The 115,343-nt window shown below is 42.4% G+C and carries 100 protein-coding genes, 5 tRNA genes and 1 pseudogene (2 of these 106 only partly in view); 31 read left to right on the top strand and 75 right to left on the bottom strand.

The features are described from left to right. On the bottom strand, positions 1–997 hold the 5' portion of the coding sequence (locus tag H6849_04475) for a branched-chain amino acid transport system II carrier protein (GenBank protein ID USO01317.1). 161 nt of this gene lie to the left of the window's left edge; only the first 997 of its 1,158 coding nucleotides appear in the window; the start codon lies at positions 995–997; the stop codon falls past the left edge of the window. A 234-nt stretch (positions 998–1,231) separates the two neighbouring features. On the opposite strand from H6849_04475, the gene lysS reads away from it, so the two are divergent. The 8 genes from lysS (at position 1,232) to H6849_04435 (ending at position 9,083) form a co-directional block, all read left to right on the top strand. Continuing rightward, positions 1,232–2,764 (top strand): lysine--tRNA ligase, encoded by a 1,533-nt coding sequence (lysS, locus tag H6849_04470; GenBank protein USO01316.1) that lies wholly within the window; start codon positions 1,232–1,234, stop codon positions 2,762–2,764. A 167-nt stretch (positions 2,765–2,931) separates the two neighbouring features. Beyond that, the gene (locus H6849_04465) at positions 2,932–4,491 is read left to right on the top strand and encodes a 2,3-bisphosphoglycerate-independent phosphoglycerate mutase (protein ID USO01315.1); all 1,560 of its coding nucleotides are present in this window, start codon (positions 2,932–2,934) and stop codon (positions 4,489–4,491) included. A gap of 82 nt (positions 4,492–4,573) precedes the next feature. Next, positions 4,574–5,797, top strand: a complete 1,224-nt coding sequence (locus H6849_04460; protein ID USO01314.1) for a S41 family peptidase — start codon at positions 4,574–4,576, stop codon at positions 5,795–5,797. Positions 5,798–5,803: 6 nt separating this feature from the next. Then, a complete protein-coding gene (locus H6849_04455; protein USO01313.1) occupies positions 5,804–6,316 on the top strand; it encodes an RNA pyrophosphohydrolase in 513 nt (170 codons plus the stop codon). 59 nt (positions 6,317–6,375) lie between these two features. Continuing rightward, positions 6,376–6,783 (top strand): preprotein translocase subunit SecG, encoded by a 408-nt coding sequence (secG, locus tag H6849_04450; protein USO01312.1) that lies wholly within the window; start codon positions 6,376–6,378, stop codon positions 6,781–6,783. Continuing rightward, positions 6,783–7,622: a 3-deoxy-8-phosphooctulonate synthase gene (gene kdsA / locus H6849_04445; GenBank protein USO01311.1), complete on the top strand. Its 840-nt coding sequence runs from the start codon at positions 6,783–6,785 to the stop codon at positions 7,620–7,622. The genes secG and kdsA overlap by 1 nt, the downstream gene beginning before the upstream one ends. A 23-nt stretch (positions 7,623–7,645) precedes the next feature. Continuing rightward, positions 7,646–8,911, top strand: coding sequence for a phosphopyruvate hydratase (gene eno / locus H6849_04440; protein ID USO01310.1), 1,266 nt, complete (start codon positions 7,646–7,648; stop codon positions 8,909–8,911). A gap of 87 nt (positions 8,912–8,998) precedes the next feature. Beyond that, positions 8,999–9,083, top strand: a tRNA-Leu gene (locus tag H6849_04435). A gap of 78 nt (positions 9,084–9,161) precedes the next feature. Here H6849_04435 and H6849_04430 read toward each other — a convergent pair. After that, complete coding sequence (locus H6849_04430) at positions 9,162–9,743, bottom strand: biotin transporter BioY (protein USO01309.1); 582 nt, start codon at positions 9,741–9,743, stop codon at positions 9,162–9,164. A 108-nt stretch (positions 9,744–9,851) separates the two neighbouring features. Between H6849_04430 and H6849_04425 the strand changes: the two genes are divergently transcribed. The 3 genes from H6849_04425 to H6849_04415 all read left to right on the top strand — a co-directional run bounded on the left by H6849_04425 (position 9,852) and on the right by H6849_04415 (position 13,855). Further along, positions 9,852–10,550 (top strand): outer membrane beta-barrel protein, encoded by a 699-nt coding sequence (locus tag H6849_04425; GenBank protein ID USO01308.1) that lies wholly within the window; start codon positions 9,852–9,854, stop codon positions 10,548–10,550. Between the two features lie 255 nt (positions 10,551–10,805). Further along, the gene (locus tag H6849_04420; protein USO01307.1) at positions 10,806–12,890 is read left to right on the top strand and encodes a sodium-translocating pyrophosphatase; all 2,085 of its coding nucleotides are present in this window, start codon (positions 10,806–10,808) and stop codon (positions 12,888–12,890) included. Positions 12,891–13,198: 308 nt separating this feature from the next. Continuing rightward, a complete protein-coding gene (locus tag H6849_04415; GenBank protein USO01306.1) occupies positions 13,199–13,855 on the top strand; it encodes a hypothetical protein in 657 nt (218 codons plus the stop codon). Between the two features lie 331 nt (positions 13,856–14,186). On the opposite strand, the gene rpiB is transcribed toward H6849_04415, so the two are convergent. Both rpiB and clpB read right to left on the bottom strand, forming a co-directional pair. Beyond that, entirely contained in the window at positions 14,187–14,750 is a 564-nt protein-coding gene (rpiB, locus tag H6849_04410) for a ribose 5-phosphate isomerase B (GenBank protein ID USO01305.1), read from the bottom strand. A 71-nt stretch (positions 14,751–14,821) separates the two neighbouring features. After that, complete coding sequence (clpB, locus tag H6849_04405; protein ID USO01304.1) at positions 14,822–17,383, bottom strand: ATP-dependent chaperone ClpB; 2,562 nt, start codon at positions 17,381–17,383, stop codon at positions 14,822–14,824. A gap of 294 nt (positions 17,384–17,677) precedes the next feature. Between clpB and H6849_04400 the strand changes: the two genes are divergently transcribed. Then, complete coding sequence (locus H6849_04400; protein USO01303.1) at positions 17,678–18,229, top strand: hypothetical protein; 552 nt, start codon at positions 17,678–17,680, stop codon at positions 18,227–18,229. Here the strand turns inward: H6849_04400 and H6849_04395 are convergent. Both H6849_04395 and H6849_04390 read right to left on the bottom strand, forming a co-directional pair. Further along, on the bottom strand, positions 18,226–18,861 hold the full coding sequence (locus H6849_04395; GenBank protein ID USO01302.1) for a hypothetical protein: 636 nt from the start codon (positions 18,859–18,861) through the stop codon (positions 18,226–18,228). The two genes, H6849_04400 and H6849_04395, sit on opposite strands and share 4 nt — an antisense overlap. A 27-nt stretch (positions 18,862–18,888) precedes the next feature. Next, the gene (locus H6849_04390; GenBank protein USO01301.1) at positions 18,889–19,455 is read right to left on the bottom strand and encodes a NifU family protein; all 567 of its coding nucleotides are present in this window, start codon (positions 19,453–19,455) and stop codon (positions 18,889–18,891) included. 182 nt (positions 19,456–19,637) lie between these two features. On the opposite strand from H6849_04390, the gene H6849_04385 reads away from it, so the two are divergent. The 4 genes from H6849_04385 (at position 19,638) to H6849_04370 (ending at position 24,690) form a co-directional block, all read left to right on the top strand. After that, entirely contained in the window at positions 19,638–21,521 is a 1,884-nt protein-coding gene (locus tag H6849_04385) for a cyclic nucleotide-binding domain-containing protein (protein ID USO01300.1), read from the top strand. Then, positions 21,521–22,567, top strand: a complete 1,047-nt coding sequence (locus H6849_04380) for a hypothetical protein (GenBank protein USO01299.1) — start codon at positions 21,521–21,523, stop codon at positions 22,565–22,567. Before H6849_04385 ends, H6849_04380 begins: the two co-directional genes overlap by 1 nt. After that, the gene (locus tag H6849_04375; protein ID USO01298.1) at positions 22,564–23,592 is read left to right on the top strand and encodes a substrate-binding domain-containing protein; all 1,029 of its coding nucleotides are present in this window, start codon (positions 22,564–22,566) and stop codon (positions 23,590–23,592) included. The genes H6849_04380 and H6849_04375 overlap by 4 nt, the downstream gene beginning before the upstream one ends. Before the next feature lie 180 nt (positions 23,593–23,772). Further along, a complete protein-coding gene (locus H6849_04370; protein USO01297.1) occupies positions 23,773–24,690 on the top strand; it encodes a LysR family transcriptional regulator in 918 nt (305 codons plus the stop codon). 266 nt (positions 24,691–24,956) lie between these two features. Here the strand turns inward: H6849_04370 and uvrB are convergent, their stop codons facing one another. The 4 genes from uvrB to H6849_04350 all read right to left on the bottom strand — a co-directional run bounded on the left by uvrB (position 24,957) and on the right by H6849_04350 (position 29,416). Continuing rightward, positions 24,957–26,933 carry an excinuclease ABC subunit UvrB gene (gene uvrB / locus H6849_04365; protein USO01296.1) on the bottom strand — a complete coding sequence of 659 codons (1,977 nt, stop codon included), beginning with the start codon at positions 26,931–26,933 and terminating at the stop codon, positions 24,957–24,959. A gap of 107 nt (positions 26,934–27,040) precedes the next feature. Then, complete coding sequence (locus H6849_04360; GenBank protein USO01295.1) at positions 27,041–28,198, bottom strand: glycosyltransferase family 4 protein; 1,158 nt, start codon at positions 28,196–28,198, stop codon at positions 27,041–27,043. Beyond that, entirely contained in the window at positions 28,191–29,174 is a 984-nt protein-coding gene (gene galE / locus H6849_04355) for a UDP-glucose 4-epimerase GalE (protein ID USO01294.1), read from the bottom strand. The genes H6849_04360 and galE overlap by 8 nt, the downstream gene beginning before the upstream one ends. 165 nt (positions 29,175–29,339) lie before the next feature. Continuing rightward, positions 29,340–29,416: transfer RNA gene (locus H6849_04350), tRNA-Arg, on the bottom strand. 173 nt (positions 29,417–29,589) lie between these two features. Between H6849_04350 and H6849_04345 the strand changes: the two genes are divergently transcribed. Then, positions 29,590–30,090 (top strand): CDP-alcohol phosphatidyltransferase family protein, encoded by a 501-nt coding sequence (locus tag H6849_04345; protein ID USO01293.1) that lies wholly within the window; start codon positions 29,590–29,592, stop codon positions 30,088–30,090. Further along, positions 30,087–30,755, top strand: a complete 669-nt coding sequence (locus H6849_04340) for a hypothetical protein (protein ID USO01292.1) — start codon at positions 30,087–30,089, stop codon at positions 30,753–30,755. Before H6849_04345 ends, H6849_04340 begins: the two co-directional genes overlap by 4 nt. A 55-nt stretch (positions 30,756–30,810) precedes the next feature. Here the strand turns inward: H6849_04340 and H6849_04335 are convergent, their stop codons facing one another. Continuing rightward, positions 30,811–31,770, bottom strand: a complete 960-nt coding sequence (locus H6849_04335; GenBank protein USO01291.1) for an RluA family pseudouridine synthase — start codon at positions 31,768–31,770, stop codon at positions 30,811–30,813. Between the two features lie 71 nt (positions 31,771–31,841). Between H6849_04335 and H6849_04330 the strand changes: the two genes are divergently transcribed. Further along, positions 31,842–31,917 (top strand) — tRNA-Lys (locus H6849_04330). Between the two features lie 188 nt (positions 31,918–32,105). Here H6849_04330 and H6849_04325 read toward each other — a convergent pair. The 25 genes from H6849_04325 to H6849_04205 form a co-directional block, all read right to left on the bottom strand. Further along, the gene (locus H6849_04325; protein ID USO01290.1) at positions 32,106–32,255 is read right to left on the bottom strand and encodes a hypothetical protein; all 150 of its coding nucleotides are present in this window, start codon (positions 32,253–32,255) and stop codon (positions 32,106–32,108) included. 357 nt (positions 32,256–32,612) lie between these two features. Next, positions 32,613–33,404, bottom strand: coding sequence for a methyltransferase domain-containing protein (locus H6849_04320; GenBank protein USO01289.1), 792 nt, complete (start codon positions 33,402–33,404; stop codon positions 32,613–32,615). Then, complete coding sequence (locus tag H6849_04315; protein ID USO01288.1) at positions 33,401–34,564, bottom strand: glycosyltransferase; 1,164 nt, start codon at positions 34,562–34,564, stop codon at positions 33,401–33,403. The genes H6849_04320 and H6849_04315 overlap by 4 nt, the downstream gene beginning before the upstream one ends. Positions 34,565–34,615: 51 nt before the next feature. Beyond that, on the bottom strand, positions 34,616–35,737 hold the full coding sequence (locus H6849_04310; GenBank protein USO01287.1) for a DegT/DnrJ/EryC1/StrS family aminotransferase: 1,122 nt from the start codon (positions 35,735–35,737) through the stop codon (positions 34,616–34,618). Positions 35,738–35,741: 4 nt separating this feature from the next. Beyond that, positions 35,742–37,334 carry a Gfo/Idh/MocA family oxidoreductase gene (locus H6849_04305; protein USO01286.1) on the bottom strand — a complete coding sequence of 531 codons (1,593 nt, stop codon included), beginning with the start codon at positions 37,332–37,334 and terminating at the stop codon, positions 35,742–35,744. Continuing rightward, positions 37,321–38,460, bottom strand: a complete 1,140-nt coding sequence (locus H6849_04300; GenBank protein ID USO01285.1) for an N-acetyl sugar amidotransferase — start codon at positions 38,458–38,460, stop codon at positions 37,321–37,323. Before H6849_04300 ends, H6849_04305 begins: the two co-directional genes overlap by 14 nt. Before the next feature lies 1 nt (position 38,461). Beyond that, positions 38,462–39,169, bottom strand: a complete 708-nt coding sequence (gene hisF / locus H6849_04295) for an imidazole glycerol phosphate synthase subunit HisF (protein ID USO01284.1) — start codon at positions 39,167–39,169, stop codon at positions 38,462–38,464. Beyond that, positions 39,156–39,809 carry an imidazole glycerol phosphate synthase subunit HisH gene (gene hisH / locus H6849_04290; protein USO01283.1) on the bottom strand — a complete coding sequence of 218 codons (654 nt, stop codon included), beginning with the start codon at positions 39,807–39,809 and terminating at the stop codon, positions 39,156–39,158. Before hisH ends, hisF begins: the two co-directional genes overlap by 14 nt. Before the next feature lie 6 nt (positions 39,810–39,815). Then, a complete protein-coding gene (locus H6849_04285; GenBank protein USO01282.1) occupies positions 39,816–41,216 on the bottom strand; it encodes a hypothetical protein in 1,401 nt (466 codons plus the stop codon). Continuing rightward, on the bottom strand, positions 41,216–42,157 hold the full coding sequence (locus H6849_04280) for a Gfo/Idh/MocA family oxidoreductase (protein ID USO01281.1): 942 nt from the start codon (positions 42,155–42,157) through the stop codon (positions 41,216–41,218). Before H6849_04280 ends, H6849_04285 begins: the two co-directional genes overlap by 1 nt. Positions 42,158–42,162: 5 nt before the next feature. Further along, positions 42,163–43,167 (bottom strand): Gfo/Idh/MocA family oxidoreductase, encoded by a 1,005-nt coding sequence (locus H6849_04275; protein USO01280.1) that lies wholly within the window; start codon positions 43,165–43,167, stop codon positions 42,163–42,165. Beyond that, positions 43,164–43,919, bottom strand: coding sequence for a hypothetical protein (locus H6849_04270; protein ID USO01279.1), 756 nt, complete (start codon positions 43,917–43,919; stop codon positions 43,164–43,166). Before H6849_04270 ends, H6849_04275 begins: the two co-directional genes overlap by 4 nt. Position 43,920: 1 nt before the next feature. After that, positions 43,921–44,793 carry a hypothetical protein gene (locus H6849_04265; protein ID USO01278.1) on the bottom strand — a complete coding sequence of 291 codons (873 nt, stop codon included), beginning with the start codon at positions 44,791–44,793 and terminating at the stop codon, positions 43,921–43,923. Continuing rightward, complete coding sequence (locus H6849_04260) at positions 44,793–45,692, bottom strand: polysaccharide deacetylase family protein (GenBank protein USO01277.1); 900 nt, start codon at positions 45,690–45,692, stop codon at positions 44,793–44,795. The genes H6849_04265 and H6849_04260 overlap by 1 nt, the downstream gene beginning before the upstream one ends. 15 nt (positions 45,693–45,707) lie before the next feature. Beyond that, positions 45,708–46,391 (bottom strand): acylneuraminate cytidylyltransferase family protein, encoded by a 684-nt coding sequence (locus H6849_04255; protein USO01276.1) that lies wholly within the window; start codon positions 46,389–46,391, stop codon positions 45,708–45,710. Continuing rightward, positions 46,391–47,425, bottom strand: coding sequence for a nucleotidyltransferase family protein (locus H6849_04250; GenBank protein ID USO01275.1), 1,035 nt, complete (start codon positions 47,423–47,425; stop codon positions 46,391–46,393). Before H6849_04250 ends, H6849_04255 begins: the two co-directional genes overlap by 1 nt. Position 47,426: 1 nt before the next feature. Then, positions 47,427–47,972, bottom strand: a complete 546-nt coding sequence (locus tag H6849_04245; protein USO01274.1) for a hypothetical protein — start codon at positions 47,970–47,972, stop codon at positions 47,427–47,429. Further along, positions 47,965–49,050 carry an N-acetylneuraminate synthase family protein gene (locus tag H6849_04240; protein ID USO01273.1) on the bottom strand — a complete coding sequence of 362 codons (1,086 nt, stop codon included), beginning with the start codon at positions 49,048–49,050 and terminating at the stop codon, positions 47,965–47,967. Before H6849_04240 ends, H6849_04245 begins: the two co-directional genes overlap by 8 nt. Further along, positions 49,037–50,158 (bottom strand): UDP-N-acetylglucosamine 2-epimerase (hydrolyzing), encoded by a 1,122-nt coding sequence (gene neuC, locus H6849_04235; protein ID USO01272.1) that lies wholly within the window; start codon positions 50,156–50,158, stop codon positions 49,037–49,039. The genes H6849_04240 and neuC overlap by 14 nt, the downstream gene beginning before the upstream one ends. Beyond that, a complete protein-coding gene (locus H6849_04230; protein ID USO01271.1) occupies positions 50,151–51,320 on the bottom strand; it encodes a LegC family aminotransferase in 1,170 nt (389 codons plus the stop codon). Before H6849_04230 ends, neuC begins: the two co-directional genes overlap by 8 nt. Next, positions 51,321–52,310, bottom strand: a complete 990-nt coding sequence (locus tag H6849_04225) for an SDR family NAD(P)-dependent oxidoreductase (GenBank protein USO01270.1) — start codon at positions 52,308–52,310, stop codon at positions 51,321–51,323. It abuts the gene before it with no gap. 6 nt (positions 52,311–52,316) lie between these two features. Then, complete coding sequence (locus H6849_04220) at positions 52,317–54,095, bottom strand: ABC transporter ATP-binding protein (GenBank protein USO01927.1); 1,779 nt, start codon at positions 54,093–54,095, stop codon at positions 52,317–52,319. A gap of 128 nt (positions 54,096–54,223) precedes the next feature. Further along, complete coding sequence (locus H6849_04215) at positions 54,224–54,856, bottom strand: winged helix-turn-helix transcriptional regulator (GenBank protein USO01269.1); 633 nt, start codon at positions 54,854–54,856, stop codon at positions 54,224–54,226. A gap of 379 nt (positions 54,857–55,235) precedes the next feature. Further along, a tRNA-Ser gene (locus tag H6849_04210) sits at positions 55,236–55,325 on the bottom strand. An 85-nt stretch (positions 55,326–55,410) separates the two neighbouring features. Then, positions 55,411–55,998 (bottom strand): TIGR00730 family Rossman fold protein, encoded by a 588-nt coding sequence (locus H6849_04205; protein USO01268.1) that lies wholly within the window; start codon positions 55,996–55,998, stop codon positions 55,411–55,413. Positions 55,999–56,111: 113 nt separating this feature from the next. On the opposite strand from H6849_04205, the gene H6849_04200 reads away from it, so the two are divergent. Then, positions 56,112–57,899 carry an ABC transporter ATP-binding protein/permease gene (locus H6849_04200; protein ID USO01267.1) on the top strand — a complete coding sequence of 596 codons (1,788 nt, stop codon included), beginning with the start codon at positions 56,112–56,114 and terminating at the stop codon, positions 57,897–57,899. A gap of 16 nt (positions 57,900–57,915) precedes the next feature. Here the strand turns inward: H6849_04200 and H6849_04195 are convergent, their stop codons facing one another. The 8 genes from H6849_04195 to H6849_04160 all read right to left on the bottom strand — a co-directional run bounded on the left by H6849_04195 (position 57,916) and on the right by H6849_04160 (position 68,833). Next, positions 57,916–61,566, bottom strand: a complete 3,651-nt coding sequence (locus H6849_04195) for a filamentous hemagglutinin N-terminal domain-containing protein (GenBank protein USO01266.1) — start codon at positions 61,564–61,566, stop codon at positions 57,916–57,918. A gap of 11 nt (positions 61,567–61,577) precedes the next feature. After that, a complete protein-coding gene (locus tag H6849_04190) occupies positions 61,578–63,299 on the bottom strand; it encodes a ShlB/FhaC/HecB family hemolysin secretion/activation protein (GenBank protein USO01265.1) in 1,722 nt (573 codons plus the stop codon). Positions 63,300–63,420: 121 nt separating this feature from the next. Next, the gene (locus H6849_04185) at positions 63,421–64,248 is read right to left on the bottom strand and encodes an amino acid ABC transporter substrate-binding protein (GenBank protein USO01264.1); all 828 of its coding nucleotides are present in this window, start codon (positions 64,246–64,248) and stop codon (positions 63,421–63,423) included. Positions 64,249–64,315: 67 nt separating this feature from the next. Continuing rightward, positions 64,316–65,125, bottom strand: coding sequence for a succinate dehydrogenase iron-sulfur subunit (locus tag H6849_04180; protein USO01263.1), 810 nt, complete (start codon positions 65,123–65,125; stop codon positions 64,316–64,318). A gap of 9 nt (positions 65,126–65,134) precedes the next feature. Beyond that, complete coding sequence (gene sdhA / locus H6849_04175; protein ID USO01926.1) at positions 65,135–66,940, bottom strand: succinate dehydrogenase flavoprotein subunit; 1,806 nt, start codon at positions 66,938–66,940, stop codon at positions 65,135–65,137. A gap of 2 nt (positions 66,941–66,942) precedes the next feature. Next, entirely contained in the window at positions 66,943–67,296 is a 354-nt protein-coding gene (locus tag H6849_04170; GenBank protein ID USO01262.1) for a hypothetical protein, read from the bottom strand. Beyond that, complete coding sequence (gene sdhC / locus H6849_04165) at positions 67,293–67,676, bottom strand: succinate dehydrogenase, cytochrome b556 subunit (protein ID USO01261.1); 384 nt, start codon at positions 67,674–67,676, stop codon at positions 67,293–67,295. The genes H6849_04170 and sdhC overlap by 4 nt, the downstream gene beginning before the upstream one ends. Before the next feature lie 239 nt (positions 67,677–67,915). Then, positions 67,916–68,833, bottom strand: a complete 918-nt coding sequence (locus tag H6849_04160; protein USO01260.1) for a LysR family transcriptional regulator — start codon at positions 68,831–68,833, stop codon at positions 67,916–67,918. A 427-nt stretch (positions 68,834–69,260) separates the two neighbouring features. On the opposite strand from H6849_04160, the pseudogene H6849_04155 reads away from it, so the two are divergent. After that, positions 69,261–69,889: pseudogene (locus tag H6849_04155) on the top strand (IS1595 family transposase). Between the two features lie 371 nt (positions 69,890–70,260). Here the strand turns inward: H6849_04155 and H6849_04150 are convergent. From H6849_04150 to H6849_04090, 13 genes are all read right to left on the bottom strand, one after another. Further along, positions 70,261–71,970, bottom strand: a complete 1,710-nt coding sequence (locus H6849_04150) for a 30S ribosomal protein S1 (GenBank protein ID USO01925.1) — start codon at positions 71,968–71,970, stop codon at positions 70,261–70,263. A gap of 185 nt (positions 71,971–72,155) precedes the next feature. After that, positions 72,156–72,845, bottom strand: coding sequence for a (d)CMP kinase (locus tag H6849_04145; protein ID USO01259.1), 690 nt, complete (start codon positions 72,843–72,845; stop codon positions 72,156–72,158). Between the two features lie 69 nt (positions 72,846–72,914). Further along, a complete protein-coding gene (locus tag H6849_04140) occupies positions 72,915–73,298 on the bottom strand; it encodes a hypothetical protein (protein USO01258.1) in 384 nt (127 codons plus the stop codon). A 79-nt stretch (positions 73,299–73,377) separates the two neighbouring features. After that, positions 73,378–73,860 (bottom strand): NADH-quinone oxidoreductase subunit NuoI, encoded by a 483-nt coding sequence (nuoI, locus tag H6849_04135; GenBank protein USO01924.1) that lies wholly within the window; start codon positions 73,858–73,860, stop codon positions 73,378–73,380. A gap of 14 nt (positions 73,861–73,874) precedes the next feature. Next, a complete protein-coding gene (gene nuoH, locus H6849_04130; protein USO01923.1) occupies positions 73,875–74,873 on the bottom strand; it encodes an NADH-quinone oxidoreductase subunit NuoH in 999 nt (332 codons plus the stop codon). 16 nt (positions 74,874–74,889) lie between these two features. After that, positions 74,890–77,025, bottom strand: coding sequence for an NADH-quinone oxidoreductase subunit G (locus H6849_04125; protein USO01257.1), 2,136 nt, complete (start codon positions 77,023–77,025; stop codon positions 74,890–74,892). Beyond that, on the bottom strand, positions 77,022–78,299 hold the full coding sequence (gene nuoF, locus H6849_04120; GenBank protein USO01256.1) for an NADH-quinone oxidoreductase subunit NuoF: 1,278 nt from the start codon (positions 78,297–78,299) through the stop codon (positions 77,022–77,024). Before nuoF ends, H6849_04125 begins: the two co-directional genes overlap by 4 nt. Beyond that, complete coding sequence (locus H6849_04115) at positions 78,289–78,888, bottom strand: NAD(P)H-dependent oxidoreductase subunit E (GenBank protein ID USO01255.1); 600 nt, start codon at positions 78,886–78,888, stop codon at positions 78,289–78,291. Before H6849_04115 ends, nuoF begins: the two co-directional genes overlap by 11 nt. Further along, on the bottom strand, positions 78,885–80,066 hold the full coding sequence (locus H6849_04110; protein ID USO01254.1) for an NADH-quinone oxidoreductase subunit D: 1,182 nt from the start codon (positions 80,064–80,066) through the stop codon (positions 78,885–78,887). The genes H6849_04115 and H6849_04110 overlap by 4 nt, the downstream gene beginning before the upstream one ends. Further along, a complete protein-coding gene (locus H6849_04105; protein ID USO01253.1) occupies positions 80,063–80,734 on the bottom strand; it encodes an NADH-quinone oxidoreductase subunit C in 672 nt (223 codons plus the stop codon). The genes H6849_04110 and H6849_04105 overlap by 4 nt, the downstream gene beginning before the upstream one ends. Beyond that, positions 80,721–81,278, bottom strand: a complete 558-nt coding sequence (locus H6849_04100) for an NADH-quinone oxidoreductase subunit B (protein ID USO01252.1) — start codon at positions 81,276–81,278, stop codon at positions 80,721–80,723. The genes H6849_04105 and H6849_04100 overlap by 14 nt, the downstream gene beginning before the upstream one ends. After that, on the bottom strand, positions 81,269–81,625 hold the full coding sequence (locus H6849_04095) for an NADH-quinone oxidoreductase subunit A (GenBank protein ID USO01251.1): 357 nt from the start codon (positions 81,623–81,625) through the stop codon (positions 81,269–81,271). Before H6849_04095 ends, H6849_04100 begins: the two co-directional genes overlap by 10 nt. A gap of 77 nt (positions 81,626–81,702) precedes the next feature. Continuing rightward, a complete protein-coding gene (locus H6849_04090) occupies positions 81,703–82,917 on the bottom strand; it encodes a cation:dicarboxylase symporter family transporter (GenBank protein USO01250.1) in 1,215 nt (404 codons plus the stop codon). A gap of 156 nt (positions 82,918–83,073) precedes the next feature. Between H6849_04090 and H6849_04085 the strand changes: the two genes are divergently transcribed. Beyond that, a complete protein-coding gene (locus H6849_04085; protein USO01249.1) occupies positions 83,074–83,604 on the top strand; it encodes a hypothetical protein in 531 nt (176 codons plus the stop codon). A gap of 135 nt (positions 83,605–83,739) precedes the next feature. Here H6849_04085 and H6849_04080 read toward each other — a convergent pair whose 3' ends face one another. Then, positions 83,740–86,130 (bottom strand): hypothetical protein, encoded by a 2,391-nt coding sequence (locus H6849_04080; GenBank protein USO01248.1) that lies wholly within the window; start codon positions 86,128–86,130, stop codon positions 83,740–83,742. 395 nt (positions 86,131–86,525) lie between these two features. Here H6849_04080 and H6849_04075 point away from each other — a divergent pair, with 395 nt between their 5' ends. Beyond that, positions 86,526–87,821, top strand: coding sequence for a hypothetical protein (locus tag H6849_04075; protein USO01247.1), 1,296 nt, complete (start codon positions 86,526–86,528; stop codon positions 87,819–87,821). A 192-nt stretch (positions 87,822–88,013) separates the two neighbouring features. Here the strand turns inward: H6849_04075 and infB are convergent, their stop codons facing one another. The 3 genes from infB to H6849_04060 all read right to left on the bottom strand — a co-directional run bounded on the left by infB (position 88,014) and on the right by H6849_04060 (position 92,677). Then, a complete protein-coding gene (gene infB, locus H6849_04070) occupies positions 88,014–90,578 on the bottom strand; it encodes a translation initiation factor IF-2 (protein ID USO01246.1) in 2,565 nt (854 codons plus the stop codon). A 37-nt stretch (positions 90,579–90,615) separates the two neighbouring features. After that, positions 90,616–92,124, bottom strand: a complete 1,509-nt coding sequence (gene nusA, locus H6849_04065; GenBank protein ID USO01245.1) for a transcription termination/antitermination protein NusA — start codon at positions 92,122–92,124, stop codon at positions 90,616–90,618. Between the two features lie 76 nt (positions 92,125–92,200). After that, positions 92,201–92,677, bottom strand: a complete 477-nt coding sequence (locus H6849_04060) for a ribosome maturation factor RimP (protein USO01244.1) — start codon at positions 92,675–92,677, stop codon at positions 92,201–92,203. Between the two features lie 183 nt (positions 92,678–92,860). On the opposite strand from H6849_04060, the gene H6849_04055 reads away from it, so the two are divergent. The 3 genes from H6849_04055 (at position 92,861) to H6849_04045 (ending at position 95,020) form a co-directional block, all read left to right on the top strand. Further along, the gene (locus H6849_04055) at positions 92,861–93,238 is read left to right on the top strand and encodes a hypothetical protein (protein ID USO01243.1); all 378 of its coding nucleotides are present in this window, start codon (positions 92,861–92,863) and stop codon (positions 93,236–93,238) included. Then, positions 93,228–93,677, top strand: a complete 450-nt coding sequence (gene mlaD, locus H6849_04050) for an outer membrane lipid asymmetry maintenance protein MlaD (protein USO01242.1) — start codon at positions 93,228–93,230, stop codon at positions 93,675–93,677. Before H6849_04055 ends, mlaD begins: the two co-directional genes overlap by 11 nt. Before the next feature lie 173 nt (positions 93,678–93,850). Continuing rightward, positions 93,851–95,020, top strand: a complete 1,170-nt coding sequence (locus H6849_04045; GenBank protein USO01241.1) for a DUF819 family protein — start codon at positions 93,851–93,853, stop codon at positions 95,018–95,020. Between the two features lie 100 nt (positions 95,021–95,120). On the opposite strand, the gene H6849_04040 is transcribed toward H6849_04045, so the two are convergent. The 6 genes from H6849_04040 to H6849_04015 form a co-directional block, all read right to left on the bottom strand. Further along, entirely contained in the window at positions 95,121–95,324 is a 204-nt protein-coding gene (locus H6849_04040; GenBank protein USO01240.1) for a 30S ribosomal protein S21, read from the bottom strand. A gap of 115 nt (positions 95,325–95,439) precedes the next feature. After that, complete coding sequence (locus H6849_04035) at positions 95,440–98,595, bottom strand: hypothetical protein (protein ID USO01239.1); 3,156 nt, start codon at positions 98,593–98,595, stop codon at positions 95,440–95,442. 347 nt (positions 98,596–98,942) lie between these two features. After that, positions 98,943–99,122: a DNA gyrase inhibitor YacG gene (gene yacG, locus H6849_04030; GenBank protein ID USO01238.1), complete on the bottom strand. Its 180-nt coding sequence runs from the start codon at positions 99,120–99,122 to the stop codon at positions 98,943–98,945. A 17-nt stretch (positions 99,123–99,139) separates the two neighbouring features. Further along, on the bottom strand, positions 99,140–99,358 hold the full coding sequence (gene infA / locus H6849_04025) for a translation initiation factor IF-1 (GenBank protein ID USO01237.1): 219 nt from the start codon (positions 99,356–99,358) through the stop codon (positions 99,140–99,142). Between the two features lie 41 nt (positions 99,359–99,399). Continuing rightward, positions 99,400–99,489: transfer RNA gene (locus tag H6849_04020), tRNA-Ser, on the bottom strand. Positions 99,490–99,571: 82 nt separating this feature from the next. Further along, positions 99,572–100,549, bottom strand: coding sequence for a rhodanese-related sulfurtransferase (locus H6849_04015; GenBank protein USO01236.1), 978 nt, complete (start codon positions 100,547–100,549; stop codon positions 99,572–99,574). Between the two features lie 85 nt (positions 100,550–100,634). Here H6849_04015 and H6849_04010 point away from each other — a divergent pair, with 85 nt between their 5' ends. Then, positions 100,635–100,958 carry a septum formation initiator family protein gene (locus H6849_04010; GenBank protein USO01235.1) on the top strand — a complete coding sequence of 108 codons (324 nt, stop codon included), beginning with the start codon at positions 100,635–100,637 and terminating at the stop codon, positions 100,956–100,958. 208 nt (positions 100,959–101,166) lie between these two features. On the opposite strand, the gene H6849_04005 is transcribed toward H6849_04010, so the two are convergent. The 7 genes from H6849_04005 to H6849_03975 form a co-directional block, all read right to left on the bottom strand. Next, positions 101,167–101,865, bottom strand: a complete 699-nt coding sequence (locus H6849_04005) for an outer membrane beta-barrel protein (GenBank protein ID USO01234.1) — start codon at positions 101,863–101,865, stop codon at positions 101,167–101,169. A gap of 95 nt (positions 101,866–101,960) precedes the next feature. Further along, a complete protein-coding gene (locus H6849_04000) occupies positions 101,961–103,574 on the bottom strand; it encodes a hypothetical protein (protein ID USO01233.1) in 1,614 nt (537 codons plus the stop codon). Between the two features lie 425 nt (positions 103,575–103,999). Further along, a complete protein-coding gene (locus H6849_03995; protein USO01232.1) occupies positions 104,000–104,581 on the bottom strand; it encodes a hypothetical protein in 582 nt (193 codons plus the stop codon). Between the two features lie 425 nt (positions 104,582–105,006). Continuing rightward, positions 105,007–105,588: a hypothetical protein gene (locus H6849_03990; GenBank protein USO01231.1), complete on the bottom strand. Its 582-nt coding sequence runs from the start codon at positions 105,586–105,588 to the stop codon at positions 105,007–105,009. A gap of 199 nt (positions 105,589–105,787) precedes the next feature. Next, positions 105,788–106,663, bottom strand: coding sequence for a hypothetical protein (locus H6849_03985; protein USO01230.1), 876 nt, complete (start codon positions 106,661–106,663; stop codon positions 105,788–105,790). Positions 106,664–106,912: 249 nt separating this feature from the next. Continuing rightward, positions 106,913–107,809 (bottom strand): hypothetical protein, encoded by an 897-nt coding sequence (locus H6849_03980; protein ID USO01229.1) that lies wholly within the window; start codon positions 107,807–107,809, stop codon positions 106,913–106,915. Positions 107,810–107,980: 171 nt separating this feature from the next. Continuing rightward, positions 107,981–109,264: a hypothetical protein gene (locus tag H6849_03975; GenBank protein USO01228.1), complete on the bottom strand. Its 1,284-nt coding sequence runs from the start codon at positions 109,262–109,264 to the stop codon at positions 107,981–107,983. A 550-nt stretch (positions 109,265–109,814) separates the two neighbouring features. Here H6849_03975 and H6849_03970 point away from each other — a divergent pair. The 4 genes from H6849_03970 to H6849_03955 all read left to right on the top strand — a co-directional run bounded on the left by H6849_03970 (position 109,815) and on the right by H6849_03955 (position 114,715). After that, positions 109,815–110,222: an outer membrane protein assembly factor BamE gene (locus H6849_03970; GenBank protein ID USO01227.1), complete on the top strand. Its 408-nt coding sequence runs from the start codon at positions 109,815–109,817 to the stop codon at positions 110,220–110,222. Positions 110,223–110,374: 152 nt separating this feature from the next. Next, positions 110,375–111,634, top strand: coding sequence for an MFS transporter (locus H6849_03965; GenBank protein USO01226.1), 1,260 nt, complete (start codon positions 110,375–110,377; stop codon positions 111,632–111,634). A 171-nt stretch (positions 111,635–111,805) separates the two neighbouring features. Next, positions 111,806–112,834 carry a hypothetical protein gene (locus tag H6849_03960; protein USO01225.1) on the top strand — a complete coding sequence of 343 codons (1,029 nt, stop codon included), beginning with the start codon at positions 111,806–111,808 and terminating at the stop codon, positions 112,832–112,834. Between the two features lie 618 nt (positions 112,835–113,452). Beyond that, positions 113,453–114,715 (top strand): hypothetical protein, encoded by a 1,263-nt coding sequence (locus H6849_03955; GenBank protein USO01224.1) that lies wholly within the window; start codon positions 113,453–113,455, stop codon positions 114,713–114,715. Between the two features lie 81 nt (positions 114,716–114,796). Here H6849_03955 and hflX read toward each other — a convergent pair whose 3' ends face one another. Next, a protein-coding gene (gene hflX / locus H6849_03950) for a GTPase HflX (protein ID USO01223.1) crosses the window boundary here: on the bottom strand, positions 114,797–115,343 show its 3' end. Its footprint extends 788 nt past the window's final position; only the last 547 of its 1,335 coding nucleotides appear in the window; the start codon falls outside the window, past its right edge — the gene reads right to left on this strand; the stop codon is at positions 114,797–114,799.

The raw sequence follows: 115,343 nt of genomic DNA, 5'->3' as shown, positions 1-115,343 counted from the left end.
GGCTTGTAAATCCTGTGAGTGATATAATAAAAGTGATTAAGGCGGTAAGAGTGACACTCTGCTGAAAATTTATTCTATTTTTAAGTAATTCCTTTTGTAAAAATTCCCCAAATAATTTCATCAAAACAACAATTGTTGTCAAGCACGCTAAAAAACTTATCATTGCAGCAATATAACGAGATTTTTCTCCTAGAACGGCATCAGATAAAGAAACAATGTAGTTTTCAGGTGGTGCGTGAATGAGATGAGCATTATACTTGCCTCCTAAATACACCAAACCGGAATAAACCATCGCCAGCAGAAGCATGCCCCCTGTTGAAGAAATAATATTTTTCTGCTTATCTAATCGAGTCATTTTACCTGATTCTGACAAAAAGAAACTGCGGGTAGTAAAACCAAAAAAAAGCGCCCCCATCAAATCCATCGTGTGATAGCCATAACTTGCCCCGATCAGCAAGGATTGATGGGGACTTTCCCCCACCTGCACAACAGCAGAAGACGTGAAAAAATTGGCAAAAATAATAATAAAGATACCCACTAACAAAAGGGGGGTGAGGTATTTGCCGATGATCATGATAAGTTTGCGATCAAAAATAACAATAAAGACAGAAAGAGCGCAAAAAATAAGGCTAAAAGACCAAAGGCTCAGCGTGGGATAAATCACCTTAAGACCACCAAACGCGACCAATGTGCATCGGGGGCAAACGCCTAATGGACCAATAAGACACAGCATTAAAAAGCAGATAACCCATCCCACTTTAGGTCCAAGTAAAGCAAAATAATCACGCTGGTTGAAGCCAGAACAAACGGCACTCATTAAACCAATCCACGGAACAATAATGCCCGTAACAAATAATCCTAGATTAGCGTAGAGTGCGTATCCATAGGTCTCAACCCCAATGGCTATAGGAAAAACAAGGTTTCCAGAACCAAAAAACATAGAAAAAACAGCAAAAGAAACAATGGTTATTTTTATTAATGTCAATGGATCTGCCAAAAAATCTATTTAATTTCCAACATATAGAATCAATAAAGAATAATCTAGCAAAAACTATTTTTATATAAAAAGTGTAGAAAACATAACGGAGAATGGTTGTGTATTGATCAATATCTATAGATTGCCACAAAAATTCTTCCTATCATTTTTAAGCATAAAGATGGCCTTACATATTGATCTCTTGTCAAGAGATCTGAAATTACGTAGGTTAAGGATAAAGAAACATATACGTACATGTCTAAAAATCCTGATGAGCACGCCTCCCCTACTTCTTCTTCTGGGGTAATACAAAAACACACCGGCCAGGCCGAGTACCGTGATATTCGTATTCAGAAACTTAACAAACTGGCGGAACTTGGCGTTCCTCTTTACCCTGCAGATTTCCACAAAACGCACCTTGCTCAAGCAATTCACAAAAGCTATGGTCATCTTGAAAAGGGTCAAACGACCGAAGATCATGTTATTGTTGCCGGGCGCGTGCACTCCATTCGCAACAGCGGTATGTTTATTGATTTACGTGATGCCTCAGGGAATATCCAAATTTTTTCCCATGATAACAACCTATCCGGACCTCAACGTGAATTGCTCACGCTTATTGATCTTGGGGATATCATTGGTGTGAATGGTGTCATTCGCCGCACACCACGGGGTGAAATCACCGTGGATGCACGCACGATTACATTTTTGACCAAAGCTCTGTTGCCTCCTCCTGAAAAATTTCATGGACTGGCTGATATTGAAACCCGCTATAGGCAACGATACCTCGATCTCATCAGCAATGCTGAGTCCCGAGATCGCTTACAAAAGCGCTGTACAATTATTCGAAATATTCGCACGTTTCTTCAAAATAGAGACTTTCTCGAGGTTGAAACACCCATGTTACACTCTATTCCGGGGGGGGCTGCTGCAAAACCTTTCACGACACATCATAATGCTCTTGATATGGAGCTTTTTTTGCGTATTGCACCCGAGCTATATCTGAAGCGTCTTCTGGTGGGTGGTTTATCTGAGCGTGTTTTTGAGATTAATCGGTCATTTCGCAATGAAGGTATTTCAACCCGCCACAATCCTGAGTTTACAATGCTTGAGGCCTATCAGGCTTATGCAAACTATCATGATATGATGGACCTGACAGAGGATTTAATAATCGCCCTTGTTCAGGACCTGCATCAAACGACAACAATCGTTTACGGGAATCACACGATTGATTTTTCCAAAGGCTGGCAGCGTCGGTCTATGCTTGATCTTGTAAATGAACATACCGGGATCGACTTTTCCGCGCTCAGTTTTGTCGATGCCTGCGCAAACGCTCATACATTAGGCATAAACACTAAAGGCATACACAATTGGGGAGAGGTTGTAGAATCAGTGTTTTCTGAGCATGTGGAGGAAAAACTTATTCAACCAACGCATGTGACGGAACTCCCCACAGACATCTCACCTCTTGCCAAGGTATCGCCCCACAATCCCCGGGTAACAGAGCGTTTTGAGACGTACTGCAACACCTGGGAGATTGCTAATGCTTTTTCTGAACTAAATAACCCGCTGGATCAGCGCAAACGCTTCCAAGAGCAAGTCGCCGCTGGAAAGGCAGGCAATGACGAGGCTCACAAAATGGATCATGACTTTGTAACAGCTCTTGAGCACGGCATGCCCCCTGCCGGTGGTTTGGGGATCGGCATTGACCGCCTCGTGATGCTGTTAACCAATGCGCCAAGCATTCGTGATGTTATTGCTTTTCCTACCATGCGTCCTCTTCCTTCATAGCTTAAGTTTAGTGACCAGAATGTTAACGAACTATGTGGATGAAAAAACAACTGATTGTGTGCGACTGGTACTAAAGCTTCTATTCACCCACCTCCATTCACAGAAGACCGCCGGCATTAAAAGTTTATGATAAAGTATCACCACTCGCAATCATTAGGAATCGCACCGTGAGTCACACCACTACCGTTTTATGTATTCTTGATGGTTGGGGCATATCCCCTGAAACGGAGCATAATCCTATCAGGACGACATCAACTCCTACCTGGGATATGCTATGCACTACAGGACAATACACTGAACTAAATGCATCAGGAGAAGCGGTAGGTCTTCCTGAGGGGCAAATGGGTAACTCTGAAGTGGGTCACCTGACGATAGGTTCAGGCAGAGTGATTGACCACGATTTAGTGCGCATCAACAAAGCAGTTTCAGCAAACACCCTGAAGGACCAAATAGGCTTCCAAGAATTTGCTACTACTATGGAAAAGCACGGTGGTTCTGTTCATATTATGGGGCTTTTTTCGCCCGGTGGTGTTCACTGTCATACCGACCATATCATACATTCGATTCGCTGCTTCCAAGAGAAAGGGATTCCTGTTCATCTTCATCTATTTTGTGATGGACGGGACACGCCTCCATCAAGCGCATATAACTATCTCAATCAAGCGCTCGTCACACACGGGGAGCTCTTGAAAAATGTTTCTATATCAAGTATTTCAGGGCGTTTTTATGCCATGGATCGTGACAATCGCTGGGATCGCACCGAAGCAGCCTATAATGCAATCGTGCGTGCTAAAGCACAACATCAATATACCGATCCATGCGACTACATTTACCACAGCTATAAGTACCATAACACAACCGATGAATTTATTATACCGGCCGTATCAGACACTTATCAGGGAATAATGCCCCATGATGGTGTGTTTATGGTAAACTTCCGGGCCGATCGCATGCGACAGCTTGTCTCAGCAATTGCAGACCCTGATTTCAATCTATTTCCCCGCCAGAGTCATCCGATTACCACTGTCGCAGGAATGACCTCCTATTCTGAGAAAATCACAACGTACATGGCCCCTATTTTTCCACCCCTTGTAATCACAAACTCTCTTGGAGAAGTATGTGCTAATGCACACATGTCACAACTTCGTTTGGCAGAGACAGAAAAATACGCTCATGTTACTTATTTTTTCAATGGCGGCAATGAGATTCCTTTTGTGGGTGAAGTTCGTACATTAATACCTTCTCCTAACGTACGAACATATGATATGAAACCCGAAATGTCAGCATTTGAAATAACCACAGAACTTACCAAGGCAATCACATCACATGCCTATGATCTTATCGTCGTTAATTATGCGAATCCTGATATGGTGGGACACACTGGTAACGAAGCAGCAACACGTGAGGCTATTGCTTGCGTTGATAAATGCCTTAATCAGATTCACAACGCTTTTCACACGGCACAACGTCACAATCTACGAGGAAACTTTTTTATCACAGCTGATCATGGCAATGCAGAAAAAATGGTTGATGCGACGACACACCAAGCACACACAGCACATACGCTATCTCCTGTCCCTTTTGTATATATGGCTTATGGAAAAAAAACACCAGTGGCTTCTCTTACCTCGGGGTGCCTTGCCGATATTGCACCAACACTGTTAGAGGCTATGGCGATAGAAAAACCGCATGAAATGACGGGAAAGTCCTTGTTTATTCATGGGTAATATCATGATAAGATGGCAACCTTATGATTAGCTGTTCCGATATTTTCACATGCCCTTGATTCTTTATATCTTTTTCTGTGCTATGATCAGTATATTACCTGCTAGAGAAGTATCAGAAGCCGAAGCAACTGAAAAATTTCTGCGGATGGCGCGACGCATTCAAAAAGATTACGTTCATACGACCTCCCTTGATAAACTGCTTCACGGAGCGCTGCGGGGAATGGTTGAATCACTTGATATTAACTCAACCTATATGTCCGCTGAGGAATTCCAACAAATTAAAACCCAAGTCGATGGTCACTATGGGGGACTTGGTATTGATGTAATTCTGCGACGTGGACGCCTTATTATTATTTCAGTAGCTGATGCATCACCTGCTTATGTTGAGGGACTCGAGGTTGGCGATATCATTCTCAAAATTAATGATAAAAACCTGACAAATAGTACTATGACAGAAGCGGTGAATATGCTCCGTGGACGCAAGGGAACAAAGGTGACACTAACAATCAGACGGGGAAGCTCTGACGTTTTTTCTGTTGACCTTGAGCGCGATAGCATTAAAAGCTTACCCGTAAAATGGGAGGTTCAGCATGATGTAGGTATTATTACTATTCCAGGCTTTATATCCCAAACAACAGCCGGAGATATTCGAAGCGCTGTCCTCGCAGCACAAAAAGATAACCCCAACCTGAATGCTCTTGTTTTGGATCTTCGTGATAATGATGGTGGTCTTTTGGATCAAGGCATAGATGCCGTTTCACTTTTTCTATCAAGCGGACGTGTGGTCTATACAAAAGGTCGGGGCGATAAACCCAAAGACGTCTATAAGGTAAAGTTACGCAAAGAGATTGCGCGCGGGATTCCAATAGTTATTCTTGTAAACCGAGAAACGGCTTCCACCGCTGAAATTTTTGCCGGAGCTCTCAGAGATCATAAACGCGCCCTGATTGTGGGGGAGCGCACCTTTGGAAAGGGATCAATTCAGGACTTGATTGCTCTCAAAGACAACGATGCGATGAAACTTACAACAGAGTATTTTTATACACCGTCTGATCAGAAAATAGATAACGTCGGTATAAAGCCTGATATTATTATTACGCAACCCAAAGTAACCTTCACAGGTGTCGAAGAAGATACAACATCTTCGATGAAAAAACTCAAACTTGAAAATGACCCCAAAATAACAGATACAGATACGGTTGAACCTGGCCAACGCCTTGCCCAAGATCCGCAGCTATATCAAGCAATTTTTATTGCCCAGGGATTGCGCTTTGGTTCCTTCATCAAACCAGATAAAAATACATGATATCCCATGAAAAATATCAACGAGTTTGGCCTGCATAGTCCGAACTACAGGTCGAATGTAGGAATTATTGTACGCCATAGAAATAAAGATGTCTTTGTTGCAAAGCGTTTGTGGGAACGTCACGATTATTGGCAAATGCCCCAAGGAGGGATTGAAGCGGATGAGAGTATTATCAGCGCCGCTAAACGGGAACTAAAGGAAGAAACGGGCATACAATCCATTATTATCCGAGGCATAACCCCCACATGGTATCGTTACAACTTTCCACAGCCTATTATCGATTCTTCTAAGGAAGGAGGTATCGTTCTTGGACAAATACAAAAATGGGTGCTCGTGGATTTTCAAGGAGATGAATCAGAAATTAACGTGAATACAAGCAACCCTGAATTCTGTGCATATAAATGGATGCCATACTCCTGGGTAATTGAGCACGTAATTCCCTTTAAAAAGTCCGTGTACAAAAATGCTTTTTCCTATTTTTCTGAATATTTTCCTTGCGGCATCAATGAGCGTGATTGAATTCCTGGCTAAGTTCTGCTATCAATGGAAAAATTTTTAACCTGACCCAAGGCGGCTCTATGTACAATTTTCTCTTAACAGTTCACATACTCTCAATCTTACTCATGATCGGGATGATTCTTCTACAGAAAAGTGAAAGCGGAGGCCTTGTTTCATCATCAGGAATGGGTGGGTTGATGTCGGCCCGAGGAAGTGCAAACTTTTTTACCCGGACAACAGCAACACTTGCGGTTATCTTTTTTACAACAGCATTGATACTTGCCATGATTTCGGGGCGCGGAGGCAGCAAAGTATCATCACTGCTTGACAGTGATCCATTAGCTCTTAAAAACATTGATGTTCCTGTAAATCATGCGGATAACGTCCAAGCACCCCCCGCCCCTGCGCCAGCAGAGTCTCTCCCTAAGACCCCCAAGAAAAAAGTCCACCCAAAAAAGGTGACGGCTGCTCCAACTGAGAAAAAATAATGATTCGTGTAACCGTTGGTTCTGGACCTCGCGCTGTTACTTTTTCCAACAGCAGCCCCCTTGTTGTTATTGCTGGTCCTTGCCAGATTGAAAGTCGAAGTCATGCGCGTGAAATGGCTGAGGCAATTTTCACAATCACAGAAAAACTTGGCATACCTTTTATTTTTAAATCTTCCTATGATAAGGCAAACCGTACCAGCATTCATGCCCAACGGGGTGTTGGTATGATTCAAGGCTTAGATATTCTTGCCGAGATTCGTGCGGACTTTGGCTTTCCTGTAGTCACAGATGTTCATGCGCCCGAGCAATGCAAACCTGTTTCTGAAGCTGTTGATCTTCTTCAAATTCCAGCATTTTTATGTCGCCAGACAGACCTGCTTGTGGCTGCTGCACAGACAGGGAAGCCTATCCATGTAAAGAAAGGACAATTTCTTGCCCCCTGGGACATGAAAAATGTTGCAAAAAAAATAGCTGACTCAGGAAATAACAATATTATTTTGTGTGAGCGCGGTATAACGTTTGGCTACAACCAGCTTGTTGTTGATATGCGGGCCCTTCCTATCATGGCACAAACAGGATACCCTGTGGTGATGGACGCTACCCATGCTGTCATGGAACCGGGTGGACAAGGTGAATCTTCTGGTGGGAATCGTTCTTTTGTCCCAACAATTGCCAGGGCCGCGGTTGCTGTTGGTGTTGCTGGCGTTTTTCTTGAAACGCACAATGATCCTGACAGTGCTCCTTCTGATGGTGCGAATATGGTACGCTTGGATGGATTGGAGGAGCTACTTTCATCACTGAAGGCCATTGATGCCCTAACAAAAAGGATATCCGCCTAACATTTATTTTTAAAGGCACACACATGAGCATAATTACGAAAATATACGCCCGCCAAATTCTAGACTCTCGAGGAAATCCAACCGTTGAAGCCGAAGTAGTTCTTGATTCGGGGCACATGGGCCGTGCGAGCGCTCCTTCAGGGGCATCCACTGGACGCTACGAAGCTGTAGAAAAGCGTGATAGGGATGCTGCAGTATATGCTGGGAAATCTGTTTTTGAAGCGGTTGACGCTATTAATGTGACGCTTAGCGATGCTCTTGTCGGACGAAATGCCCTCAATCAACATGACATTGATCGTATGATTATTGAGGCTGATGGAACCGAAAACAAAGCCAATCTAGGGGCAAATGCAACATTAGCTGTCAGTCTTGCCCTTGCAAAAGCAGCCGCAAATTATACTGACCAACCTCTTTTTCGTTATATAGGAGGGGCAGCAGCAACCACGCTACCCATTCCTATGATGAATCTTTTGAATGGGGGTGCCCACGCAAACAATAGTATTGATATTCAAGAGTTCATGATTGTACCACACAAAGCCGATTCATTCTCACAGTCACTCGAAATGGGTGCACGCATTTTTTATGCGTTGAAGAGCAGACTCAATAAAGAAGGGTTACCAACATCTGTGGGAGATGAAGGTGGATTTGCCCCTAATCTAACCAACAACACTCATGCTCTTGATTTTCTTATGCGCGCCATTACTGAGGCTGGGTTTACCCCTGGTATAGACGTTAGTCTCGCACTGGACGTGGCAGCCAATGAGCTTTATCAGGATGGGCAATATCATTTTTATGGTGAAGAAAAATCTTTTACTGCAGAAAAACTAGTTTACTACTATGAAAATCTTGTGAAAAACTACCCTATTGTGTCGCTGGAGGATCCCTTTGCCGAAGATGATTGGGAAGGCTGGGCACACCTAACCAGTACCCTCGGTGAGAAGATCCAAATTGTTGGAGATGATCTTTATGTAACAAATACGACACGCTTACAAGAAGGAATCCAACGAGCAGCCTCTAATGCAATTTTAATTAAACCCAATCAAATTGGGACACTGTCAGAAACTCTTGCAGCTGTTCAATTAGCACATAAAAATGCTTTTGAAACGATTATTTCCCATCGTTCTGGTGAAACCGAAGATACAATCATTGCTGACCTTGCTGTGGCTACAAATGCGGGTCAAATAAAAGCAGGTTCGCTCTCACGCTCAGATCGCATTTCAAAGTACAACCAACTTCTACGTATTGAAGAAGAACTGGGTGTGGGAGCACAGTTTCCTTCTGTATTTTAACACTTGATTTTCTCATGAAAAATCCATTCTACGGGTCTCATTTTTCTTGATTCTGAAAAACAAAAACGCTAATGTCAGCCGTGGTTCGCCCGCATGGTGGAATCGGTAGACACAACAGACTTAAAATCTGTCGGCTTCGGTCGTGCCAGTTCGAGTCTGGCTGCGGGCACCACGTTTCAGTATTTTTATAAGAAAGATTTAAGGCCAGATTCCATACACTTGAACGCTTGAAGAACGGAAATTTTCTTTCTTAGCAGTCCTGTGGTGACGAAAAAAACTTCAGAATGCTTCCGCCAAGGATAATCTTCGTCAACATTCCTAGCCAAAATTGGCCGTCAATAGCCAGTGCTCTCTCAAAACCAAAAAGAACACTTAACCAAAAAATACCAAGCCCATGAATAACAAGATGGCCTAGTCCCAACCGAAAGTACACGGAACCATTGTTAGAAGGTGATTTCAGCGTAGGAATGAGCTGGGCTATGAAAAATCCAAAAAGGTATCCCGCAGTTGGTCCTGCCATATACATGATACCAATTCCTCGCTCGGGTGTTCCCTGAAAAACCGAAAAACCAAGAGCTCCTTCCAGTAAGTAACTACCGACTGTGATAAGAGCCAGTTTTCTGCCCATAACACAAACAAGCATGGGAACAAGAAATGACTGGAGCGTAAAATCCACAACGCCCAGGGGAACACGTATTTTTGCCGATGCAACCAGAAGAAGGTTTGCACTCAATACAGCAAGGGCATTTCTGAAATGTAGTGACTGACGAAAGTGAGTGTGCGTATGTGTGTGCATTATTCCTGATAAGCTTTCATGCTTTTTCTTCTTCACTCATACCAAACATTAGAGAAGGCTTCTATCAGAAAATTTGTTGGTAAGAAGAATTGACCGAAAGCAAATACCACACTATCATATCCGTCATAGTTATTATGAAAAAAAATGCCTTTCTTTGTCATTCCCCTCCTCTCCATAAACTCCAAGAAGCTTCGGATTTTTGCCTTGACCCTCTGTGCGCTATCGCTGAGCACTGTATCAGCGCAGGCTTTTCATGGACCTTTCGCCGGTGTTCAAGTTGGTTACTCACAGAGCAAGCCAACGCTGAGTCATACGCTTGGAAAACTTTCTGGAACCACTAAGCCGACCTTAACGAACTGGTTACTCGGTGGTCATGGTGGGTATGGTCGCACATTTGACAACAAATTTTATTTGGGAACCGAACTCTTTGTGACATACGACGGTTTAGGGGATGTGACAAAAGATTACGTCCTAACCCAGGGCACGTCTCGTACAGCAACTGTAGCCAAAATCGGGCGCTCCTATTCTTTTGGTGCTGACCTGCGTTTGGGATTCCAATTTGAGGCTGGCGGCAGTGAAATGCTTATCTATACAGGCCCAACATTCCAATTTTCACAATGGACAGCTCGCGGAACAACAATTACCGAAGGTTCTCAAATCAATGCAAAAGAGTCTTTGCTTATGGGCTTTGGTGGTAATCTTGGCTATGAGATTCGCCTTAAGCGAGAAGTAAGCGTTGGGTTTGTTGGGAAATATATTCGCTTTAAAGATGCAAAGTTCCTGCACTTAAAAGTGGCCTCGTCTGCATTTTCCGGCAGTGTCTATTTTAACATACATATGTAAGTTTATACGAGCCAAAGAACAATTTTTTATTATTCAATAATCATACTTATCAAAACCATTGCTTCATTTGCAGTGTTTTACCTTTCGTAAGCACTACAAGGTGTTTGATTCCGAATGTACTTAAATGCAAACAGGTTCTAACATGCTATAGTCTATTTTTGAAAATAGAGAGAAAATCCAAGGGCTTTTACTCGACAAGACTGAAATTATTCGCTAAAACTTGAGCACATAAACTTTCAGGAGTTAACACCAACGATGAATATCTATCTTCAACTGGCCCTTGCTGCAAGCGGCTTGGCACTTATCTACGGCATGATCACAACGCGTAAGGTTCTTCGGGCGCCTGCAGGCAATCAATCCATGAAAGAAGTAGCCCAGGCTATTCAGGATGGGGCTCAAGCTTTTCTCAACCGCCAATACAAAAGTATTGCACTTGTGGGAGTGCCTCTAACAATTGGCCTCTTTTTTATTCTTGGTCACTATGCGGCTATTGGTTTTATGGTAGGCGCGGTGCTGTCAGGTGCAGCTGGTTATGCTGGCATGAATGTATCCGTACGGGGCAATGTTCGTACCGCAGAAGCCGCACGCAAGGGCCTGCAGCCAGCACTTGATATTGCCTTTCAAAGTGGCGCTATTACAGGATTTCTTGTTGTTGGGCTTGGGTTGGCTGGTGTTGTGGGATATTATGCCTACCTCAAAGAAACAGGAGTTCCCCAGCGGCAACTCCTTGAGGCGCTTATTTCACTCAGTTTTGGGGCCTCTTTGATTTCAATTTTTGCACGCTTAGGTGGCGGTATTTTTACTAAAGGGGCTGATGTAGGGGCTGATCTTGTAGGGAAAATCGAAGCCGGTATTCCTGAGGATGACCCCAGAAACCCTGCTGTAATTGCCGATAACGTGGGTGACAATGTGGGTGACTGTGCTGGCATGGCTGCTGATTTGTTCGAAACATACGCCGTCACAATGGTTGCAACTATGGTCCTGGCGGGTATTTTTGCCTCGCCAGCTGATGTTGAGTTGTTGATGGAGTACCCACTAATGATTGGCGCTGTGTGTATTGTCGGATCACTTTTTGGTCCCCTTGCTGTTGTTTTAGGTAAAAGCAAGGATATCATGGCCGCTCTTTATAAAGGCTTTGGTGTTAGTGCTCTTGTTTCAGCAACGCTCGTAGCAGGAATCACATACTATATGTTTCCTGATCAACTTATTATTGGTAAGCTTTCCGTTACCCCCTTAGATTTGCTTACATGTGCCTTAACAGGCCTTCTGGTAACTGCCGCACTTATTTGGATTACCGAATACTATACCGCTACACGTTATCGCCCCGTGCGATCTGTTGCAAAATCTTCTGAAACTGGTCACGCGACAAATGTTATTCAAGGACTTGCTATATCGATGGAGGCATGTGCCTTACCCGTGCTTGTTATTTCTGCAGGAATTATTGTTGCTTATAGTCAAGCGGGTCTCTACGGTATTGCCATTGCGGCAACGACTATGCTTGCGCTTGCGGGTATGGTCGTAGCACTTGATGCCTATGGGCCTGTTACAGACAATGCTGGTGGTATTGCGGAAATGGCTGAAATGCCTGCTGCCGTACGTGAAGTCACCGATGCTCTTGATGCTGTTGGAAATACAACCAAGGCTGTCACAAAGGGGTATGCCATTGGTTCTGCTGCCTTAGCAGCGCTTGTCTTGTTTGCAGCCTATACTGAGGACTTACAACACTACTTTCCGCAAACATCCTGCACTTTTATGTTGCAAGACCCGTATGTGGTTGTTGGTCTTTTCGTGGGTGGGCTTCTTCCCTACTTATTTGGCGCAATGGGTATGATGGCTGTAGGCAGAGCCGGTGGACAAGTTGTTATCGAGGTACGTCGCCAGTTTTCTGAAATCAAAGGAATTATGACGGGTAAGGCAAAGCCAGACTATAGCCGTGCCGTGGATCTCCTTACCAAGGCTGCGATTTCAGAGATGATTCTTCCGTCACTTCTTCCTGTTCTTGCGCCTATTGCTTTATGGTCTGTTGTGTATGCGTGTGCCGGAATATCTGCTGCGTTTACAGCGCTGGGTGCCATGCTTCTTGGAACAATCGTAACAGGAATTTTTGTTGCTATTTCCATGACCTCTGGTGGAGGCGCCTGGGACAATGCGAAAAAATACATTGAAGATGGTAACCATGGCGGCAAAGGCTCTGACGCTCATAAAGCAGCAATCACCGGAGATACTGTCGGTGACCCCTATAAAGACACAGCTGGCCCTGCTATTAATCCTATGATTAAAATTGCGAACATTGTAGCTCTTCTTATGCTTGCTGTACTGAGTCGTGTTTTGGAACAGTAAGGAATTCCTTGACCGTTATTAACTGGGGCCCTCAAGAGATATAATAAAAAAAACCAAGAGGGCGCAGCAATAGTCAAACCTTCAACAAACAAGAAAGTCTCTTTCTTGAATCTAAACCACCTCTATTAACTGACTGAATGCCTAGGTTTTGAACTTAGGCATTTTTTTATTACCTTGAGCAGCAACCCTCTAATATATGTATGTTCTTAATAAGTGAAAATCTGTATATATATTTTTTTTAAATTTAATGAAATTTTTACAGTTCTGAGTAAGAGTATACTTATGTGATTTTATTCCAGAGGAGTCCCATGTTAAAGTCCAGTGAAATTCGTGGCCTTGAGAAAAAAATTGTTGCACTTGAAGAAAAAAGACAAGCACTTCTGCTTGCAAGAGCACGGGAACTTGCAAAAATTATTGATGCTTGCGAGATTGAACATATGGATTTTTCAATTTTAGCAGGATCGTTTGCTTATATTAAAAGTCTGATTCGGGTACGTGACGTAAAGGTTGCTCTTTGGCGCTCCAATGGCGAGGAACTACTCCGAGCTGTTGAAACGCCTGCGCCTATTAGAAAACTTAATGCTCTTGAGATTAGTGAACAAAAAAAACAAAAAGCCGCAAAACGCAAAGCTAGTCTTATAAAAAAAGGGGAATCAAAACCGAAGATGACTGCAAAAAAAGCGGGAAAAATGGATCCTGCTGTTCCAGCAAAAAAGAAAAAAGAATCTTCTCCCGTAATAAAAACAAGGAAAAAGACAGAGGAATCAAATGTTTTTCCTATCCAGATTTCTTCACCGGAGATCTCTGAGGAAGAAAGAGAACGTATTCCTCTTATAGACGACACCTTGACAACTCACTCCTCTCTTTCTGAGAATCCTAAAAAACCTCTTTTTAAAGGTGAAGTAAGTCGAAAGTCTGTTTTTGATGATGTAAATTTTGAAAGCATCATAAAGTACTGGTCATAATCTGACAATTTGTGCCCCATACTGGGTTTAGTTTTTTACACAGATATGCGGGATTTTTGGTTTGAATGAGTTGATTTTGCTCTTTTTTTTACGCGTTTCAGTGTGCGCATTTTTTGGTGTGACTTCTTGATAAGGCTGGAGACACCTTGGTATGGTGTTTTACCAGAAAATTCCATGCTATTAACACGCACAACAACAAATGCCATTACACCCAGACTGAGAGCACAAAGCGCCAGTAAGACATACGAAAAACCATTTGCTTTCATTACACATCACCCTATTGATAAATCAAAACCACGAAAAATGCGTGAATTCCTAACCCACTGTAAGCTTACATAAATAAGCTTTTGAAAAAAGCATACAACTTTTCTTTCAAGACAAGCTCGTATGCAAAAGCCGATAATGCAACTACACTCATAACGGTAAAAATACCAATCGGTGTACTAGTCCAAGGAACAGAACCAAGATAAGAGTCAATTTTGGCGACACGCCGTGCGTGACGGCCACCCATAAAATGCTCTGTCAAAAAAATATCTACTATTTTGATGGCCTCCTCTGAACTAGTCACACGTCCTCCCAAACAACACACATTGGCATCATTATGGCGCCGAGACATATGTGCATCATCCGGCGTGCGGCATAATACTGCACGCATCCCTTCCATACGATTAGCCATTATACACACTCCCTGCCCTGATCCACACAGAAGTATGCCTTTATAATCCGATTTTTCTGGGAATTCCTGCCCAAACTTAGTCACAATGTCAGGATAGTCACACGCATCTTTCGAAAAAGTTCCTACGTCCACAACGTCATAGGACTGATCGATAAGATGGACACGGAGGATTTCTTTGAGAGAAAATCCCCCATGATCCGAACCTATAATAACTTTCATGCGTCAACAAAAAATAAAGTACATGGACATTGTACATGATTTATGGGCATGCACCAACCCTTGTAATAGTATTAGAGGATTACAAATGTTTCTTTCTCATAATCAATGGTGATTTTCATAGGCAAATCCCCCTGAAGAATCCGCGTTGCCAAGAGATTTTGAATGTGCGTTTGAATATAACGACGCAGCGGCCGCGCCCCATATACAGAGTCATAGCCCTCCTTTGCCAAAACCTCATGTGCTTTTTCTGTAAGATTTAACTGATGTCCTTTTGCGAGCAATAATGCTTCAATTTTTTGCAGCTGAATGCGAACAATTGCTGCCATATCATCTCTACGCAAACGACGAAAAATCAAAATCTCATCTAATCTATTGATAAACTCAGGGCGAAAGCGTGTCTTTACCAAATCCATGATCGGACCTCTTGCCTCATCACTCTCGGCTGTTTCTGGCAATTGCGCTAAAATATCGCCACCAAGATTAGATGTCAAAATAATCACAGTATTGGTAAAGTCAACAACACGTCCCTGCCCGTCTGTCAAACGACCATCATCTAATACCTGCAGCAATACATTGAAGACGTCACTATGGGCTTTTTCAATTTCATCAAATAAGATTACCTGATAAGGACGACGGCGTACAGCCTCAGTAAGGGCACCTCCTTCCTCATATCCAACATAACCTGGAGGTGCTCCAATAAGACGGGCAACCGCATGTTTTTCCATATACTCAGACATATCAACACGAATCATAGCCGCAGGGTCATCAAACATAAACTCAGCCAAGGCTTTTGTGAGTTCCGTTTTTCCCACACCCGTTGGCCCCAGAAACAGAAAGGAACCTATCGGGCGGGCTTGATCCTGAAGACCTGCGCGCGCACGGCGAATAGCATGTGACAAAGCAATAATGGGAGTACGTTGACCAACAACACGTGCAGATAAAGCCTCCTCCATATTGAGAAGTTTTTCACGCTCAGTTTCAAGCATGCGCTCAACGGGAATACCCGTCCACTTGGAAACTACGGCCGCAATATCATTATCTTTCACTTCTTCGTTCAATAAGCGCTTGTGACTTTCTGCCTCAGCTGCAAGACGTTTCTTCTCAAGATCGGGAATTATTCCATACATGAGTTTACTTGCTGTGGCTAAATCACCTTCACGTTGGGCCAATTCAAGAGCAATACGGGCTCGATCCAGATCCTCTTTGAGGCGTTGCTCGGCCTGAATTTTCTCGCGCTCTCCTTGCCAGACTTTCGTAAGCTCCTCTGACTGAGCGGCAAGTGCAGCAATTTCTTCTTCAAGAGTCTGTGAGCGACTACGTGCATCTTGCGATATTTCATTTTTCAAGGATTCCAACTCAATGCGCAAGCGCACAATTTGCCTATCAAGCTCATCGATATTATCTGGCTTTGAATCCACTTGCATACGAATGTGTGAGCTGGCTTCATCCATGAGATCTATGGCTTTATCTGGCAAAAAGCGATCCGTAATATAGCGATTGGATAGCTCTGCTGCCGCTACAATCGCGCCATCAGTAATGCGAATACCATGATGTAACTCGTATTTATCCTTCAATCCCCGTAAAATAGTTATCGTTTCATGAACGGTAGGCTCTCCCACGTATACCGGTTGAAACCGCCGCGCTAGGGCAGCATCTTTTTCCACATACTTTTTATACTCATTGAGGGTAGTTGCTCCTACACAGTGTAACTCCCCACGCGCAAGGGCCGGTTTTAGCATATTCGATGCATCCATAGCACCATCAGACTTGCCTGCACCAACCAGGGTATGCATCTCATCAATGAAAAGAATAATATTAGCAGATGCTGATGTTACCTCTGCTAAAACAGCTTTGAGGCGTTCTTCAAACTCCCCACGATATTTAGCACCAGCGAGAAGGGCTCCCAAATCTAGGGCAAAAACACGTGTACTACGAAGGCTATCAGGAACATCACCGGCCACAATTCGTTGCGCAAGACCTTCAATAATTGCTGTCTTTCCCACGCCTGGTTCACCAATTAAAAGGGGGTTATTTTTTGTGCGCCGGGATAATACCTGAACCGTACGGCGAATTTCTTCAACCCGTCCAATAACAGGATCAAGCTTTCCTTCACGGGCAACCTTGGTCACATCACGGGCATATTTGTTCAATGCATCCATATTCTGGTCAGCAGTGGATGAGTCAACAGCGCGTCCCTGGCGATACTGTTGGATGAGTTGATTCAATTTCGAAACATCAAGACCATGACTTTGAAGAAGCTTGCCAGCCGCCGTGTTTCCCATTGCCATAGCCAGAAAAACATAGTCTGGGCTTAAAAAACTATCCCCCGCTTTTTGCGAAAGTGCCTCTGCGGAATCGAGCAATAGCATTGCATCACGACTGGCATAGGGTTGATCCACTGAACCCCCGGTAACCGTGGGTAATTTCTGCATAGCAAGGTCTGTTGCTTTTACAAGATCGCTCGCATCACAACCACTAGCATGAATAAATTGCGAAAGAATCGAGGATTTATCCCCAGCTCCTGCTGCTAAAATATGCAGAGGATCAACATACTGATGTGTTAATTTTTGTGCTGTTGATGATGCATCGCGGATAAGTCTTTGTGTTGACTCGGTAAAGCGGTCTGTGTGCATAATTGAATCTCCTTATGTTTAAGCATTCAACTTTGATCAGCAAGAGTTTTGAAAACACATACCCCCATACCCCCATACCCCCAAAAGCAGCATATTGGATCACTGTGCTAAACATTAAAAAACCCGAAAAACCCCTTTAAAAGCAGGTTTAAATGATTGCGATCAGAAACATTTTAACAAAAAATCTTTCGCAATGCAAAAAAATACATATGCGTTTTGACAAGGAACTATGCAAACGGACTTAACGAATGTTCTAAAATATCATATAGTAGAAAAGTATTATTTTAGAAATGTATGTTTTTTAGAGCTTTCCTACACAACGCACGCTGTTTTCTCCTGGTAAATCTCCTCATCGTTGGGGGCTGTGGGGGACTCGGACAATACGCTTCCGGAGAAAAAATTTCCCCTTACGCTCTTGTAAACACCTATGCCCAAAGCGCCCGAGATAATTGTTTTCAATACTCGCGCAAAGAAAAGGCAGTGTTTGATTTTGGGCAAGCCCTACAAGAGACCCGTTTTAGTGCGCATCGCTACGTATACTCACTAATTGATGGGCGAAAAATGTCTTGCAAGGACTGTCAGCGTTGTTTCAATACTGCCAATGGGTATGACCTTAAGGCTTTTGTGCACGATCGCAAGGAAAAGAAAGACCATCTCGCTTTTAACAAGATGGTACTGCGCCACGAACTTGTAACACCTTCTTCTGAAAACACGCCCGCTCTTCTCAAGGTATGGATACGTGGCTCACAACGAACGCACATAGATCTTATTTTTTATGCTTATGAGAATGGAACCTATATAGCAAACAGCCGCAAGGCAGATGTTTCACTTTACGCTGGGGATTAGGCACTTGCGCGGCGCAACCATCCTCGAAGAAATTTTTCTTGTGATTTATTATTAAGCGCAATTTTCAAATAATACTCCTTTGATTCTTCCCGCAAATTAGCAATCACCTTCTTTCCATCAATACTATTCAGAACAGTAATCATTTCAGCGTTAAACCCCTGTTGCTTAACACGATACCCCATACGATAGAGCACACGCTTAAGCAAGATTGCAGCACGACTCGAACCCATATTCACACTCATGTCCATAAGCTTAATGGCAAGATCGCAATCGCCTATCTGGTGCAAGTTATTTTTTATCCAAAAATCCTGATGGTAGATTTTACAGGCTTCATCCCAGGTAAGTTTAGCAATCTGAAGCTGCGGATATGAGCGCTTGCAAATACCAAACTTTGTGACCCCGCCACGATCATTGCGACAGTTATTGTAACCACCTTCAAACTGTGACACATGCTGCATTGCTTTTTGAAAGTCTGGACATGTACGATGATCAAGAACAGGCAATGTTTTTTTCACAGACTCGCCCCGTGAAACACTACTGATAAAAGGATTAACAAGTTTTATGCTTGCTAAACATAGCGTAATACTGGCAAAAATTAAGGAAATCCACCGCTGTGTTGCAAAAACTATCATTAGTCCCCTCCCCTCAAGGTTCTATTTTTATACCGACACAACCTCCGTCACTTCTGGTATATAGTGACGAAGCATATTCTCAACACCCGATTTCAGTGTTGCAGTAGCGCTTGGACATGTCGAGCACGCACCCTGTAATTTTACGTACACACACCCTGCTATGTATTTGTGAAAAACAATATCTCCACCATCTGCTGCCACCATGGGTCGAAGCTTCGTTGCAATAAGCTCCTCGATCTCGGCAATAATTTGTTTTTCTTCTTCCGTATAGCTAATATCGTTACTATATTCTTTTTTTTCAATACTAGAAACATTAATATTTTCTTTATTTGATGAAAAATAATCTATAAGAGTTGCTATTACATCTGCTTTTACAATAAACCAATCTGCTTCCGCTTTTTTTGAAACACTAACAAAGTTTTTCGCTAAAAAAACACTTTCTACCTCTGGAATCAGGAAAAGCTCATTAGCCAAAGGGATTGCGGTTGCCTCCTCACGGGAGTCAATGTGCATAGATCCATTGGCAACAACATCCCTACCAGGCAGAAACTTGAGGGTGTTAGGGTTTGGTGTTTCTTGTGTTTGAATAAACATTGTGTACTTTCATTAAGATTTTCTCCGTAAATTTAAGGGAAACAGGAGTATTCATCAAGCTTATATCACAACATTCCTCGTTTTTTGTGTAACTGGAAAAGACTTTCAACTCGGACCTCTTAGGTTGTTTATTTTTTTGGATTACTACGCCCTAAGTGTATATTCCTACGTTAGCTTCATGTATGATATTTTCACGTAGACGGGAATTTTATGTGAATCATGTTGCTGCATCAACTACGAATCTTGTCGTCGAAATCGCCAGTCGGTTAAATTTTTTTACACCGCATCAACGTGCACGGCTTGTGACAATTGGCGAGGAAGTACACTTTTCGCCGCATGAGAAAATTGTCATATCTGGAACCCCCTCTCATGCTTTTTACATTATTTTAACAGGGACTGTCTCCATCACCGCTTCTCCTGAGACTAAAGATGCGCACGCCGGGGATATTGTGGGATACGAGCCTTTGATTGATGTGGAAACCGTCATTTCAACAGTCACGGCAGAAACCCAGGTCGTTGCCCTTCGTATTGCAGGTAACGAGTATAGAAACGCTTTTGGACACAGTGAGCGAGAATATGTCAAAGTTCCTTTCCTACAAAGCTTGGTGCTAGGGAAAAAGTTTGATCCTACCCTGTTTCATGATTTATCTTCGCCAGAGACCTCCTTGCGGGACGTTCTCATGCATATTGGGGGATGGGCTTTTGCCTTGATGGCGCCTCTTTTTCTTTATTTCTCAGGAATTCTTAGTGCTTTTAGTGCCCAAGCCCAAATGTTTATGAGTGTGATGCTGATGCTAACATGCGTTACGGCTTTGCGATTACTTTCTGATTATGTGGGTGTAACCATGGCTCTGTTTATTCTCATATCAGGAGGGATTATAAATACGCGTACCCTCTTAAGTGGGTTTAACTCGCCTACATTTATTATATGTATTAGTCTTTTTGCGCTCACGCTATTTATTGCCCAATCTGGCATTATTTATCGCCTCATCGTGAAGGCATTGATGTGGGCCCCGAACAACCTTTTAAGTTACAATTTTCTGCTGGTAATTAGTGGGGGAATCCTCACCCTTGGAATCCCCAATTTGCGCATACGCACTGAGCTTGCCAAGGCAACAATTCTGGATACCCAAAACCTCTGTCGTTCAACAGACAATACATTGATTAACACCTCGTTATTGTTTAGTGGATACTTTGGCATATATGCCTTCATGAGTAGTACGTTGAGTGCTTCCTTGATTCATTTCCTCGTACTGGATCTTTTTTGGGGACAATATAATACGCAGTATGGGTGGTGGGGGTGGGCAGTTACTGCACTCCCTTCAACACTTGTTCTTTTCGTTGGTTATTTTCTCTATATGGTTTTGTTTATTTCACGAAAGCCTCATGTTGTTTTTTCGATAAAGAAAGCAAAAAATATTCAAAAAATTCTTGGAAAAACAACCTTTAGTGAACGCACTGCCATAACCTTTATGCTTTTCAGTATCATCGCCATAGCAACCTATCAAATTCACTATATTCCCCCTCTTGTTCCTGCCCTTTTGATTTTGCTTCTTCTTTTGGTATCAGGAATGATGGCAACCCGTCAGTTTCGCAAAAACATCCAGTGGGATTATATTATGTATTTAGCCGGACTCATTGGACTTTCGGCCACTACGCAAGCCTTAGAGATTGATCAATGGATTACACAAAGTGCCAAGCCAATGTTCTCTTTTGTGCAGCAGAACTTTTCGTTGTTTGCGACGTGCCTAATTGGCATTGTTGCCGTCACACGTCTGTTTATTCCGCGCGATATGACAATGTATGGATACTGCATCATTTTAATTCCTCTTTCCCAATCAATAGGTATCAACCCTTGGGTTATCACCTTTATTATTATTTCTGCGAGTCGCTTATGGTTTTTTATCTATCAAGAACCCGAAGTCGAATATCTTTACACCTCGGTGAATAGTATTATGCCGCTCAAAAGAGGATACTTTTTTATAAGTCATATGTTTTTGAACTTCTTAAATATTCTTGGAATATACGTAGGAATTTATACGTGGCAAGTAATGGGGATTTTGTAATGAACTATGGTCGTATTCTTATGAACATTCGGTTTGTGGTAATTCTAGGTATTGCTGCTATCTTTGTGATGTATAATCACGTGCGTCCGCGCATTTTGATTTTACATAGCTATGCCCCAACCAATGAAAATGTTCGCATTTTCAAAACAACCCTAAAGCACACACTGGGTACCAATACCTATCCGCGCATTAAGAATCATTACCTTGACCTAGAGGGTAATATTTCTGCTCGTACGCTCGTGAGCCGATCGCATTTTGCCAAGGAAGATATTGTGCAATTTCATCCACAAATTCTTATTACTGTGGGCAGTCAAGGGATCAAACATGTTACACATAACTTGAAGGATGCACCAATCACACATATTACTGTTTCCTCGCATCCCCTGGCCTCTCCGGGATTTATGCCCGGAACAAACACAACAGCTATTCTTAAAGAGGGTATTGCGCATCATGTGCTGGCTCTTATTATAGGCGCATATCCTCATCTGCCTTTTGTGCGTATTGCCGTATTAGGGAATCTTTCTCATCGTGGTCGCGCGTTTGAGCGTGATATTGCCAACCTTCCAACAACAAGAGGAGTACTTACAGATGCGGCTCTGGTCACAAACTTTCATGATTGGCAAAAAGTAGTTACTCACGCCAACCAACATGCTGATGTCTTAATTGTCAGTTCTTTTGATGAATTGCATGAAAGTGTAGAGTTAAAAAAGATGAGCGACGCAGAGACGATTATTCGTTGGACAGCCAAACACACCACCATCCCAATTATTACACTGCAACAAGATGGCGCACGCTATGGTGCCGATCTTTCTATGAGCCCCCTTGTAAGTGAGATTAGTCGACAGGCAATTGAAGAAGCAGCGGCATTTATCAGCGCTCCTTCTCGCAAACACCGTATAATTAAAATTTCTGATTATATGGTAGGCATTAACCACACCCGTCTCAAAAAAACGAACTTCGCTATTCCTCAAGGATTGATTTCTTTGGCAAAGTCTCATAACCGCTATTTTGATGCACAAACGGAACGACCACGGAATAACCGATGATTGCTTTTTCTCAAATTTTTCTTTGTCTGCTCGCTGTTTTTACGGCTCTGTGTGCACAGAATGGCAGCAGCCGTCACACACCAAACGTAATTACCCAATCGCACGGTAAACTTGTGCGTACCCAGGTGCGCATCACGGGATCAACAACTCTTTTTCCCCTTGTGCTGCGTGCCTCTGAAGAGTTCAGCAGCTTCTCCTCCTTTCCCATGCCTCTTATCATGAATCCAGGGACAAACCGGGGAATCAACCACTTTTGTAGCGCGCGCAAAGACATCGGTTATGATATTTTAATGGCTTCACGAGAAATGACTCCGGTTGACTTAAAAACATGCCATGCCAATGGTTTCAATCGCATTACTAAGATTTCACTCGGACGTGATGGTATTGCTTTGGTCACCCACAAAAAGAATTTAGCACTGTCAGGGCTTACACACAAAGAATTATTCCGCGCCCTGGCTTCGAAAGTCCCAGATGGTAGTGGCGCACTGATTCCAAATCCACACATGACCTGGGCGGATATTAACCCACAGTTTCCCCCACAAGCGATTCGTATTCTTGTTCCCTCAGCCAATCATGGAACACGTGATGCGCTTTTTGCCCATATCTTCGCATCCAGCAATCAGAAGAATTCTTCTTTGCGGACGGACGGTGCTATTATTGTCATTACTCCCTTACAAGCCGCCGACGAACACGATCTGTTCTTTCAAGCGTTACGTGACAATCCTGAGACTATCGGCATTGTAGGAAGCAATCTATGGGAGGCACAACGCAGCGATATACGTGCAATTCCTTTTAACGGAATTTCGCCTACAAAAAAAGCTATTCGTACCGGTACTTACCCTTTATCGCGTGGGCTTTTTCTCTATGTCCATGAGGAAAGGTCTCGTGAAGTGTTAAGCATGAAAGACTTTCTTGGTGAAATAACGAGCCGAGATGCATGCGGCACAAAAGGATATCTTACCATGCTAGGACTTATTCCTTTAGCCTCGGGTAATGGGTCCTTGCGCACACGTGTCTTGGAATAAACACTGAAAACGCCGATAAAACTCTACAAAAAATCAGTACTAAGCTTTACTATAACATTCTGTAATTATTAGAATTATTAAAATAAATCATAAAAATATGTTTTTTATTTGCATAATTGACATTTATATCATATATAAACATCATTGTTTATTTTATTGAGTTAGGTATTCTTGTAAATCATGAAAAATGTATTCGATCACGACAATGCTCTTGCCGTTTACTATGTGGCACTTTACAAAAACATTACAAAAGCTGCAGAAAAATTAAACCTTAGCCAACCTGCTGTCAGCCGCCGTATTATCTGCGCCGAAGAACGCACGGGTATTCGTATCTTTGAACGCAAATTTCATGAAATGCTCCCCACCCCAGAAGGAGAAAAATACATCAAGGTCTGCGAAGAGATTGTTCACTTAGGAGATGCCATTATTAAAGATGTGCATCAGTCTGCACGAAAAAATGAAGGTATCATTCGCATTTACTCTACACCCTCAATCGCTAACACGTGGCTTCCCAGAATACTTGAGGGATTCTGCGATTTATATCCCAATATTAGACTTAAGATTTTCTCCGAAACAAAGAACTTAAGTATTACCCAAAGTGATATACTTATTTACACTTTTATGCCAAACGCAAAAAATCTCAAGCAAATTAAAATATTTGATCAAGCACAAGGAGTTTTTGCGTCACAAGCATACCTTGAAAAATATGGAGAACCTAAAAAAATTGAAGAGCTGATAGATCATAAACTCCTCGCCCTTGACGAAGAGGTCTACGACAATCATATAAACATAAATTGGCTTTTTAAAGCAGGACTTGGGGAAAACAGTCATCGCCTTGCCCCCAGTATGACCTTTGATTCAAACGATGGCATGGTAAGTGCGATGTTATCAGGACATGGTATCGCAAGCTGTGGAATTCACCATATGAAAATGCTTAGTTGTAGGGGTATAAAACGTCTTTTTCCATATATAACTTCAGAAAAATTTGGCATATACTTTACATACAATGCAAGTGTTCAAGATACAACAAAGTATCAAACCCTCCTTCGTTTTATTCAAGATAAAATAGCGGATCAACGTTCCTTTTATGACTATTAATAACAAAGATTGACAAAAAAAAATAATTAAGTTAAATTTTCTCGATAGTCATCTGTATTAGCAAGCCATGAAACCCTTATTTTATGTATTTTTCTCTTTCCCATTTATAGATGAGCATGCCTTAAACGTTTTCGCCACCCTATCCCGTTTTTGAGCAAGGTATTTTGTCTTAATAAATAAATATCAAATCTACCCCCCTGCTTTCGGTGAATAAACCATTTGACGTATCGATGACTCGGTTTTAGTGAGAAAGCCTTAGCGAACTTTTAGCCTACGCTTAACTCGAGCGTCTCAAGTGTATGAATCTCATCGCGCAAGCGGGCGGCTTCTTCAAAATTTAATGACTCGGCCGCTGCAATCATTTCCGCCCGATATTTTTTGATGGTGGCCGTGATTTCTGTGCGTGACAAAGGGATTTTTGTTTGTTTTTCAGATTCTTTAGCAGTAAAGCCTGCTGTAAGATCCATTACTTTCTTAATGATTGTTTGCGGCGTAATGTTATGAACGGTGTTGTAAGCCATTTGTTTTTCACGGCGACGGTGCGTTTCTTCCAAGGCAGCAATCATCGAATCTGTCATCTTGTCTGCATAGAGAATAACCGTGCTTTCAGCATTGCGCGCCGCGCGACCAATCGTTTGAATTAATGAGGTACGCGAACGTAAAAATCCCTCTTTATCGGCATCCAAAATAGCCAATAGTCCGCATTCCGGAATATCAAGCCCTTCCCGTAACAGGTTAATGCCAACAAGAACGTCAAACACGCCGTTGCGCAAATCACGAATGATTTCAATGCGCTCCAGCGTATCAATATCACTGTGTAGGTAACGCACCCGAAGCCCTGCTTCATTGAGATAGTTGGTTAGTGCCTCAGCCATTTTTTTTGTCAGTGTAGTCACCAGTGCTCGAAACCCTTTTTTCCGAACAACGTGACATTCCGCAATCAAATCATCTATTTGATTCAATGTCGGACGAACATCACACACAGGATCTAACAAGCCCGTGGGACGAATGATCTGTTCCGTAAAAACACCTGATGTTTGGTGCAACTCCCAAGGGCCTGGTGTAGCGGACACGTATACTGTCTGAGGGCGCAGTGTATTCCACTCCTCAAATTTTAAGGGACGATTGTCCTTGCAAGAAGGTAGGCGAAACCCATGATCAGAAAGTGTATTTTTTCGTACTTGATCTCCCCGATACATTCCATTTAACTGGGGAATGGTAGCATGACTTTCATCCACAAAAAGGAGAGCATCTTGGGGCAAATACTCAAAAAGCGTGGGAGGCGGTTCACCAGGCTGACGTCCGGTCATATAGCGTGAATAATTCTCTATTCCTGCACACATTCCCGTAGTTTCAAGCATTTCCAGATCAAATGTTACGCGTTGCTGAATACGCTGCGCTTCAAGAAGCTTCCCCATTTGTGTGAATTCATTGACACGCAGACGCAAATCTTCCCGAATTTGCTTAATAGCTCCTTGCACCGTCGGTTGTGAAGTAACGTGATGGCTGTTGGCAAAAATCTTAATGGTCTCAAGTGGCCTCACGCGCTGTCCCGTAAGAGGGTCAATCTCATGAATGGACTCAATTTCATCACCAAAAAAAGAAAGTCTCCACGCACGATCTTCATAATGCGCAGGAAAAACTTCCATGCTGTCCCCCCGCACCCGAAAAGTTCCACGATGAAAAGACAGATCGTTGCGATCATACTGCAGTGAAACCAGTTTTTGCGTTAAGGCCCGAATTTCTATATGCTCTCCTACCGCTAACGGAACTGTCATATTTCCGTACATATCGGGTGAACCAATTCCGTAAATGCACGACACACTGCCTACAATAATGACATCCCGTCTTTCCAAAAGCGATCGTGTTGCACTGTGGCGCATGCGGTCTATTTGTTCGTTGATGGAAGATTCTTTTTCAATGAACGTATCTGTGCGTGGAACATAAGCCTCTGGTTGGTAATAGTCATAGTACGACACAAAGTATTCAACGGCGTTATGCGGGAAAAACTCTTTCATCTCACCATACAGTTGGGCAGCTAAGGTTTTGTTGTGAGCTAAAATCAGTGCTGGGCGATCATACCGTTGGATGGTATGCGCCATAGTAAACGTTTTTCCTGATCCTGTGACCCCAAGTAACACTTGATCACGCATATTTTCCTGCAGTCCCTGGACCAGAGAATCAATCGCTAACGGTTGATCTCCTGCCGGCATATAATCTGAAACAAGGGTAAACCCACTCATGGAAATTGGTTGTGTAACATATCTTCAGCACGTTAATACGACAACGATACCAGTGCAAGAGATACCTACACTGCCATGCTAAAAGGAGGGCTTATCGGTGTTTATGCCTATCCTTTCGAAGGGATAGTCTTGGCTATCAGCATGGCTGTGGTCGCCTGAATATCATAGTGTTTCTCTGCATATGTGCGTGCATTTTTCCCCTGTTCTCCCACAAACTCAGGATTTTTAACATAAGTCACTATTGCAGAAACCAAATCATCCACACTCCCTGTTCGCACCATAGAGCCTGTAAAACCCGGAAGAACTGTCCCTTTGCAACCTGGGGCATCACTTGTAATCACAAGACGACCGCTGGCCATAGCCTCCTGCACGCTTAAAGAATATCCTTCGCGGTAAGAAGGTAGTACAAGAGCACTGGCTTGCGCGTATACGGCAGGCATATCTGTCACATAACCCAAAAAAGAAATAGTTGATGATTTTCTCAATGCGACGAACGTTTCGTGCGTAAGACTCCCGGGATTAGCACTATCTGGCTCTCCTGCTATTTGGAATTGAACATGAGGGTACTGGTTTTTAACACGCGTTGCTGCGGCCACAAACTCATGGATACCTTTTTCTTTTAGGAGCCTTCCAACAAAGAGAAATGTTAGTGGCTTCGTTATGGGAGGAGAAAAGGAAAACTTTTTACAATCTACACCAATAGGGCCTAGTACATCATAAGATTTGACAGAAATCTTATAGCGAGCAAGCAGATCCTGTGGGTCGTCTTTATTTAGAAAGAAACATACGTGCGCACGTGGCAAAGAAAGACGATAGAGAGCAACTTGTATGGCTCGAATGAATCTCACTACAAATGGTTTTTTTTCATGCGGAAGATCCGTAAAGGCATATCCCAAACCCTCCAGCAATGTCGCGATTCGGGGAACTCCGGCAAAGCAAGCAGCTAATGTGCCATAAATAACAGGCTTCGTGAAAAAGCTCAAAACAACGTGGGGACGCCAACGACGCATGAATACATACAAAAACCAGAGTGTGTAACAGTCACGAAAAGGGTTCATTCCTGTACGTGCCAGTGGATAAAAAATGGGATCAGCACCTAACGCACGCACCTGGTTAGCCGTGTCTGTAGTATAATCACAGCACAATACAAGAACCCGCCATCCTTGAGCAACCAACGCTTGAATATACGCGCCCCTGAAAGTGAGCATGCTCGCTGCCGTCGTTCCTACAAGCGCAAGCGTTTTGTGTTGGGTCCCGTCAGTCAATACTGTATTCCCAGGAAAGCGTCGATTGCAAAATTTTATACAAATCATTATATTGGGGCTGCCATGCAAATTTCTGTTGGAACTTTCTCACATCGGCCACAACTGCCCCAAGATCCCCTGCTCGTCGCGGAGCTTCGCGCACGACAAGAGGCCACTCGGTAAGACTATCTAACGCTGTGATCACTTCTCGTACCGATGTACCCTTTCCATAACCACAATTATACACATCATAAGCCCCCTTCCCTTGATAAGATTCGCGGTCTTTGAGTACACACACGTGCATGTCGGCAAGATCACTGACATGGATAAAATCCCGAATCGCTGTACCATCAGGGGTATCATAGTCCACCCCAAAAATGGTCAACTCAGGGCGCTTACCGGCTGCCACCTCACACGCCACCTTGATCAAATGTGTGGCATTTATCATTAACTGCCCCGTGCGACCGTTTGGGTCAGCCCCGGCCACATTAAAATAGCGTAGTACCGTAACATTGAGTCCATGCGCCTGCGAAGCTTCACAAAGACTGGTCTCGGTTTGAAGCTTTGATTCGGCATAAGGTGTTTCTGGATGAGGATGGTGCGTTTCATCCACAGTCATCGTTGAGGCGTGACCGTATACAGCAGCAGTCGATGAAAAGATGAAATTAGGAATACGGTGATGGCGGCACGCATCAATCAAGATACGGCTCGCGTGGGTGTTATTCTGATAATATTTTTCAGGATTGTGGATGGACTCCTCAACAATTACAGATCCCGCAAAGTGCATTACCGTAGAAATAGCATGCGCTGTAAACACTTTATCCAAACAGGCAATATCTGCCACATCTCCTTGTACAAAAGTCACATCCGTCGGTAGGACTTTTTGATGCCCCGTCGAAAGGTTATCCAGAACAATGACCTCATATCCTGCATCCCTTAAAGCATAAACCGCATGAGAACCGATATAACCCGCCCCTCCCGTGACTAGAACTGCCATTTTTTTCCTTTAGAATATCTTTTTTCTACCATACGTATTTTTCACATGAAGAACAATCGTGTTGTCTAAAGAAGGAATGTTTGTGCCAAAAGGGACTAAACTCATCTTTGTGATTAGGGCTACGTTCCCACCTCCACAGGGTAACAACTTGTACCCTGACGAAAGTGGTGTGCCCGAGAGGATTCGAACCTCCGGCCTTAGGATTAGGAATCCTACGCTCTATCCTGCTGAGCTACGGGCACACATGGTATTAACCTACGGATCCTCCTCACAAAAATCAATATGTTAATTACAGCCTTCAGATTTAATGACAGAACCGTAAATTTTGCGTATAAATATTTGCATAACTTTCTTTGTACCCTTTTTCTTTGTGTTTACCATACCAAACATTCTGACGCTTCTGCGCATTTTATCTGTGCCCATAATCCTGTTGTTTATGGCCTACCAACGCTATGATTGGGCAATGGCCCTATTTATTTCTGCTTCTCTTACAGATTGGTTTGATGGCGCTATTGCCCGAACATTCAATCAGCAAACAAAACTCGGGGCATATCTTGATCCCGTTGCGGACAAAATTATGATGGTTGCGCTTTACGGTCATTTTACTTTTATGGGAATTATTCCTTGTGCACTTACCATTCTTGTCATTGGGCGTGATCTGGCCATTGTAATAACCGTATTAATGATAAAAATGCATCCGAGACTAGGAACTATAAGGATTTCTCCACACTGGGTAAGCAAAGCAAATACCGCACTGCAGCTTTTTTATCTTCTAATAGTGTTTCTCCACCTTGTGCATGAAAACAGGATACCATCCAGTACACTTCCTGCAGTAGGGACCATGGTTGCAATAACAACGGTTTTTTCCGCAGCCATATACCTTCATCAAGTGACGCGACTGCGAAAGCAATCATGATACACAAAGGCCAATACACACTCTCTTTTCGTGAGAATGATAGCTATGCCCTCAGCGATTACTGCATCACAGAGCGCAATCAATTTATATGGCATACCCTTCAAAACACTCAGGAATGGTCCAGTCACTGTGTTTATCTAAGGGCAAGCCGCGGTGGGGGAAAAACACACCTTGCGAATATATTTACTGATACACACCATGGAACCTTATATAGTGGGGCTGACCTGACTTCCTTGCCCTCTATCGACACCAGTGCCTATGTATGCATTGATAATGTTGAAAGAGTAAGAGATCCAGAGGTTCTTTTTCATATGTATAACAAAATCAAGGAAATGAATGCACGGTTGCTGGTTACATCCACTACCTCTGTTGCTGACTTTCCGCATCTATTACCGGATTTGCTATCACGACTGCGATCAAGCCACATTATTACTATGCCAGAACCCGATGAAATTCTCATGCGTGGGATCCTCCTGAAACGCTTTGCTGATATGCAATGGCACGTTAAGGCCGAGGTACTTGATTATGTAATCGTGCGTATCAACCGCACGTATGAGGCCATTGATCAGATAATCTCAGCCCTTACCTTTTGTGTAGAAGAACAGCACCGTAATATTACCTTACCTGTTATACGTAGTGTACTAGAGGACATAAAAAGAGCATGAACAATAAAAAACGACTTACACACACTCATGAGCAAGAAGGTCTATTACTGTCACACTAGTCCATAAGGGGAATAAGCCGTTGATCACATTGAATAGTATCTAGAAGCTTGGACATATGCTCAGGAAGACCTACGCGAAACTCCCTATGCGTACCATCTGGTAATTGAAACCTAAGAAACTGGGCACACAGCTGAAGATTTACGCCACGATTTAACAAACTATATGCCGGCATAATATATTTACGGTCTCCCACTAAGGGGTGCCTGAGATAAGAAAAATGTTTTCTAATCTGATGTTTACGGCCCGTTTGTGTGACAATCCGCAATACTGATACGTCATAGTTATGAAACGTTCCTGCATAAAGACGCGTGTACGCTGTGCAAGACTCACGAGACTTTCCAGATGCATCAACAAGAGGTTGGTTTATCTGTCCTCTCATAGGTGTTTTTCCCCACACCACAGCAACATAGGATTTTTGAACTTCGGAGGCACGAAATTGGTGCGCGAGAAACTCGGCAAATTTGCGATCTTTGGCCACAACTATAATCCCGGAAGTTTCTTTATCTAAACGATGAACAAGCCGACAACCCTGGGTCATAGAACGATCTATCGCAAAAAACTCATCAAGATACGCCAGTAATCTATCAAGACTTTTCCCTACAGCTGTTCCTCCCTGGGTAGACATTCCATAAGGTTTATTAAGAACCACGCACCCCGGCAAATCCGCAAGAATCATGCTTTGGATATATTTGCGGTCTTTATCACAGGAAAACGAGATTGATGGAGAATTGGAAGGAGCGACAAAAACAAGCGTAGAAAAAGAGAGGCTATCCCCAGATTGCAAACGGTAGTTCCCCTTTTTTTTGAGGCCATTCACACGGATTTTTCCCGCACGAATAAGACGGTGTAGGGCACTCAAGGGAGTGTCAGAAAGAATCAGTCGAACAAGCCTATCCAGGCGCATATCTGCTTCATTGGGGGAAATCACACGTGTTATTTCATTTTTATAGGACATTTTTTACAAATTCACACAATCCGTTGTTGACCTATACCCTACAACACCGTATTTTGAGAACGGAAATCTGAGGGCAATTAGCTCAGCTGGTAGAGCATCTGACTTTTAATCAGAGGGTCACAGGTTCGAATCCTGTATTGCCCACCACCTTATGTTTTTCAAACCCCAAAACAGTAAAGTTGCAAAAAACCAGTAAGATCAAGGGTTTTATAGATGCTTACCTTGCGCCTAGACGTTCGCATCTAACGGAAAATCGGAGCATAAAAAGAGAAAATTTGGGGGATTTTAAGTGATTGTGCGATTCTTTAGGCACGCATGTGTTATACTGTTATAACTTAGAGAAATCGCTTTAATGCCACTGCCTTTCCAGAGCCAGTTTTGAAATATTTTTCCAAAGCCATTGCTTTTTCTTTGGTTTCAACAGCAACATAACTTTTTAGATTAGCAAGCAGAAGTCCCGCCAGTTGCAGGCACTTTAGCATCATTATGGGCCTTAAAGTCGCTGTTTTCGATTACTGCTAAAGCCAACATAACTATTGTCATTTGATAATTCTAGAAAATAAATATAATACATTTTTATCATATAGCCCGTCTTCGCTTACAGCTTCGCCGGGCGGGCTTCCTCAACCTCATCATAAAATCTAAGTTAATCAATCCTATCAAACTGGTTATTCTTCGCACTACGTGCCTCGCCCCAATTTGGACTGCCGGGCGTAATTCGTAGAACGAAACCTGGCGAAGGGGATGAGTCGGCAAAATTTTCTGCCCTCCGTGGAGTTGGTAGGGATGAGATAGAATCGTCATTTTTCCCACAAACCAATACTTTTTATAAATTTAGCCCCTTAAGTTTTCTGAGCTACTGCAATTATATACGGGGAAGTGAACCTGTTTCTAGGTATTCTTATGCCATATTTCTCTAAGATCCAGCAAAACTTAGAAGGTGCAGAAAGCATATGGCGGAAATGTTTATTATATTTATTCGAAGAAAAAGAACCTGAGTTGACAACACTTAAGTTGATTGACATAAAATATTCACATTTTTGCAACATTAAGGAAGCTTTTTGGTGTGCTTTTGAAAGCTTCTTTTTTGTTAAAGGCATATGCACATCATACACTTCCCTATCAACATATTTCTGGATTAGGCCAATAATGCTTGGTATATTTGGGATTAAAGTGATAACAGTTCCTCCAGTCTTTAAAAGCTTTGCACAAGATTGTAAACAATTCGCTGTATCCTCAAAGTGCTCTACAACGCCAAAGGATACTACATAATCATATTTATTTTGAATTTCTTTTGGCGGTTCAAATAAATCTGCACAATATATATTCCCTGGGATATTATGATGTTTTAAAAGATCTCTACTTTTTTGACAACCAACCTCCGAATAATCTAAACCATCAGCTCTTGCATCAAAAAATTGATTAAAATAAATCGGCCAGATAGAGTTAGCACTTCCAATTTCAAGGATGCTAAAGTTTTTCTTCTCTCCAAATAAAGACTTAAAATATTCATGCAATTGGATATTTACATAATTGTCTAAACTTTTATTTTGTTCAGAAAATAAAATAGGTCTGTCCGCATCAGTCCAGTTATTATCCCAATATTGTGCGCCAGCTTTATCAACTTGATTCATCTAGAAATTACCTCTTGTATGATTGAATTCAATTTTTCACCTACGTACTCAGGAGAATGGAATTTTTCAATGTATTTTTTTGATTCATCTCCTATTTCTTGTCTTTTCTCTACAGATAAGGAGGTGAACTCTAAAATTTTGTCTTTTAAGTTGTCAATATTAACATTTATGATTGGGCATTGATTCCATTGAGGATAAAGTTTGATAAAATCTTCCCTTAAGTAACACATCACCGGCTTGCCTAAAGCCATTGCTTCAATAGCCAAACGTCCGTAGGCTCCCAATAAAATTTGATCAAAAACCAAATCAGCGTTTAAGATTTCTTTCAAAACCTCATCATGATTTTTATTTTTTATTATATTAAGATTAATATTTTCACCTGAGTTATTAAGAATACTAACAGCTTTTTCTAAATGCTTAGTTCCTTTAAAATGTGAATGGTTTGTTGCATGCACAATGGTTATACCTTGACTAACAATCTTACTATGACCTACCCCATTTTTTTTATAGTTCTGAAGAGGGAAGCACCTCATATGCAAGTGCTTACCTCGACCTTCTGGTAAATAATCAGGCCAATCAATAGATACAATCTCTTGATGAGAGTATTTTAAACAGTACTTTGTATTTTTAAAAATCTTATTATCTAACATTTTAGAATACAACGGATCGTTTTGTCTTGCTGAAAATAACTCTTGTGATGCTTTATCTTTTTTTAAAGACCAAACTTTTGAGTATTGTATATCACCTCCATAAGGATTTAGAATTATTTTTTTGTTCAAAATTCTTAGTAGTTGAAACTCTAACCACGACAACAAAACAGTCCTATCAAGAAGCCTATTTTGAAATGGCATAATAAAAACATCAAACTTACATGCTGCATAAAAAAAGAAGGCGTATATTAATAATATTTGCCCAAAAAAATTTTTGTATAATTTGGGGAACTGTATAGATAAGTCAAGGTCGTAATCTATGACACCTTTTTCATTAGCAGGCACAATCCATGGTATTACTTTAGCATCATATCCAAGAGCAATCATTGCATCACGGATATAAACAAGATTATTGTTGGCTATCAATCCAAAAAAAACTCTAACCTTTTCTGTTTTTTTGTGATAAAGTATTTTATGGAAACAAATAAATAAAAAAACAAATGGTAGCATAGCCAAATCAAAAACAATTTTAATAAAGAATTGGATTTTAATCTTCAGTTTTCATTCCCTTAAAGACATTTTAATTTTTTGTACAATTTGTATTTTGCAAATATTTGATATAGGTAAACTCAAAACTTTCCTTGAACACTCTTCACTAACAGTTAATTCTCCAGCCTTTGGAAATCCTTTATAAGCTTCTTGCAAATGTAAAGGTTTCTCATAATAGACCATTGTGGGAATACCTTTTTCTTTTAAATCATGCATTATCTTGGAACGGTCTATATCCTGCTTTAATTTAACTGTATACTGAGCCCAAGCTGAGGTTGCGCCCTCAATAATATGGGGAGTTTGAACAACGTCTTTTAAAGCTTCATTATAATGTTTAGCTATTTGTTGACGCTCTTTCAATTCGTCATCGAATATTTTCAGCTTTTCTAATAGAATAGCTGCTTGGATTGTATCTATGCGAGCGTTTAGACCAATACGGACATTATCGTATTTATGCTTACCTTTTCCGTGTACTCGAATGGATTTTAAAATTTCTGCAAGCTCATCGTCATCTGTAAAAACAGCCCCTCCATCGCCATAACAACCTAAAGGCTTTGCAGGGAAGAAGCTAGTCGCAGTAGCAAGAGCTAAAGTTCCCACTTTTTTACCCTGTAATGTCGCACCAAAACTTTGAGCCGCATCGGCTAAAACCCATAAATCATGCTCGTGTGCTACTTTTTCAAGTGCAGAGTAGTCTGCAGGCTGCCCAAACAAATCCACAGCAATAATTGCTTTTGGTTTTAAACCTTGTTTTTTAGCAGCCTCAACCCCTTGTTCAACACTTTTGGGATCAATATTATAGGTATTCGGTAACACATCCACAAAAATAGGGGTTGCCCCAAGTAAAGCAACGACTTCCGGTGTTGCAGTAAAAGTAAAACTTGGAATAAATACAGCATCACCTGGACCAACCCCCTTCGCCATCAACACCATAAGCAGAGCATCCGTACCGCTAGAGCAAGTAATAGCATGCCTAGCACCACAATAATGGGCAAGCTGTTCCTCTAACTCAAAAACTTCAGGACCCATAATATAGTTACCATGATCGAGAACCCGTTTAATAGCTGCATCAATCTGTGGTCGAATTCGATCTTGCTGCGCTTGTAAATCAATAAAGGGAATTTGTTTACTCATGTTTTCAGGCTATTTCTTTAATGTTGCTGTCACGCTTCATAACTTCTTTTAAATTTCCATTTTGATCGATTGCATATTGACGTCCTTCGCGAGAACACTTTAATGATTCATCCAATTTTTCACCGGCATGAGAAACCCAGCCGATTTGTTTGGCAGGGTTACCAACCATCACAGCATGAGGCTTAACATCTTTAGTTATAACGGCTCCAGCACCAATTAAGCTATAAGCACCTAGCTTATTGCCGCAAATGATAGTGGCATTAGCGCCAATCGTTACACCTTTTTCAACATGCGTCAGGCGGAATTCATCCTTACGTTCAACTTCAGCACGCGGATTGTGCACATTTGTGAAAACACAAGAGGGACCACAAAACACACCATCTTCTAACGTAACACCTTTGTACAAACTAACGTTGTTTTGAATTTTACAATTATTCCCCACAACAACATCGGGACCAAGCATTACATTCTGTCCCACAGTACAATTTGCACCAACCTTAGTCCCTTTTAAAATATGGGAATAGTGCCAAACTTTAGTTTCTTTTCCAACAGTACACCCTTCATCAACGCAAGCCGTTTCATGGACATAATATTGTTTTTTTTCAATCTTGTTATTGTTTTCTAAATGTACCGTTACGCCCTTTGTTAAAGACTGTTGGGAAGCATCTAATACTTTTAAAACATTTAAACCTTCCAGAGAATCAGTACGCGGCATAGATTTATGCTTGATACAATCTAAAAAATGCTCACATTCGGCTTTGAGAGGCTCTTGAGAATTTAATGAGATAGCCTCAAATTCTGCTTTTTGGGGTTGTGGCAGGCCATTCACCCAATTGACTTGATGGGGATAGAGTTTAAGCTTCTCAGACCAATCAAGACCATCATCAAAAACCGCCATGCCACGATCACCCACGACCACAAGTTTTTGCTCTTTAAAGGGGTGCAGCCACGACACAAAAACATGGGCTCGAATCCCATTTTTAAAAGTTAAATGAGTTGTCGTTACATCATAAATATGCGGATTTAAATGAGCGGCACCCGTTGCCAATACGCTTTGAGGAACATCGCCAGCAAGACTTAAAATCATAGAGATATCGTGAGGTGCAAAGCTCCATAAGATGTTTTCTTGCGTGCGAAACTTACCGAGATTAAGTCGATTAGAATAGATGTATTGAAGCTTTCCAAGTTTGCCTCTTTTTACAAACTCTTCAAGTTTTACAAAAGCCGGATGGTATTGCAATAAATGCCCAACCATTAAAATTTTATTTTGTGTTGCAGAAAGTTCACATAACTTTTCTGCCTCGTTTATTTTAAGAGAGAGAGGCTTTTCAACAAACACATGCTTTCCTGCTTCAAGGGAGGCCTTCGCAATATCGTAGTGCTGCTCAGCAGGAGCAGCAATGACAACACCATCAATATCTGTTTTTAAAATCTCTGCGATTGATTTCTCTTCAACACTATATTTTCTTGCAATCTCCTGGGCATGAGCCGTGTTCGCATCACATACATATTTAAGCATACCCAACTCAAAGAAGTTTCGAACAAGGTTCTTACCCCAGTGCCCACATCCTATAACTGCAATTTTAAGCTTTTGCATATTGCTCCTTTACCGGGAAAAAGTAACGATAGATTGGTTTGATATATTTTCTAGAGTAACGATACCAGAATGTATTATATGCATTTGGATAGTCTTTATAATACATTGGCTCAACATTCAATATTTTCTCTAAATCATCCGGAGAAATAGCAAGCTTTTTTGCTACATAATCCTTTAATGACTTTATTTCTTCTTCAAGAATTGCCGGCTTTTTTAATTTTTTTAGCGCCTGACTCCTTGATAAGGCATTGGCACAAATTAAGTTAGACAAATGCCCCTTACGTTTGTCATAACCAAATTTTTTAGGAAGGATATACCCCTGAAAAAACTTTGTATAAACCGATTCATAGTGTTTGCCGCCATAATCTTTCCAATCTAATTCATTCTGAATAGTCTGTTTTGCAGTATTTAGATCAAATTTAAAATAATCAAATAAATGTATAAATTGAATTCCAAAAATTTTCTTATAAAAGAAGGTTTTTAATGAGTTTATGTAGGGAAATTTTTGAAGCTTTTCCTCCGTATACTTTTTATAAATAGAGCTAATATAACGATAGTCTCCATGTCCTTGAGACCATGCATGAGGCATAATACGTTCGGTAACTTGATTCGCCCCGCTAATAATATACTTGACGTTATATTTTTTTGCTACTTGATACAGCGTCGCGCAAATAGCATGATCCGTAGGAATTTCAGAATCTGGAGTAGAAGCTTTGAGAAAAGCCAGTTGCAGCTTACTAAACTCATTCCAATCAAGAACTTTTGTATGCAGATCAATATTTAGTTTTGTAACAATATTTTCGACATTTTTCACAGATAATTCTGAGTTCCACCCATTATCCATATGAACAGCAATAGGATTCAAACCAAGTTTCTTTTTTACAATATAAGCTAAGTAAGTGCTATCAACACCTCCACTTAAACCAATAACACAATCATACTTGCCAGATTGTTTATTTTTAATTTGTGCAATTTGATCTTCAAGTATTTGTGATCCATCTGCTTGAAAAGCCGAAAGCGTCGGTACATATTCCATGTATGATTTACAGTGATGACACTGCCCATTTTCATCAAATACAATATCTGGATCTGTTTCATCCATAATGCAAAAAGTACAAGTTTTCATGTTAAAATCTCTCGTATTTAATTAAAATAGCGTTGTGTGGGCCATGATAGATAAATCGACTGCTAGCAGCAACAGAATGCGCCCCATGATCTACAGCTTCTCTTGAGGTTGAGCTTTGATTACAGCCACCCAACAAGACGATTGGGATATTGACTTCCTGCTTTATTTTTTTTAATAAACTGTAGTCATATCCTTTAAAGCTCCCATCATTATCAATGGAGTTAAGAACCAATTCTCCCGCATTTACTCTGTTAATTCTATCTATAATCTCTACCAAAGAAAGTTGAACAACCTTCTGCCCGCTGTTCTTGTAAAATTTTTCTTTACGCAAGAAAGAGTAACGATAATCCAGAGATATTGAAACAGCTTGAGAACCAAAGTTGGCAACCACTTTCTCGATGCACTCTAAATCATTATAAAAAGCCGTATTAAAAATTATTTTCTCACAGCCTAAATGAAAAATTTTTGATGCCATATCAAAGCCACAAACACCGCCTCCATAAGTCACGGGCATCTCACATTCAGAAAATATATGTCGCAACAGATTTATATTTGGTGAGCGAGAAAACCTATTTGGAGTAATATCAATAATAATAAGCTCATCGACTCGTTTTTCATTAAAAATTCTGACTGCATTAAGTGGATCCCCAACATAGCTTGGTGCCTTAAACTTTCTGGTTTTCACCAGCCTCCCATCACACAGTTGCAATACTGGTATTATTCTTGGCCTTAACATATGATCTCGATATAATTGATTTCAATAATTCTAGCCCCTGAGAATAACTTTTTTCAGGGTGAAATTGTATCGCCGTGACTTGCCCATCGGATACAATAGAGGGAAATGTTTCGCCATAATCAGTATAAGCGACTGTATTTTTGGAATCAGGAAACCTGTAAGAGTGGCAGAAATAAAAAGGCTTCTCTTGATCTATATAGATAGAAGACTCTCTCTTTTTAGAGGGCCTGATATGATTCCAGCCAATATGTGGCAATAAAATATTGTTTTTAGGAGATATCTTTCTTACTCTCCCTGGAAGAAGACCTATCCCCTCCTGACTCCCCTCTTCGCTGCTTTCAAAGAGCACTTGTGCACCCGCGCATATACCAACTACACCTTTACCAGAATTCTTTTTGAAGCTTTTGATGTATTCATAAAAACCATTGTCCCTTAAACTCCGAACCGAAGCATCAAATGAGCTTACACCAGGTAAGATTATATAATCTGTCGTTTCTAATATGGAAGCGTCAGGATGCTCAAGAACGTCAATATTTGATAATGGCATTCTTTTCAGAATTTTTAATAAAGAACCAATATTAGATGATTTAGAACTAACAATGCCTATAGTCATAGCAAACTATAAACAAGAAACAATGTAATCATTTATCCTATCCTTATTTTTTATGTACTTCGCATTACCAGAATCTATATAATTAATAAAATCCTCAAAACCTGTTTCACTTAAGAGAAGAGAGGGAATTTTATAAATACAGGATTCAATTACGGTAGCCGATGCTGTTGTAATCATCAATTTAGCATTATCTAAAATTGAATAGATTGAATAATCACCATTATCTATAAAAATATTACTACCACACAAACTTGACACCTTCTCAAGACCAAAAGAATCTTTGTAAGCCACATGCGGCCTTATCCACCACAGATAACTCTCGTTGCATTTTTTAATAAATTCAGCAAGAACATCCCAATCGTTTTGTCCATAAAATTGAGGCTGTAAGGAAACAAAAATCATAGCTTTAAAATTTTTGGCTATCTCTAGAACTTCAGCTGCTTGATTATTAATGTAAGATTTAATTTTCTTACTTTTCAAAGGAATTAAACCAAATTCTTCGGCGGTACGGATTTTAGTAAAATTATAAGAATTCTCAGTATTAAAGGTTCTCACAGAAATATCATCCCAAAGCAAAAACTTATTGGGTACAAGGGCATATCCATCATCGGGCACTTTATTCCATTTATGGTAGGCCGGACAATTTACAATGGTACCATGTTGAATCTCATATAAATCAATATCGTTTTTCCTTGAGGATAATGATAATGCATACCCCAAAATCCCATAATAGCAAACAATATAAGATTTCTTTATTTTCTTGAGCTTAATCACCAAATCAAACACAAAAGCGCATATTTTAATCATTATTGCATTTTGGACGATTATGTCCTTTCGATAGAAACTTTCAAGTTCATGTTTATCAATAAATTTTAAAAAATCCTCATACTCTGGAAGTAATGATTCTATTTTTATAATTTTGCAATAGATTCTTGCAATAAAATAAGAGATTTCATGCAATATTTCAAGCGAAGTATATTTACTTCGCAATTGAGAGTCTTTGAATGACAATTGCGAGAAATACAACCCAATAATTCCTGGCTCTTTTTCTGATAGAGTGTCATGAAGTGGATCACAAAATTTATCATATCCCTTGTCAAAAACCATTCTGGATACTCCATCACTCAAGTACATAACCTCACATTCACCCTTAAATAAAATTTTCATTAAGAGCTTTGTTATAAAAATAACTGCTACAAATGGAAGTTTAATCACATTTATATACTTATTTATTTTAGTCTGTTTTGTTAACTTAATACTTCTGTGCTTACTAAGCATTGATGAGCAGAATGAGTTTCGAATCAACGGCCAAATTTTTATCTCATTTACACTCCAAACATCAACCGGAAATTTATCTTCTATTTCATTGATCAAATTAAGTATATATAAATTTGAATATCTATTCATTATACACCGTATACTTGATATAATAAATTAACTGTCTGACAATAATCTTCAAATCTAGGTAAATTTGCTTCTTTACCCTGCAGCATTTTAAGAATTTCTTTTGCTTGCTCAAAAATTCCAGGTTTAAATATATCATTTAAACAAGAGGGTAATTTTAGATCGAGCATTTTATAACTTTCATTTATTCTATACTTTGCCTCCTCCAAAGGTGCCAACAAAAAATATTTATCAGGATGTGTAACCGATACACTCCAAGGCCCTGGTCCATGCCAAACACCTGTATACAACCCCTCATCTGCATTTTCATATTGAATATGAGCAATTACACTATTTAATTTTCTTTCATCGTACGCCTGAATAACTTCAACACTTTCTATATTAGACCTACCAAGAAATATAAAGTAATCTAGGAGGTGAATAGAGTTTTTATACATCCAATATTTATATGTTTTATTTGAAAAGTGTAAATTTTTATAAGTATTGATGTCTTGATGATCCAATATATTTATAAATCTTTTTCCAGCTAATAAATCTATTTCAGACTTAACAGCTAACGTTGATGGGTAGTTTCTTCTATTCATTGCCACGTACAAGTCTTTGTTTAATGAGCGTATTTTATCTTGAATATGTGCGAACTCATCAAAGCCCAAACCAACGGGCTTTTCAGCCAGAATCTTCCAGCTATACTCTAAAACTTCATCTATTATCTCAACGAATGATTCCTCATTTACTGCAATAATTACTAAATCCGGTTCTAATTCTAAATATAACGCACTTATACTATCGCAGACTTTGTCTATATTTAATTCATCAGAAAATCTCTGTGCTTTTTGTGATGATCTACTATACACCCCTACTAGATTCAGGCCATTTATTTCATTAATGGCCTTTGCATGCTCAAAAGCCATATTGCCTGCGCCGACGATTGCAATTTTATACATAATTTCTAAGCCCACTTATATGTATTATCTATATATTCAGGCGGTATATTTTTTACGTTTACAGAAATAGAGTGCCTATCTGCAGAACAAATTGCAGCTATAGCAACCTTAATAGTTAGTTCTGCTTCATTACAGCTTGGGTAATTATCACTATTAATCAATGATGCTATTACTTTTTTAGTAGGTTCAATCACACTCAATGGCTCAACTTTAAAAAATTCGTTTTTAGACTTCAGACCATAAAATATTGATGGCTTATAAATATCTTCTGGATGAGATCTTTTAGTCCTGTAGCAATCACCAGACAATTCATCCATAAATATTTGGCCTCGTTCAAAAGTAAATGTTGAAAATATACCGTGCCCATGGTTTTCCATAATATTTAAATTCAGTACACAGTTGTTTTCTGTCACTACTCTTATATTTCCAGAATAATCCTTATACTCAGCACCTCTTGGATTTTGTAAGTTTTGTTTTTGCAGCCAAGCATTAACAACTTTAGGAATGGATGAACTAAGGTATCTTAAAAGCTCAAAATAATGCGTACCATTCATTGCTAAACCAAAGTTGCCTGCCTGAACAGATATTGAGCTTAAACTTCCCATTTCCCCTGATAAAGATACTTTTTTTATGTAATTATAATGACTCATAAATCTCATCTGATGATTAACTGCTATTTTAGAAGGTGAGTCAATATGAATTTTTTTTATATGGGAAATTTGCTTTAGAGAAGACAAAAAAGGTTTTTCACATAGTATGTATTTTATGCCTCTATCAATAGCTTTAACCAAATAACCGTAGTGACTAGCGCACGGTGTGGATATTATTACAATATCAATAGAGTTGTTTTGAAGAAATTCATAAAACTCAGATGAAGGAAAAATATTAACATTACTATCTGTTTTCCCCCTATTCATATCAAAAATAGCCACCAGATCTAAATTCATCTCCTTACAAATCTGAACATACCTGCAACCCATTCTTCCATAACCAATTAAAACGGCCTTCATACTGGCACCACATATTCCTCATTACTTGAGGTAGAGGTCGTCACGGTACTCTTTTTAATCAATCGTGAAATTTGACTATAGATAAAACAGTGAACTTCTTTTGTGAAGTGATGACCATCTTTCAGAACATACTGTGGATTATCTTTAGTAAAACTATAAAGATCTAGAATGTGCACCTTGTTATTATTGTTAGGTAAACTACTCAAAAAAAGATTATAATCTCTAACATTGTCTAAAATCTTATAACTTTTTTTTAACATTAAAGGTCCAGGGGATAAAATATTCACAATAATAATTTTTTCTAAGTTGGGATTTTTTTTAAGAATATTATCTATGATTTTATTTATATTAATCTTATAATTCTCTAACGGAACATTTTGGATTTGTCGTAGCTTTGTAAATAGATATCTTTTTTCCCTAACATAGTTTGATATTTTCGTCGAAACTCTCCAAAGTATCGGCAAATTATTCATAAAATGCAGCAAGGCTTTCTCATACTTTTTAAAAACTCTTCGCGAACAATCACATATGCCAACTTGTAAAACAAAAAAGCTGCTGTCGTAGTCATAAAAATCTTCTTCTGTTCCCGGAACTACAAAATTTTCAGTAGTAGCCGCTCTAATACTCCTATCTATAACTATATTGTCATCTAACGATAAAAGATAATTAGAGGTATAACTATATGGAACATTCTCTGATGGACGCAACATCGAAGTACTATCCCCTAAGACCACAATTTTTTTCTTTCGCATATCAGATTTTTTCTGCTATTACCTGGATTCTTCCCATTTGAATTGAATCAATAAATGTGTCAGTTTTAAAGGTTTTGTAATAAGTTACTTTGTATCCACACCTCTCTAGCAAACCAGCGTAATTATGGTTGTAAGAAACATAGCCAATTTTCCCTGTCAACTTATCATAATAAATATGACCAACCTCTGAGGCTTCAGAGTCTAAAGCTTTAGGATTTTTGTCTTTATGTGGTTGCAACCAAAAAGGTTCATTAAATATAATATTTTTGGATACTGTAGATAGCTCTTTAATATACTCTTGAAGCTCTGCATTCCTAATATTATTTGCTGTTGATGAAAAATAAGTGAGATCAGATTGTATATTTTTATTCTTAAGAAGATTTAGTGCATAACCGCTTTTAACTTTAAAGTTGTTTCTAGTCAAGCCATGGTTTATTTGCTCTATGTTTCTTGGAAAATCAATTCCTAAAAAGTTTACTTCACCAAACTCTTCTGCTAGAACGCAGTCTGGGTAATCATAACTACATCCAATATTTAGAACTTTAGATACAGAGCCAGTTTTAATAACTTTTCTTACTAGAGGGATAATGGAGCCATAAAAAGTATTTTCTAACGTACCATCCTTATGATTAGATTCAAAAAAGCTCCTTCTTGAATCCAGTTCAATTGTATCACATTGGTAGCTCTCTAATTCATCAACTTGCGCTTGATTAAGTAGGTTACCTGGGTACCTTGAAATATACACGTTATTAATTTCAGCGTCACGCTTCATTTTTATATATGGACCATAAAAGTATTCAATTAATCTACCTACAAACATTCTAAATGTTCCAAATACTTTTCTCTTTGACAATATATCTTCTTGCACAAACATTACTTTATTCCTTTTAATACGTTAACATGATCAATTCTGGGTAATTCGAAATTGCTAAAGTCTGCTAAAGTAGCATTAGACCGAAACCCAATCTTAATATTCAAATCTTCTAAAATTGACATTGTATCATCACTATAAGAATTACAGGGATGCGCCATAGAAAGCACCTCACCATGAATAATTTTTTTAAGGTCGAGTATATTTTTTCTATATTCCTCACACTGCTCCTTCAGAGATAAGCACTTTAAATTTGTTGGATGACTATAAGAGTGCGCACCTATAATATGTCCTAGCTTGTTAATTTCTTTAATATTCTTTTTACTTAACCAAATTTTGCTAGCAATTTCAGACTTTTTAACCCCATAACAATCTAGGATAGAATCCATTATACTGAAGTATTTGTTTTTACCTAAAACAACATCCCTAAAGTATCTAAAGAGCCTATCTGATTCCGAGTAAAAACTATACTCTTTCAAATACTTGGTGTTTGTAAAATCATCTATATGCTTGAAGATATCTATACCAGTGCTTTCAATTTTAGCATTAAATGCCTCATAAAATTGATCAATAGAAATAAAATACTTTGACCTAAAATATCTGTATAGTTCAAGATTTCCCTTTTGATTTTTGACACTTTGTGAATTTATAAACCAAAAAGCTTTTAATCCCATATCCTCAAGAACAGGTAAAGCTATATCGTACTGACAAAGTAGAGCATCATCAAAAGTAAGACATACCTCATCTTTCTTTAGTTGACCTGTTAAACATTTGTCCAAAAATACGTCAGAACTAATTAGTTTGCTTTCATCCTTAACAGTCTTAATAATCGAAACTAAAGTATCTCTTGTTATCGAACCCTGGGATTGATAATGATCTTTTCCATGGAAATGGTGAAACATAACTGAGGGGTGCACCTACTTATACCCCCTGTAAATTAATTTAGCGTACTCGAAATCTAAATCATCGTCTATATCAATTGAACGGTACTTAGGCATTATATAAACTTTTGCTTTACCGCCCCATAGACCCTTAATCAATGATTGAGGCTTCCAAACATATATCGAGCCATTTATACCAAAAGCTTTAGGAGCATCTTGCCTTCTTGCTAGCAATTCATTTGGCTTTTTAGAAAGATTAGCAATGCCGTTTTTATTAACCTCTACTAGAGTAAAGTAAGGATTGTGTTTTGCTTCACTTACTGAAAAGACAACATCCACATCATCACTCATTTCTTTTATAGCATTTTTTATATCAGTAGAGCTTCTGATTGGTGATGTCGGTTGCAAATCAATCACTAAGTCTAGGCTTTCACCTCTTTTATTCAGATAATTTAGACAATGCATAATCACTGGTATTTTTCCAGCTGTATCTGTTGCTAGAGCTTTTGGCCTTAAAAACGGAACTTGAGCGCCATATTCTTTAGCAACTTCAGCAATTTTTTCTGAATCAGTTGAAACATAAACTTCATCGATCAATGAGCAAGCTTTAGCTTGTAATATTGAGTGAGCAATCAAAGGCTTTCCACAAAAATCCAGGATATTCTTATTTTTCAATCCTACGGACCCACCTCTTGCACATATAGTAGCAATTGTTTTCATTACTTCCCCATAGTTACTTTCTCATAATCCTGTATACTACCAAGGTCCGCCCAGTATTCATGTATGGGGAAAGTAGATAACTTTTTATTAGAATGAATTACTTTTTTAAGAAGCTCAGGCATATCTAGATACTTATCAAAATCAATAAAGCTAAATATATCTTTCTTAAAGCAATAAACTCCTGCACTTATAAAATGAGTATATGTTGGCTTTTCAATAATGTCCGTTGCATTTGCATCACCTATTGATACAACACCATATGGTACTTGATGACTATACTGCCTTACCCCTAGAGTTCCTATTTCTCCATGATTTTTATGATATGAAAGCAAATTTGAGAAGTTAATTTTAATTAACAAGTCACTATTTAAAACGATAAAGTCAGAATTAATCTTATCTTTTAACAAAGACAAAGAACCGGCGGTACCCAGTGGTTCATCTTCCTTAACAAACTGGATGTTAACACCTAAGTTATTATTCTGATCAAAGTAATCGATAATTATATTTGACCTATAATGAGTTGTTATGAAAAAATTCTTAAAATTACAAATTTTCAGTTGATTAATTATATGATGAATAATTGGCTTGTTATTTACTGGAAGCATAGGTTTTGGTAGAGTTTTTGTCAAAGGCATCATTCTTTTGCCAAACCCGCCTGCCATTAGTACAACCGAAACCTCTTCATGAACATCTTCAATCCTGTCGATTGTTTCAACGCCTATAATTGTTTTATCACCTTCAACAACAGGTACACATAACACACCTGTACGCTCTAAAATCTTATATATTTCATCTGGGCTAAATGATGAATGCACATGTATCGGATTGTCATTCATTACAGAAGTGACGTCAGCATCAATACTTAAACCTTTTAAAAATCCGCGCCGAATATCACCATCAGTTATTGTTCCTAGCAGCTTATCCTCTGCATCAGAAACGATGATGATTCTTAATCCTGTATCATCCAAAACTTGCATCGCTTCTCTTATCGAGCTTTGTAGTTTTAAAGATATTTTTTTCCAATTACTAATCATTTTAAAATCTTGTAATTGCCCGCACTAGTGTATTATCAGGAACAATTTGAGATGGCAAAATTACAGCTCCTGCCCCGATCATACAACATTTGCCAATTTTAGCCCCCCCCAAAATAATAGCTCCAGGTCCTACATGCGAGCCTTCTCCAATAAATGAGTCATGCTCTATAATAGCTCCTGTGTTTACTATTGCATTTTTTGCCACATGAGCACCAGTTTGAACAATAGCATGATGAGCTATCAGTATCCCATTGGATAAGTTTGCGCTATTAGATACATAACTATGATTTGATAGTATATTAAAGGAATCATATTTATTTTCTAGGTATCTATCATACAACTTCAATCGTATCGCTAAGCTATTAGGAGTCGCACCTCCAATTCCAATAAAGAAAGAACTAAAAGCATCAAACTCTTTGGCTTTTTCAAGATTTGAAAATATTTTAACAAGCGGATCCGTAAAACAATCAAAACGCATGTTTATCTGACTGGCAATCTCATTAACCAGCTTAGCATGACCACCTGCGCCAACAAGAACCCTATTCATTGATAGGCTCTAACTTTGAATAACTTCTAAGAGCTTTTGATCCAATTAAATCCCAAAATTTTATTGGGTCTATTTTATTGTTTGATGGTCTCAAACAAATCAAATCATTATATTTAATAACTCTGCCCTCAATAATATCTCTCGCGGCATATACACCTCGCCTAACTAAAGGTTTGTTTTCTAATTCACTCGGTGTTGGGGTCTTAACAGGTGACCCCAATATAATTTCAGCATCCCGTATTCTATCAATCATCATTTTAAAGTCATTTATGTTCAAGGAAGCTTTATGATCAGGTCCTTTCATATCATTATCTAGTGTTATGTGCTTCTCTATTAACCTTGCTCCCTTTGCAACAGCCAAAGCCGGAACAAGACTTCCTTTAGAATGATCTGAATATCCGAGCTTTAGGCCAAATCTTTTAGAATACGAATCTAAGACATTAAGGTTTATATCTTTGATTGGTGCTGGATAAGCCGAGGTGCAGTGACATAATATAACTCTATCGTAAAGAACTTCTCTGATACTTTTGCTGGATAATGTCTTTTTGATTTGATAAGTACTTTCAGGAATTGTTTTAGGCTCTACAATTCCAAATGCTATAATTTCTAGCGCTCTTTCTATCTCTTCATATGTCGCCATTCCCGTGGAAAGAATTATCTTTTTATCGCTTTGTGCCATTTTTAATAATAATGGTCCAAAAGTTAAATCACCTGATGATACTTTTAAGTAAGGCACATCTAGTTTTAATAAAAGCTCTAACTGACTCAAATCAAATGGTGTAGATAGAAAGTCTATTGAATAATTCTTAGAAAATTCTTGCAACTCTATCATATCATCCCAAGTAAGCTCTAATTTTTTAAGCAAATTATATTGTGTGTCATCGCCACAGTTTTCCGACTGGTACTTTGTTTGGGCTGTTTTCGGATGAACGATAGTATCTGCACTAAAACTTTGAAACTTAATTGCATCAGCTCCAACATTAGACGCTTGAACTATTAACTCACGTGCAAGATTTAAATCACCATTATGGTTCACACCTGCTTCAGCTATTATATATGTCTTATTACTGTCCATCATAAAATTTCTTACATATACTTTTTTCGAGGTTAAAAGAAAAGAGAAATTCACAAACTCTATTTCCAATCTTTCCTGGCTCTTTATAAATTTTTTCTGAAGGACCTGAAAAATTTAAAGCTCTATTAATTGCTGCTGAAATATCATCAGATTCATAGCCTGCCTTAAATACACCCCGCGGAAAGATTCTACCTTCTTGTCTATTTCCTATATTAACAACAGGAACATTTAAGTAAGGTATTTCTATTATTCCACTAGATGAGTTTCCAATGCAAAATTTTGCTTTGGCCAATAGTTTTAAGAAATCATCACCAAGCGTTGGTATAAATTTAACCCTTTTGTCATTTTTCACCCATTCTGCCCATACTTTATTGATTAAGACTCCACCAGGGTCACTATTTGCTTTTGTAATTATTATTTTGAAGTTTTTTAAACTTAATAAAGATGATTTTATACTCATTAATTGTTGTTTGATGCTTTGTTCATTATACGTTTCGCTATGGTAAGTAAGAACGCAGAAGTCTTCATCATTTTTAAGATTATATCTCTCCAATACCCTTGCTGATTCTCCTAAGCTTGAAGGCAGGTTGTCGAGCCCAAGAGCACCAACTACGTGCACTCTATCTGGCTGCTCACCCATTCTAAGTAAACGCTCTTTATATTTTTCATGACTGACAAAATGAAAGCTGGACAGTTTTGATATAGCGTGCCGATAACCATCATCTATCGCACCGTGGGTTACCTCCCCCCCATGAATATGCGATATAGGTATCTTCATAGAATATGCAGCTACTGCAGATGCCATAGTTTCATATCTATCACCTAACAAAACGACCATTTTTGGATTAACGTTTTTTAATATTCCAGAAAAACTTTTAATTCCTTCACTTATAGCTTGAGTCATACAAAGATAAGAATCCTGATCACTTAAACAATTTATCTTACCAAATAACTCTAATCCATCTTTTTCTAGTTGTTGATCAAAATTCTCACTAACACACTCGCCAGATGTAACAAGAACCAAAACTTTATTATCTTGTAACTGTTTAGCTAAGTTACGTAATAGCCAATAATCAGCCCTAGATCCTATAACCAATAAAATCTTATCCATGATTAACCAACTTTACACTGCTTGGGAGACAAATAACCCTTGAATAATGATTCTCTGCATTACAACAATCAGACCTTGGAAATCTGGCATAAATTTTTTGCATATGTAAGGGTTTCCAAAAAGGTCTAACAAATATTTTATTATCAATCAAGTAATTCAATATTACATCTTTCAGATCTTTTTTATCTTCATTTAGCACAAAAGCATTTAGCCAGCAATTCGCATCCCCCATCATATCAGGCGAGTAAATACTCCCATACTCATTATGCTTATAGTTATCCACATATCTTTTAAAGAGCTCTCTTTTTGACAACAAATATTTGTCAATCTTTTCTAATTGACTGCACCCAAGCGCAGCGTTTAAGGCTGGCATTCTTAAATTAAAACCAATATCATCATGCTCAAACTCAAATTTATGAGTTTTTTTTGCTGTTGTTGATAAATGTCTCATTTTGTAAGCAAGGCCTTTATTATGAGTAACGATAGCCCCCCCCCCCCCGGTGGTAATTATCTTATTACCATTAAAACTTATTATCCCCAAGCCAGTTAAACCTGATACTCTCTTGCCTTTATATTTAGATCCAAGAGCTTCTGCTGAGTCCTCTACAACTTTTAAATTATATTTTGTTGATATGTAGTTTATCTTCCCAAGATCACATGAGGAACCAAGCACATGAACTGGAACCATTGCTCTTATGATTCTTTTTGTTTTTTTATTTATTAAATTTCCTGTATCATCAAAAGTGGTGATTTCAGATAAATAATTGTCTAGCTTATTAAGTGCAATGTTAAAGTCATCTGAACCACTATCAACAAGATGGGGTATAGCTCCAAGGTGGCAAACAGCATTAGCTGTAGCCACAAATGTCAACGAGGGCATTATAACTTCATCGTTTTGACGAACACCGATTACATTCAATGCAAGAAATAAAGCAGATGTACCACTAACTGTCGTTATTACATGCGGAATGTTTAGATAAGCTGATAACATATCTTCAAATTCTTGGACCATTTCCCCTTGATAAGAAACCCAACCTAAGTGAACAGCTTTAGATACAAGTTCTATATCATAGTGATCAAATGTCGGTTCGTGTAAACCTACAGGTAGATTAACATTATCAAAAATGCTTAGAAGGTTCTGTTGAAAAGAATACAAATCCATTTAAACAATATACCTATCGCTAAATATAAACCCATTATCTATATGATTCTCAAACCATTTTAGTGTTATTCCTAAACCTTGCTCCAAATTATGTTCAGGACTCCATCCTAGAATATTCTTAGCTTTCTTATTGCAAGCACACAATCTTTCAACTTCACTTTTATCAGGGCGTATTCTTTGTTCATCCATCTTGATTTGAAGATCAACATTTGTTAATTGCGATATTGTTTTAACAACATCCTTTATAGTAACTTCAACTCCGGTGCCTAAATTAATAAACTCACCAAAAGCTCCTGCATTACCTATGAAAGATATCATGCCGTTAACAGTATCTTGTACAAAGTTAAAGTCACGAGTTGCGTCAACATTACCTAATTTTAATTCATTATTTCCAGAAATTACTTGAGAAATAATTGTAGGTATAACAGCCCTTAGGGATTGTCTTGGACCATAGGTATTAAATGGCCTAACAACAGAAACTGGAAGTCCAAAAGAGCAATAATATGAATAAGCCAACTGATCTGCAGCTATTTTAGACGCAGAATAAGGAGACTGTCCTACAAGAGGATGATTTTCGGTAATTGGTACAAACTGAGCTGTGCCATACACTTCACTTGTAGAGGTATGAATAACTTGCTCCAACTGATTGTCAATAGCAGCCCTTAATATATTCATAGTACCTTTAATATTAGTATCTATATAAGATTCAGGCGCATTGTATGAGTATGGTATGGCAATCAATGCCGCTAAATTAAAGACAACGTCAATGTCCTTCATTGCACTTTTTACACAGTCATAATCTTTAATATCACCGCGAACTATTTCAATTTCTTTTAATATAGTAGGAGCTAAATCTTTTAACCACCCAATATCATTGAATGAATTATACAAACATAAAGCTCTAACCTTATACCCCCTTTTAATTAGCTCTGTAGTCAGATGGGAACCAATAAAGCCTTCTGATCCCGTTACAAGTATTCGTTGTTTCATAATCCCCTAATTTCCTATATGGTGTGACATCGCTAGCACAGAATCCTTACGTACCTCAGATAGCTTACCGTTCTCTATCTTAAAAATTCTATCACAATTCTTTAAAGTACTGACTCTGTGAGCAATCATGATCACAGTATGAGCGTCACATATTGTGTCTATTGTCTCCATGAGTTGCTTTTCAGTAGCGCTATCTAATGCAGAAGTAGCTTCATCAAAAATTAAAACCTCTGGATTTCTGTACAAAGCTCTAGCAATTGATATGCGTTGTCTTTCCCCTCCAGACACCCTTATTCCTCGTTCCCCAATGGTTGTTTTTAAGCCATTTGGTAATGAATTTACAAATTGTCTTAATTGAGCACTATCAACTGCATTATCAAGAGCCTCTTTATCAATTTTGTCACACCCAAAAGCAATATTTGCCTCCACCGTATCATCTATTAAGTTAATACTCTGCGCGACATAACCAATTTTTTTATGCCACTGAAAAGAGTTTGGCTTGTATTGAGCATCAATGAGTACATTCCCTTTTTCGGGTCTTAAAAGCCCTAAAATCAAATCTATCAAAGTCGACTTTCCTGAACCTGTATGTCCCACTATGCCGACAGATTCTCCTTTATTAATTTTAAGATTGATATTGGATAATGTATTTTTCTTTGAGTTTAAATATTTAAAATTAACATTATTAAATTCGATGCTTTTTGTGAATCGAAACGAAGTTTCATCTACATAATTGCTTTTAGACTCAAAAGCAATATATTCTTGATGCACGCGATCAATGGAAGGAATAACAGATTTAAGGGCATTGAGATCATTAATAATGCGATTAAGCCCTGGCATTAAACGAAATCCCGCATATAAATAACCACTTAAAAGACCAATCATTTGCATCGGACTCTCATGCCCCATACACAAATAAGAGATAGTTAGCACAAATAACCCAACAAAAAGAATCTCAATTCCCATACGTGGCAGTGCGTTTGTTGCTGTTTGAATAGCTTGCACCTTTGAGCGTTCCTTTGAGTGCACTTGATAAGCCTTAACGAAAGATTCTTTTTTACCGAGCAAAACAATTTCTTTAAAAGAATGAAAGAATTGCATCAGGTTTTTATGGGTATGAAACCCTGTTTGTTGTAGATTTTGTCCCCAATAGTAAAATTTAGGCAGTAAAAATTTAGAAGTCAATAAACCCAACGTCATTCCGATTACAAAAATTATCAGTACCAAAGTTGGGTTCACATAAACAATCATCCCCACTAAAAAAATAAATACGCTCCCTTCCGACAGAGACCTTGCAAGCGAAACCATTCCACTTGAAAAAGCTTGCTCGACATCTGAGCCCACAACTTGCAAACCAAAAGAAGAATTTCTTGTTAGGTAAAATCCGTAATCAGCTTGAGCATAACGATGTAATAATTTGTTTTTGAACTCAAAGCACATTTTTTGAATAGAAAAATTCTGAAAAAACACTTCCGCCGCAGCAATTAAATTTTTAACAACGTAAACAACCCCAACAGCAATAGCCACATAAAAAACTGTTTTCCCTGGAGATAAATTTTCTGTTATTCCAAGCTTTTGAAAATATTTTTGACCAACTGAAGGATCATTTAGCACTTGGGCAAACACAACGATGACAGATGCAGTGACTACTTCAAGCAAAGATACTACTAAAGCAAATCCTACAATACCTAGCCATTTTATTTTCTCTTCTCGTGTCAACAATTCACGTAGTTTTTGAATAGCCGAAAAAATGGAAGGAGTTAAATTATTTTCTTGTTTCACCATAGCTACCACAGTCCGGGTGAAAACACCCACGACATTTAAAATTACACTTCAACTAAATCCGAAACATCGAATTTGACTCAAAAAAGCCTCGTCACGAAGACTCTTTCATAAAAAACAATACCTGCAGACTAGGCATTTATCTCTTTTTCCCGCTCCAATCCTCGAGCGGAATTAACTCTTTTACGCGCAATGCACAATGTTGCAATGCTAAGCAATTTATCCTCTCCAATACACTCTTTTAAAACATCAAATGTACCTTGGGGGTTAGCTATATCAGTCACCAACACAGCATCAAAACCTTTAAGATTTTCAATATACCCTTCAGATTGCATAACAAGTTTCACGCTAACCGCAAAACCTTGCGACACTAACATAGCAATCTCAGCAACATCACCACTACCCACCATCGCAATTGTTTGGATACCTTCTTTCTGGCATTGACCAAACAATTCTTCTAATTGCACGCGTGTGTCGCGAAAAAATGTCATGGCTCGATACAAATACACCGATACCATGCGACTTTTTTCAGCAAACCCTTTTGGAGTAACAAAGTAAGCCCAACGTCTCGGCGCCACCTGCTTAGAGCGAACAAAACCTTTGCGGACACAGCTTTTCATATAGCTGACCATCATGCCCAAAGAGATACCCATTTCTGTCGCCAAATCCCTTTGCGTGGCTTCTGGATTTTCAGCTAGAGTCGTAAGTAATCTGACCATGACCTCCCGATCTGTATGCTGTCTTGCCTCTTCAAAAACTGCCATTACATTTAGTACTTTAAAAACTTAGATCACTTTGTACACGTACTGTACTTTATGTAATTTAAGGCTGTCAAGCAGTCGCGGCAAATTATTTTCCAGTTCGACGGGGCTTTGATCGTTCTTTGCCAAGCACGTAGGCAATGGCATCAAAAAGCGGCCTGTACCACACATCGGCTCTAAAATAGGGTCAATTGCCATTTGATAATTCTACAAAAAACATAATGCATAATTCCATAGCCTACCTACGCGAAAACTTCGCCGGGCGGGCTTCCTCAACCTCATCATAAAATCTAAGTTAATCAATCCTATCAAACTGGTTATTCTTCGCACTACGTGCCTCGCCCCAATTTGGACTGCCGGGCGTAATTCGTAGAACGTAGGGTGGCGGAGGGGAAGGGATTCGAACCCTCGATACGCGTTAACGTATACACGCTTTCCAAGCGTGCGCCTTCAGCCGCTCGGCCACCCCTCCGTTATTAGGAATTATTTTAGCTATGCCCCATTATCTATGCTCTTGTCAACTGCATGTATCGTTATGCAATCACACATCGGATCAATTACCCCCACTTTGATACAAAATTATCCGTCCCTAGGGGGGGCATATGCAGTGTCCCAAGGACGTCCTCTATCTTGTTAACAACCGAATAAATTGTTTTATCTTCTTCGCGTGCAAACCCATTGGGAATCATTGTTTCTTCAAAAAAATGCAAAAAATTGTCCCAATAACCCTCAAGATTACAAAAGGTAATATTTTTTTTATGCAAACCAATTTGTTTCCACGTAAGGATTTCACACGTTTCATCCAGGGTCCCAACACCACCAGGGAAAATTACAAATGCATCTGAACGCTCATACATCATGAGTTTACGCTCATGCATGCTGTCAACCACGTGAAGTTCATCTAAGTCTTTATGTAGCCCCTCACGCTTATCGAGAAACTTGGTAATAACACCAGTCACAGCGCCTCCGGCCTCAATGGCCCCATCAGCAACCAAGCCCATAAGACCAGCACTCCCTCCCCCATAAACAAGTCGGATTCCAGCATCAGCAATCAATCCACCCAAACGCTTAGCCTCATGGCGAAAGATTTCAGGCGTCTTATTCGAGGATCCGCAAAACACGCAGACACTTTTAAGTTTACTCATATGCCCTCTCTTTAAATGATGCATTGACGCACGATTTCATAACACCTAAAACAGTCTGATACAATACTATCCTACGACAAAGTTATTAGCAAAAACTTAACGAAAGAAATCTTGTGAATTCAATAAAATCCACACGCACAGGCCTCACGCTACACTACCTATGGGATTTCTTGTGGAAAAAAGCTGCTCGGCGTCAACGCATTGCTATCTTTCTGTCGCTGGGAAGTCTTGTTTTGAGCAAAGTTTTGTCAGCGGGAGCCCCTGTATTATTTAAAAAATCGATTGATTTTCTCAATCCTGGATCATCCCATATTTTGACTCTTTGCATTGTTGGATTTGTGCTTGCCAATATTCTGAGTCATGTCTTTGCCAATGTGCGTGATATTATTTTTACGCGGGTAGAAAGCACCCTGCATAAACATATTGTTCTCAATGTCTTTCAGCACATTCACCAGTTAAGTCTTGATTTTCACCTCAAAAAACGCACGGGTTCCCTTGGGCGCATCATCGAACGAGGCTCTCAAAGCCTAGAGCGCTTTTTTCGCTTTTCACTTTTTATGCTCGCACCGACGCTTCTTGAAATTCTTTTTATCACGGGGGTTCTCATTCACCTATATACCGCATTCTACGCACTAGCAATGCTTTCAACGCTATCTATGTATATATTATATACCTATTTTGTAACTGCGAAACGCCTGAAAATAGTCCGTGAAATGAATAATCTCGATACCCAAGCAAGTGGCGATGCCATCGACAGCATATTGAACTATGAAACTGTTAAATATTTTGGAAATGAAACCTATGAATATGGGCACTATGATAAGATTCAGACCGCCTACCAACGGATTTTTGTTCAAAGCCGTGACTCACTTGCTCTTCTCAATATTGGGCAAAATATCATCATGTACGGGGGGATGCTTATCATGCTTGTGTATGCTGGCATGGAAGTACAGTCAGAATCCATCACAGCTGGTGACTTTATTTTGTTTCAAATGTATTTGGTGCAACTGTATCTTCCTCTCAGCAATATTGGCTTTGCCTACCGTGAGCTGCGGTTAGCGCTGACAAATATGGAAGAAATGTTTGGAATATTGGAAGAAAAGCCACAGATCAGCGACCCTTTCGATGCCTGTGAACTGGTAAGCACAAAAGGACATATCCGCTTTGAAAACGTTAATTTTTCTTACACCCCACACCGTCAGATTCTCCACGACTTCTCACTCGAGATTAAACCTAAACAGACTGTTGCCATCGTGGGACTGAGTGGTGGTGGTAAATCAACCCTCGTACGGCTTTTATATAAATTTTACGAACCCACATCAGGTCGGATATTTATTGATGATGTTGATATTGGGTCTTATACCCAAGAATCATTACGCCGCCACATTGCGATTGTTCCCCAAGATACTATCTTGTTTAATAAAACGCTTTTTTACAACATTGCTTATGGTAAACCTACCGCATCGAACAATCAGGTTATTGCAGCAGCAAAAGAAGCGGAACTCCATGATTTTATCTGCAAGCTTCCGGATGGATATGATACTATGGTCGGGGAGCGGGGCCTAAAGCTTTCTGGGGGAGAAAAGCAACGCGTAGCCATTGCACGAACGCTCTTGAAAAATACGCCAATTCTGATTTTGGATGAGGCAACATCTGCGCTAGACACACAAACAGAAAAATCTATTCAAGCCAATCTCCGCCGTATCAGTAAAAATCGCACAAGCTTTATCATTGCGCATCGACTATCAACCATCGTGCATGCCGATACTATTGTCGTTCTTGCCCAAGGGCGTATCGTTGAACAAGGAACACACGCCGAACTTCTTGCCCAGCATGGCAGTTATGCGAAACTATGGCTGAAACAATCACAGCAATCGGGATCCCCATTACTGACTGAGTAAAAGAAAACGCTTTTTTTTATGAGGTAGAGCCTTGCTGTTTTTGCTGGACCACTGTCGTTGATTTTTCAAGTGCTTTTGCTGCTGTCCTGGAAACACCGTCATCTTCTTCCAGAGATTCATCTGTTATGACCGTTGTACTTTCACCGCTATCAAGGGCAAAATCATCATTGGGTGTTCTAATATCAAAGTATTCTTGATAATCATCAGAATCATTTTCATCTTCGACTAAATCTTCATCTTCGACTAAGGCCTCCGCTTCTGCAAGAATAATTTCTTCATCAGAAAAACCCGTCGTTTGAAGAACAATTGCCGACGCACCTGCGCCAGATAAAGTCCAAGAGAGAGTTCCATTATCGCCAACAAGCGTTGCATCATTATCATAATCACTCGCCAGTTGTATCGGTGCATCAGTACCACCAACATGGCGATCCGGCGCCACATAGGTATCAGTTAAAATTGTTTGATCGAATGTAACTCCTTGAATCGTAACGGGAACTTGCGCAGCAGCAGCCGCATTGGCTGTATTTGTTCCCTGGAAAATACCTAAATGAGGAGAACCCCCTAAACGAGGAATCTGCCCAACAATGCTACCATAATATGGACTGTCAAGTGGTGCACGCAAGGCCCCAGTATTCGTATTATTTGTAATCGAAGTATTAATCGAAGTATTACCAGTACCGGACACACGCCCCACAATACCACCAACAAAGCTTTGCGCATTATCCGCAGTGATAAAAACAGATCCTGTGTTAGCCGAAACAGTACTGCCTGTAGCGCTCAACTCCACACGCCCCACAAAACCGCCAACTGCTCTACCACTCCCACTATTGGATGACTGAATGTACACATTAGTGAGCGTGTTGTTCGAAACGGTAGATTCACTCATATAACCAACAGCACCACCTGTGGATACATTACCACCTCCGATAATAAGGGTGTTTTGCACGGTGTTGTTGTCTACCGCACCGGAAGATTCCACATGCCCCACTAATCCTCCCCTAAACCAGTTAGCAGTGGAAGTGGAAGTGGAAGTGGAAGTGGAAGTGGAAAGGAGAAAATCAGTGACCGACGAATTGCTTACACGACCAGCTATAACCCGCTCCACCAATCCACCTGAAGCCCCACCTGAGGTGATGCTTCCTGCGGTAACGTGACAGTTATCGATGAGTCCACTCTCCAGGCGGTGGGCGAAGGCTCCGACTCCCCACGTGCGTGCTGGGTCATTGTACGCGCCATACGAAACGCTTAAATTACGCACATAGGCATCGTCCCCATTAATATCAGGGAAAACAGAACGGAATGTTGTAGCGTCAGTGCGTGCAAGGGTAATTCGTTTGTTGTCTCCATCAAATTTTCCTGTGAAGAGAGCCAAACCTGAGAGATCCTGCCCTGCAGCATTATTAAGTGTAATATCAGCCCGCAAAGCCAAGGCATTTGAACGCCGATTGGCCCAGTTTGTTCTAACACTGCCCCAGTCTGCTGCATCTGTAATCCACCGATAATAAGCATCTACAAAATCAAGAGATAATGGGGCCTGATTCCAGCCTGCACTGCTAGAATAATAGGCATAAATTTTTCCTTCCGTTCCAACGGTATGGTCAAAGGTAGTGGATCCTGCCCCCGTGATAGTCCCACTGTTGGTAGTTAATCCCGCACGTAGATATACATCACCGGTATTTGCAACAATACGCGCAGCAGCCGCTATATTGATATCACTTCCTGCATTAAGGGCAATGTCACCAGCACCCCCCGTGATCGCAGCTGTAGTAATCATACCGCCTGCTGTCATAATGATAGGCCCTGCCCCTCCCGTGATGGCTTGGTTAATATTGAGAGTAGTTCCTGCTGTTATCGTTATAGGCCCTGCCCCTCCCGTGATCGCCCCATTGATCTGGATTTCTTGGGCAGCTGAATTAAGGGCAATGTCACCAGCACCCCCCGTGATGGCTTGGTTAATATTGAGAGTAGTTCCTGCTGTTATCGTTATAGGCCCTGCCCCTCCCGTGATCGCAGCTGTAGTAATCATACCGCCTGCTGTCATAATGATAGGCCCTGCCCCTCCCGTGATCGCCCCATTGATCTGGATTTCTTGGACAGCTGATAACGTAAGCGTATTGTCAATGGCAGAAAGATCAAAGGGGTTAGAGATTGCAATAACGCCCTCATCCCCATCAAGGTTTGCAGCCGTATAGGACACATTACTTGTTGCAAGGGCTGCTAAAACAGTATCGATACCAATAGTGGTAGAATCATGACTCATATTTCCAAGTGCATTGCCACTCTCAAAAGTAATATTTCTGGGATCAATGTGAAAAAGTCCCACTTTTCCCACAGGAGATCGGGTATCAACACACCCCATGTTTTGCAAGTTAATCTTTCCGGGGGATGATGTTTCCACAAATCCTCCATTTCCGCCCTGATATCCCCCGCGTGCTGTGACGTTCCCACGCATTGTTAACGTGTCTCGTCCCCAAAATGTTGCCACACCCCCATTCCCACGCTCACGAGCGGAAACGTTAATGTGAGCCGCACCAACGGACACATTTTTAGCCTCAGAAATCTGGGCATTACTAAATGCAGTCGCAGGCATCCTTGGGTCTATTTCTCCTTTAATTGTGGGAATATCACCCCCTACACGCACACGCCCGCCGCCTGTTTTTCCCGTGGCATCAATCACTGTACCGGTAGGAATGGTTACTGTGTCGGCACTGATATCGATTTCTCCTCCACGCCCGACTGCGCTGCGCGTAGAAAGAGATCCCCCCGCTGTAATTTCTGAACCAACCCCTCCCCTAAGGCGTATCAAACCTCCTTTTGTTGCGGTTGCTCGATTAGCCTCAATCCGGGCATCAGTTTTAATGACTGATGCTACAATATCATCCACATCTTGGGTCCGCAGGAAGACAATACCATCTTTGGCCTCAATTTTTGATAAGTCATCTAGTTGCACACGTAGTGCTTTACTGGACCGGGTCTTGTCCATAGCAAGCCCAAGGAAACCATCGCCGTCGAGATCAACCACAACGGTCGCATCGGTTGCTCCCACAAGATCAATTTTGCTCCATGGGGCCGCCAAGATCTGTGCTCCTATGGTTCGAATATCACTAGCCATAGCAATCCATGCACCAGGACGGGCAACGGTTACTGATCCACTAATTGTAATCGAAGAACTCTCCTCACCCGAAAAAGCAATCGCTTTCCCCATCAGGTCCGCATCGCGCATATCACGTGTCGTTAAAACTGTGCCATTGGTATCAAAAACAGCCCCATCATGAACCCCTATACCCGCGCGATTGATTAGTACAAACTTCCCATTTGCCGAAACTGTTCCCGCAATGAGCGATGGGTTTCCTCCCGTCACACGGTTCACAGCAATCGCCTGTGAGTTTGGCTGTGCAAAGGCAACACGCTTTCCTGCCCCCACATCAAAGGTTTCCCAGTTAATAAGCGCACGATCAGTATGCTGAATCACATGCAGGGTATCGGATGTGCGTGAAACATCAGCCCTTCCTCCTATCACTTTTTCTCCCGTAGGAAGCACATGTCCCTTAGAAGGAGAGGTTTCTCCTAATACCAAAGCAGGGGAGAAACCTAAAAGAGCCCCAAGCCATATTGTTGCACGTAAATAAGAACATGATGTGCGTGTGTAAAATAATGAGATCGCCATGAGAACCCTCTTTATTGCGCTTTGGGGAAAGACTTCTCAAAGTGAGAACGCCATGTCACCTTGAAGCTATGATGCAACTTTTTATTGGCTTGCAACGCCACCCGACGAGCCACTGGTTTTGCCAACTCATATGTCACAGCCAAATTATCAATTACCTGAGCGCGCAAACCAATAGCATACGACGAAATATAAGCATTCGGAAGGCTATCTGCTTTTTTCCTATGTGTATGGGTTTGGGCTGCACCATATGATGTGTAAATTTGGACATAGTTCACGTACCTATTTTTTATCGGTAGCATGTAACGCAACTCTATAATCCCGCCAACACCAGAATCACCCACAATTTCAGACCCATCATACCCTCGGGCATAATTGGAGGATCCTACACTGAATTCCTCACTTGCCAACAAGGGATGTGCCGCATACTGCCAGCCAATAATATTGGCGACCGAAAGAGTCTCGTTAAACTGGTGAACCCATATGGCACGACCATCTGCATACGCAAAGTTATTTTTGCCTCCTTGTTTACTGGGCAAATGTGTTGATTTTCCACCAAAAACTCCCGAGAATCCTTTATGCAAAAGAGCAGAAACTTCCCAAAAATCATTTTCATGACTTTGATTATATAATAAGCCTATCTGCAACGTTCGGATGTAATCTTTTTTCGTACGAACTCCGGCCACACGCGTGCTATCGTTTTGACCATCGACCCCTATACGTAGTTTTAACTCTTCCCCACGGCGATAAACAAAAGGATGCATCAGCATCATATTTATATAATCAAAACGTGACTGCATGGGGATTGAAAGAAAAGGGCGTGAGCGCGACTGGAGGTACTCTGCATACATCCGCGTCCCTTTATCACCAACAAACTGTGTTTGGCGCACGCGGTTGAAAATTAGGTGCTTTCTTTGGTGATCCTGAACATTTGCAAACAAAAGCTTGCTGCGCCCCACAGGATTGTAAATTAAGGCATCTACCCCCGCTCGGTGATTACCCATTAGACGGTTTCCGCCGTTATCAAACATAAGACCCGCACTCGCATAGCGTTTTCCTTCAATTTTTATTATAAGATCTGCGGCTGCGGATTTGTCTTTCGCCGCCACAAAAATAGATTGAATTTTATAGCCTGGCGTTTTTTTGATAAAACGTAAACGTTCTTCAAGGGCATATAGGTTAAAAGGTCCACCCGTGACAATACTCTTCAGTTGATGCTCAAGCACTATGCGGTCAGTTTCTGATCCCCCCTCAACCCTTACACTGTTGAGAGTACCCTCAAAAACTTGGATGGTGACATGACCTTCTTCAGCTTCAATATCTTGCGGAGGAATAACTACGCGTGCCAACGTAAAACCTTTTTCGCGCAGAATTTGCGTGGCTTTCACGGCCACGTCATTGATGTCGGAGAGTTTTACTTCTGCACCAATCAAATCTTCCCATGCAGGCTTTAACTCTTTTTCCGCAAGAACGGTCAGACCATCAAACGTAATTTCTTCTAAAACAAAGGCAATATCATCAGCCCCCTCAATTTCTTGGGTCTTTAGAGGGAGTGTGTTTTCAGAGGGGTAAAATGTAATGTCACGCTCTGCTTGGTTTTTCTCTCGCAAATCCTGTGCCATATCTATAGCTTGGCGACTCGCACGATCAATGTCCGATGCATGAACGCTCGCACATAGATGCAGAAAGCAAAAAGTAGCCCATAAAACAGGTAATATTCGGGTTTTTTCCCGCATATTATCCTCCCTAAAAGTTAATAGCCCGTAAATAAAGTACCTTTTTTATAACAACAGTTCAATAAAAACTGTGAAAAGTTTATAAAAATCAAAGATATTTTTTAGGTAACTTAAAGAAAGATTAATTTTGGGAGGGAGCTGTAATAAGTGTTAGGATGCGTTCTGTATTGCCTTGCTCAAGTGGATGAAGATTCGTGATAAATTTATCAAGCCACCGTGTGAGCATAAGACCAGAAGGATGAACAATAACATGGGCGTGATCAGGCTGATCACGCAACCGCACAGCAATAGCATAACTGTTAAGAGTAGGAGTTTTCATAAACCATCGTTTAATTTCAAAGTCATCGCGCATCAGCGCATCAACTTTTCCGGTCATCAAATCATCCCGTAATTTTTTCCATGTACCATATTCAATCACGATCGCCTCAGGAAAAATCTCACGGGCAAAGGCTGTGTAGGATGCTCCTTGAACAACACCAATGCGTACATTTGGACGATTCATAACCATTTTCAAGGAAGCACGGGGCTTTCCCTCAGGAAAATGTCTTTGATGAAAAAATTTGTTAATGACAAGGGTTTTATCAAAGCGCGCGTAAGGTTCTGTAAAAACAACCCTTTGGGCGCGATCAAGCGTTATACTGAGCTTCGAAACGCCAATATCTGCCTTACCACGGGCCACACACTCCACCACATCGTCAAATGTTTTGCTGGTACGATCAAGCTTAATTTTTACACCCAAAGCATTAGCTATGCTTTCAATAAGCTCATAATCGATCCCGCCTAAACGGCGATCCTTTGTAATGATAAAAAATGGCTCAAGATTTGAGGCAAGAACAGCCACACGCAGCTCTCCCCGCTTTTTAATATCTGGAATATCGTGTGACGCAGACGCAGCCTTCGAACACACGAAAATTATTCCTAAGAGCAAGAGACGCTGGAAGATATACATAACTACGACAAACAAACATGTGTTCTACTTATAGCACAAATAGGAATTCATCAAAAGCACAGAAAGGTTATTTTTCTTTTTCAATGTCCCTATGGCGCACGTCACGCGTTTTTGAGAGGGTATCTTTAATCTGAGCAATCGCTTTACCAGGGTTTAACCCTTTAGGGCAGCTCATACTACAGTTCATGATCGTATGACAGCGGTATACTTTATCAGCATCTTCAAGTGCATTGAGGCGATCCACGGTAGCTGTGTCACGACTGTCTTCAAGCCAACGCTTGGCCTGCAAAAGGACAGCAGGCCCTAAATACTTATCCCCATTCCACCAATAACTTGGGCAACTTGTGGTGCAACAAAAACACAAAATGCACTCCCATAACCCATCAAGCTTTTGCCTCTCTTGGGGTAGCTGCAAGCGTTCTTCGCTAGAAAGCTCTGGGTCATCGGCCTGAAGGTAGGGCTTAATTTCACCGTATTGGGCATAGGCAAGGGATAAATCCGCCACCAGATCTTTAATCACAGGCATATGTGGCAAGGGATAAATAGTCACGCTTCCCTTTATATCTGTGATTTTCTTTGTACACGCCAAGGTATTGACGCCATCGATATTCATCGCGCAACTGCCGCAAACACCTTCTCGGCAGGAGCGACGAAACGTCAACGTACTGTCTAATGTGTCTTTGATTACCAGCAACGCATCCAAAACCATGGGGCCGCATGTGGCCATATCTACTTCAAATGTATCCTGGGTCGGATTTTTATCCGGTGTATCAGGATTATAGCGATAAACATTAAAGATTTTTTTATCAGCAGCCGTTGATGTATGTGTATTACCAGGTTTCACACGATCGTTGAGGGAAAGAAAAAAATCGGCCATTATATCACCTCAATACATGCGTGCGACAGGAGGAATAGAATGAACGCCTCCTATGGTCGGAGAAAGAATCACTTTACGATTAGCAAAAGTAACCGTACATTCCTCATTGTTTGGATGAACATAACACAGTGTGTGTTTTAGCCACTTGTAATCATCACGGCGCGGATAGTCCGCCCGCGCATGACTCCCCCTGGATTCAGTGCGACGCGTTGCACTATGCACGATAGTTAATGCCTGAAGCATCAAATTATGTAGTTCCAGAAGTTCCATTAAATCCGTATTCCAGATACGTGATTTGTCTGCCAACGTCACGTGCGGCAAATCTGCAAAACACCTCGCTAATTCTTTTTTTCCCGCATTCAAGGTTTTGCCATCGCGAAAGACACCCACATGTTTTTGCATAATCTTTTGCATGCGTGTACGTAACTCGGCTGTCGTTAGGGTGTCACCCCCCTGACGTAAAGATTCAAAACGATCAATAATAGGCATGTAATGAATTTTGGGCAGGGGCGCGTGTGCTGTTTGAGGACGCACACACAACGCCGCTTTTTCTGCGGCTCGCTTACCAAATACAATCAAATCGAGGAGTGAATTTGCCCCCAAACGATTGGCGCCATGAACCGATACACACGCAGCCTCTCCAATGGCCATAAGCCCTGGTACTGTTTCAACTTTTGACCCCACCACATGCCGTATTACCTCACCGTGGGTATTTGTCGGAATTCCTCCCATGTTATAGTGAGCAGTCGGCACAACAGGAATAGGGTGGCTTGTTACGTCAACATTGGCAAAACGCTTAGCTGTTTCTACAATTCCACCTAGACGGGCGTGAATTGCATCCGCTCCCAAATGCGCCAGATGCAGTTCAATATAATCGTTGTTTTCACCACATCCACGCCCCTCCTGAATTTCAATCGCAAGAGCCCGAGATACAACATCACGAGATGCAAGATCTTTTGCATGCGGGGCATAACGTTCCATGAAACGCTCACCCTTATTATTAAGTAAGTAACCTCCTTCCCCGCGCACAGCTTCCGTAATAAGAGCCCCAACGCCATAAATGCCTGTGGGGTGAAACTGAACAAACTCCATATCCTGGAGAGGAAGTCCTGCACGTACCGCCATACCAGCACCATCACCCGTACACATGTGCGCAGCAGTACATGAAGCATACGTCCGTCCTGCGCCTCCTGTGGCTAGAACAACCAGATGTGCCTGGAATATATGTAGAGTTCCATCCTCTAAACACCATGCAACAACCCCAGAACATCTGCCCTTTTCATCCATGATAAGGTCTATAGCAACGTACTCAATATAGAATGTTGTGTTATGTTTCAGGCATTGCTGATACAGAGTATGCAAAATTGCATGTCCCGTACGATCGGCGGCAGCGCAGGCCCGTGCAGCCATTTGTTTCCCTTTGTTGCGGGTATGGCCACCAAACAAACGTTGATAAATATGACCCGTTGCCGTTCGTGAAAAGGGAACCCCCATATGTTCTAACTCAATAATTGCCTCTGCCCCCTCGGCACACATAATAGCAATTGCATCCTGGTCTCCAAGCCAGTCCGAACCTTTTACGGTGTCATAAAAGTGGTCTTGCCATGAATCTCCGTCACCCATATTATTAAGGGCTGCAGCAATTCCTCCTTGCGCTGAAACAGTGTGGCTGCGCGTGGGAAACACCTTTGATAGACAGGCGGTTTTGAGATTTTTTGAAGACATTCCCAATGCTGCACGCATACCAGCTCCACCTGCTCCAACAATTACCACATCGTACGTGTGGTAACAGATGTGTGGCCCGATACTCGCCATACTCATAGCACATACCGCATCAATAAAAGGCCGATACTCGCTAAGGGAAGAACCACACACAAAACCCCAAGGCCGATCTGACAAATACGCACAAACCATAGACCACGCACATAATCGTTTATAATGGTGTTCAGGCTCATCATATTAAAACCCACCATAAGGACAATATAGCTAATAAGGGCAGCAACAACGAAAGGATTATCAGTGTACGCGATTGGGTTAAGGCGAAAGTACCTCTGCCACTGAACAAAAAGGACAAGGATAATAATTCCCGCAGGAATGGCCAAGGCCGAAACAATTCGGTTGCATTGCCATGCGGTTGCACCATGAGGCGTAGACGTTTTTTTTTGTCTCATAGCACACGCGTATTCCATAGAAAAACCACAAATGCCAATGAGCAAAGCATCCACAAAACAAGTAAACACTGACCACTACGGATCACATCAGGAACATCCAGCCCGCGAGCAAAGTCCCAATAAAGATACCGAAGGGTGGTCAAGCTATGAAAGAACCACACACAACCGAGGACAGATAGACCTATTGTTATACTCACAGGCGTCACGATCGCACGCAACAAGGACCAGCTCTCTGGGAAAAATCCTGCAACCAAAAGACCTATCATAATCTTAGCACTGGTAATGCTGAGTACAACACCACTAATGCGATGCAAGGCAGAAAGACCAGAAGTAATCTGCAGGCGATAAATCTGAAGATGGGGAGATGTAGGCTTACGCATACAAAAAAGATATACTTGTTATCTACTAAAAAGATAGCAGAGTTTTAATCACCCGAAAAGGGTCATCACGCATGCGAACAAAAGATACCTTAAAGAGTACTCACCCGTGTCAAAGCTTCAATTAGTTGTTCCATCCCTAAAGGTACGCTAAAAAGGAAGCATAGTAATTTTTTTTTCATAGATTCAACCAGAGAATGTATGATGAATCTAGCATGAGGGTATTGTTTGTCAATTAATTGTCAAACTTTATATAGTTTTTTATCTTTTTCTAACTCCTCTGCAAAATGCTCATAAACTTTTTTGATGTTACTGGTGTTCTCAATTTTTTTATTATAGACAAAATAAACTGGTGTCGGACCTTGTTTATACTCAGGCAATAATCTAACTGCGCCGCAGTCAAGGAAGTTCATATGATGGATGCCTATTGATATTATCCCTAGTCCAGACCTCATGGCATTAACCGCACCTTCGTTCGAGTCTACATCAAGGACAGATCGCCTACGTTCAGCTCTTCCGTTGAGACCGACTTTCATGTGCCAGTTCACGTGGGGATATTGGTTTTCGAAATCCTCTCGCACACCAATTAGTCGATGTTTATCAAGATCTTCGATTGAAGTTACCGGAGCGTTATTATCGACATATTCTTGAGAGGCATACAATCCGAAGTACTGGGTAAATAGTTTGTGTTGAACCAACCTTTCTTCAGATTTTTGCACATAAGAACGGATAACAACATCCGCTTCCTGTGGGTCAACCTGATCAATGGAACTTTCAAGGGTCAGGTGCAAATCTGGGTATTTCTTATCTATCCCCCTTAAATACCTAGGTATCCATACGGATACCATAGAAGGAGATGCCTTGATGTCCAGTTTTTGCACCCCACTTTCACGCAGAGCATGAGAGTTTTTAAGGCCTGCGTTTCCAAGATGAATAATTTCATGACACGCATCAATATAGGGCTTTGCTTCTGGCATAGGGCGCATGTGATGGAATTCACGTTTAAATAATTTGAGTCCCGAGCGACCCTCAGCCATTTTAATTTGACGTGTGACGGCAGACTGGCTTAAAGAAAGTTTCTCGGCTGCCTTGGTTATACTGCCAAGAATAGATACATAATAGACAGCAAGAGCGTTGTCAAAATCAAAGAATTTACGCATATTTAAAACCTCCATAAGTTATACTATTTCTTTGTATACAGTAAACACATACAAAATGTAAAATTTAATTTTTGCAATAGGACTATTATTACGGCGCTGACATGCACATTCATATTACTGTACGCATACGAAAAACCTTTAATAGTAAGGATTTTTTGTCATAAGGAGATATTCTTTTTTTTCAAATAAAAAAATAATAAAAGTAGATACTTTGGCAAAAATGGTACAAAAATCTGTTCAAAATGAAGAGACTCGCCCTGGCGTACACCTTACCTATTTTTACCATTCATCCAATCACGACAGACGTATGCAAAAAATGCAGAAAATCAATCGTAAGTGTTTGATAAACGAAATCTGCGCCACACCAGGGACAAAAATATTTTTGCTGCTGTCGCAGATAACGTAGAAATATGTTCTAAAGGAAAGCATGAGAAAGAGTCGATGTGGCTGGTACACGCAAAACAAACTGATAAAGCATTTCGTATCTGGCACAACAGCACGATGCGCGGCTGAACTGGTTGGTGTTAATAGAAGAAGTGCCGCATATTATTCTATATGGTTGAGAAAGATTATCACCCACCATCAGGAGAGAGAATCTCTCTGAGTCTTCGAAGGTGAGATTGACGGTGACGAGAGTGACTTTGGTGTCACACAAAAAGGACAAGGTGGCCCCAGCGCATCAGGAGCGGCGCTTCAGGAAAAGGACCAGTTTTGGGATTGTTAAAAGGGGGTGGTAAGATTTATACCCCAATTATTCCAGGTGCGAAAAGAGATACCTTGATGCCAATAATCCAGGATAAAATCACGCTGGATAGTGTTGTGCCTCGTGACTCATGGCCAGCGTACAATGTTTTGGATACGACTGGTTTGAGACATTTTAGAATTAATCACAGTAAAATTTTTGCGGATAAGAAGAATCACATCAAGGGCATCGAAAATTTTTAGAATCAGGCAACGCGTCATCTGCGTAAATTTATCGGTATCCCCAAAGAGAGTTTTGATCTTTTTTTAAAAGAGTGTGAACGGCGTTTTAACAACAGCACCCCTAAAAATTAGTTAACGCAATTAAGACAACGGGTTAAGAGGGTCTTAAAATAGTTATCTGGGAAAGCCCCCTATTTTTTTCACAATCTGGCTCTGCCGCTCACTGTATCGTTATTCTAATAACGACAGAATTTAGACGTAACAATACGCTTCGGTCCTTAGGCATAAAAAAAAGTGCCCGAAAAATTCGAGCACCTAGTATTTTACGAACAACGTAAATACACACATCCCGCGCCTATAGGCTTTTTATCATGTGTGTACCTGTTCTATTCGTTCGTAATCAACGAAAAACAGTTATTATTCAGCCCTAGGGTTTTAGGCATTTCCGGCTTTATCAACCTATTTTTTTTACCAAACCCTGAGGCTGTTTAATTACCTTGCCTTCAACTTTTTGAGGCAGGCCTTTCTGTTTTCGTATCTGCTTTTGCCAGCGCTTCACCAAGAATATCACCAAGGCTTGCACCGCTATCTGTGGAACCATATTTCTCCATTGCAACACGCTCTTCTTCTTGTTCGCGGGCACGGATAGATACGCTTACACGACGGGAGGATGGATCAATTGTTGTTATTTTTGCATCCACTTTCTCACCTACGGCGAAACGATCCGGGCGACGCTCATTGCGATCGCTAGAAAGTTCGGCACGCTTAATGAAGGAACTCATTCCTTCACCAAACGTTACCATAATACCATCAGATTGTACTGCTGATACTTCACAGGTTACCACTTGGCCTTTGCGCAAATCAGCCACAGCACCAGCAAATGGATCACTTTGGAGTTGTTTAATACCAAGAGCTACGCGCTCTTTCTGGGAATCAACTTCAAGAATTTTTACCTGAACAACTTGGCCTTTTTTATATTCCTTGATGGCTTCATCGGCGTTCTTTTCCCAGGAAAGATCATTCATGTGAACCATACCATCAATGTCGTCCGTCAAACTCACAAACAAACCAAACTCTGTGATGTTGCGGATCTCACCCTTGGCTTCAGACCCAGAAGGATAAACACGTGCTAATTGCTCCCACGGGTTTTCAAGACATTGCTTGTACCCAAGGGCAATACGACGCTTCACTGGTTCAATCTCAAGAACGCGTACGTTGATTTCATCCCCTACACTCAAGACATTGCTTGGTTGCACGTTTTTGCGTGTCCAGCTTATCTCCGAAACATGGATCAGACCCTCAACACCACCACCAATTTCAACAAATGCACCATAATCTGTAACATTTGTCACTTTTCCTTTGAGGGTAGAGCCAAGAGCAAATTTCGTCTCCACATCTTTCCATGGATCATCAGAAAGCTGTTTAATTCCCAAGGAAATACGATGGTTTTCCTTGTTGTACTTAATAACCTTCACTTTAATAGTTTCACCTACTTTGAGCACTTGTGAGGGATGGTTCACACGCTGCCATGAAATATCGGTCACATGCAACAATCCATCAACACCGCCAAGGTCGATAAATGCCCCATAATCGGTCACATTTTTAATCATACCATCAAGAACAGCGCCCTCTTCGAGACGACCCACCAGCTCTTCACGCGCGCCAGCTTGTCCTTCTTCAAGAATGGCACGACGTGAAACAACAATGTTTCCACGCGGACGATCCATTTTCAAAATCACAAATGGTTGCGCCACACCCATGAGAGCATCTACATCCTTTACGGGGCGAACATCAACTTGGCTACCCGGTAGGAATGCAATGGCACCCCCCAAGTCAACCGTAAAGCCACCCTTCACGCGTGAAAAAATAACACCTGTAACATGCTCTTCGGATTCAGACTTTTTCTCAAGTTCAATCCACGAAGCTTCTCGACGGGCACGCTCATGACTCAAAACGATGTCACCTGTGGCACCTTCCATACGCTCGACATAGACGTCCACAAGATCACCGACTTTAAGTTCAGGGACATTGCCCCCTGTTGCAAACTCACGCAACGGTACACGGCCTTCGGATTTCAGCCCAACGTCAATTGTTACCGCCTCGCGATCTTGGCGTACGATGCGACCCTTGAGAACCTTGCCTAATAGCGTGTGTTCTCCCATGTGATCATCGAGAAGTGCTGAAAAAGCCCCTTCTTTACCAAAATCTGGCATGTTATTTAATTGTTGATTTTCACTCATAAAATTTTCCTTTCATCAAACACCTCTGGTGTTCGTGGGGTTTTATATCTCATTGATTCCTAAAAATCCAGGACAATCTCTGCTATATAGAGCATACTGTGATTTATATACAGCACAGGCGTGATACGCTAATCATCCCTGAAGCCCGTTTGATTGTTCTAACGCGCCAATGTGTCTATGATACCCGAAGCATAGGTGAATACTTCTTCGCGTGTCATGGCGGTAGTATCAAGAATAATCGCATCACTTGCTGGAATAAGCGGACTATCTGCACGCGTGATGTCTCTTTCGTCGCGTGCATGAACATCTTGTAAAATAGCATCGTATGTTACGTGCTCACCTCTTTCAGATATTTCCATAAAGCGGCGCTTAGCTCGCACATCAACACCGGCTGTAACATAGAGCTTGACATCAGCTTGCGGAAAAACAACAGTACCAATATCCCGCCCGTCCACAACGGCACCCTTCATTTTTTTGCATATACTCGTTACCCACGCCTGTATCCAGGTAAGCATACGTTTGCGTACATCCGGATAAGCTGAAAGACATGAAGCAATCTTAGCAATTTTTTCATTGCGCAGGTTAGGAATGATTAGGTCTTTCTCTGTAAGAGTATCAGCGATTGCGATAACCTTTAAGCGATCAGTCACATCAACGCCCGCACGTTGGACTTTAAACCCAAGCACCCGATACAACAAACCCGTGTCTAAGTACCCAAGGTGATATTTTTGGGCAATAGCCTTCCCCAACGTTCCTTTTCCCGCACTTGAGGGACCATCAATTGCAATAATCATCTGGTTTTCATCGATTGTTATTAAACAAATACCGAACAAACGACCACCACGCAAGGACTTGCCGATAAAAATCTGCTAGTAAGTGGCCAACAGCGCACCTGTTTTTTTATCAAAAAAACCTTATTACTCAGAACCTTCAGCATAATCACCGTCAGCATCGGATGAACCATCAAAACCTTCAGCATCATCACCGTCAGCATCGGATGAACCATCGGAATCTTCAGCATCATCACCGTCAGCATCCGATGAACCACCGGAACTTTCAGCGTCATGACCGTCAGCATCCGATGAACCACCGGAACCTTCAGCGTCATCACCGTCAGCATCAGCGTCAAAATTTTCCCAATCTGCATTGGCGGCTTCAGGCTCAGAGGTAGTGTCAGCCTCAAAATGTCCCTTTTCTAGGGCAGTGGGGGTGGCAACCTTTTCTTCCATATCCTCCGCATATGTTGGTACAAGAGTTAGTACACAACCCAGAGCAAGTGCAAAAATTGTTTTTTTTATCATTTTATCCATTCTGTTAGTCCTTAACATAAATATATAATAGTATACCAAGAAAACATTATTAATGAGTTAATAATAAATACTACTTTAGTTCTTTTTCGCGCAAGCGCAGGCGCTCCGCAATCACCTGCTCCCACTGCTCTCCATTACTCAAAAGTTTTTCTTTCGTATAGTATAATTCTTCATGCGTATGCGTGGCATACTCAAAATTTGGCCCTTCGACAATAGCATCTACGGGACAGGATTCTTCACATAAACCGCAATAAATACATTTCGTCATGTCAATATCGTAGCGTATCGTACGACGACTTCCATCCGCACGTTCCTCTGCTTCGATGATGATGGCCTGGGCCGGACATACTGCCTCACATAGCTTACAGGCAATGCAACGCTCTTCACCACTCGCGTACCGCCTCAAGGCATGTTGGCCCCGAAAACGAGGACTCAGAGGGCTTTTTTCATAAGGATAGTTCAGCGTCACCTTCGGACGCCACAAATAACGCCATGTACGCCCCATTCCTCGTAAAATATCCAGAAGAAGCCACTTTTTCAAAAAACAACCAATACCCGTATAGTCCATCACCCCACCCAATAACTCCACGTAGCTGTGCCAACAAACCATACAAACGTCAACGGCAAAAGAACCGTCCAACACACGTGCATGAGTTGGTCATAGCGATACCGCGGTACACTTGCACGGACCCAAAAAAACACAAACACCAGCGCAGCTGTTTTTAATCCTAGCCACACAATTCCAGGAACCCACCTTAGTGCCTGTTCACCAAAAGGTGAGAGCCAACCTCCCCAAAAAAGGGTTGCCCCCAATGCACTCATAAGCATAATATTCGCATACTCGCTAATAAAAAATAGCGCAAATCCCATGGATCCATATTCCACATTATAACCAGCAACAAGCTCAGCTTCGGCTTCGCAGAGATCAAAGGGTGCACGATTTGTTTCGGCTAATGCACAGAGAAAGAAAACAATGAACATAGGGAAATGCGGGACCACAAACCAAACATGGCGCTGGGCAAGGACTATCTCATCCAAACGAAGACTCCCTGCGCTCACCATTATTACCAGCATGACTGTTCCCAGCACAAGCTCATAGGAAATCATTTGTGCGGTTGCCCGCAGTGATCCAAGAAAGGCATACCGTGACTGGCTACCCCACCCCGCAAGAATGATGCTATAAACATTGGTAGCTGATACCGCAAGGATAAATAACAAACCTACATTAAGGGTTGCAAATGCCCCATGGGCGCTGATGGGAATTACCAACCACGCAAGCATGCTTAAGGTAAAAGCAAGTGCTGGAGCCAAAAAAAATAGGAGTGGCTGCGCACACGTTGGAACAATAGTTTCCTTATGCAAAAGCTTAATGGCATCAGCAAATGGCTGGAGAATCCCCAGCGGTCCTGCCATTGAAGGCCCTACGCGAAGCTGCATCAGGCCAATAATACGCCTCTCAGCATAGGTTAAGTAAGCAACAGCAATAAGTATGGATCCATAAAATATCCCCATATAAAGAGCTGTCCTTACCCCCGGATTTTCTAGTATAGTTATAAGCGTATTCATGCAGCTTATTATAATATTACTCATGCAAAACCTCACTTGCCGTGCCTGCCTCTAAATCGAGAGCAATATGGCATGCGCGCATGGTTCGAGAATGTCTTGCAATCACATTGTCCACATAATAACCCTCACGAGGAAGAGAAACAGAAAACACTGTTAAGTTTCCAGAAAATGAGGTGTCTTTGGAAACCCGAAGGGGACGCCAAGATGATGAAAACTCGTTCTTAGGGCGCTTGAGAGAGGGAAATTCCTCTATAAGCATTTGCTGCAAATCATCCAATGTTTGCCACGAGGATACGCCTCCTAAAGCATGCAATACATCACGCCAAATAATCCAGCCCTCGCGGGCAAAACCTGGGGGTGCAATAGCACGTTGCGTTTTTTGCACACGGCCTTCACTATTCACATACGTTGCGCATTTCTCAGCAAAAGAAACACTAGGCATGATCACATCTGCGATTTCCGCTCCACGGTCACCGTGATGCCCAACATAGATTACAAAACACGACGCATGAGGACGAATGTGGCATTCATCGTATTCGTTCAGAATCAACACATCCAATTGCCCTGACTCAGCTGCTGCAATAATCTGATCATGGTCCATATTTTTTTGACGCGGGCTTCCTTCATCAAAGGGCACAAATCCGATCATAAGACCGCCTGTTTGTGCGGCCGACGCAGACAGAACATTATAGCCCGTATGCACGCCAGATTCGTGCTGTCGTATAAGATACTTATCGGTAATGGCATGTAAACACGCCTGAAGATGACGCGCAGAATCACCCACAAAACAAGAATCAAGAACGATCATCATCGGGGCACTAGCCTTGGTGAGCTTCGCACACAGAGGATGCTCTCCATCTGCTATGCCTTTGAGAATATCCAAGGATGTGCTGACATGAGTATATGGTACCGTCATATCCCAACGCGCACCCATCAGCGACCCAATATAGTAAATTTTTGTCCCAGATTTATGGTGCGCCTGAAAAATTTTTGCCTGCAAGAGTGGGGCGCACGCACGCAAATTATCACCAACAATCACTAAAACGTCCGCATCACCAATACGTGCAAACCCATCATTAAAGCAAAAATGGGACTCGTCTTTTGCGCTCACACGATTTCCTTGTTCACGGCAATCCATATGCTCTATGCCAAGATTATGCAAAACCTTTTTAAGGCTATACATACTTTCCAGATCACTTAGCTTACCAGCAAGGGCTCCTACACGTTTAAAGCGCTTGGCTTTATGTAACACCTCTGAAACACGCACAAGCGTGTCATTCCAGGAAGCTGGGACGAGGGTTTCACCCGCACGAATATATGGGGTATCAATGCGCTGGTAGTGAAGACCATCGTACGAAAAGCGTATCTTATCTGTAATCCACTCCTCGTTAATAGGTTCACACACACGCGGCACAATTTTCTTAACCACCCCATCACAACTATCAATGCAAATATGTGCCCCCATTCCATCCATAATATCAATACTTGGGGTATGCACTAGCTCCCAAGGGCGCCCTTTGAACGCATACGGCTTTGATGTTAGGGCTCCTACAGGGCACAAATCAATCGTATTACCTGAAAGCTCTGATGTAACCGCATGGTTCAGGTATGTCACAATCTGCGTTTTTTCTCCACGCCCATATGCCCCCATTTCAGGAACGCCAGCAACATCATTTACAAACCGAACGCACCGCATACAGTGAATACAGCGATTCATTTCCGTCTTAATAAGAGGTCCCATAGGTTTATTGGGAACGGCCCGCTTATCTTCACCATAACGTCCACGATCGCGGCCATACGCAACAGTAATATCTTGCAAATCACAGGCACCACCTTGGTCACATATTGGGCAGTCCAACGGATGGTTTATCAACAAAAACTCAAGAACACCCTCACGGCCCTGACGCACACGCCTCGTATTTGTATACACCACCATGCCATTTTCAACCGGAACAGTACAGCTTGCGGCCAACTTTTGTCGACCCTGGATTTCGACAAGACACATGCGGCAATTGCCCGCAATATTTAAGCGTGGATGATAGCAAAAGTGAGGAATTTCAACACCTGCTTTCGATGCCGCCTCAATAAGGGGAATGCCTGCCGGAACCTCGAGGGAGTAACGGTCAATGGTAAGACGCACTTTTTTACTCATCGCACCCTCCCTGGCACGTCAGCCCCTAGGCGTGCCTCAAGATCATGCTTGAAATGACGGAGCAAACCTTGGATGGGCCATGCTGCAGCCTCTCCAAAGGCGCAAATGGTTTGCTCGGCGATTTGCTCTGTGACTTCTTGCAAATTATCAAGATCACGTATGTGCCCACGCCCTTCTTTCAGACGTGTCAGTACCCGTAGCATCCATCCTGTCCCCTCACGACAGGGTGAACATTGACCGCACGATTCATGGGCGTAAAATCCTGCAACATTTACAAGGGCATCCACAATGTCAACTGTCCGATTTAAGACGATCACCGAAGCTGTTCCCAGTCCCGACTGAACCTCCTGTAGGCTTTCATAGTCCATGGTTAGGGTATCACAAATATTCTTAGGCAAAAGCGGCATACTTGTGCCACCAGGAATAACAGCAAGCAAGTTTGACCACCCTCCCGTCACACCACCTGCATAAGTATCAATCAATTCACGTAACGGAATACCTAGTACCTCCTCAACATTGCACGGATTATTGACATGGCCTGAAATTGAAAAGATTTTTGTTCCCGCACTATGCGCAGTTCCCAACCCGGCAAACCACCCTGCTCCTCGTTTAAGAATTGCAGGCACTTGGGCGAGTGTTTCCACATTATTAACAATGGTAGGGCACCCATACAATCCGGATATAGCAGGAAAAGGGGGTTTGCGCCTAGGCAGTCCGCGACGCCCCTCAAGGCTCTCTAGTAGGGCAGACTCCTCACCACAGATATAGGCTCCTGCCCCCTGATGAATATGAATATGACAAGTGACACCTGTATCCAAAATATTCTCTCCCAAAAGTTTCTGAGCATAAAGCTCATCCACAGCCCTTTGAATAACTTTTGTTTCTGCAGCATACTCGCCTCGGATATAGACATATACAACTTTTGCACCAATGGCATAAGCAGCAAGCAGTGCCCCCTCAAGAAGCTTATAAGGCTCATGACGTAAGATTTCACGATCTTTGCAGGCTCCAGGCTCACTTTCATCCGCATTGACGATAAGATACTTTGGTTGAGCCGTGTCTTTGGGCACAAAACCCCACTTGCGGCCAGTACTGAATGCTGCACCGCCGCGCCCACGAAGGCCCGATTGTGTTATCTCCCTTTGGATGGATTCTTGGGAACGCTGAAGGTTTTTGCGTGTATGGACCCAGTCCCCACGTGCTTGTGCGGCCTCTAACGTCACCGGCTTTTGTCCAAATAAATTAGTGAATATGCGATCTTCATCACGTATCATTGGACGATACCTTTCTTGGCTGCCGACCCGAGACCTTATCTGTCCATGGTTTTGATGATTTCCGTCCACACGCTGACCCTGGGATAACTGTCTTGTCTTCTTGTAAAGCTTTCAGAATCTTAACAAATGATTCGGCCGTAAGATCTTCATGAATGTCCTCATTAATTTGCACAACAGGAGCATTAGCGCAGCAACCAAGACACTCGACACGCGTGAGAGAAAATCGCCCATCCTCAGAAAGCTCACCATCAGTAAGCCCTAACTGCGTGCGACAGGCCTGGTACAAGGCTCCTGCTCCGCGTAATTTGCACGAAAGGGTGCGACAGACCTGAATATGATGCTTTCCCACAGGAGAATCCTGATAAAGTGCGTAAAATGATACCAACTCCTGAACGCGCAAAGGCTGCATTCCCAACACATGAGCAACTGCCTCTATCATTCCCTGGGTCAACCACCCCTTGTTATCCCTCTGCAGCAACCACAAGATAGGCATCACAGCACTTTGCTTGTATTTTGCGGGATAACGTTTCAATATTTTAGCTACCTCAAGCTTCTGAGAAGCTGAAAATGCATACGGGAGAACGGTCATCGATCCACCTCACCAAAAACAATATCCAGAGAGCCTAAAATCGCAGAAACATCTGCAAGCAAGACCCCTCGACATAAAAAATCCATTGCCTGCAAACACGGATAGCTGCTCGGACGAATTTTGCAACGATAGGGACGATGCGTTCCATCCGCGACCAAAAAAACCCCAAACTCACCCTTTGGAGCCTCTACAGCGTTATAAACCCTTCCCTCTGGTACATCGATTCCTTTTGTATAGTGTTTAAAGTGATGAATCATTGACTCCATGTCTTCTTTCACTGCCCTGCGCTCAGGGGGGGCAATCTTGTGGTTGTCAATCATGACAGGACCCTTGGGTAAGCGATCTAAGCACGCGTGAATGATCACTAAGGATTGCTCCATCTCGGCCATGCGAATCTGGTAACGATCATAACAGTCACCGTTATGCCCCACAGGAACATCAAACTCAATCTCATTATACACTTCATAGGGTTGATTGCGGCGCAAGTCCCACGCGACTCCACTAGCGCGCAGGTTCGGTCCCGTAAATCCCCAAAGCATAGCATCTTTCCCAGAAATTGCCCCTATACCTAACGAGCGCTTGATAAAAATACGGTTGTCATCCAATAGCGTGCGAATGTCATCTAAAACAGCAGGGAGATTACCCGCAAAATCTCGGATATCCTCGCATAGTCCCTGTGGTAAATCAGCGGCCACACCGCCCGGACGAAAATAGGCCGCATGCAACCGCGATCCTGAAACGCGCTCATAAAACTCCATAATTTTCTCGCGCTCTTCAAATCCCCATAACAGAGGGGTTATTGCCCCGACATCCATCGCATATGTTGTAATATTGAGAAGGTGATTCATAATACGCGTAAGCTCACTAAAAAGCACACGAATCCACTGAGCGCGGGGTGGAGGCGTAATACCAAGAAGCCCCTCAACGGCAAGAGCAAAAGTATGCTCTTGACACATGGGTGATACGTAATCAAGCCTATCAAAATAAGGGATAGCCTGCAAATAGGTCTTGTGTTCAATAAGTTTTTCGGTGCCTCGGTGCAACAACCCAATATGCGGATCTGCCCGCACCACATATTCACCGTCCATCTCAAGCATTAAACGCAAAACCCCGTGCGCTGCTGGGTGTTGCGGACCGAAATTGAGGGTATACGTGTTCTCAGATGATCCGGCCGTCATGTTTGGTTTTCCTCCTTATGGTGAAGGATTGCTTTCTCATCTCCAGGAAGACCGTCTGGATAACCTTTCCAAGGAGCCGAGAAATCAAACGAACGAAAGGCAACAGGAAGATCAACATCTGTACGCACCACAGATGAGGTGTGTGTGTCATAGTGAACCTCGTACGTGCCATATACAGGAAAGTCTTTGCGCAACGGGTATCCCTCAAAGCCATCATCAGTCAACAAACGCCGAAGATCCGGATGGTTAGTGAAGGGAATTCCAAACATATCCCAAACTTCACGTTCATACCAGTTTGCCACAGGAAAAACTTCTACTATCGAAGGAATAGAATCCTCCTGTGAAATATTACATACCAGCTGGATACGCATATTGTACGGCATAGACAAAAGGAAATAAACAACCTGAAAGCGAGAAGATGTGGATGATTGAGGTCCAGGCGTATATGTCAGCATATCTACCGCCGTAATATCAATAAGCTGTGTAAACAAAAAGCGCCGATTTTCTTGCAGCGCACGCACGGTTGTGAGAAGTAAGTCTGTAGGCACTGTCATGGCCACCTGATTTAAGCAGGCACAGGCAAGGTGCACACTTTTGCCAAATGTTGCACGCAACTCCCCAAGAAGGGCTGATGCACGGGGAAATCCTCGGGGTTCATCGCACCACATAAGCTGCCTTTCTCTGGATTTTTCGTTGCAACTGCATCAGTCCATAAATTAGGGCCTCCGCTGTTGGGGGGCACCCTGGAACATAAACATCCACAGGAACAATGCGATCACATCCTCTCACTACACTGTAGGAGTAGTGGTAGTAGCCCCCTCCATTGGCGCACGAGCCCATTGAAAGCACATACCGAGGTTCCGGCATTTGATCATAAACTCGACGGAGTGCAGGGGCCATCTTATTTGTTAGTGTTCCAGCCACAATCATAAGATCAGCTTGGCGAGGACTTGGCCTAAACAGCATCCCAAAACGATCCATATCATAGCGACTAGCGGCTGCTTGCATCATTTCCACGGCACAACATGCTAGACCAAATGTCATAGGCCATAAAGAGTTACTTTGTGCCCAAGCCACCACTTTATCCATACTCGCCAGAATATACCCCTTATGTTGAAGGTCGGCATAAACACCCTTAGCCAGATCCTCAGGAGACATGGGACGGTCTTCATGCCCTCGAGGGCGTAGAATCTTGTCGGTCCCTACCGCCATTGCAAAACTCCCTTGCGCCACTCGTAGTAGAGCCCCAACCCCAGAAGCCCTGTAAAGCTTATACCCACAAAAAAACCAAGAGGATCAAGGCGTTTCAGTGACACGGCCCACGGCATGAGAAAAGCAATCTCAAGGTCAAAAAGAACAAACAAAAGAGCCACCCGATAATAATGGATAGGGAGTTTTTCTGTGACCCTTGATGCTTGATCAAAACCACACTCGTATGAACTATTTTTTGCAGCATCCGGTCTATAAGGAGCAAGCAAGCGGGTTAGGATAAAAATTGCACCACATACACTGAGTGCAAAAAAGGCAACAAGACTTATCAAAAAATACCCAGATAACATGAAAGCCTGATACGCAAAAACTTATTCTATAATACATGGGCAAGCACTGGAGTTAAAGGGTAAACTTCTGAAACGAGTTAGCTGGCTATCAACCTTTTTCGCAACGCGTCATATCCTCCCTCAAGACACAGCCAAAATCGCTCAAAAATAATACATAAGGCGCCGTTTGCATAAACATTCATAGCCGTAATAATTGGATCAAAGAGAACATTCAGAGCCAACAAAATTGCAGACATTTCAGCCGTAAATCCCAAATATTTTTCATATAAAGGCAACATAATAAATATTGCCCCCCCCATCACTCCTGCCGTGGCAAAACGTGCTGTTGCAAAAACACCAACAAAAATGCTCCACTCCCACAATCCTGGGATCGGCATCCCATAGGTCTTGAGCAAAATCAAACAAAACAAGGCATTCATCAAACAATCACCTGCCTGTTGGATATTCGTTGTTGCAGGAATGATCATTTTTGCCATGCTGGGGTCGCGCATGTTTTTTTCTGCACATTGAATAGTATAGGGCATTGTTGTGATGCTACACATAGTTGTGAAGGACATAAACAACGAAGGAAAAGCATTGTTCATCGCCTTAAGCGCTAATTTTATTTGCCCCTTCCCCGCCAGAATATAAAGCAAGACAACATAGGCGCATACCACAAATGTTGAGAGCCCTAGGGCTCCCAACTGAGCACTTCCTAAAATAGTAGAGGCCCCACCAGCATACATATTCGACAAAAATCCAAGCAAAAATACAGGAGCAAGCTTTCCTACCGTCATGGTGAATAATGCATTAATACGATCACGCAGGCGTTGAAGAGGACTATCCCAAGGTGCCTCGCGCCAAAATACCGTCAACAAGCCCAAGAGCGCCCCAGCGAGCAGAGCCTTATCACTGCTCCAAAAAGAAGGCTTGTAGGCACCCAAAGAAAACCACGGCTCTAGTGATACCTTAGATGCTGGCATGTGGGTCAATTGTGTTACTTGTGCCAAAATACCTGCGCTGCTGGCGTAAGCAAACATCACGGCCGTCGCATTCGAAACAAACTCAAACAGCATAATGCTCAGAATTAAAGCAGGCGCTTTCAGCTGAAACAGGGATAAACTTGATGCGATAAAAACAACGACAACAATTGGCAGGATAATCATCAACATATCTTTAATCAGCAAGCTTATCGTGTAGAAGGTCCGATGACAAACATGGGGAATCGCTGGCGCCAAAAGCATAAAAATCCCTAATGTCACAAAAATACGTCCCACCGATGAGGAGACCATGAACGATAATACTCGGTGCATTTTTATTTTTCCGTAATAATCTCTCATACGTCATATTGCCTCTTGAAAATAAAAAATCAAGAGCAGCCAAAAAAAACAGTGCCTTATAAAATAGACACAAGACTCACCCCCATAATCTGATATACTCATACCTATCATCTGAAAAAAGGGCGCACTATGGCAAATCTAATTCGCTGCTATGGATGTCAGGCCTCTTACGAGGAAGAAAAATCCCCAGGTCCTGCACATCCCTATATCGGCGCTATTCCAGAATGTTGGCATGTTTTCACAGCCATCCTTGCAAAAACACACCTAGATCCTGAATATGCTTCCGTGTCACAAATTACAAATGATGCCTACGCTGCCCAACATATTGGTGACCAAGCGGATAAGCGTGCCAATCAATCGGCCCACCTTCACCTGACCGGTCTTTATTTAAATTATGTAAAAAAATACCCTGCAGCAAAAATCCGACACTTTCGAGAGATTATTGCGACCACAACTGAAACGATTGGGTGGGGTATTATTGAACAGCCCTCAAGTCCCCACTGGATGACCGTTTTAGATATTATTTCCGCACAAACGGTTCATGACCACACGCGTCGGGTTAAGGAGTGGGGCGAAAGTGTTTGGGATTGCTACAGGGATACGCATGAGAAAATCGCTGAGGCTTACACACGCTTGTATAAAAATATAACCCTTGATTAAACAAAAAAGACGGTGCTCAGTGGTGAGCTTTCCCATGCACAACATGCATACAAGCCCACCATCGGCACCATCTTTATCCCCTAATCTGTTACATTTATAAGCATGACTAGGCGGTGTTCGATCGACAAAGAACCCTTACTGTTTGTATTTCAAATCAACATGAGAGCTAATTACACGGAAAATCTCCTCTATGCGCGCAAGGTTTTGCTGTAGTTCGTGTGCGGCATTATCTTTATCACTTTCTAAATCACGCATAGTATTATAAAACGTTTGCGCCACACTTTGATTACCAGGATCAGAAGATCCTCTCATTTCCTCCATTACACTCTCACCTTGAGCGTGGCTCTCTAGTGCATTATGAGCTGTATGGAGTTTGTTCAATCCCTCATTTCCTTGACGAATCAGTGAATCCAGGATCATCATACTTGCGTGCAGCTCTCTCGTCATATAATCGCGTTCTATACCATGAACCCTAGCTTCCAGTAAGGAGAAACTTTCCTCATACCCTTCCAAAAGCTTCTTTTGATCAATGAGTGGTTGAATTCTTACAGCATAACCATCATTTTTCTCAATTCTCTCTACAACCGTCAGGATATCTTCGGATTTCTCGGACCCGGACTCGGAGGAGGAATCATCTGATCGTGGATCCGCAGCACCCATACGCGCAGCATCGTGGGAGGTTTTCCTCTCACCCATAGTACTTTGTGAGTAACCACCCCCATAACCACCAGAAGAGGGTCTCTGCGAGGATGTACGCAAGGCAACGGTAAGGTCATCAAGAGCTTTTCTCGCTTCGTTAATATTGCGCTGCAGGACATCTGCGCTTTTCTTGGCAGCATCTTCGGCGGAATTAATTTCTTTCCTGATGTCCTCGACAACTTTTGTGTCTAAGGGGCCTCTTTGTCGATTTTCAGCTATACTCCTATTCAGAAAATCGCGTAAATTCCTTGCTTCTTCCTCAGCTTTTTGGGCACTAGTAAGATGCTCAAGAGTGGTTGCAATACGCGCACGAACACTTTCAATTTCCGCACGTAATTGTTCGGAATGTGCACGTGCCTTATCATCAGAAGTGTTGGCAATTCTATCAAAATCTCTGTTAAGTTCTTGAGCAGAACGCGCCTGAGATGCTAGATGTTCTTCCCGTAAACGGGAAACAGCTTTTGCAGGGGTACTTGCAGAAAAAGAAGCATGTGCCTCCCGTGGCTCTGGTGCATTGCCCTGATGGTTCCCCTTGTTTTTGGCTGCTGCTGCCTCAGCGGCTGCCTCTTGTGCCTGATCAATTGCCCTTTGTGATAGGTTAAGTGCTTGTTGTGCCTCTATATTAGCTGCTTCTAAGGCTGCGTGATTGTGTTGATCAATAAACCCTGCCGCTTCATGGGCTTTTTGGGACTCTCGGTATCCCTGACGAGCCGCTTCCAATAGTTGACTCAAGCGCTGCATGGCATAAAATTTATCTGTAAAGTATAGTGTTCCCCCAGGATTTCTGGGCTCAACCGTGTTGGTTATGCTAAAGTCCTCAAGTGCCATTAAGTCTCGCTTTTGCGCATCTAGATGCGAAACCCTCGCCGCCCGCACGGCTTCATTTGCTTGCGCAAGAGAATCTGTAACCGCAGAGTCAGGTGCAGATGCTCTGAAAGACTCACCACCAGCTACTGGAGAATGGGATGATCGCGGCGAAAGTGCTCGTGGAGAAAGTTCTCTCGCAGATCCACCACCAGCTACTGGAGAATGGGATGATCGTGGTGAAAGTGCTCGTGGAGAAAGTTCTCTCGCAGATCCACCACCAGCTACTGGAGAATGGGATGATCGTGGTGAAAGTGCTCGTGGAGAAAGTTCTCTCGCAGATCCACCACCAGCTACTGGAGAATGGGATGATCGTGGTGAAAGTGCTCGTGGAGAAAATTCTCTCGCAGATCCACCACCAGCTACGGGTAAATCGATGCGCATGCTTCCAGCAGAAGTTCTGACTGGATGATCACTGGTTGTGCGTTGTGTAAACTGACGACGTGCCTCATCAACATTTCCATGTATATTTCCATCACGCGAAGAGTATGCAGCCGCACGATCGCGCGTAGCATTAGCAGCATCCGAGAGGTCTGCTTTCGTAGCATCAATATTTCCATGGATATTTCGATCATGCATAGAGAATGCAGCCGCGCGTTTCTTCGCCTCATCCTTAGACCGTTCAAGTTTTTGTTTTGCAGCGCCAACTGTTTTGAGATCCTTAAAGTCGCGGGCGGTTGCATGTTTGTCCTTCGCCCACGCGTCACAGAGTTGAGCAACAGCATGTCGCTTAACAACAGGTACTTTCACACGGTAATCGTCGGAACATAGAAGTTTTTTATGTTCCTCAGGAAGATTTGAAAACAACATACCAACATTCGCTGAGCGGTTTTCTTTCAGTGTGCTGATAAAGGTTTCAACACCCTTCTGTGGGGTCGTGAGCAAAACAGGGCTTGATGATGCATAAAAATCACCTCCCAACACAGCAAACAAAGAAGCAAACACGATATTTTTACGATTCATCATTATTCCTCTATGAAATATTTTCTATTTATTAGACATGATAATTATTAATAAATATTTAACCTGCCTTAGCATAAAAAATATTCATAATTCATTTGCCACCATATATGAACAGAACGTCTGTGCAGGAATTACATGCGAATAATGTGCGTAAAAAACAGCGCACATATCGCCCACCTCAAAAGAGACATCCTCCTGTATAATGTTGTTAGGTATCGCTTTTTATTAATCACACAAAAGAAAAAGATTTTTTCATCTGGATTTTAGAAAGAAAAAATTTTATATAATGAGTGATTATATTCAGAAAAATACATATGCTCAAAAACATAAAAAAATGCATTATTTTGCTTTTTATCACGACACTTTTTCCAAGCGTAGCCTCGGAATCTGACTCTATGCGAACCAAACACGAAGAATCTGCCTCCCTCGCACCATCACATCCCCACGCACATATACTTTACGATGATAGAGCTCGCGTTGAAAGCATTCTGGATTTTCCTTTATCACGTAGGCTGAACATTTCCCCGCATGGTTTAGGTGCACTTCCTCTCACAGATGCAGTGCGAGAAAACCTTGTGCAAAGCCACAAAGGAGAACCTATTTCTTTTGAGCTAACCTTTGCCCTCTGTGGGGCGCACCATGAAGATGATAGTCATCCCAAAATAGAAAAACAACACATAAAAATATCCAGAAACCTTGTGTCGACAATTTTATCTGGCGATGATCTTCTTTTAGGTTTTGGTGCTGATCCGCGCACACGCCTTATATGTTCTGGATTTCATATTTTTTTATATCACCCAACACTTGAAAAAAAACTGCTCTTAGGAAAAGTACAGCTAATACCTTTAAATTATATGATTTTTCCCACAAAAGAAGGATCCAAAAACGTTCTTTTTGCAAGAAAAACAATGGATCATGGGTTGTCAGAGCCTTCCATCGGCATCTGCATTGATCAAATGATACAGGATATTTTTAGAAAGCTTGCTGAAAAACCGCATTGTTTTATCCTTCCGCTGTCACGTGAAGCTATTTTAACAATTCTCGACACCCCAGAGGCAGCTAAGAACGAACAGCGCTTAGCGGATGCACGTTATGTTCAGGAAAGATTTCTAAGTCCGGATGATGTACAAGATCTTGCACATCGGGGGCAAAATTCATTATCAGCAATAATTGTCTCCTTGCAACAAAATACCCTGCGTATCCTTCTGGGTATGAAAGTTTCTGCTAATCAAACCGCACGCACGCTACGTTTTATGGTAAAACACCCCTCATCTTGCCTTGATCATGTTGTTTTTAGGTTACGCTCTGAAAATTTATCACTAAGAAACTTAGGCTTCATGGCGACCTATGGAGGATCATGGGAGAAAACATCAGGAGAAAGCCCCTGGGCACACTATACACATCATGTTTTTCCCACGCCACAGTTACCCGTTCATCAAATGGCACTGATGCGTATGCACCAAGAGGTCCGAAGAGAAGAATTTCGTAAAGCTACGCTTCATATAGGAAGAGAGTCCTTAGAAGATAGTACTTCTATGTTTCACATACTCCCTGATTACTTTGATTGTGATAGTCCCCCACTCCCTGATGTAACGGAATATGAAAGGGAGTATGATGATCCCACTTATTACTCACATGACTATGCTGATAGCGTTGCTGCATGGGAAATACTGCCTCGTTCATCACCTTAAGCATAGTATCCGACTTCCACGAAAACATCGCGGGGGATCCTACAATACTGAGCCGTGTTTGCCTTTCCTGAAGAGACCTAGGAAAGAATTAGCAGTACCCCAACAAAAGACCACACATGTGATTTTTTTTAATCAGAGCAATAAAAGAACTGGATCCAACTATCACCACTTATCTCAATACTCAGAGCACACTTAAAGCTTTCGAGCGATTTCTGTGACCTCAAAGCACTCGATAATATCTCCAACACGCATGTCTTGAAAATTGTCAAAGGCAATACCACATTCAAGGCCGTTATTCACAGACTGCACCTCATCCTTGAAGCGCCGCAGTGTTTTAAGTGCTCCCTCGTGAATGATCACATCCTTGCGCAACAAACGAACTTTTGCCCCACGTTTGATGGATCCATCACGCACAACACAACCAGCAATCTTTCCAACTTTGGTAACTTTGATGACCTGCATAACCTCCGCTGTACCACAAAAAGTTTCTCGAATAGTAGGCGCTAACATCCCCGAAAGAATGGCTTTTATATCGTCAATAATATCGTAAATGACGGAGTAGTACTTAATGGCAATCCCCTCTTTATGGGCAAGATCTTTGGCTTGCGCATTGGCGCGCACATTAAACCCAAGAACACGCGCTTTCGTGGCCATCGCAAGGCTAATATCGCTTTCATTAATGCCACCAACTCCGGTACCCACAACACGAACACTGACCTCATCCGTACCTATTTTAGCAAGTGATCCACAAATGGCCTCTTGAGAACCTTGCACATCTGCCTTAACAACAACGGCCAACTCTTTGCCAAGCGCATTTTCAGAAAATAGCTGATCCATAGTTTTGCGGGCCGCAAGGACCTGGGCTTCACGGGTCTTACGTTGGCGGTACTCAGCAATTTCGCGGGCTTGGTTATCTGAAGAAACAACCGCAAACTCGTCTCCTGCAGCTGGCGAACCATTAAAGCCGACAACCTCCACAGGTGTCGATGGCTCTGCTGTAACCAAGCGCGCATTTCTTTCGTTTTTCAGTAGGCGAACACGGCCATACTCAGTCCCTGCAATAAAAATATCACCCATTTTTAGGGTTCCGCCTTGAATCAGTACTGTTGCTACAGGCCCTTGACCTATTTCCATACGGGACTCAATGACAACACCATTGGCAGGACGATTAGCATTAGCTTTGAGATCCATCATTTCGGCTTGCAGAAGAATCGCTTCCTCAAGTTTATCAAGGCCTAGTCCTGCTTTTGCGGAAACTTCAACACACTGCACGTCACCACTCATATCCTCAACAATAACCTCATGCTGCAGCAAATCTGTTTTAACCTTCATAGAATCTGCATCTGGTAAATCAATCTTGTTTACAGCCACGATAATGGGAACCCCCGCTGCTTTTGCGTGTTGGATGGCCTCAACGGTTTGGTCCTTCACACTGTCATTCGCAGCAACGACAAGCACCACAATATCCGTAACATTTGCCCCTCGCGCCCGCATTTGATTAAATGCTGCATGGCCAGGTGTATCAATAAAAGTGATCCGTTGACCCTTTTTCGTTTGCACTTGGTAAGCGCCAATATGCTGTGTAATCTTACCTGCTTCACCTTCTGCAACGTCCGTGTTGCGGATGGCATCAAGCAATGATGTTTTTCCATGATCCACATGCCCCATGATCGTTACAACGGGACAACGGGCAATCATTGTATCAGCCGAATCCTGAGCGCTAAGATCATCATGCTCAACGTCGCTTTCAGAAACCCGACGATGTTTATGGCCCAGTTCCGTTACAACAAGCTCCGCTGTGTCAGCGTCAATTGTTTGGTTAGCAGTTACCATTACATCCAGACTCAAAAGTGTCTTGATAACAATAGCCACGCGCTCAGCCATGCGATTCGCTAGTTCTTGCACCGTAATAACTTCCGGGATCGTGACCTCACGCACAACTTTTTTCGTATCAGCCTGCATTTGGCGCTTACGTTCTTTTTCCCTTGCCCGCCGAATTGACGCCATGCTTCGCGTACGTTGGTGATCAACATCCTCCGTGATATCCATGGCCTGGCGAACAGAAATTCGTCCAGTGTTTCGGCGGCTTCCATCACTTATGCGAGCTTGGGGTGCCGTTTTTGCTTTGTTACGAATGGACTCAGTATCGTCGGCATTTGCCGTTCGGTGGGTATGTGTATCAGAAGATGTTTTTGCATGGTGATGACGACGTTCGTCATCACGTGGAGAGAAAGCGTTTTTAGATACCGGCGCCGCAGCATATACTGCGCTTTTATCTGTATCCCTATCATTACGTTCATCACGCTTGCGCGCAGCAGAATCTGCTTCCGCTTTTTGACGCAACTCAATCTCTTTACGTCGGCGTGCATCCTCATCAAGCCTGGAAAGATTATCACGCAAAAGGTCATCACCAAACATTCGAGGTGTTTGAACGCCAGAGTTTTGAGATGAAAGAGCTTCGCGGATTGCATTCAGGCGATCATTACCCGCTGGGAAAGTCCTTTTTTCAGGGCGATCAGATGCCTGCGTGGAGGTTTCCACCTCTTCATGCGCCTGAGACTTCTTGATGGTCAACGTTGAGGGAATACGGCCCTGTTGCATGCCCTGATGAGAGTCGCCAGGCATTCGACGACGACGCACCTCGACCGTAACCGTAGAGCGACCACCAGGCGCTTTTTGTTGCTGATCTCGTATACGCTTGAGGGCATCGCCTCCAAGTGAGAGCTTCTGAGATTTTGTATTTTTCGTATCCGTCATGCGTCCACCAAATCAATCGCTGTTTCAAGCCCCGTGCTTATTTATCAGCATCCTCGTCAAACCAGTGTGCACGTGCCTTCATAATGATTTCATTCGAAACATCATGTGAAAGATTATGCTCTTTCAGGGTTTCCCGCAGCTCATCGCCAGCAAGTTCCGCCAGAGCATCACGTGACAAAATATTCTTCGTTGCTAGGGTATGTACCATACCAAGGGATACCCCTTCAACATCTAAAAGATCATCATTAACTTTCATTTCCTTAAGCTTAGCACGAAGGTCTTCGTTTTTCTTCACAAGATAGACATTCGCCCGCGCCTGAATTTCTGCGGCTACATTGTCATCAAAGCCTTCAATTGCAGCAATTTCCGAAGTATCACTCATGACAATGTCCTCAATACTTACAAATCCCTCAACGGCTAGAATATGGGCGATTACATCATCAACGTCCAGAACGCTTGTGAAAAGCTCCGTCCGGGCTTTTAAGTTTTGAGAGCGACGTTCAGACTCTTGAGCTTCAGTAAGAACATCAATATCAAAACCAACCAGCTGGGCAGCCAAACGCACATTCTGGCCGCGACGCCCAATTGCTAAGCTTAGCTGATCATCAGGAACAACAACATCCACTTTGTTGCGCTCCTCATCAACAATAACCTTTACAACCTCAGCAGGAACAAGGGCGCTTACAATAAATGTTCCAAGGTTATCAGACCACGGCACAATATCGATTTTTTCTCCCTGCAGCTCATTCACGATATTCTGAACACGACTACCGCGCATTCCTACACACGCACCAATAGGATCAATAGATGAATCACGTGCGAAAACAGCTATTTTTGCACGGCTTCCGGGGTCACGCGCCACCCCGACAATTTGGATTACACCATCGTAGATCTCTGGTACTTCCTGAGCAAATAACTGGGCCATAAACTGCGGATGTGTCCGTGATAAAAAGATTTGCGGACCACGTACGTCACTTTTGACATCCATAATATAAGCACGCACCCGATCACCAATGCGTAAGTTTTCTCGTGGGATAATCTCATCTCTACGAAGAATAGCTTCTGTTTTGCCAAGATCAACAATGGCGTTACCAAACTCAAACCGCCGAATAGTACCGTTAATAATTTCACTGACTCGTCCGATATACTCGTTATAATTGCGCGTGCGTTCCGCTTCTCGAATACGCTGTGTAATGACCTGACGGGCTGTTTGAGCGGCCACACGACCAAAATCGATGTTGGGTAAGTGATCGACTAACACATCACCGAGCTCAGCCTTGGGCGACTCACGACGCGCATCAGAAAGCAAAACCTTACTTCCAGAATCACTCGGGTCCTCAAATACCTCAACAACTTCACGGCACCGTGTGAGCTCTAATTCCCCCGATTCTTTGACAATCTTGGCACGAATGTCTTTTTCAAGGCCAAATTTGGTCCGCGCTGCTTTTTGAATGGCTTGCTCAATCGCCTCTAGAACCTCATCAATGTCAAGGTTTTTCTCGCGTGCCAAGGCCTCGGCGCCTGAAATAACTTCACGAATATTCATCTTTATGTACCCTGTCTTACGTTATTTATTTTAATCACAGAACTATGCTTACTTCTCTTAAATTTTATAATCTTTGCTAATCAGAACATAAGTTTGCTTGATTAATGTGCTCCTTGCGAATGGCGATAGGCACATCGCCTTCTTCCACAGCCACGAAGATTTCTTCTTCGTCCACGCGCGTGAGAGTTCCCCTGAAGCGCTTACGCCCCTCGTAAGCAATATCCGTTTTCACCCGCACGTCTTTCCCCTGATAACGGGTAAAATCTTCCATGCGCGTAAAAGGACGATCAAGTCCGGGAGAAAATATCTCCAACGAATAAGCTCGGTCCAGTGGATCCTCCACATCTAAAATAGCCGATGCTTGGTGTGATGCTTGCACACAATCACTCAACGCCACCGGCTCTCCATCCACACGCTCAATCAGAATCTCCAGAGTAATGCGCTCCGTGCCCCGCACTTGCACACGAACAATTGTATACCCCAGGGTTCCAAAAGAGGGTAAAAGTGCTTGAAGAACTTTATCCTCTACCGGCGTTATAGCAACTGCAATCATCCCAAGTTCTACCTAAATAAAAAAGTGGGCCAGAGCCCACTGAAACAAATGCATTTCAATATGCATCATATTTAGTCATAAACAACACACATTTCAAGTCTTTTCTTCGTCTTTTCACACACGCCCATATACATCCATACGATAAAATGATATTTTTATCGTACTCGTTTTTTATAGCTTTTCATGTTTTTTCACCGGTTGCGCGCTATTTTTTCAGGTGATCTAGTAGGGGTAGATGATAATGGTATCCGTTACTATGCATCACGCTATCCGCACCCTTTGACCAAAAGACGCCAGCGCTGGGCCATTTTTTCAGATTCCACGGATGCAACATGCATTTCCCCACAGTGGCACTTATGGTTGCACCACACCACCATGAAACCACCCGAACATCCTTTTAGTGAAGCAATTATTGGCGAAACAGGTGTTTCACCTGCCCCTATATTTCACAATCTATCAGGGACGCAACATGCATATTGGCCTGTATTTGTAAAAAAAATGTGCTTTAATAGATGGAAACCAAAAAGACAAAAAAAGGGAACGCTAAACAATGCAAGATAGAACGTTTGAAACACTCATCGGCGCAATTATTTGTGCTATTGCCTTGATTTTTGGGGCTTATGCCTACAAAAGTACCGACCTGGGAGGCAGCAGCGAACCCAGTTACACGCTTTCAGCGAAATTCGAGCGCATCGATGGGCTTAAAACAGGAGCTGATGTGCGTATTAGCGGTGTAAAAGTAGGATCTGTGATTTCTAGCACCATCAGTAAGGATGAATTTCTCGCAAACGTTACCTTTACCTTGCGTAAAGACATTGCCATTCCCGATGATTCATCCGCAGAAATTCACAGTGATGGCTTACTCGGAGGAAAGTTTTTGCAAATTGTTCCTGGAGGAAGCACAACAACAATCCCCCCCCATGGCCAAATAACAATTACGCAATCGTCAGTGAGCCTGGAAGAGCTCATTAGTGGCATGATGTATGGCAAGAAAGAATAAGAACAGGTGTTTTACCGGACTGATTTCGACACAGAGACCGGCAAGCAATGTTGGTCTTCTTGTGGCCTTTATCGGTACGTGAAATATACAAATGCATAGCACTTATACAAAAATGTCTTGCGGGTGTCAAAAATTTTGACTAACGTCAGCAAGAAGTTTTATTCATTTATACTATGATATCATCTCTTGAATCTATAACCCCATCTTTTGTCGATCCCTCAAACCACATTGCTCTTATGGCCATTCTTTTTCTTGGGGCCTATGTCGGGCTTACACTGAACAAAGTCAAGGCTCTACGCTATCTTTCACCCGTTTTCTTGACGATGGCTTTCATGGCGTGTCTCTCTAATACTCACATTATTCCTAATGAAGCTCCTGCCTACGACTTCGTATGGGGTTATTTCATTCCCCTATCCATACCCTTGATTCTCATGCGTGCTGATCTTAAAACAGTTTTTAAGGCAGGAGGACCAACACTGACCGCGTTTATGTTTGGTACTATTGGCACTATTCTGGGAACGATTACCGTATTTACACTTTTTGAAATGCCAGGTGAGTTGGGCAAACTTGTTTCTATGTTTTGTGCGACCTATATTGGGGGATCAGTGAACTTTGCAACTGTTTCACAGGCACTTGAGCTACGTGATAGTCAGTTATTTAGTGCTGGTGTTGCCGCAGATAATATAACCATGGCACTTTATTTTACCACTCTTGGACTGATATCTGTGAGTGCCTACATGTTAAAGTTGTACCCGGTCAACCCTGAACTTACCGCATCAACGCATCACCACACGGAAAAAGAACAGAAACTGGATGTTTTCCAGGTTCTCATGGCTGTTTTTGTTTCTCTTGGGATTTTTGCTGTCTCAAAGTATCTATCAACACTCATCAAAAGCAAGACAGGTTACACCATAGATGCTCTTCTTTTCGTCACAACAGGCTCTATTATTTTTGCAAATGCTTGTCGAGATTTAGCGCAAAAACTTCATCAAGCAGAGGTTATTGGGTATGCTTTGCTTCAGGTTTTCTTTGGTGTTATTGGTGCAAGCGCTGATGTTGTCAAAGCCTTTACAGTAGCTCCTCAAATTTTCTTAATGACTGTTACACTGCTTTGTGTCCAACTGCTGGTCATTTTTAGTCTTAGCCGGATGGCGGGACTCGATTTACGGTCGATCATTATTGCATGCAATGCCAATGTCGGAGGGCCCGGAACGGCTGCCGCCATGGCGACAAGCTTTGGATGGCGAGAGCAAGTTGTCCCAGGTATCCTCACCGGAGTCTTAGGATATGCAATCGCAAACTATATCGGTGTGGGTATGGCGAAACTTTACGGTATTGCATAAACGATTTTTCATAAACATATGCTTATTCATTACCTAATGGGCATATGCCAACAAAAAAAGGCCTGGGAATCCAGGCCTTTTTCCTATACTGCACGGGTGATTAATAACCCTCGCGCTCAAAGCGCTTACGCATAAGTTTACGAACGCGGCGTTCCGATTCAGCCTTCTGGCGTAGTTTGCGCTCGGATGGCTTTTCATAATGCCGGCGTAACTTGATCTCCCGAAAGAGACCCTCACGCTGAAGCTTTTTCTTTAATGCACGAGCGGCCTGATCTACATTGTTATCGCGAACAATAACGATCATGACAATCACTTCCTTTCTAAACTGATTAAAACAAAAAGCAGTCGAAGGACTCTATGTGTTCTCGTCCCGAAAGTCAATGTTTTGTTCTTTTTAAGAAAACAACGCTTACATATGCCTACACGTCATCGACCTCAGCAGCGGCTGATAGACTCGCGGCTCTTTCTCTGGTTGCAAAAAGGGATTCGTCCACAACAGGAAAGCCTCTTGCTGCGTATGAATCTGTATACAAGGCATATACGCCTGGATACTGATCCTCATAAAAACCACTGCGAAGTTTTTCTCTGTAGGCTTCTTCCCCACCTGCTGCCTCTTGTTCAGAAGCTATTGTTGTGCGCAAATCTTTCGTATAGGCAACGAAGGATAATGACACTCCCGATCTTTTATGCAAGGTATAATCGTTTCCATCAATACATCCGTAAGACGCCAGGGCCCGAGCAACAAGCATTATTTGCTCTCTATTTCCCGAAACGTGTAGCCGTAAAAAAGGGTTTTCTTTCTGCATACGTGCGCAAATTTCCCACGAGTTTATTTTTGCTGAACGATTTTCACCTGCACATTCAATCTGGTAGGAAGTTTTTTCAGCATTTGGTAATCTCGTTGCAAAATAGGCGAGCAAATCTCTATCATCGAAAATTTCTGATGAAACCGCTAATGTAGCCATCCCTAGATTTTTCAATTTTTGTAGAGAATGCATTACATGATCGAGTTTACTCGGTAATATAGCAAAACTATTCGTTAAATAAAGTCCATAAATATGAGATAGTTTTTCAATCCCCCATAGAACATCATCACTCAAAGAATTCCCGTCACTCCCGTAAATATAGTGTGACAGAAAAAGAGTACCTTTTTCTTTTTCAAATCCTTTATTCATTATTAATAATAATTCCTCATCCCTATTAATACATGCTTTATAAAAAGGACTTTGAAAGAAATCTTCCCATCCATTTGCAAAAACTTTTGCAACATCTGGACAGGCGTCAACCAAAAAGGATAGAAGGTCTAGCGGGATCACATTCTCCTTAATCCCGGCACGTAGTTTTTCTGTAAAAACCATTGATGTGTGCCCGTCACTCTGTCTTTCAACAGTGGTTGCTATCTTCCTTAGCATACGTTTGGCATATTCATGGGTATGCTCATCCTGCAGCCCCCGCACGAGAGTGGAAACTTGTGCAACCATCACGTCTAAAACATGCATGTTCGATTTGTCCACAAAAGTACGCAAAACATTCAATGGCACAGATTCCCCCATTGTATCTATCTGTTCTGCACTAAGGGTGCTTACAAATTCCAAAGGACAATCATCACTGGCTTCCCATATTTTTTTTGTATGTGCAATCAAGAGTGTCCGCCAATCATCACTATCCTTAAAGGGTGTGGTCACCTTTGTTTCAGCGTGCTTTTCATATATATGCATCACCCCTTCTTGCACAGGGGTTTCCTCCTCCATTACAGTTACATGTACGCTGTCAGAGTCGCCTCTTCCTTCAAAAAGATCAGTTTCAGCACGCAGTGAAATGCTCTTTCCATATGGCAGAAAATGCCTGTTGATTCCATTCTCAATGTACTTAAATGCACCGGTGATGAGTTCTGTCGCATCTGATTCTTCATCATCTGATTCTTCCGGCTCATCAAGGCACCATATCGTACTTAATAAATAGAGTGTGTTGAGCACTGATGGTATTACTTCAGAACCTTTTTTAACGTACCGAACATTTGGAATTCCCGAAATCATTGTTGCAAAAGTATTTGATGCATCTTCTGTATTCGCTGCTCGCACTGTTCCAAAAGCCTCCTCAGCAAAATACTTCTGTACCAGAGAGTGATCAGGAAAAAGACGTGTGTCTGAAATCCAACCACGACCCGGAACAAAGCTCATGCACATAATACGCAAAAAGTTTTCAAAGGCGACTTCATAGCAATTTGAAAATGTCCGCTCCTGCAAAAGAGGGCTTCTAACCGTCACCCTATCGTAAGTTTTGAGAGGAAGCATTGACGCAGAAACCAACACTGAGAATGTTGATAAATTTTGACGTTCCTCTTCACTAAGATCACGATACGCCTCTGGAGACTGAGTGATTCTACTTGTAAGATTATTATAGTCATCCATACTAAAAGCCGATTTTCCAGAAAAGGTCATGCGAAGCCCAAGCTCATCATAAAATTTCTCTAGATCTTTTGGTTCTGTGGCTCGATGCACGGCAAAGGCAGCGAGAACTTGTAAAAGCGCAATTTGCGCTTCGCGACCACGTGCTTTTGCTTCGTGTGCGGCTACGCAAATATTATGCAGCAACAAATGAGCCCCATACTGACGGTGAGTTTGTGTGGTGTTGATAGTGGTAAGAAATCGACCGTATGAAGAATACTCAGAGGTGATTTCCTCATAACGCGCTTGAGTCTTATCAATTGCATCATGATCATAATCACCATGAGACCATGGAGACTTCATATGCTGCAAAAGTTTCTCGAAAGTCGTTTTGCGATCACGCAGTCTTATAAAATTAAGAATTTTTACAGAAGGATCATAAGGGAAAAAGGTAGATTTTTCTTTGCTCCACATGTCTGCTTTTTTTGTAATCTTGAGAAAACTTTCTGGTGTATATCTCTCAGATCTGAATAGCCTGAGCAGGCGATCTTGCTCATCCTCGTACTCACTGACTTCGTCAGGATCAAGTTCTTGCGCCATATTTTTGAGATGATCATAAGCGTAATCAAGTCGACGATAAAGCTCATAAGACTGCAAAACCTCAAAAGAAATAGGCTTTTTGATACTTTTCTCTAGCACACGACCCAAAACCAGGGACAGATCTTCTTCTTTTATGTGACCGGCAAATAAATCGAGAACAATACGCACAATTTTTCCCATTTTTTGCACATCTATACGGGAAGATGGACTTGTCGCACGGGTGATGGGCTCACCTGGTTCACGAAACAACCACAAGGCAACCGCATCCAGGGCATTTGCGTGTCCATGACGAGAATCCTGAGACATATCACGATCAAAGCATGTAAAAAGATATGTTCCATCTGCATAACCGCCACACCATTCTGCTGTTCGCACAGTTAGATTTGCAACTTGCTGGGCAACAGGTAGACGAGATGGTCGCAGAGCATCATACAAGTCCTTGGTGCTATCTTCACCAGCCTCAATTTCAGATTCAAGCAATGCCTGATTATAACAGGCGTCCATACCGGGGATAAGTAGCGATTGGCTTGCAGAAATCGGCAGTAAAAAAACAGAAGTAAACAAAAGATATGCGAAGTTTTTTGTCATTATTAGTGTACTCATCAATTTTTTTGTGAAAATCACAATAAAATAAGTGTATTTTTTTTACAAGAACTTAATAGGCATTATTAATTACTAATTTCTGCATGCTCAATTTTTGAGCATTAGGATAAAAGGTTAAGCAAAACTTAAAGCTTTCATTTTCTCCCCCTACATATCCCCACCCTTATCCACAGGTTGTGGGGATAACTAAAAGGATGTATTTTAGGGATTTTATTGACTTTCTGCCTTGACACAGGTTTTTCTCATGGGGAGCATGCGCGTTATCCACACCCTTAATTCGAAGAAATCATAAAACAGTTCTTAGGAAAAAATTCCTGTAAAAGATAGACTAATTATTCCTCTTCTTTTTCATTTGTTGGCACACTATAAGAACCATCTAACCAACGATGCAAGTCAATAAGCTTGCATCGTTTTGAGCAAAACGGAGCATAGGTCATTTCTGTGTATTCTTTTTTACAGATAACACATTTTTTCAAGGAGGAGTATTTTTGTAAAGGGGGAACTGATGACATGGGGTGTAGACCCAGTTTTATTTTTCGCGAAAAATAATTCGGCCTTGGGTCAAATCATAGGGTGTCATCTCAATGGTAACCCTGTCTTGAACAAGGACCCGGATGCGGTTTTTACGCATGCGCCCTGAAATATGAGCGGTGATTTCACGGCCATTTTCGAGTTTTACCCGAAACATAGCATTAGGAAGTAACTCCTCAACAATACCACTGAACTCAATTGCGTCTTCTTTAGCCAAGGTGACTCCTACTCAATACAAAACAAATAGCCACTTCAACGTGGCGGATGGGGTGGGATTCGAACCCACGAAGGGCGCAAACCCTCGCCGGTTTTCAAGACCGGTGCCTTCAACCGCTCGGCCACCCATCCGTGTTTGTGTAGTATCAATATTACCGACAAAAAATCAAGTTATTTTCGTTAATACTTATGAATTTATCTAGAAATATCTCTCTCATTCCTCGATAACGCTGCAATCCCCTCTGTGAGAGCGGTTGCGAGCCTTAGCCAGCGTAATTTGGTGGTGTCGTTCCCGCGCCCGAGATTTTTGATCATCTGTACGGATATTGATACACTGGGGACAGGACACCCCCTCTTCATAGTCAACGGAGGCTTTGTGTGTCGCATTGATTGGCAAACGACAGCCATGGCACAATTCATATGAACCTGGTTTCAAATCATGATCCACAGAAACCCGTTCGTCAAAGACGAAACACTCGCCCGACCATAGCGATTGCTCCTTAGGCATTTCTTCGAGATAGCGCAAAATTCCTCCCTTTAAATGGTAAACGTGTTGAAAGCCCTTGGCCTTCAGATAAGCCGTCGATTTTTCGCACCGAATACCACCTGTACAACACATCGCAATCGGTGTGTCTTTATAAGCACTAAGCTCTTTATCCACGTATGCCGCGAATTCACGAAAACTTGTTGTGTGAGGATTGCGTGCATGAGCAAAGGTACCCATTTGAACCTCAAAATCATTGCGAACATCCACGACAACAGTATCATCCCGCGTAATGAGGGCATTCCATTCCTTGGGATCTGTATAAATACCCACGCCTTGTATTGGGTTAGCCTCAGTAGGCACACCACTGGTGCAAATCTCGTTCTTTACTTTGATTTTAAGACGCATAAACGGCATTTGAGAAGTATAGGCTACTTTCCAATCAAGCGGAGCAAAGCCGAGATCATCCTCAATAAAAGCACGAAAAGCCTTCATCGCGGCATCTGAGCCCGCCATTGTGCCGTTAATTCCCTCTGTTCCCAGAAGAGTTAAACCCTTAATTATATGTTTTTTACACAAACGCCGCAGTTTTTCGCGCATTCTTTCCGGATCAGCAACTGGCTGAAATTTGTAGTAAGCACAAACGGTTATCAAGGATTCCTGATTGCGCTCCTTGTGCAAAACAGTGTCCGTATGATTAGTATCCATAGATATCACCCTTAAGTTACGAAACCTTCTATCGTTGGTTGCAAAAATAGCCTATACTTTTTACGATAAGTCGTGATGAATCGCAATGTTTTTACGTGAAATACGCAGGCGTACCCAACGGTTGATTTGGCCCATTTTTGGGGCTGGGATCTTTATGTATTTTGCGTACCATTTGGTCAGCGGATCACGGGGATTCTTAGCCTGGCGCAATTTAACAAATCACGTCGAATTGCGGCGTATACACCTTGATGAGTTACGTACAGAAGAACAACACTTGCAACACCGTGTATCTTTGTTAAAAGGGAAAACCGCAAGCCATGATTTAATTAGCGAACGGGCGAAGGCTTCTCTCGGGTTGGCTCTTCCTGATGAAATTATGATTGTTTATGATACCCAGCCCCGCACATAGACAAAAAAAAGACACAGACATTAGAACCAGCCACATCATCGGTGATCCCCCCTTCAAAAAAGAAGCAATCCCTTTTCCCATACACGCAATAAAAACTAATACACACGCATAATACACACAAGGCAAAAAAGCCCCGGATCACCCGAGGCTTTTTTTCTGGGTATTGCTCATCAACACAAACAAGCAATACTTTTTTCATATACCCACGTTACATACCGAAACGATAGGTAAGACGTAGCTTAAATGATTGGGCTGCGGATGGCTTCAGCGTAAACTTACGTGAGTTTGGGCCAGCGGCACCATCATCAGAAATTGTCAGTTTTTTGGACAACAGTGTGTGACCATATTCAAAACCCATCAGCACGCAGTCCGATAGGGCTATTTGCGATCCCAAGGCCACACGAAACCCAGAGAGGGTTTTTGTTTTCTTCGCATTATAGGCAGGAAGAGGAAGGATTCCCCCCACGCGTCGGGCGAGGTCAAGGCTATACTTGTGCATTCCGTACCCTAATTTTACATACGGCATCGCATTGCCAAAGGCATATCCCAAAACCAACGATCCTGCATAACTCATCTTATTTTTGGTCTTGAGTGTGAATGCCTTATCGGTAACCAGAACATCAAAGGTATTTTGGGCCTTGCCCGTGGGAATGTTTGCTTCGCAATCAATACCAACGTGAACGTTTGACCCCACATTGTGCAGGTACCCCAGTGAAAATCCGCCTTCGAACCCCATGGGATTTAATTCGGATTTCGCCATAGGTTTATTCGTAGAGTACTCATATGATTGAACTTTTCCCTTTGTTCCGCCATAGCCGCCCTGAACCCCCACGTGAATGCCATCGAAAGATGCCGCATGCGCAACACCTATTCCGACAACACTGATTCCAATAAGTAGTTTTTTCATTCGTATGTTCCTTTTTTGTCTATTTGTCTTCTATATCCTTATCATCGACCCGGATTACTATCTTTAATCCGGGCACGATCTAGGTTTACGTCAAATTATCCGATCATGTTGTGAGCCTGCATTGCTGCCACAATGTCGCTAGCGCTAGCAGCCGGAGCGATTGGCAGGCTATCAGGATTGTAAGCCTTTAGCACGGCCAAAACCACTGAAAGATCGTCAATGGCACTCATACCGGAAGGCGCATTTCCAGCCATGACACTTGCCTGATGGTGTTGTGGGATACGATTACGTGCCTCCGCCAGATCGGTCTGAGCGTCCTGAGCAGCCTGAGCGGCCTGAGCCTGAGCGGCTTGAGCGACCTGAGCGGCCTGAGCGGCCTGAGCGGCCTGAACCTGAGCGGCCTGAGCAGCCTGAGCCTGAGCGTCCTGAGCGTCCTTAGCGTCCTTAGCGGCTTTACCTAGGGTCCCCCACTTTTTGCTTCCAACAGTTCCCTGGAAGTTGTCCAGAGCAGCCTGAGCAGCCTGAGCAGCCTGAGCGGCTTGAGCAGCCTGAGCCTGAGCGTCCTGAGCGGCCTGATCGGCAATAGCCAAGGCGTCCTGAGCGGCCTGAGCAGCCTGCGCAGCCTGAGCGGCATCAGTCAAAGCTTTCTGAGCGGTCGCATCTGCTGCTTGATAATGAGCAAAAACAGCCCTACCGATATCACCTAGTGTTGTTTTAACACCCTGAAGACCAGTTGTTGCATCCTGACCAGGATCAATGGCTGATTGAAGAGCAACAGCATTCGTCACAAGATCAGCACTGCCACCAATTGCAGCTTGCGCGGCTGTCACACCTGTTGTCGCGTCTGCATCACCAGTAAGTTGATGAAGCGCAGCAGCATTCGCCACAAGATCAGCGGCACTACCACCAATGTCAGCTTGGGCGGCTGTCACACCAGTTGTTGCATCCTGACCAGGATCAATGGCTGATTGAAGCGCAACAGCATTCGTCACAAGATCAGCACTACCACCAATTGCAGCTTGCGCGGCTGTCACGCCCGTTGTTGCATCTGCATCACCAGTAAGTTGATGAAGCGCAGCAGCATTCGTCACAAGATCAGCGGCACCACCACCAATATCAGCTTGAGCGGTCGTCACGCCCGTTGTTGCATCTGCATCACCAGTAAGTTGATGAAGCGCAGCAGCATTCGCCACGAGATCAGCGGCACCACCACCAATGTCAGCTTGGGCGGCTGTCACACCCGTTGTTGCATCTGCATCACCAGTAAGTTGATGAAGAGTAGCAGCATTGGTCACAAGATCAGCGGCACCACCACCAATGTCAGCTTGGGCGGCTGTCACACCTGTTGTCGCATCTGCATCACCAGTGAGTTGATGGAGTGCCGCAGCATTCGTCACAAGATCAGCACCACCACCAATGTCAGCTTGGGCGGCCTGAACATCAGTCGCCGACAGCACACCCGCGGGCATGACCTGTCCCCCTGCACCCGAAATGCCATAGCGGTTAGCGCGAATAGTTGTCACAGCCGCATCAACCGCCGCTTCATCACCCTGATCAAGCATCTTAGCAGCCACTTCTATCCGGGCCGCTGGAGTGGCGCGCGCTAAACAAGCTTCCGCATACAATTCCATATAGCCTGAGCTTGCTGTCACGGTGTTGACACCCAGGGCTGCTGTTAGAACAGCGGCCATCATTGTTGTGTTTTTCATTTCTTTTCCTTACAGTTTTTTAATAAAATTTTATCAATGTCTTTTTAACAACCCTATCACCAAAGCGCAAGCCACAATATTAAATGAATTTTATGACAAAAGAGCATGCACTGCTGCCCGAATGGTCGTACGCGGCAGACGGTGGCATAGAAGCACATGTTCTTTGTTACTTTTTGCCCCACGCTTTCGTTTCATTGCCCTGTGAATCCTGTATGTAAAAATATATACGCACCATAATCCCCACAAAAAGTTTTCTGGGGATTATGGGGGAATTATTAGATGCACTATTTGGACACACTATACCGTTATATCGTTGGTTAGGTCATTCGATTACCCAATCAGCGCAAATATTTAACGCACCTCACGTACTAAGCATTACTCCGGAGAGTTACTCAGGGGAGTACTCTTAGGATTAATCAAGAGGATTACTCAGGTTTTGATATGGCAAAATCATCCGTATCGCCAGAGTCCCCTCTAGCGGCCTGAGCAGCGTCATCATCAGTTTCATACTCAGCATCACTCAGGCGAACACGCACACCAGGATTTCCCGCATCTGCGCTGACAGAACCGCCAGCATCAACACTGAAGTCAACATCAGATCCAACACTGAAGTCAACATCAGATCCAACACTGGCATCCAATGCCTGCAATAACCTCCGCAAGTGGGTGTTATGAACTCTAAGGGCCTTCATTTCTGCCTCTAGATCTGTGACTCTATACGCCTTGGCCGTGAGGGAATCCAAGACATCCTGATCAATGATCGTTTTCCCAAGGGGCACCGCTCCCACCACGCCATAGCGGTTAGCGCGAATGGTTGTCACAGCCGCATCAACCGCCGCTTCATCACCCTGATCAAGCACCTTAGCAGCCACTTCTATCCGGGCCGCTGGAGTGGCGCGCGCTAAATAAGCTTCCGCATACAATTCCATATAGCCTGAGCTTGCTGTCACGGTGTTGACACCCAGGGCTGCTGTTAGAACAGCGGCCATCATTGTTGTGTTTTTCATTTCTTTTCCTTACAGTTTTTTAATAAAATTTTATCAATGTCTTTTTAACAACCCTATCACCAAAGCGCAAGCCACAATATTAAATGAATTTTATGACAAAAGAGCATGCACTGCTGCCCGAATGGTCGTACGCGGCAGACGGTGGCATAGAAGCACATGTTCTTTGTTACTTTTTGCCCCACGCTTTCGTTTCATTGCCCTGTGAATCCTGTATGTAAAAATATATACGCACCATAATCCCCACAAAAAGTTTTCTGGGGATTATGGGGGAATTATTAGATGCACTATTTGGACACACTATACCGTTATATCGTTGGTTAGGTCATTCGATTACCCAATCAGCGCAAATATTTAACGCACCTCACGTACTAAGCATTACTCCGGAGAGTTACTCAGGGGAGTACTCTTAGGATTAATCAAGAGGATTACTCAGGTTTTGATATGGCAAAATCATCCGTATCGCCAGAGTCCCCTCTAGCGGCCTGAGCAGCGTCATCATCAGTTTCATACTCAGCATCACTCAGGCGAACACGCACACCAGGATTTCCCGCATCTGCGCTGACAGAACCGCCAGCATCAACACTGAAGTCAACATCAGATCCAACACTGAAGTCAACATCAGATCCAACACTGGCATCCAATGCCTGCAATAACCTCCGCAAGTGGGTGTTATGAACTCTAAGGGCCTTCATTTCTGCCTCTAGATCTGTGACTCTATACGCCTTGGCCGTGAGGGAATCCAAGACATCCTGATCAATGATCGTTTTCCCAAGGGGCACCGCTCCCACCACGCCATAGCGGTTAGCGCGAATGGTTGTCACAGCCGCATCAACCGCCGCTTCATCACCCTGATCAAGCACCTTAGCAGCCACTTCTATCCGGGCCGCTGGAGTGGCGCGCGCTAAATAAGCTTCCGCATACAATTCCATATAGCCTGAGCTTGCTGTCACGGTGTTGACACCCAGGGCTGCTGTTAGAACAGCGGCCATCATTGTTGTGTTTTTCATTTTTTTCCTTTTGTATTTCTATTCACAGAAGTTATTAATAGCAAGGTTCGCAAGAAAAACAAAAACACTAAAACAAATAGCGTTGATGCAAAATATTCATTAATAATGCACTAATAATGCACTATGCGATTATCCAATCACCCCAAATACTTAACGCACCTCACGTACTAAGCATTACTCCGGAGAGTTACTCAGAGGATTACTTAGGCTTCGATGATGAATCTCGCCGGGTCCAAGTAGCAAGCATATCGTTTAGTGCCTCAATGTTCTCACAAAAGATATGCACCACACGCAAAGCACCATCAGCAGCCTCACACGCGGCACTAATCGTTCCCATATCCGCAGGGGGCCCTTCTGCTGAAGCATTGTCAAGGCTGCGGTTAAACGCGTGTAGACGCACAACCCATGCATCCCCCCTGCCCAGGGCATCGTACGCTTCATAAAGGCAGTTGTTCACCGCAGTGATACGCTGGACAGAGGCAAGGTACTGAGTCATTTTGCGCAAATTTTCTACTTCAACACGCACATCATCAAGATCAGCCCTAATCCCCGCAAATATGGCCTCATCTTTTTCAAGAAGAAAATTACACACAGCAAGATACTCAGCATCTCTGGCAATGCCCGTCACTGCATCATGGATAGTATCTAGTGCTTTTTTTGCATAGGAAAACCCATCATCAAAAGACGCAATCCCCTGCGCAAGAGTATCGGCGATTCGCAAACCCTCATGCACGTGGTCAAAAGTTGTATGAAGTTCAGCGATACGCACCGCACGCTCGTCTGGATCACACTCACGCAAAAATTCACGGGCCGTAATGTGCCCAAAGAATACATCGACCACCCCCAAGACATCACGGGCACGGCTAATGTCGCTATGAAATCTGGAAACTCTGGCACGAAGATCTGCAAGGGTTTCCAGCGCACTATCAGCACTATCAAGGGTAGAGCGAAGGACCGCGATGCGATCAGAGAACTCCCGGTACGACAGCCCAGAATTCTCCATTTGGCTGGCGTGCGCTGGCATCAAACCGACAATCAGGAAAATAATAGGAAAAACAAGATGCCATTTTTTCATGAGATTTTTTTGATGAGGACCTTATACATCAATATCATTGATTTCATGATAACCAAACACGTCAAAGAGAAAAGTGATTTTATATACAAAAAAACAGGTATTGTGGGGGTTACACAATACCTGCTTGTCTTTATCACGTGTTAACATGATCACGTGTTAGCATGCTTCCCACCAGGCTCCGCCCCAAAGGGACGGAATAACCACGTGACACGCTTTTGTCGTTCAATGTATTATCTAAACGAGCTTGCTCTATCCTAGTCTATGAAGCTTCGCAAGCGCCGCAAAAATAGTTACCTCACCCGATGCCGGTTTTTCGCCATCGACCTCTTGGTTTTTCAGAATTTCCAGAACATAACGCAATTGATCCTCAACGGTATGTAAATCGGCACCTTCTGCAAAAACGCCTCTACTTTGTGTGACTTTTGGTGGTAGACCCAGCAAATCAGTCATCGCATCAGCAACACCCACTAAAGGACGCACCCCAGAAACCGAAGCAGCCGCATCACCGCCACCACCCACAGCAGTAGGATCTCCACAAAAGCCTAACTTTGATCGAAGCGCTTCAATTCCATGGGTTATAGGCTGGGAAGGATCGATATCACTCTGCATTTTAGCAAAAACTGTAGCAAGATTAGTATCAAGCGCACAACCAAAGCACTCAAAAAGACCATAAAGGCCCGTGGTTGCATCCTGATCAGGATTAATCCATGATCGAAGAGAATGAGCACTTACAGCAATACTCGAAGCAGGATGACCACCTATGTTTTCTGCGATGGCGGATAAGTCCTCCGCAAGAGATGGACGACTCGGGAGAGGTGCGCCATTAACCGCTGCACTATTACACGCTTCGTCATAAGATGTATTACCCAAGCGTTCCTGAAGATTTCTGATTGCAGGTGAATCTTCAACAGTAGCCACCCCAACTGCTAAACCTCTTAAACCATAACGGCTATTATGAAGGTCTGTCACGACACGATCAGCCGTGGTTAGATCAGTCGCTTCCAGAATATTCGCCGCAATCACAAGACGTTGGTCTTCTGGCAGATCGTATAGAGCAGCCGCTGCGCGGTCGGCATCACTGGCCTTCACGGCATTAACTCCCCACGCAACTGCCAGAACAGTAATTATGTTTGTTATTTTATTCATTATGTATTTCCTTTATAAAATTTTCTGAAAAGTATGTTTTTATTAAAAATACTAGTGTCCAATATTATTGAAAAAAAACACTATTGGAGATCGCAGGTCATATTAAAAAAATCATAGATCTCTACGATTGGACAAATGCCCTCTCTGAACTACCCTGAGAGTCTTTTGACATCAATCCTTTGCACTGGATTGAGGCATTGCTTCAGATGATCCTTCCCTCGGAGCGCTCACCTGCATTACAGAAGCAAGAACTTGGCTTGCCGATTGCCTGGTTGAGCGTTGATCCGCTCTGGCAGATGCCCCTGATAATTCCCCAGGGTGGCCTCTTTTTCTTTTAGAAGAAAAACCCAACACAGACCCACCATTCAAAAACGCAACCTCTTCTTTAAGATCGGTGATGGCCGGTAACCGGTATACAGCGCCTACCTCCGAAGAGTTTATCCCTGCTAAACCCTGTGAAGCAGTTGGCGTAGAAGCACGCGAAGTCCTCCATTCCCTCAAGTCGCAGACCTCTTTCATCAGATCTGCCATTGCTGGTAACCGTTGCAAAGCGCGTTTCTCCGAAAAGCTCGCCTGCGCTCTGCTTTGTGGAGAATCCGAAGGGATAACTTTAATCAAGTGATTGATTGTTCTCACAATACTACCACCTTTTTGCTTTAAGTAGGCAACCTGCCCTCGAAGACGAGTGACTGCTTTTTGTAACTCCACCACATCCCCACGGCTCACTTGAGGCAGATCTGAAGAACCACGCGAAGAGTTTTCTCTCATCGAGTCGGAGACATCCACCCTACGAAAACCCGAACCCATCCTAGAGCCTGTAGCACTAGCAAGTCCTGTAGCACTAGCACTAGCAAGTCCTGTAGCACTAGCACCTTTTTGCTTTAAATAGGCAACCTGCTCTCGAAGACGAGTGACTTCTTTTTGCAAGTCCACCATATCCCCACGGCTCACTTGAAGCAGATCTGAAGAACCACGCGAAGAGTTTTCTCTCATCGAGTCGGAGACATCCGCCCTACGAAAACTCGAACCCATTATAGAGCCTGTAGCACTAGCAAGGCCTGTATCACTCGATGCAGGAAAACCACTGCTGCAGGGAATAAAATCTGTAGGATAGTCAGGCATAACAGGTGCTTCAGGATTACCCACCCCTTCTGTAGGATAGTCGGGCATAACAGGCATAACAGGTGCTTCAGGATTACCCACCCCTGCAGGACCCCTCACAGCCGAAGCCGGAAAACGATGACGAGGCAGCGACACCTGTGGACTGGATTGAAAAACAGAAAAAACGAGACCACTCGGGGCAAAAAGGTCAGGGGGAGAAGTGCGTGAAACAACAGGCGTATCTTCTATTATTGCTCTGGAAGAGCCATTATTTTCTAGGTTGTGTAAGTTACTCGCACAAGTAAGGGAAATCAAAAAACCTGAGCAACAAATAAAGTTTATTTTATTTTTCATTTTCGCGCTTTCTTTTTTGTTTTAATATATTTACTATAAATTAATATTTACCAAAATGAAATATTTAATAATCAATACTTATTATTACGTATTTTCATACGTATTCTACCACACTGAGAAAATTTTGAACAAAAAGAGGCGTGGGTTTGTGACAAGAAGGAGAGTATTTTCTGTTTACAAACAGTCCTGATAACACTCTAAAAGCAGGGGGTATCGTAGAGGGGGAGAAAGATGTTGACCGATGTTTTTATAACCACACACAGCAAAGGGCATTCAGTCAGTCTTAGGACACCCCATCCCATCAGTCAATTGGGAAAATGCCCACAGATAATCATTGCCCACACCAAGGCCATCTCTTTTTTCTAAAACTATATCCCCTATGCCCCCACTTTTGCCTGTCATTCTATGACGCAAAGATAGCCTGCTCATTTATCATGCGAACTATCGTAAGCGTTGACATTTTTGCAAACAGCGTGCATGAATGGTGGTATTAGATTATCGATAGATTGTGATGTTTACGTTATTACGTTGTTTTTTCTTCCATGGCCTTATGTGCACTCTAATCATTGTTGCAGGGTGTGCCCAAACACATGATCACCGGGGTCATATGATCGAGCCGGAAGACCTTGCCCGCGTACACGTAAAAAAAGATGACAAAGAAACTGTCCGTACAGTGCTTGGATCACCTACATTTATTGACAGCTTCGCCAAGAATCAATGGATTTATGCGTATCAACACACCACACGCAGAAGTTTTATGCACCCGGATACTGTTCAATTTCAAGCCATTCGCCTCACGTTTGCAAAAAATGGCACACTCTCCCGCATTGACAAAGAGATGCGCACCACAATTCCTGGTGTAACCCCAACACCTGTATCCACCAAAACAAGCGGGCACCGCAGTACTTTTATTCAGCAACTTTTTGGCAATTTTGGGAAGTATCGCCACAACAAGTGATGCTGTATAATCCCTATGTTGTGACTTTATGACAACGACAGCAGATTTTTTTCATTATTCGGCTGCATAATTTACTTGTTAACGTTATGTTAAGCTTTCACTTTCTATTCTAACGTGTAAAACCGTAACCTAACACACTTTCATACGCGCTCATGTTTTCCTCTTTGTCAGCTCTTTCAGCACCTCTTGCTAGCATTTTACTCATTATGCTTGGTGTGGGTCTTTATGGAACACTTGTTCCACTGAGCCTTCGTAATATTGGCGCACCCGAATGGGTTATTGGCTTGACAGGGTCTGCGCTGTACGCAGGGATGGTTGCCGGAACATTTACTATGGCTCACTTCATTAAGCGCGTGGGACATATTCGCGCATATACGGCATGCGCCGGAACTATTGCTGGAATTATTTTATGCACAGGCCTTTACATATCCCCACTTACATGGATTCCCTTACGGGCCCTCGTGGGCTTTTGCATGGGAGGGGTGTATATTGTTATTGAGAGCTGGTTTCTTGATGCGGCTCCCTTGCATCGACGTGGTGTGTTTTTGGCGCTTTATATGATTGCGCTCTATGCATCACAAGCAGCAGGGCAACTTCTTATTAAACTCTTTCCTATTAATTCCCTCAATCAATTTTGCATGGCCAGTATGTTGACATGTTTTTCCATTGTACCACTCACTATTACACGCATTGTTTCACCGGATGTGCACGAACCAGAAGCACTGACACTCAAAAAACTTTATACCATTTCAGCATCAGGAGTTGTCGGATGTTTTGGCGCGGGTGCCATTAATAGCGCTATTTTTTCTATAATGCCCTTGTACTTCGGAGATTCAGGATACAGCGAGCACGCTTTGGCCAATGCCATGGCTTCCATCATAGGAGGTGCAATGGTTTTACAGTACCCTGTTTCATACGTCTCTGATCTCATGGATAAGCGTAAAGTGATGTATCTTCTGAGCCTCATGATGTGCTTGATTTGCACAATTATTCTTGCCCTACCCGTTCGCATGGAGGTACAGTTACCCATTTTATTCATGCTTCTAGGGGGGGCAACCTTTACACTTTATCCTGTAAGCATCAATCACACTTGCGCGCAAATGGATCGCAAGCACCTGGTTGAGGCAACACAAGGACTCTTACTTGCGTATGGAATCGGCTGCATTATAGGACCTGTTGCTGCATCAGGGCTTATGGGTGTTCTCGGGCGAAATGGTCTTTTACTTTACTATATCTGTACGTCTGCTGCGATGGCGTTCTTTTTTATTCACCGTTCATTTCATGATAAGAGCAAGGGATCCCCTCAGGTAAGCGAGGTTGCTCTTTCTTTACCTACATCACCTGTCACAGCAGAGGTTGCTGTGACCTCATTGCAAGAGCACGACACACAGCCTGATTCTACCACAGATTAGAGCGGGCCAACAAAACAGGGAACTGTTGCACGCATTGGGACGCCACAGCGGAACCTTAACGCACAAAGGTTCATTGTTTGAGGTATCTATATTATTATTTTTCAGATAATTAACAAATAATTAGTAATAGAACTATACAGTAATTAGAGTCGCTAATTTATGGTATATTCTATGAATAAAAAAATTCTAAAAGTACTCACACTGTCATTTGTTTTCACTTCGGCCTCTCACTGTGATGCCGCATGGAACCCTTTTGCAAAAAAGAAACCTGCATCTACGAGGCAACTTGTGCGGAAACCCTCTGGGAGCTTTGCTCAAAATAGGCAACTTGCCCGACAGCCTTCTGGAAGTGTCATGCAACAGTCTTCGGGTCAAGGTCCCATTCACTCAAACTATGTGGTACCTCCCAAACTAGAGATAAAACACATGGAAACACCTACACTGCCAGGGGGTATAAGGGAAGCATACACCATGTACCCAACACTTCCAACAATGCCCTTGCAGGGATTGAATTTAGCAAAGGCTATCCAGCATGCTCAACAGCATCCCAGTGTCACCTCCAAGACATCACGTGCAGCTTGCTCCACAAAATTTCGTTCTTGGGGTGCAAAAAAAGAAAAGCTTCCTTTGGCCCTCAAAAGTTGTGATCCCCACCAGATAAAAAACTACCTGAACGCACTCTTAAAAAGTAAACAGGTAACAGAGGGGATGCTTCTTCCAAAAATAATTATGTATTACAATAACCGTATATCAAACTTCAATCGTATGGTTGAAAACAAAAACAAGGCCGCGTACACAGCAGCCATCAATTCTGCTAAGCAACAGGCGGAACAAATTGCAGAAACGATGAGGGCACGTCAATCGGCAATAGAGCAAAAGAAAAAAGAACAACAAGAAATGCAAGATCTTGCTGCCCAAAACAATCAAATTATTCGTGAGAAACATGAAGGATTGGGGCTTGATAATTTTCAGGACTTTGGGGGATTCGATGATTTTCAAGACTTTGGTGGATCCGATGTTGGTAGCGTTGACAACAATGAATGGGGCGGATCAAATATCCCAGAATTTGGTAGTCCTGATGCTTCTGATATTGGTAATTTCGATGACCTTAACAGTTTCGATAATTCAGGGGGGTATGAACCAGCAACTGATGCCGAAGGCTCTGGTGCGGAAAACTTGGGTGTCTATGACTGGATGTGATCACCTCTCACTTTCTGTCGTGTGCCTACGAAAAAGGTGTGAATAGTACGTACTCTGTTCACTATTAGTGAACAAGCAACATACCTTGTTATCAATACAATCAGATGCTCTCCGTATTCCGTATGGGGGGCTTCTGTTTTAGGATGCGTAATCATCGTAGTTCTTTATTCTGTACAAATTCTTTCCTTGCTTCCCAAGAGGATGGCTTTTCTGGGATCCTTAAGCGTCTGTGCATGCCTGAATCAAGGGCCCACAACTAAAGCCTCTAATCCTCTTTCATGCACATATCATTACAAGCTTGTTGTAAAGAATAAGGGTACAAAAAAAGTCGAGGACTTTCGGAACATAACTCCTTTATTCTTAACGCGCTTCATACAGCGAAATATTGATGATAGCTATTCGTTGGTAGAAACGGCGATGCGCCTTCTCCACTCTTACTCACATTATAAAAAATATACATCGATCTTGTGTCACTGTAATATTGTCTTTATTTCCAATAAGTCAAATTTAACGCTTCGTTAATATTTATTATTTACAATTAATACAGCCCTAGACCGCCGCTTTTTTATTGATTTATAAAAAACTTTTCTAGTTGCGGCTCATGTTCAGGAGGGAACTATGGTTATTATTCAAAATGTCCTTATTCTAACAATACTCGCTTTCTGGGTAACAACCAATCTGCAGGTATTTATGAATCCTATTAACGCATCAATGGCAATAGCCGCACTTTCCTCAGAGCACGTCCATTTAGGGGGGCTTAGCACTCTTGAAAGAACAGTACTACCCCCAGATTCAGGAAAACCTCTTGTTCCAAGCGTTATCAACAAGCTCTTATATATTGCTCCGGGTCTGACTTCTAGCTTTTCAGCTCTTCAGGAGTTGCGATATATTGAAGCAGCAGCAGGATTACCTATTGGTGAGTTATTTTCTGCTGGAGCAGGTGCCTCATTTGCAGGTAGTTTTCTTGCTGCTGCTTTTTTCTCACGAAAAAATAATGGAAAATACCGCACTGTGACTGATGTTGAAAACTTATTACGAAACAACCTTCCCGATTTATTAAAGCGCAAAAGTGGGTTTTTGTGTTTCCCTCCCAGGCACGTGTTTGATAGGGATTGCCTCACCCGGACACTTCAAAAAATTTTTGGCGAGGCTTATCTAAGCTCCATTGAAAAACCTATTTACTTTCATACGCGTATTCGTGGTACTAATGCCGAATACCTTTTTGCTTCTGGAAAAGCACGATCAAACCCCGGGGACGATTATACTTTGGTTGATGTGATTGCCTCGACATCAGCGACAAAAGGGTTATTTAAATCACGTGCTATTGTTAGCCGTGGTGATGTGACCAGGCGCTTGCGTGACATTGTTCCTATAATTCCAGACACAGCCCTACCCTCCCTCCTTGCGTTCAAAGATGAAACGGGGTGTTCCTGGGATTCCCTCGGAATGATCGCTGTTGGATATCTTAATACTCCACATGGTTATCAAAGCACCTTAAACCCACAGGAAATTACATCACGGCATATGGAAAGGGTCCTGCAAATTAACCTAGGGGATCGCTTTATCCGGATGGGAATTGACTATTCCCCAGAGAAGGGTGATCCTCACAGCCTCAGCCCAGATGCCATTCGTCGCCTTATTCACAACGCAAATCCACGCCGGACCAGTAACGAGGCATTTGAGCGCACCTTGCGCAATGGGATGCATGCTCTCAACTTAGCACCCCAACAGCAACTACAGCAACATAAAGCAGGAGTTGTCCTGCGCAGCAACAGTGGAAAAGCGTATGTAATGCCAACAGCCTTATTTGATGCCGAGCGTACACGGCGCGCGCGCGCACCACATGCTCTTATATCACCTGATCTTTGGGAGCAAACCTGATCGCACAAAGACCTTATGGACAAAAGAGGGAGTTTTTCCTCCGTAGTATTTTTCTTAATACATTCATATTGTTCCAGAAGATCATGTACACACCTCACCTCCTCGTACTTTTACTTCTTGTGCAATAAATGGGTAAATTTCCTGGTCAATTGCCAGCCGAACAGAGAGCGCATGAGAATCATCCCTAATCTCCCGCACAGCAGTATGCTTATACAAAAATGAGAGAAGGCGAGTGTTTCCAGGATCACACAAAACACGTATCATGATCCTATCATAATCGAGGCAGGCATCGAGCATCTGTAGTAATCGGCCAATCCCCTCACCCGTCCGCGCTGAGATTGTTATCTGTCGGGAGTTATCAGCAAAAGTTTGGCGATTTTCCAAAGGCAGTTTGTCACTTTTGTTTAATGCTTCCAAGCGACGCTCTGGTGGCGTATGAATATCCAGAACATCCAAAACACGCTCTACCTCCCGCGCCTGATCATTTGTATCGGGATGAGCAACATCCCGCACGTGAATGATAGCATCCGCCTGGTTCACTTCGTCTAATGTTGCATGAAAGGCATTGATCAAACCGTGAGGAAGATTTGCGATAAAACCAACAGTATCAGAAAGAATACAGGAGCGC

This window comes from Alphaproteobacteria bacterium, from assembly GCA_023898725.1.
Lineage (GTDB): Bacteria > Pseudomonadota > Alphaproteobacteria > JAUHZC01 > JAUHZC01.
The sequence above is the reverse complement of the archived record's forward strand: the minus strand, read 5'-3'. Positions and strand labels throughout refer to the sequence as shown.

Excerpts from the sequence above, each read along its gene's own strand:
- rpiB (USO01305.1), bottom strand. The coding sequence starts at position 14,750 with ATGAAAGTTATTATAGGTTCGGATCATGGGGGATTTTCTCTCAAAGAA.
- H6849_04335 (USO01291.1), bottom strand. The coding sequence starts at position 31,770 with ATGTCCTATAAAAATGAAATAACACGTGTGATTTCCCCCAATGAAGCA.
- H6849_04315 (USO01288.1), bottom strand. The coding sequence starts at position 34,564 with ATGCTACCATTTGTTTTTTTATTTATTTGTTTCCATAAAATACTTTAT.
- H6849_04420 (USO01307.1), top strand. The coding sequence starts at position 10,806 with ATGAATATCTATCTTCAACTGGCCCTTGCTGCAAGCGGCTTGGCACTT.
- H6849_04425 (USO01308.1), top strand. The coding sequence starts at position 9,852 with ATGCCTTTCTTTGTCATTCCCCTCCTCTCCATAAACTCCAAGAAGCTT.
- H6849_04390 (USO01301.1), bottom strand. The coding sequence starts at position 19,455 with ATGTTTATTCAAACACAAGAAACACCAAACCCTAACACCCTCAAGTTT.
- H6849_04150 (USO01925.1), bottom strand. The coding sequence starts at position 71,970 with ATGCCAGATTTTGGTAAAGAAGGGGCTTTTTCAGCACTTCTCGATGAT.
- H6849_04040 (USO01240.1), bottom strand. The coding sequence starts at position 95,324 with ATGATCGTTATTGTTCGCGATAACAATGTAGATCAGGCCGCTCGTGCA.
- H6849_04270 (USO01279.1), bottom strand. The coding sequence starts at position 43,919 with ATGCGAAAGAAAAAAATTGTGGTCTTAGGGGATAGTACTTCGATGTTG.
- H6849_04380 (USO01299.1), top strand. The coding sequence starts at position 21,521 with ATGAACTATGGTCGTATTCTTATGAACATTCGGTTTGTGGTAATTCTA.
- H6849_04055 (USO01243.1), top strand. The coding sequence starts at position 92,861 with ATGTTTTTTCACCGGTTGCGCGCTATTTTTTCAGGTGATCTAGTAGGG.
- H6849_04280 (USO01281.1), bottom strand. The coding sequence starts at position 42,157 with ATGTATAAAATTGCAATCGTCGGCGCAGGCAATATGGCTTTTGAGCAT.
- H6849_03990 (USO01231.1), bottom strand. The coding sequence starts at position 105,588 with ATGAAAAACACAACAATGATGGCCGCTGTTCTAACAGCAGCCCTGGGT.
- H6849_04170 (USO01262.1), bottom strand. The coding sequence starts at position 67,296 with ATGAGACAAAAAAAAACGTCTACGCCTCATGGTGCAACCGCATGGCAA.
- H6849_03995 (USO01232.1), bottom strand. The coding sequence starts at position 104,581 with ATGAAAAACACAACAATGATGGCCGCTGTTCTAACAGCAGCCCTGGGT.
- H6849_04300 (USO01285.1), bottom strand. The coding sequence starts at position 38,460 with ATGAAAACTTGTACTTTTTGCATTATGGATGAAACAGATCCAGATATT.
- infB (USO01246.1), bottom strand. The coding sequence starts at position 90,578 with ATGACGGATACGAAAAATACAAAATCTCAGAAGCTCTCACTTGGAGGC.
- H6849_04255 (USO01276.1), bottom strand. The coding sequence starts at position 46,391 with ATGAAAACAATTGCTACTATATGTGCAAGAGGTGGGTCCGTAGGATTG.
- H6849_04325 (USO01290.1), bottom strand. The coding sequence starts at position 32,255 with ATGATGCTAAAGTGCCTGCAACTGGCGGGACTTCTGCTTGCTAATCTA.
- H6849_04010 (USO01235.1), top strand. The coding sequence starts at position 100,635 with ATGTTTTTACGTGAAATACGCAGGCGTACCCAACGGTTGATTTGGCCC.
- H6849_04415 (USO01306.1), top strand. The coding sequence starts at position 13,199 with ATGTTAAAGTCCAGTGAAATTCGTGGCCTTGAGAAAAAAATTGTTGCA.
- H6849_04000 (USO01233.1), bottom strand. The coding sequence starts at position 103,574 with ATGAAAAACACAACAATGATGGCCGCTGTTCTAACAGCAGCCCTGGGT.
- H6849_04240 (USO01273.1), bottom strand. The coding sequence starts at position 49,050 with ATGATGGACAGTAATAAGACATATATAATAGCTGAAGCAGGTGTGAAC.
- nusA (USO01245.1), bottom strand. The coding sequence starts at position 92,124 with ATGAATATTCGTGAAGTTATTTCAGGCGCCGAGGCCTTGGCACGCGAG.
- H6849_04125 (USO01257.1), bottom strand. The coding sequence starts at position 77,025 with ATGAGTAAAAAAGTGCGTCTTACCATTGACCGTTACTCCCTCGAGGTT.
- H6849_04035 (USO01239.1), bottom strand. The coding sequence starts at position 98,595 with ATGACAAAAAACTTCGCATATCTTTTGTTTACTTCTGTTTTTTTACTG.
- H6849_04230 (USO01271.1), bottom strand. The coding sequence starts at position 51,320 with ATGGATTTGTATTCTTTTCAACAGAACCTTCTAAGCATTTTTGATAAT.
- H6849_04115 (USO01255.1), bottom strand. The coding sequence starts at position 78,888 with ATGACCGTTCTCCCGTATGCATTTTCAGCTTCTCAGAAGCTTGAGGTA.
- H6849_03960 (USO01225.1), top strand. The coding sequence starts at position 111,806 with ATGAATAAAAAAATTCTAAAAGTACTCACACTGTCATTTGTTTTCACT.
- H6849_04015 (USO01236.1), bottom strand. The coding sequence starts at position 100,549 with ATGGATACTAATCATACGGACACTGTTTTGCACAAGGAGCGCAATCAG.
- H6849_04375 (USO01298.1), top strand. The coding sequence starts at position 22,564 with ATGATTGCTTTTTCTCAAATTTTTCTTTGTCTGCTCGCTGTTTTTACG.
- H6849_04250 (USO01275.1), bottom strand. The coding sequence starts at position 47,425 with ATGATTAGTAATTGGAAAAAAATATCTTTAAAACTACAAAGCTCGATA.
- eno (USO01310.1), top strand. The coding sequence starts at position 7,646 with ATGAGCATAATTACGAAAATATACGCCCGCCAAATTCTAGACTCTCGA.
- H6849_04220 (USO01927.1), bottom strand. The coding sequence starts at position 54,095 with ATGGTGAAACAAGAAAATAATTTAACTCCTTCCATTTTTTCGGCTATT.
- H6849_04305 (USO01286.1), bottom strand. The coding sequence starts at position 37,334 with ATGCAAAAGCTTAAAATTGCAGTTATAGGATGTGGGCACTGGGGTAAG.
- H6849_04215 (USO01269.1), bottom strand. The coding sequence starts at position 54,856 with ATGGCAGTTTTTGAAGAGGCAAGACAGCATACAGATCGGGAGGTCATG.
- H6849_04110 (USO01254.1), bottom strand. The coding sequence starts at position 80,066 with ATGACGGCCGGATCATCTGAGAACACGTATACCCTCAATTTCGGTCCG.
- H6849_04275 (USO01280.1), bottom strand. The coding sequence starts at position 43,167 with ATGAAGGCCGTTTTAATTGGTTATGGAAGAATGGGTTGCAGGTATGTT.
- neuC (USO01272.1), bottom strand. The coding sequence starts at position 50,158 with ATGGATAAGATTTTATTGGTTATAGGATCTAGGGCTGATTATTGGCTA.
- H6849_04090 (USO01250.1), bottom strand. The coding sequence starts at position 82,917 with ATGCACCGAGTATTATCGTTCATGGTCTCCTCATCGGTGGGACGTATT.
- H6849_04370 (USO01297.1), top strand. The coding sequence starts at position 23,773 with ATGAAAAATGTATTCGATCACGACAATGCTCTTGCCGTTTACTATGTG.
- H6849_04085 (USO01249.1), top strand. The coding sequence starts at position 83,074 with ATGGCAAATCTAATTCGCTGCTATGGATGTCAGGCCTCTTACGAGGAA.
- sdhC (USO01261.1), bottom strand. The coding sequence starts at position 67,676 with ATGCGTAAGCCTACATCTCCCCATCTTCAGATTTATCGCCTGCAGATT.
- H6849_04205 (USO01268.1), bottom strand. The coding sequence starts at position 55,998 with ATGAGTAAACTTAAAAGTGTCTGCGTGTTTTGCGGATCCTCGAATAAG.
- nuoH (USO01923.1), bottom strand. The coding sequence starts at position 74,873 with ATGAATACGCTTATAACTATACTAGAAAATCCGGGGGTAAGGACAGCT.
- secG (USO01312.1), top strand. The coding sequence starts at position 6,376 with ATGTACAATTTTCTCTTAACAGTTCACATACTCTCAATCTTACTCATG.
- H6849_04245 (USO01274.1), bottom strand. The coding sequence starts at position 47,972 with ATGAATAGGGTTCTTGTTGGCGCAGGTGGTCATGCTAAGCTGGTTAAT.
- H6849_04400 (USO01303.1), top strand. The coding sequence starts at position 17,678 with ATGTTTTTTAGAGCTTTCCTACACAACGCACGCTGTTTTCTCCTGGTA.
- lysS (USO01316.1), top strand. The coding sequence starts at position 1,232 with ATGTCTAAAAATCCTGATGAGCACGCCTCCCCTACTTCTTCTTCTGGG.
- H6849_03985 (USO01230.1), bottom strand. The coding sequence starts at position 106,663 with ATGAAAAAATGGCATCTTGTTTTTCCTATTATTTTCCTGATTGTCGGT.
- galE (USO01294.1), bottom strand. The coding sequence starts at position 29,174 with ATGGCAGTTCTAGTCACGGGAGGGGCGGGTTATATCGGTTCTCATGCG.
- H6849_03970 (USO01227.1), top strand. The coding sequence starts at position 109,815 with ATGTGCACTCTAATCATTGTTGCAGGGTGTGCCCAAACACATGATCAC.
- H6849_04285 (USO01282.1), bottom strand. The coding sequence starts at position 41,216 with ATGAATAGATATTCAAATTTATATATACTTAATTTGATCAATGAAATA.
- H6849_04260 (USO01277.1), bottom strand. The coding sequence starts at position 45,692 with ATGTTTCACCATTTCCATGGAAAAGATCATTATCAATCCCAGGGTTCG.
- H6849_04100 (USO01252.1), bottom strand. The coding sequence starts at position 81,278 with ATGGCGGTAGGGACCGACAAGATTCTACGCCCTCGAGGGCATGAAGAC.
- H6849_04225 (USO01270.1), bottom strand. The coding sequence starts at position 52,310 with ATGAAACAACGAATACTTGTAACGGGATCAGAAGGCTTTATTGGTTCC.
- H6849_04385 (USO01300.1), top strand. The coding sequence starts at position 19,638 with ATGATATTTTCACGTAGACGGGAATTTTATGTGAATCATGTTGCTGCA.
- H6849_03965 (USO01226.1), top strand. The coding sequence starts at position 110,375 with ATGTTTTCCTCTTTGTCAGCTCTTTCAGCACCTCTTGCTAGCATTTTA.
- H6849_04005 (USO01234.1), bottom strand. The coding sequence starts at position 101,865 with ATGAAAAAACTACTTATTGGAATCAGTGTTGTCGGAATAGGTGTTGCG.
- nuoF (USO01256.1), bottom strand. The coding sequence starts at position 78,299 with ATGATACGTGATGAAGATCGCATATTCACTAATTTATTTGGACAAAAG.
- H6849_04310 (USO01287.1), bottom strand. The coding sequence starts at position 35,737 with ATGAGTAAACAAATTCCCTTTATTGATTTACAAGCGCAGCAAGATCGA.
- H6849_03955 (USO01224.1), top strand. The coding sequence starts at position 113,453 with ATGGTTATTATTCAAAATGTCCTTATTCTAACAATACTCGCTTTCTGG.
- H6849_04105 (USO01253.1), bottom strand. The coding sequence starts at position 80,734 with ATGTGGTGCGATGAACCCCGAGGATTTCCCCGTGCATCAGCCCTTCTT.
- hisH (USO01283.1), bottom strand. The coding sequence starts at position 39,809 with ATGACTATAGGCATTGTTAGTTCTAAATCATCTAATATTGGTTCTTTA.
- H6849_04320 (USO01289.1), bottom strand. The coding sequence starts at position 33,404 with ATGAATCAAGTTGATAAAGCTGGCGCACAATATTGGGATAATAACTGG.
- H6849_04195 (USO01266.1), bottom strand. The coding sequence starts at position 61,566 with ATGGCGATCTCATTATTTTACACACGCACATCATGTTCTTATTTACGT.
- H6849_04455 (USO01313.1), top strand. The coding sequence starts at position 5,804 with ATGAAAAATATCAACGAGTTTGGCCTGCATAGTCCGAACTACAGGTCG.
- H6849_04095 (USO01251.1), bottom strand. The coding sequence starts at position 81,625 with ATGTTATCTGGGTATTTTTTGATAAGTCTTGTTGCCTTTTTTGCACTC.
- H6849_04080 (USO01248.1), bottom strand. The coding sequence starts at position 86,130 with ATGAATCGTAAAAATATCGTGTTTGCTTCTTTGTTTGCTGTGTTGGGA.
- H6849_04190 (USO01265.1), bottom strand. The coding sequence starts at position 63,299 with ATGCGGGAAAAAACCCGAATATTACCTGTTTTATGGGCTACTTTTTGC.
- clpB (USO01304.1), bottom strand. The coding sequence starts at position 17,383 with ATGCACACAGACCGCTTTACCGAGTCAACACAAAGACTTATCCGCGAT.
- mlaD (USO01242.1), top strand. The coding sequence starts at position 93,228 with ATGCAAGATAGAACGTTTGAAACACTCATCGGCGCAATTATTTGTGCT.
- uvrB (USO01296.1), bottom strand. The coding sequence starts at position 26,933 with ATGAGTGGGTTTACCCTTGTTTCAGATTATATGCCGGCAGGAGATCAA.
- H6849_04140 (USO01258.1), bottom strand. The coding sequence starts at position 73,298 with ATGATAAAAAAAACAATTTTTGCACTTGCTCTGGGTTGTGTACTAACT.
- H6849_04045 (USO01241.1), top strand. The coding sequence starts at position 93,851 with ATGATATCATCTCTTGAATCTATAACCCCATCTTTTGTCGATCCCTCA.
- H6849_04185 (USO01264.1), bottom strand. The coding sequence starts at position 64,248 with ATGTATATCTTCCAGCGTCTCTTGCTCTTAGGAATAATTTTCGTGTGT.
- H6849_04060 (USO01244.1), bottom strand. The coding sequence starts at position 92,677 with ATGATTGCAGTTGCTATAACGCCGGTAGAGGATAAAGTTCTTCAAGCA.
- yacG (USO01238.1), bottom strand. The coding sequence starts at position 99,122 with ATGTCATCAGTTCCCCCTTTACAAAAATACTCCTCCTTGAAAAAATGT.
- H6849_04340 (USO01292.1), top strand. The coding sequence starts at position 30,087 with ATGATACACAAAGGCCAATACACACTCTCTTTTCGTGAGAATGATAGC.
- H6849_04460 (USO01314.1), top strand. The coding sequence starts at position 4,574 with ATGATCAGTATATTACCTGCTAGAGAAGTATCAGAAGCCGAAGCAACT.
- H6849_04180 (USO01263.1), bottom strand. The coding sequence starts at position 65,125 with ATGGCCGATTTTTTTCTTTCCCTCAACGATCGTGTGAAACCTGGTAAT.
- H6849_03975 (USO01228.1), bottom strand. The coding sequence starts at position 109,264 with ATGAAAAATAAAATAAACTTTATTTGTTGCTCAGGTTTTTTGATTTCC.
- H6849_03980 (USO01229.1), bottom strand. The coding sequence starts at position 107,809 with ATGAATAAAATAACAAACATAATTACTGTTCTGGCAGTTGCGTGGGGA.
- H6849_04395 (USO01302.1), bottom strand. The coding sequence starts at position 18,861 with ATGATAGTTTTTGCAACACAGCGGTGGATTTCCTTAATTTTTGCCAGT.
- kdsA (USO01311.1), top strand. The coding sequence starts at position 6,783 with ATGATTCGTGTAACCGTTGGTTCTGGACCTCGCGCTGTTACTTTTTCC.
- sdhA (USO01926.1), bottom strand. The coding sequence starts at position 66,940 with ATGGCGAGTATCGGGCCACACATCTGTTACCACACGTACGATGTGGTA.
- H6849_04265 (USO01278.1), bottom strand. The coding sequence starts at position 44,793 with ATGTTTGTGCAAGAAGATATATTGTCAAAGAGAAAAGTATTTGGAACA.
- H6849_04160 (USO01260.1), bottom strand. The coding sequence starts at position 68,833 with ATGCGTAAATTCTTTGATTTTGACAACGCTCTTGCTGTCTATTATGTA.
- H6849_04075 (USO01247.1), top strand. The coding sequence starts at position 86,526 with ATGCGAACCAAACACGAAGAATCTGCCTCCCTCGCACCATCACATCCC.